The following is a 115,343-nucleotide window of genomic DNA, read 5'->3' as shown; positions in this document are numbered from 1 at the left end:
TTTTTCTAATTTGCCTCCTTTTTGTTTGAGACTTTCTTTATCTTTAAGACTATCAATTGAACCAGCAATTTTTGTACTGCCATCACTTTCAATTTTTGTGTTTTCTAAAGCTGTTTCGGCTTTATTCAGTTCCTGGGAAGTTTTTTTAGCAGCATCTGGGGTTTTAGTCCCTTCTATTTCTTCCATTGCTTTTTTGAGAGATTGCTGGGCTGCTTCTAGCTTTTGAGTTGCTGCTTTGAACTCTGGTGAATCTGGTACAGTCTCTTTTTGCGTAGTTTGAGCTTCTTCAAAAGCTACAATTGCTGCATCTAATTTATCAATCTTTCTTGTAGCATTCTCGTAAGCTAATGAACCAGCAGTTAATTCTTCTCGCTGTTTTTTGGCTTCCTCTAAAGCTATTTTAGCTTTATCTAATTCTTCTGTTTCTTTAGCCTTGTCTATGGCATCTTTTAAGTTATCATCCTTTTGAATATCCTGTTTAGCTTCCTTTGCTTGTTGAATAGATTCCTGTGCTTTTTTGAGGTCTTCTTTGGCTGCTTCTAATTTTTTGGTAGCCTCTTCATATTCTGGCGATCCAGGAGTTGCTGTTTTGAGTTGTTCCTCAGCTGCTTTCAAGGATTCCTGGGATTTTGTTAAGGAATCAGAGGCTTCCTGCTGTTTGTTGATACTTTGATTTTGCCTTTTGATGGCTATTTCTGCATCACTAATTTGCTGAACTTTATTTTTCAGTAAAACCAGCCAAGCTGCTGATTCATTTTCCAATTCTGCTAGAGTTAATGGTTTAAGTAATAATTGCAGTTCATCAACAGGAACGGTTGGATCTTGTGTCGTGACTGCAAATTCGGGATTTCCAGCAGGTGCAGATTGTACTTTTTCGGTGGTTGCTGATTCTGCTGCTTGTTCTTCCGTTCTAGCTGGTATACTCCATAATGTGAATACACAGACTACACTAGCGAGTAAAATAGCACGAACTCGATAACGCATGAATTTTTCCTGAGTTTTTACACAAATTTCATTTTGGTTTATTCTGGCAATAAATAATGTAAATTTATTGTCATTAACATAAATATTAATATTTAAAGAGATTTTTACGGAAGTTTTTGTTAGATAAGAAAAGATATCTTAACTTTTCTTTAGGAACATCGCCAAAATATTTAAATTTTGGTTAAGAATCAAAAAAGTGTACCAATATGGTTTAATTAAAAATGTATGTAGTGTAAAAAAAATCATTTTACCTGGGTGTTACATAGATATAAAACCATGCAGACAATCATCAAATCTAATCAATTGGCATCTACTCAAGTTCCTAAGCTTGATAATTTTAATTTTCAGAATTTACTTAGTTATTTTGAAAATTCCTGGGAAATGGAAGAAGAATTATTTAAAAGTTTAATTAGTGAAGATACATTCTACCTCAATTCTGATCCTTTAAGAAATAAATTAATATTTTATCTTGGTCACTCCGCAGTTTTTTACATTAACAAATTAATTCAAGTCGGTTTATTAGAAAGTCGTATTCATCCCCAATTTGAAGTTTTGTTTGAAGTAGGTGTTGATCCAGAAACACCAGCAGAGTTAGAAAGTGCTACAAAAGATATAGTTTGGCCAGATGTAGATCAAGTTTGGCAATATCGAGAAAAAGCCAAAGCTGCTATTACCAAAGTCATCGAAAATACACCTTTAAATCTGCCTATTTATCCCCAACATCCTTTCTGGGCTTTATTGATGGGAATTGAACATAGTCGCATCCATTTTGAAACTTCATCTATGCTATTGCGACAATTACCTGTGGATAAATTAAAGCGTCCGCAAGGTTGGAATTATGCCCCGACAAATCCTAAAACTCCTGAAAATAGAATGATAGAAATTCCCGGTGGTGTAGTTAAATTAGGTAAAAAGGCAGATGATTTAACTTTCGGTTGGGATAGCGAATATGGTAGTTTGGAAGTTGAAGTTAAACCATTTTTAGCCAATCAGAATTTAATCACCAATGGCGAATTTTTAGAGTTTGTCCAAGCTGGTGGTTATGAAAATCCACATTATTGGAATGTTGAATCTTGGAGTTGGAAAGAATTATATAATATTCAAAATCCGAAATTTTGGATATTAGAAAATAATGGTGAATATCGCTATCGTGCAGTGTTTGACGAGCTAGATTTACCTTTGGATTGGCCTGTGGAAGTCAATTATTATGAAGCAATAGCTTATTGTACTTGGAAAGGTAAACAGCAAGATAAAAACATTCGCTTAATGACAGAAGCAGAATGGAATCAAGCCTTAAAAATATCAGAAGATTCTAGTTTAGAAAATAACTATAATCTGAATGTAGAATTTGTTTCACCTTCTCCTGTGGGAATGTTTGCAAATAATCAAAAATCTGGACTTTACGATTTACGGGGTAATGTTTGGGAATGGTTATCTAGCACATTTTACCCCTTACCAGGATTTGCACCTCATTATCTCTATGAAGATAATGCTGCACCTTTTTTTGATCATAACCATCAGATGATGCTTGGTGGTTCTTGGGCAACAAATGGTACAATGGCTTTGCCTTGTTATCGCAACTGGTTTCGTCCTTATTTTTATCAGCACGTTGGTTTTAGAATTGCTGAAAGTTTGGATTAATTAAATACTTTTTATCACGCAGATTTGCATAGTTAACAACAGAGGATTTAAAAAATGATTGCTCAACCTTTAACAGTTTTAGATCATCATTATCAAGAGTTAAAAGATGATGGAAAAGATGTAATTAAGGGGTTAAGTCAAACTCCAAAAACTTTATCTCCTAAATACTTTTACGATGATCCTGGTTCTCTGTTATTTGAAAAGATTTGTGAGTTACCAGAGTATTATCCCACTCGTACAGAAGCATGGATTTTAAATCAATATGCTGATGAAATTGCAGCAATTACAAATTGTTGTGAGTTGATAGAGTTAGGTAGTGGTAGTTCTACGAAAACACAAGCTTTGTTAACTGCTTATCAAAAGATTGCTGATTCTTGTAGATATCTGCCGATTGATGTGAGTGGAGGTATTCTCAAAACCAGTGTTTTACAGTTACAGGAAAAATATCCTGATATTAATATTCATGGGTTATTAGGAACTTATGAACAAGCTTTAGTACATCTGGAATCAAATTATTTACAGTCACGGATGTTGTTTTTTCTGGGAAGTTCTTTAGGGAATTTTAACCCAGAAGAATGTGATAGTTTTTTAACTCAAGTTGCTCGCACTTTACAACCTGGAGATTTCTTTCTATTGGGGATAGATTTACAAAAACCCAAAGATATTTTAGAAGCTGCTTATAACGATAGTCAAGGTGTGACTGCGGCTTTTAATTTGAATATGCTTTCTCATTTAAATTGGCGTTTTCAAGGTGATTTTGATATCAGTTTGTTTAAACATCAAGCGATTTATAATGGGGTTGACAATCGAATCGAGATGCACTTACACTGCCAAAGAAGTCATTGGGTAAATTTAGCAGCATTAGATTTAAAGGTTTCCTTTGAAGCGGGAGAAAGTATCTTAACAGAAATTTCTCGGAAGTTTGATTTAGCAACTATGGAAAAACAATTGCAGAGTAAAGGATTGAATACTGTAAAAACCTGGACAGATGGAAAAGGTTGGTTTGGTTTAATTCTTTGCCAAGTTTAGATAAAAAACAGTGGATACAACAACTAGCGATGAGTAAAAAATGGCAAATGTAGTTGGAGATAAAAAGGTTGTTCATAAACTTGAACAAGATGCTAAAGCATTCTTCCTAGAACAACTGAATGGCAATTTATGGCCTTACTTGTATGGAACTCCTCAAGATGAGAACGACTTAGTTAGAGGTGGTATCTTATACAATGAGATGTTGGAAGGAGAAGAAGACTATTACCTTTACAAGTATGAAGCAGAACTATTCCAAAATAAAGGTGGTGTTCTCACAAATATGATTGGTGCTGATGCTACCTTTATTGAATTAGGCCCTGGTAGTGAACAAAGTATTCGCCTAAAAACTATTCCTTTACTTCGTTTTTGTAAGAACTTAAAGGGTTATTTGGGAATTGAAATTTCCCAATCTTTTTTGGACAAAGTGTTAGAAGTCATTAGTTCAGAACTGCCTAACATTTCTGTCTCTGGTATCCAGAATGATTTTACCCAGCTAGACAGTTTACCAGAATTTGAAAAACCTGTAATTTTGTTCAAGGGTAGTACAATTGCCAATTTAAGGAAAGATGAAGTTCCAGTTTTCATGTCTTATATCAAGGAATTGGTGGGTAAAACTCACTATGTACTCCTAGTACATGATGCGAACCAAGATGAAGTTTCCTTATTAAAAGCTTATGATACTCCCAAAATGGCAGTGTTTATGGAGAATATCATCTGTCGTCTTCATCGTGATATGAATTTAGTTGATCTTGATCCATTGGCATTTAAGTATAAACCAGAATGGCATCCAGAGTCTCATGATTTAAAGCACGTTCTGACTGCTACTAAATCACAAAAGTTTGCGCTAGGAAATGAAACTGTAGAAATTAAAGAAGGACAAAAGTTCCATACCTTGAGTTCTTTTAAATATCCTACTGATGTCTTCCAAAAATTGATTAGTTCTGCTGGATATAAGCCAGTAGATTTTGTCTTTGATAAATCTGGGCGGATGGCTGCTCACATTTTTGAAGGATAGATAGAATTTAAAGCGATCGCCTATCATCAATTAATATATTTTGATTGCAGGGCGATCGCACATTACAAAAATCTAAAAATATTCAAAAATATCCCGCCCCTGAGCAATATAAATGCAATAGTAAATATATAGTGCAACCCAGAAAGAAATTTTTAAACATTGTTACTGATGCATTCTTAATTAACTGGGATTAGTTTAGTTTTAGTCTTAAAATTAACATGAGTAAAAAATGAGCGAAAAAATGATTATGATGACACAAAATTGGAAAAAAGTATTGCTAATTACAGGAATAGCAGTTTTTACTACTTCAATATTTCCCAGTAATGTAAAAGCTCAATCTTTGAAAACACCAAGAAAAATATTAATAGCCCAAAATCTAGGTGGAATAGTTAGAAAAATACCCCTGACAGAAATACCAATGCCGGCGATGTCTGCTGCAAAAACAGCAACAAATGCTCAATTTAACGAAGCCAGAATTGAAATCAAATCAAAAGGTGATTTAATCTATATTCTCAGAGGTAAAAACCAACAGGGTTTTGAAGTAGAAGTACAAGTTACCCCCAATGGAACTATTGTGCAAGTGGATGAAGAAATTGATCCTAGTGCAGTACCAGAAATTGCGGTTAAAGCCTTTAAAAGATGGGCCCCAAATGATCAACTTCTCAGCATTTGGCGTAGTACCAGACTGGGAGAATTGTATTATCAATTTGTAATTAAGGATTTTTGGTTAGAAGTGGCTACAGATGGCAATAAAGTAGTTATTTACCGCAAAAAACTTAGTCTCTAGGAAGGTCAGTATTCATATCTCAGCGGTCAGTAGTCAGATTTTCAGGCTCATATCAATTTTCATTGACCTTGCAATTACAAATCTGAAAATTCAGATATATTAATAGTTTGGATTTTTTATATGATGTGCATCTTCAAAGTTAAACGATATTATGCCAAAATGCCTATTTAATAATTAAGCAATTTCTCAAGCATCCTGACTCCTGACTTTTCAACTAAGAATAGTCATTGTTTTTATGATTTTTGTGTTAGGTATATATTAATGAAACTTTTCAAATTCAGTAACTACCAGAAATTTTTAACTGCTACTTTAGTCAGTACCACAACAATTCTTTTCACCGCTAACACTGCTTTTGCTCAAGTATTAAGAGGTGCGGGTGATGGATTTGTTCAACCATTACTAGAACGTTATCGCCAAGAATATGAACAAGAAACAGGTGAAAAATTTAAATATACCGCCGTTGGTAGTGGTGGAGGGATTAGATTTTTTATTAATGACTCTGTAGACTTTGCTGCTACTACTTTAATTCCCACTCCTATTGAAATTAATCAAATGGAAGATGGTTTATTGATGTTACCAACAGGAGGTAGCAGTGTAGCTGTTGTTTATAATTTGCAAGAAGTTAGTAGCACTATTCAATTATCCCGTGATCAATTAGCAAAAATATTCACCGGTGAAATCACAAATTGGCAACAAGTAAATCCCCGATTTCCCAATCAAGAAATTGAAGTTGTAACTTGTGCTAAAAATTGCAGTACCAGTTTTATTCTCACTAAATATCTCAACAAAATTACTGGGGGAAAAATTCTCCCTAGTCAAAATCCAGAATGGAAATTTCCGGTATTTTCGGAGTTAACAGACGATAGTGCGATCGCTGGAGAAGTCCGCAGAACCGAGGGAGCAATTGGTTATGTACAAACAAGTATAGCTCTAAAAGAAAATCTATCCATTGCTAGTCTTGAAAACAAAAGTGGTAACTATGTAAAACCCAATATTGAAACCACGGAAAAAGCCTTAGCAAATGTCAAATTTAACAATGATTTTACCACCGAAGATATTCAAGATCCAGAAAATGGTTATCCTTTAGTGAGTTTAACTTGGCTATTACTCCCTAAAAATTATGATAATCAAAAAGTTCTGGAAAAAACCCAAAGCTTATTAACATGGATTTTCACCCAAGGACAAAAATTAAATCAAGAATTAGGATATACCAAAGTTCCTGATGATGTTAATAAAAAGGCAATTGTCGCTATTAATAATCAATTTAAAATCAACTCTGTGGCAGCAATTAGCGGAGATGATTTAAGATTATCTCCCATTGGCAATCTATATGATAATACTCCCAGTGATGTCCAACCCATTGTTAACGTCAATCAATTAATAGATGTTGATTCTCAACATTGGGCTTATTCAGCATTAAATAATTTAGTAGAAAAACATCAATGTCTGAGCGGTACTTCTCAAAATACCTTTGCTGGGAATAGATCACTAAAACGTCATGAATTTGCATTTATGTTAAATTCGTGTTTGCTGAAAATTAGGCGATCGCTTGATGGTTTACAAACCAATAAATTAGCTAACAAACAAGACTTAGCAGTTGTCCAAAGATTACAAACAGAATTTACTTCAGAATTACAGAATATAACTAATAGAATAGATAAATTAGCAGATAAAACCGCTTTAATTCAGGATCAGCAATTTAGCACAACTACAGTTTTAAGAGGTACAGTAGACTTTAACATCATTAGTGGTTTTGGTGATCGAAAAGCAGTTCTTCCTGGGACAAATTCCACCGAAAAATTAACCGCAAATCCCACCTTTGCCGGACGCGCATCACTCACTCTAGATACAAGTTTTACAGGTAAAGATAAACTAAGAACCCAACTGGTAGGAGGGAATATTAATAACCTCAGTAGTGCCATTACTGGTACAGATATGACTCTTTTATCAGGTGCTACAAATACCAGTAATGATGTCATATTAGGAACGCTAATATATCAATTTCCCATAGGAGATAAAGGACAAATTATCATTGCTCCCACCGCTGGTTTTCCTACTCGAATTTTTCCCGCACTTAACCCCGTCAGTTCAATTTCTAACTTTGGTGCAGAAAGTCCCATTTATTCCTTTGCATTTGGTAGCGGTGCAATAGGTTACTACCAATTTAATGATCAATTAGCAGCAGGTATTAGTTATTTAACTACATCTGGAAATAATCCCAATGAAGGCTTATTTGGCGGACAATATACCTTATTAAGTCAAATTACATATACCCCATCAGATCAACTTGGTATTGCCTTTACCTACGGTAATTATTATGCTTCTCGACCAGGATCAACTATTAATGTTACTGGTAGTAAAGGTAGTGAATTTGGTCAATTACCTTTTGGGGAAGATACACCAACTTCTTCCAATGCTTTTGGTTTACAATTAACTTATAAATTAAGTGATAAATTAGTTTTAGGCGGTTGGACTAGCTACTTTAAGACTGAAAATCAAGCTATAGCTAATTTAAATGGAGTCAATTTTGATCCCGGTGCTAATGCAGATATTTGGAGTTGGGCAATTACTGCATCTTTAACAGATTTGGGTAAATTAGGTAGTCAGTTAAGTTTTGTATTTGGAATGCCACCTAAAGTCACAAATAATGATATTCTGCAACGACAAGATCAGGATACTTCCTTACATTGGGAATTATCTTATCGTTACCCATTGACTGAAAGAATTGATATTACCCCTGGATTTTTAATGATTACTAATCCAGAACATAATGCAGCTAATGATACAATTTGGGTAGGATTATTCAGGACTTCCTTGAAGTTTTAATTATCACTAAATTATGGGTTAATAAAAGAATTTAAAAAAATAAGTAAGTGAGTAGTGAATTAATTTTTTAATCAGTTTTTAATCTCTGTCAAACTATTAGGAAAAGACTAACCATGAGACCAAATCCTATCCCCCCAGAACCCGGACAAGAATCAGTTTGGGATTATCCCCGTCCAGCAATTCTACAAGATACTGATAAACATATCAAAATAATATTTAACGGTATTATTTTAGCAGAAACAAATAAAGCTAAGAGAGTCTTAGAAACCAGTCATCCTCCTGGTTATTACATTCCTGCTGAAGATATTAAATTAGAATATTTAATAGCCACATCTAGAAAAACCATGTGTGAATGGAAAGGAGTCTGTCAATATTATGATATTTCTGTAGGAGATAAATATGTAAATAATGCTGCTTGGCAATATATTCAACCTACTCCCAACTTTACATCCATTCAAGAATACTATACTTTTTATCCTAGTTTAATGGATGCTTGTTATGTCAATGATGAATTAGTAAAACCTCAAGCTGGTGGGTTTTATGGAGGATGGATAACCTCTGATGTTGTTGGACCATTTAAAGGTGAACCGGGTACTTGGGGATGGTAAATCATGAAGATGGCATGATGCACCCCAAAAGTAGATAGTAAATTGATTTATTGACTAAAACTTAACAGTTACAGCAGTAATAGCTAAAGCAACCCAACCAGCCATTAATGCTATTCCCCCTAATGGTGCAATTGCTCCCAACGATTTTATCCCAGAGAAGGTGATCGCATACAAACTACCGGAAAAAATTACGACACCAATAATAAATAACCAACCACTAACTAAAAGTGTTATTGGTGGATTTTCTAAACGACTCATCAGGACACCCACTAATAACAATGCCAGAGCATGATACATTTGATAACGTGCGCCAGTATCAAAAATTTCTAGCATTCTTTCGCTGACTTTTTCCCGCAAAGCATGAGCGCCAAACGCACCACCAGCAACAGATAACCCACCAAAAATAGCGGCTATAGTTAAAAAAATCTGTGTCATGATTACCTAGCTATCAATTAGCAAAATTCAATCAAACATCAAAATGATATGATACGCTACCTTCTTCATTAACTTGAAAATTGGCATTAAATTCTTTAGCTTTTTGATCTAAAAATTGTTTCGCTTCCGTCGCTGGTAATTGTGACTGCATAGCAAAACTTAACAAAGTAATTCTACCGTTATTTTCTTGTAACATCTGATAAAACTGTGAGAGTTTTATTTGCTCTTGATAATGCAAGTTTTCTAATTCTTCCTGCATCAGTGCTTTCGCATTCCGTCGTTTTTGCTTATATGTTCCTAACACTAACCATCCCCCTAATAATGCGGTAGGAACACCATACATTAAACCTTGGGTTGCTGTATTATCCAATTGGTAAATTGCTTCTCTGTTAACAAAATCCTTGGCTAAGGCTTCATTTTCTATACCTGGTAAGATAGGCTTGAGGGTAGTGTGTTTTGTAATTACTGCTGATACTGATGTTGTTAAAAACATGAATCCGAGTGTAAGCAGCCAACCAGCAGCCAGTTTTTCCGCCGTCTTCATAGTTTTATTTTAGATTTAGACTTTGCTTGTAATTTTAACTTGATTTTTCTCAGATCCCCGACTTCTTTGAGAAGTAGGGGATATTGTAATTACCTTGTTGCTTCTAACAAACTAGAGAAGTAAAAGCGAGTACGAGTCATGGCTTTTCTTTGAATCTGAAAGCCATTTTTCTCCAGAATTTTCACCACATCAGCCTCACGGTGTAAGTAAGCACGAGTAGCTTTACTAGGTCCAGGAAAGAAACTACCGATTTTTTTGAGGATAGAGAGGAAAAAGGTTTTAGGTGCAAAACTCAAAATCATCCGTGTTTCCGCCAAAGAACACAGGTGAGAAATCATCTCATCTGCTTTATCCTGGGGATAGTGAATTAACACATCTAAACAAATAACTGTGTGATAATCACCACTTAAAGATTCTAAGTCCTTGACTGCAAAAGTCGGGTTAACAGAATTTTTGAAAGCTGCTACAGCGCGATCCTGAGCTTCTGAAACCATTTTCGCAGAAATATCACTGGCGTAAACCTTAGCACCTTCTTCTACTAAAGGAATACTGAGACTACCGACACCACACCCAGCATCACAGATAGATAACTGAGATAAATTGTTATCATCTTTTAGCCAGCCGATGACGGTATCCACGGTTTGTTGATGTCCAGTGCGGATGTCTAGCTGGACTTTGTTGACTTCCCCATCTCCGTAGATGCGTTTCCAACGGTCAAAACCTGTGGAATTAAAGTATTCACGTACTATTGTTTTATCGTCGGCTGCGTTCATAACCTTGACTTTTGAGGGTTCACATTTCTTAAAATTATTATCTCAGGGAAACAGGAAACAGGGAATAGGGTGAGGGGGTGAGGGGGTGAGGGGGAGAAAAATTAGTTCTCCTGACTCCCAAATACTCTACGCTGTTAATCTTTGCCAAGATAGTTGTTTTATATTTTCATCCCAATGCCAACGTAATAGACTAGCCGTTTGGCCTGGTGTGAGTTTGGATAAGTTGATGGCTTGTCTGGGTGCGTCTGTAGCTAAAAAGATGGCTGTTTCTACATCACAAATTCCCCACTGGGCTAGGTTTTGCACTCCTGTTAATAACGGTAAGGTTGTACCGGATAAAGTCCCATCCGCTAATTTTGCTGTGCCTTTTTTAACTGTGATTTTGCGATTATCCCAGGGATATACACCATCTGGTAATCCTAATGGTGCTAGGGCATCACTGACGAGAAATAATCCTTTACTAGCACGCAAAAGTATTTCTAACATAATGGGTGTCACGTGCTGTCCATCAGCAATGAAGCTGGACATGACATCAGGATTATTCATAGCAGCGCCTAATAATCCTGGTTCACGGTGGTGTAATGGTGGCATGGCATTGAAGGCATGAGTTACCATTGTTGCACCTGCGTCAAAGGCTTGTTGGGCTTGTGCTGCTGTGGCATGGGAATGTCCTAAACTGACGGTTATTCCCAAGGAACGCAAATATGGGATGACTTCACCAGTAATATCTAATTCTGGGGCTAAAGTCATAATTTTGACAAGGTGAGCATAATCACCTAAAACCCTTTTCACATCATTCATGGTTAAGGGTAGTAGATATTCCGCCGGGTGTGCGCCACGTTTACCGTAGTTTAAGAAGGGGCCTTCGAGGTGAACGCCGAGGATTTTTGCCCCTGATTTTTGCTGATAGTTAGCAATGAGGGATAGCGATCGCTGGATATTTTCAATAGAGGTTGTTACCAAGGTTGGTAAATAGCCATCAACCCCGGCATCCCATAAATATTGGGATATCTCTTCTAATTTGTGGACTTTTTTGGGTGTTAACTCCGGAAATGCTAAACCCAGTCCCCCGTTAATTTGCAGATCAACACCACCTAAAGAAATCCAATCACCTGCTACATCTAAAATCTGTAAATATGCTGGTGAGACTCGTTTGCAGACTATACCCATGGGCAAAATTTGCTCAATCATGCCTTCTTCATTTACCCAAATCATCTGTAAATCTTGATAACCAGGTACTCTTGCATTGATAATATCTACATTTGAGAGGATGGGAGTTGGTGTTGCTTTGCTCATTACCCTAGCCAGAAACAGCAGAATCTGAAACGATTGTAAGCTGTAGAGAACAAGTAAACATCAGCAGTTAATCAAAAATCCAAAAATCTAAAATCTCAAGTCTAAAATTTTATGAGTTTGCAAGTTGGTATTATCATGGGCAGTGATTCGGATCTGCCGACGATGAAAGATGCGATCGCAGTTTGTGAAGAATTTGGCATTGAATCAGAAGTAGCCATAGTTTCTGCCCATCGTACCCCAGAAAGGATGGTGGAATATGCTCAAACTGCACATGAACGCGGTATTAAAGTCATTATTGCCGGTGCTGGTGGTGCTGCCCATCTTCCCGGTATGGTTGCAGCTTTAACACCTCTGCCTGTGATTGGTGTTCCTGTTGCTACTCGCAATTTACAGGGATTAGATTCTTTGTATTCTATTGTGCAAATGCCTTCAGGAATTCCCGTTGCTACTGTGGCTATTGGTAATGCTAAAAATGCCGGACTCTTAGCAGTGCAGATTCTTGCTTCTCACCAACCAGAATTACTAGAAAAAGTCCAAGCATATCGGCAAAGTTTACGTGATCTGGTCATGGATAAACAAAGCAAGTTACAAGAATTAGGTTATCAGCAATATTTAAAACAAGAGTTTTAGAAGTAGGGGTTTAGCAGTGCTAAACCCTTACAGAGATTTAAATTGATTAATAGCATAATTCATGAAAATAATTTGCTCGGCATGAAATGATGGTGGCATTAAACTATGAATTCTATGATCCAAACCATCGTGCATCACATCTGTAGGTAAATTAGAATGATCTAATCCTAAAGTATGTCCAATTTCATGGGTGATAGTATTAGCAATTAAATTAGATAGTTGCTCTAAACTTAAATCAGCACAATAGGAAGCATGAAGTATTTGATCTAATCTCACAACAGCAATATTAGTTACTTTACCAGGATTAAAACTGGCAATTCCTAAATAATCAACTTGTTCATGATGAAATAATAAATGAACATGAGTAAAATGTTCACCCCATTCTCTAGGATCAGGTGGTTCTGATGTTAAAAAAACATTTACACTTCTAAAGGAACTAAATACTTTAGATAAAGCATCTTCTATCAGATTTATTAAAGTGCTTTTTTGTTCAACACCAATGAGAACTTGTGAAATATCTACCCAAATACAGTGACGTTTTTGTTCAGATTTGTTAATCAATACTCGACTACAAAATGGGCAAACTTGCCAATTAGTTTGAATTCGAGAACGGCAACTTAGACAGCGGAGTTTTTCCGGTCTTTGCAGGTTAATCCGTTCCCAAATAGGAACTTGTAACTTACGATTTGGTTTTTTCAGATTCAGGCGATCGTAAAGTGACATTGTTCCTCAAATTAACAGTAAGATTTAATTAATTCTCCCAAACCATTGACATTGACACCATTGCCAATAGCTGCCATTTTCCATTCATTATTATGGCGATAAACTTCAGATAAAATCATCCCTGTCATTCCTGTATACTCCTTACCAGAAAGATTATAGCGAGCTAGTTCTTTGTTATTGGCAACATTCACTAAACGCACAAAGGCATTTTCTATTTGGCTAAAATCTTGTTTACGATTAATACATTCGTAAATGTTGATCACAAATACTAACTTAGCAATTTCGGCTGGTATTCGCGGTAAATCAACAATAATTACTTCGTCATCGCCATCCCCAGCACCAGTTAAATTATCTCCTGTATGAGTTATTCCTCCTGAATAATGTTGCAGATTACCAAAGTAAATAATATTCTCTTGACTGGTTAATTGACCATTGTTATCCAGACAGATCACAGAAGCATCTAAATCATAATCTTGTCCACCACCTCCAAAGTTACTAAAAAATCCACCACCGGACTTTTTAGCCACATCCCAACCTAGTCCACACATCATTTTAGTTAAACCAGGTGCTTCTTTAGAAAGTGATATTCTCTGTCCTTTCTGTAAATTAATTGCCATGATTATTTTCTCCTCATTAATCCTAGCTAAAACGATCTAGTAATGCTTTCAAACCACCTTGATAACCAGAACCAACCGCATTTAAACGCCATTCTCCATCTTTGCGATAAAGTTCAGCCATAATTAATGCAGTTTCAATTGAATAATCTTCAACTAGGTCATAGCGAATGACTTCTTGTTCATTTTGGGCATTTACAACCCGGACAAAGGCATTTTGAACTTGACCAAAATTTTGGCTTCTTTCCGCTGCTTCATGAATAGTAACGGTAATAACTATTTTTTGAATGTCTGCTGGAACTTGTTGTAAATTAACTTTGATGACTTCATCATCACCCTCACCTACACCAGTTAAGTTGTCTCCTGTATGTTCTATTGATTTAGCTGGATCTGGACTGGTAAGGTTGTTATAAAAAATAAAGTGCTGATCAGAAATTAGTTTTTCGTTGCTTCCCAATAAAAAAACAGAAGCATCTAAATCAAAATCAAAGCCTGTATCTGTAACTTTGACATCCCAACCTAAACCAACAAATATTTCCTTGAGTCCTGGGGCAACTTTTTCTAGTGATACTCGTTGTCCTTTAGTAAGTGATATTGCCATTGTTTGCTAAACTCCGATATTTTTTATCTATTGATTTTTGCACCAATTGATTGAATATTGACAGCGTAAATCAATATAAATCTGCAATTCTCTAACCTCAAATTAGGCTACAAAAATTACAAACTAGGTTAAATGATTTGAAAAATGAAAAATACTTGAATTTTGTTTCCAAAAGTTCTCATTTGGTCTTACCTAATCATTATTGAATCTGTTATTCCTCCTCTTTAAATCCGTATTAATACTTGATTTATACTCAGATTATTTCCTATATTTTTAGTAAGAATGCCATTGAATTTCAGATAATATACTTAGGCTGTTTACAGTTGTTAAAATTACTGCACAATAATACATATTGGCTACATACCAACTTAATTTATAACTAATCACAAAGTGTCTAGTATTTAACTGTTTACCAATAATGCCTGTAAAGACCTTGTAAATAATTTCATAGCTTTATTTACAGTTGTAAATTTTTAACTTAGAGTATAGAAATACGTACAAACGCGGAATTTATAATTATTTCCTATCATATTAGCTTTAAGTATCATTGTTTTATATAGCTATATAGATCAAAGTTATAATTCATGGCTGTAAATAGTCATAAATGCTGATTTTTTAAGGAAGATCAAGTAAATTAATCTATGTAACTTTCCTACATTAACAGCATGGTGTATTTTAAAAAATAAAAACTGTATTTCATGATACAGAATATTTAACTTAGTTAAATGGAGAATCAGTCAAATTATTTACTGACAATTTCACAAATCCAAAACAGGAGTTAAGCTAACTAATTCCTGTATATTCTCGTTCTCACTCACTAATTATTAAATCAACTGGTTTATGCCAGATTACTAACCGCACATTGACTAATGATTATCTCTCATGAATGATAGGAAATTTCCTAGAAAAATAAACTCCTGTTACTCTGATCCATTGAAAAGTAAATATGTTTGAGGAGAGATACAAAACATCAAAGAAACAAAATATACAGACAAACAATCGAAATTTACGAGCAAAACCTTGTGTAATAACCCCAAGTAAATTAATTTATTTGGGTAAGCCAAAAAACAATTTTAGCTTTTTATTCAGCAGAACAAATGAATATATCTAATCGTTCTTTACACCGCCTACTAGCACTAGCTATAGGTTCAATGGTGTTTGCAGTTTTCGCTCCTACAGTTGTCCAAGCTGCTGATCCACCAACAATAGAATCTTTAGCAGCAACAACTGAAAAATTACAAATTTCTATTGATACCACCTGGGTACTACTGACAGGATTTTTAGTATTTTTCATGCAAACTGGCTTTGCAATGTTAGAAGCTGGTTTGCTCAGACAAAGAGGAGTAGTTAATGCCCTGGTAGAAAACTTCGTTGATCCCTGTATTACCATCTTGGTTTGGTGGGGTATTGGCTTTGGGGTGGCTTTCGGTACAAGTGCGGGGGGTTTTATCGGTACAGATACCTTTTTCCTGAGTCAGTTACCTGGTGTAGATGGTAGTTACCCGATGGGCGCTCCTGGTTTAGAAACTGGAATTAATACTTATACCTTATTCTTCTTCCAATTCGCTTTTGCTGCTACTGCTAGTACTATTACCACTGGTTCAATGGCGGGGAGAGCTAACTTCGTCGGTGATATTATCTACAGTGCCATTATGGGTGCGTTTAGCTATCCCATTATTGTTCACTGGGTATGGAACTCCGGCGGTTGGTTAGCGAAAATGGGTTTCCATGATTTTGCTGGTAGTGCGGTGGTTCACAGTGTGGGTGGTTGGACAGCCATAGTTGGTGCATATTTGATTGGTCCACGACCAGGACGTACACCCTGGGGAACACTGCCACCAGCACATAACTTAGGTTTGGCAACTCTGGGGGCGATGATTTTATGGGTAGGTTGGTTTGGGTTTAACCCTGGTTCAACCTTGGGGACTGGCAATACTGGTTTAATTGGTTTGGTAACCATTAATACTGCTATGGCTTCTGGTGCAGGTGCTTTAACTGCTCTGTTTTATCAGCATTTCCGTTCTCATAAATGGGATCTAACCTACGCTCTCAATGGTTCTTTAGCTGGTTTAGTAGGCGTGACTGCTGGCTGTGCTTTTGTCTTACCTTGGGCGGCAGTTTTAATCGGTATTACTGGTGGTATTTTGATTGTTGTGGGTATTGATTTAATTGAATCACTGCACATTGATGACCCAGTTAGTGCTTTTGCTGTTCATGGTATTAATGGCATGATGGGTACTATCGCTGTGGGCTTTTTAGCTCAAAAAGAATTGACCTTGAATGGTAAAGCGGGTCTACTTTTAGGCGGTGGTTTTGATCTACTGGGTGTGCAAATTTTGGGTGTAGTGGCGATCGCAATATTCACTGTTGCTTTTGCTTTTGCAATGTTCAGTGTGCTAAAAGCGATGGGTAAATTACGTGTTCATCCCGAAGCTGATAAAATCGGTATTGATACTTATGAACATGGGGCAACTGTATGGCCTGATGTCTATGCAGTTGGGGAGTTTGTGGAAGAACAAAAAAATGATCCTAGAAACCCAACAATTGGGGTTTTAGATGATGAATAGTTGATTAATTTTCTGGTTGTGATTATTCAGACTTCCTAACTTTGATACAAGTAGGAGGTCTGTTTAATTTTTAGTTTAATTTTTAATTGTTGCTTATTAATTGTTGCTTACTTTTTCATGGCTAAAGTTAAGCCGTCGGCAATGGGAACTAAACTCAGGTTAATTCGGGCATCTTGATGTAATAATTGGTTAAAGTCACGGATTTTTTGGGTTTTATTATCTTGAATTTCTGGATCTGCAACTTTACCAGACCACAGGACATTATCTATAGCAATTAGTCCACCTGGTCGAATTAATTTTAGCGATCGCTCATAATAGTTTTCATAGTTTCCTTTATCTGCATCTATAAAGGCAAAATCAAAACTTTCAGTTTCACCTGTTGCTATTAACTCATCTAATGTTTCCAAGGCTGGAGCAATACGTAAATCAATTTGGTCTTCGACTCCGGCTTTTTCCCAATAACGCCTAGCTATTGCTGTACTTTCTAGGTTAATGTCACAAGCGATAACTTTTCCGTCTGTTGGTAATGCTAAAGCTACTACCAAGGAACTGTAACCTGTAAAGACACCTATATCTAAAGTTTTCTTAGCTCCTAATAACTTAATTAACAATGCCATAAACTGCCCCTGTTCAGGGGAAATTTGCATGATAGCACCTGGTAGTTGGGCTGTTTCTTGACGCAGTTGGGTTAAAATTTCTGGTTCACGTAAAGAAATTGAGAGCAAGTAATCATAGACTTTTTGTTCTAAGCCTATAGTTTGTTTGATCATTGTATTAAAATAAAGAGAAGTTAGGAATTTGTCATCTAAGGATATGAGAAAATGGCAATGCTCGGATCTATTTTTCGGATCTAGTTTGTAGATTTGAACCAAGTTTCTAAATCAGCAACTGAGGTAAAATCTCACAAGGCTTCTCCTAATTCTTCAAGTTTGTCAACAGATAATTCTTGTACTTGTTGAATTAATGAGGAATCAATTTCACCAATGGGACGATTTAGTAGATGGATAATTAGCTGTCTTTCTCTTTGTCATCCTTCCTGTAATCCTTTGTGTAATCTTTCTTGTTTCGCCAGTTCTCGATCTTGCTGGTAAAGTGGTGCTAATCGCATAATCAACTCCCTATTTTCTGTTTCTGAACATAGTCTTTGGCAAACTGGTCATGTATAAAGCGAGTCATTTACATTAAATTAAACATATAAATGCTAATTTTACACTTTTCACATCAGGAGCTTGAAACAAGAATTATTCCCTCTTTCCTCCTCTATGTTGAGAGATGTTGCGACGATGGTTAAAGCTGGAATTTTTGAGTGAATTTCCCTCTAAAATTAATGAACTAATTAAAAAAAGTTCTCCAGAAACATTATCACGTAATTAACCTGTGTTAAAGGGGGTAAAATGAATCGTCCAATCATTCTTGGTATTGTCGGTGATAGCGCAGCGGGAAAAACTACTCTAACAAAAGGTATTGCTCAGGTACTCGGGCCAGAAAATGTTACCCTCATTTGTACAGATGATTACCACCGTTATGATCGTCAACAACGAGCAGAATTAGGAATTACAGCCCTACATCCTGATTGTAATTATTTAGATATTATGCAGCAACATTTATCGCTGCTACGCACAGGACAAGCAATTCTCAAGCCAGTTTATAGTCACAAAACAGGTACATTTGAAGCTCCCAAGTATATTAAACCGAGTAAATTTGTAATTATTGAAGGTTTACTGGGGTATTCTACCCGTGCTGCACGTGATGCTTATGATGTGAAAGTATATCTTGCTCCTCCTGAATCACTAAGAGCTACGTGGAAAGTAAAACGAGATACCCAAAAACGGGGTTATTCTGAGGAACAGGTGTTAGCGGAATTACAAAAACGCGAACCAGATTCGGAAAACTTTATTCGTCCTCAACGTCAATGGTCTGATATTGTGGTCAGTTTTTATCCTCCTACGGAAGATAAGGATGAAAGTAATGATCATTTAAATGTGCGTTTGGTATTAAGACCAACTATTCCTCACCCAGATTTTACGCAGATTATTCAACCTGATAGTAATCATGCTGAATCAGCGGTACGTTTAGGACTAGACCGAGATATGGGTAAACCTGTAGATGTGCTGGAAGTGGATGGCCACGCTACTTTGGAACAGGTGAATAATATTGAGCATATTATGTGTAATGATATGCCTTATTTAAAGAATGTTTGCGATCGCGAAATTAATCCAGAATTGGGTACAATAGCTGGTACAACTGGGGAAACTCTACAAAGTTATCCTCTGGCTTTGACACAGTTGATTATTACCTATCATATGCTCAAAGCTACGCAAATTTATCAATAGGTAAATTTTATCTGGTTGCAGATTCTGTGAAAATGCGCGGATGGGTAGGTGTTAAGTCGGAGTGAGTATGATTAAGCTGGAAAGTATTGCTCTGTCTGGATTCTATCAATCTGATGTTCCTGTACACCCGCGCACTTTACGCAGTAAGAGTTTCAGCGTTTTTTGCCCTTGACACGATTTCTGAAATGGACTATGATTATGACATCCGCGCAATTGAACCTTGAAAATCAAATATGCCAAGGGTTTCCCAGTGCCGCAGTTGAAATTCCACTTAATCCCTATGAGGGATTGAAACCGATTTTTTGATTGACGATAGTGCTGATTTGAGTAGTTGAAATTCCACTTAATCCCTATGAGGGATTGAAACTACAACGTGGTGTTTGATAATCAAACGGTGCTTATAGTTGAAATTCCACTTAATCCCTATGAGGGATTGAAACCTATCCATTGGCTTCAAGGCACGTTTCAATTCGATGAAGTTGAAATTCCACTTAATCCCTATGAGGGATTGAAACGTTGTATTTTCTCCTTCAGCGATCGCGTTCAAAGACATCTTGAGTTGAAATTCCACTTAATCCCTATGAGGGATTGAAACCTAGATTTAATAGCTTCTTCTATTGCTTCATTTTGTTGAAATTCCACTTAATCCCTATGAGGGATTGAAACACGTCGTCAGGAGTGCGAGAACCGCTTTCAATCCGAGTTGAAATTCCACTTAATCCCTATGAGGGATTGAAACACCATCATTCATGACAGTGCTTAACCCACTTTCGGTTGAAATTCCACTTAATCCCTATGAGGGATTGAAACACAATCAGATCATTTACAGAAATGCTTGAAAATAGTTGAAATTCCACTTAATCCCTATGAGGGATTGAAACTTACCTGGTGGGCGGCAAATGAGAAAGCCAAGATTTGTTGAAATTCCACTTAATCCCTATGAGGGATTGAAACAAATCTTGCTGCTGAATCAATACGTAGACTATCAGTTGAAATTCCACTTAATCCCTATGAGGGATTGAAACTTAAAATTATCACTACTAAATTGCCGAAATTCCCCCATGTTGAAATTCCACTTAATCCCTATGAGGGATTGAAACCTCGCACCCCAAACTTTGCTATACCTTGGGGGTCGTCTACAGTTGAAATTCCACTTAATCCCTATGAGGGATTGAAACCTATATATTTCCAACAACATCCTAAATTCAGGTTTTCTGTTGAAATTCCACTTAATCCCTATGAGGGATTGAAACTTATTGATTATCAGATAGAAATACTCCTATGTATTCTGGTTGAAATTCCACTTAATCCCTATGAGGGATTGAAACGATACATAATATTAGCAAATGAATCTTGAATCAGTGTTGAAATTCCACTTAATCCCTATGAGGGATTGAAACGACACTGCATAAAATACATCACATTAACACAGAAAGTTGAAATTCCACTTAATCCCTATGAGGGATTGAAACTTTCTATTACAACCATAGAAAAGTGTGGGTATTTTGAGGTTGAAATTCCACTTAATCCCTATGAGGGATTGAAACAGAAATTTTGTAATTTCCAAAAGGCACGTTACCAAGTTGAAATTCCACTTAATCCCTATGAGGGATTGAAACCTCCGCTCGAACGAACTGCCTTTAAGATGTAAAGTTGAAATTCCACTTAATCCCTATGAGGGATTGAAACCTATTTTTCCACTTTTAGCATTTATGTGGAGGTCGTTGAAATTCCACTTAATCCCTATGAGGGATTGAAACTACTTCATCATAAAAAGTATAAAGACTGTAATAACCGTTGAAATTCCACTTAATCCCTATGAGGGATTGAAACCATTACTCCTAAAAAATCAGATGATCATCAAGAGTACGGGTTGAAATTCCACTTAATCCCTATGAGGGATTGAAACCGATGCTCCCTAAAATGGAGCAGGTGATAAACCGTTGAAATTCCACTTAATCCCTATGAGGGATTGAAACTTATATCCCAATCGAATAAAGACAAACAAAAGAGTAGGTTGAAATTCCACTTAATCCCTATGAGGGATTGAAACAATCCTCACCGAAAGGGGACGTGGGCTGGGTATTTATGGAAGTTGAAATTCCACTTAATCCCTATGAGGGATTGAAACATACAACAATTTAACGTACTCCCTCCTCCACCTGGCAAGTTGAAATTCCACTTAATCCCTATGAGGGATTGAAACAAATACAACTTGCCAATCTGGCTTTTCCTTTAATCGTTGAAATTCCACTTAATCCCTATGAGGGATTGAAACGAAACAAAACAAAGCATCGCAGAGTTAAGAATAAAACTCCTACTCTCTGCGACTCTGCGACTCTGCGTGCAAAAAATCATACTCCGAATCAACAACACCCAAAACAACTAAACCACAGCAACCCGACGGGACAAAAACCCATACCACTCATCCAAACCCACACCAGTAGTAGCAGAAACCTGAAAAATTTGGATTTTTGGATTTACCTGTTTCGCATATTCAATACAACGTTGCACATCAAACTCTAAATAAGGCAACAAATCAACCTTCGTCAGCATCATAATATCACTAGCGCGGAAAATATGGGGATATTTAATAGGTTTATCTTCCCCTTCCGTCACCGACAAAATCACCACCTTAGACTGTTCACCTAAATCAAACAAAGCTGGACAAACCAGATTTCCCACATTTTCAATCATCACCACAGAATCTAAAGGTGGGTTTAATTCTTGTAAACCTTTTTCTATCATTCCTGCATCTAAATGACAACCAGTTCCCGTGTTAATTTGCACCACCTTACAGCCTGTAGATTTGATTTTTTCCGCATCATTAGTAGTTTCTTGGTCACCTTCAATCACGTTAATATTTAACTTATCTTTTAAATCATTAATAGTCCGAGTTAATAAAGTAGTTTTACCTGCACCAGGAGAACTCATTAAATTTAAAGCTAGGATATTTCTACCCTTAAACCAACCGCGATTTTGGGCAGCTAATAAATTATTTTTACCTAATATTTCCTGTTCTAAAGATATAGTTGTCTGATGAATTTTAGCGTGAACATTTGCTGCTGGTTCATGATGATTATGAGTATGAGTAATTACCGTCCCATCAGCTAAGGTGTGAGTATGATGATGTTGATTTTCCATATTTGTAATAGTTATATTGTTATCATCAGCACAGCCGCAAGTTACACACATAATTCTTCTACCTCAATTTCTTTAATATTTAATTCTTGACCAGTTATTAAATCCATTTCTATACTACCACATTCACAAATTCCAAAGGGTTTATCTACATCAAATGTATTACCACATTGGCGACATTTAGCTATTCCAGGTATTACCACAATTTCTAATTTTGCCCCTTCTACTATTGTATCTTTAGCACAAATATCAAAGCAGAATTGAATAGCATCAGGCATAATTGCGGAAAGTTGACCAATTTCTAATAATACTCTTTGGACTTTTTTATTTTGGGCATTTTCGCTAACGATGGCGATGATGTTTTGGGTTATTCCAAGTTCGTGCATATAATAGGTGACAGGTGACAGTTTGTAGGTTGGGTAAAGCGACAGCGCAACCCAACAAATTTATGATAACTATATTCTTGAAAATGTTGGGTTTCCTTGCGTCAACCCAACCTACTTTTAACATATTCTTGGTAATTGATCTCCTACTAACATATCAACTATTCTTTCTGTACCAAAGGCTGTTTTTAATAGTAATATTCCTGGGGGATTGGGGATAATTTCACCAATGATAGCTGCTTGTTTTCCTGCTGTGTGATTTTGCATAGTTGATAATATTAAATCCGCTTTTTCTGGCGGTGCAACAATAACTAATTTACCTTCATTGGCTAAATAAAGAGGATCTAAACCCAAAATTTCACACATTCCATTCACTTCGTCTCTGACAGGAATAGAGTTTTCATTAATTCTAATTCCTACATTTGCAGTTTGGGCAAATTCATTTAATACCGTAGCTAAACCTCCTCTAGTTGCGTCTCGCATAGCGCGAATTTCTGGACAAACTTTGATAATTTCTGCCACTAATTCATGTAATGGTTGACAATCACTTTCTATATCTGTTTCTAGTTCTAATTCTCCCCTGGCAATTAAAATAGCAGTACCATGATTTCCTATTTCCCCGTTAACAATTACCACATCACCCACTTGAATATTGCGAGGAGAAATATCAATTCCTTCAGGAATAATCCCAATACCAGCAGTATTAATAAACAGTTTATCAGCACAACCACGATGAACTACTTTAGTGTCTCCCGTGACAATTTGTACCCCTGCTTTTTGGGCAGCATTTTGCATACTAAAAACAACTTTTCTGAGAATTTCTAACTCTAAACCCTCCTCTAAAATCATACTACAAGTGAGATAGAGAGGTTTAGCACCACTCACAGCTAAATCATTAACGGTACCATTAACAGCCAATTCACCTATATCTGAACCAGGAAAAAATAAAGGATCAACCACATAAGAATCAGTAGTAAAAGCCAACCTATTTCCTAATTGAGAAAGTTGTGATAAATCAAAACTTGCCTGATCTTCTAACTGTGATAAAATCGGATTATCAAAACCTTTCACAAACACATCAGCGATTAAATCTCGCATCGCCTTACCACCGCTACCGTGAGATAAATTAATATAAGTATCTTTAACTTTATTGCTGCGACGACGCACCTTTTCAATCTGATCAAACAACGGATTTTTAACTTCTTGATTATTGTAAACTTCCATATTAAACATCTTCATTTTATAAACTTATTAACTTAAAAACCTTTCTGTTCTTACTTTGCTCCTTTGCGGCTTTATGTGAGAAAATAACACTTAGGCGGGCAAGATGCCCACCCCACAAACCAAATATTATTTAATTGTTTTATCTCCCAGTTTGATCATGTCTACCGCTGTGTTTATCAGAGTGTAAAACACCACCAACTGCCCAATTATCCCGTTCAAATTCATCAATATGAACAGTTACCCATTCAGGCTTTGTACCCAGTGCAGAAACTAAAGCATCGGTAACAGCTTGTGCTAATTTCCGCTTTTTTTCTAGAGAATGACCTTTACCGATTTGGACAGTAACAAATGGCATATAAATGACCTCAAATATTTCCTCAAATTAATAATTATTTATCACAGAGAAATAGGTTCTTTTGTTTGTTTTGTAGCTTTTTTTGCCATTGTAGAAAGTCTGCCATATTTATAATATGCTGCACAAGCACCTTCGGAAGAAACCATACAAGCACCAATGGGATTTTCTGGTGTGCAAGCTGTACCAAATACTTTACATTCCCAAGGTTTGACAACTCCTTTGAGAATTTCTCCGCATTGACAGGCTTTATGATCTGGAACTGTTAAATTAGGAAGATGAAATTTAGCTTCAGCATCAAATTGGGCGTATTCTTTACGTATTTGAAAACCAGAATTGGGGATTTCTCCTAAACCGCGCCATGCAAATTTTTCACGGGGTGTAAAAACTTGGTTCATGGCTTGGATGGCGTTTTGATTTCCTGATTTTTCAACTAAACGATTATATTGATTTTCGACTTCACAGCGATTTTCAACTATTTGTTTTAATAACATCCAAATTGATTGGAATATATCTAATGGTTCAAATCCAGAAACAACGATGGGTTTATGATATTTTTGAGCGATAAATTCGTAAGGTTCTGTTCCTATGACCATGCTGACATGACCGGGCCCAACAAAACCATCTAGTTGTAAATCGGGATTTTCTAATAATGCTTGTAAGGCGGGAATTACTAATACGTGATTGGCAAATAAACTGAAATTAGTAATGTTTTCTGCGGCTGCTTGGAGGATGGTAAAAGCGGTGCTGGGGGCGGTGGTTTCAAAGCCTAAACCGAAGAATACTATCTCTTTATTGGGGTTTTCTTTGGCAATTTTCAGGCTATCTAAGGGTGAGTAAACCATTCTAATATCTGCACCTTGGGCTTTTGCTTGTAATAAGCTGGTTTTTGAACCGGGTACGCGCATTGCGTCACCAAAGGTGGTGAAGATGACGTTGGGGTTTTGACAAAGGGCGATCGCATCGTCTATTCTACCTTTAGGCATGACGCATACTGGACAACCAGGCCCATGTATGAGTTCGATGTTTTTGGGTAATATTTCTTCGATGCCGTATTTAAAAATTGAATGGGTATGTCCTCCGCATACTTCCATTATTTTGAGATGTTTGTCTATTTGTTGGCTGAGTTTGGCGATTTCTTTTGTTAAGGCTTGGGCTTTTTCTGGGTTGCGAAATTCGTCTACATATTTCATATTTTTGTTTCGCGCAAAGGTACAAAGGAGCAAAGTCGCAAAGGAAGAAAGGGGTTTTTTAGGTGTATGTTTGGGCTATTTCTTGCAGGAGTTTTAAGGTTTCTGCTGCTTCTTGTTCGTTGATTCTGTTCATGGCAAAACCTACGTGAACGAGTACCCAGTCTCCGATACATTTTTCTGGTGGATGTTCTTCGTCTACGATGCACGCTATGTTTATTTGGCGTTTTACTCCTCCAACATTAACTATTGCTAGTTTATGTTCTGGGTTGGTTATTTCTATTATTTGTCCTGGTATTCCTAAACACATTTTTAGTTTCCTTTTTTTAAGATTAAGTATCACGCAGAGTTTTTATGTTATTTATTTAAGTATTTCGCAGCAGCTATAACAGTTTGTCCTAGTGATAAACCTCCGTCATTTGCTGGTACTATACTATGGGTAATAACTTTTATTCCTATGTTTTTTAATCGTTTACTTGTTTGTTCTAACAGTATGCGGTTTTGAAATACTCCCCCTGTTAATACTACTTGATTAAATTGATATTTTTGCTTTAAGTTTTTGACTATTTCCGTAATTAAAATAGCTAAACTAATGTGAAATTTAGCAGCTATTTCTGATGGTAGAATTTTCTGCTTGAGGTCTTTTAATATTCCTTCCCACATTGGGGCAGAATTTATATAATCAATTTTATCTGCTTTTTCAATTTTAAAGGGATAATCTATAGTTTCTTTATCATTGTTTAATATGTTAATATTAGCTATGGCTTCCATTTCTATCGCTGCTTGTCCTTCATAGCTACATTTTTCCGGACAAATTCCTATTGCGGCTGCTACTGCATCAAATAATCTTCCTACCGATGATGTTAGGGGTGAGTTAATACCTTTTTTAATAATTTGGTTAAGTAGTGTAGGGTTTTTAATTTCTAGAAATTTGATTATTTCTAAATCGCTGTATTTTTCTTTGATTTCTTCCCAAGCAAAAGCATTAATTAATTGAGAATATGTATTTCTCCAAGGTTGATAAATTGCCTGTTTTCCTCCTATCATGGCTACTGGTTTAAATGTTGCTAATCTTTGAAATTTACAATAATCAGCTAATAAAAATTCTCCCCCCCAAAATTTCCCATCTTCCCCATATCCTAAACCATCAAATGCTATTCCTAATACAGGTTTTGTATTTAATGGAATTTGATTTTCTGCCATACAAGCTGCTATATGGGCATGATGATGTTGAATTTCATTTATTTTAATATTGTTAGTTTCTGCTAGTTCTTTTCCGAGTTTAGATGATAAATATTCTGGATGTTTATCAATAGCAATTATTTCTGGTTGATGTTGAAATAAGTTCAGATATAAATTCAATGTTTCTTGATAAGCATTAAAAGCAGCAGCAGTTTCTAAATCTCCTAAATGTTGGGATAAAATCGCCTCACCTGCTCTTAATAAACAAAAGGTATTTTTTAACTCGCTACCCATTGCTAAAATTGGCGGTACTTTCTCAAAACCAGATGGTAAAATAATTGGTGCTGGTGCATATCCTCTCGCACGTCTGAGAGTTTGGATTTTATTATCAATAACTCTGACAATTGAATCATCAACCCGGTTAACAATATCGCGGTTGTGCAATAAAAAATAATCAGCTATTTTCGATAACTTATTTTTAGCATCTTCATTATCTATAGATTGTGGTTCATCGGAAATATTACCGCTAGTTAAAACTATCGGCCGATTCATTCTTCTGAGAATTAAATGATGCAAAGGAGTATAAGGTAACATAAACCCCAAAGTATTTTGACCTGGTGCAATTGAAGCAGCTACCTGTTTTTCAGGTTTAATATTTAATAAAATAATAGGTGCGGCAGGACTATTTAATAAAGTTTTTTCTAAATCATTAATATAGCAATATTCAGAAATAATATTGATATCCCTAGCCATCAAAGCCAAAGGTTTATGATCACGTTTTTTCCGTTCTCTTAATTTTTTAACTGCCATTTCTTGAGTAGCATCACAAGCTAAATGAAACCCACCTAAACCTTTAATAGCAACAATTTCACCCTTTTGTAATAAAGTACAAACTGCATCCACATCATCCAACATCGAAAACATATCAGCAATAACAGGTTTACCATCAGCACGTTCTAACCATGCACTTGGACCACACTTAAAACACGCCACAGGTTGGGCATGAAAACGCCTATTTTCCACATCTTGATATTCCTGTTCACAGTTTCCACACATCGGAAACTTAACCATACTCGTATTATTTCTATCGTAGGGAATAGCCCGAATAATCGTTAACCTTGGTCCACAATGAGTACAATTAGTAAAAGGATAACGAAAATAACGACTAAAAGGATCAAAAATCTCCCTTTGACACTGAGAACAAGTAGCTGCATCAGCAGCAATTTCCGTTTTTATCCTATTACTAACGCTGTGAGAAATCACAAAATCAGTAAAATCAAAATCACCCAAATATTCACTTCTAATTAACTCATTAATCTTCGCCAAAGGTGGACATTCCTGATACAATCTATCCACAAACTCCGTAATTTTTTCCTCACTCCCACAAACCCGAATTAAAACCCCATCCCCATCATTACAAACATCACCCTTCAACCCACAAACCTTCGCCAAACGATACACCATCGGACGAAAACCCACACCTTGAACAGTACCCCGAACCCTAATTTCCTCTCTTATCATCTTTGCGCCTTTGCGTCTTTGCGTGAGATAATTCTAATGCTTTGGGCAGGCAAGATGCCCACCCCACAATAATATTAAAATTGAAAAATCAAAACCCGATTATTCCCAGAATCAGAAACTACCACATTTCCCTCACAAATCTTAACCCCGTAACACCAGTTTAAACTTTCCCTAGTCGGTAAACCAAAATTTTTATTTTCACTCTTACTAATAAAACTATCCTGTCCAAAAACCATATCAGCATCCGCACCCTGCAACAAAAAAATATTATCTCGTTTTTTCCATCCTAACAAACGAGAATTAGCAGTATCAGCAACTATTAAATAATCACCCCAAATATCTACACCATAGGGCATACTTAAACTACTACGATTAGGAAAATAAACACCTTGATTTAATTCTACAAAATTAAAGTTTTTTTGCCCCAAAACCACAGCACAAGGACTATTATTTTCTGTAGGTATTCCTGACCAAATCATCACCCGATTATTACCCGCATCTGTCACCACCAAATTATCATCCCAAATCGTCATATCATGACACCAACGCATACTTGCAGCAGTGGGAGAACCACCACCATTTTCATTCCGAGATGTCATGTTTGGTTGTCCTAAAACGATATCCGCAGGTTGTCCATTTTCCGTAGGTAAACTCTGCCAAATTAATAATCTTCTATTTCCAGTATCAGCGACAAATAATTGATTTTCATAACATAAAATTCCATAAGGCCAATGTAGAGTATTAGCTGCTGGTGTTTGACTTCCCCGGTTAGGTTCGTTAGCGACAAAATTACTTTGTCCTAATACTAAATCTGCGGGTTGATTATTCTTTTCTGGGAGATTATACCATATTAAAATCCGATGATTCCAAGCATCAGCAACCGCTAAACCATCACCATATTTACAAATACCTGTAGGAACACTCAATGTATTTTTTCCTGGTGTACCTTTAGCATTTTGTCCTTCACTAAAAAAGTCCGGTTGTCCAATAATTAAATCTGCCGCTTGGTTATCTTCTGTAGGTAAATTTCGCCATCCTAATAAACGATGATGTCCCGTATCTGAAACCCATAATGGTCCGGTTGGTGAGATTAAACAAGCTGCACGGGGTCCGAACATTGTTGATGGATTTGGTTCGAGAGGGATGGTGATTTGTTCGGGTGTGGTGTTGTTTCCTAAGATGATTTTGGCAGCGTTGGAAGATAGGGGTAAAATATTTAGATGTTCAGTTTTATGATTTAACATTTAGTAATTTTAAAAGTAATTATACCAGGTTTTGTGTGATGATAAAATCCGGAATATTTATATCAATTTCCTTTATTTTCTGTGGATTTTCTGTTAAATAAATTACAATATCAATTAAATCATGTAGCGACTATATTCATTGTCAAATGAAGTACCCTCAATCAATCCAATTAAATAATAGATAATCGCTTAATAATTACACATTCAAAAAAGGTGCTAAGGCTAAAGTTTTTGTAATATCAACAACAAGGAAATGATCGCATAAATTAAATAATTCTACCTCAGTCTGCGTTCGTCGCATCAATCGCAGAAACTCACCCTCAGTATCAACACTTAAAGCAATGTAGTTAAGAAACATTTTCATATAGCCCACCCGCGCTCGTTCTGGCATATTTGGGACTGTGGGAGTTTGGTATAAACGATCAATATATTTGCGTACCTCTACTAAAGGAACAGGTGTAATCGCTTCTCCTCCCAAAGCCTGACGAATTTGATTAAACAACCAAGGATTCCCAATTGCCCAACGTCCCACCATCACACCCGCTGCACCCGTTTGGGAAAGCACATCCAGGGCAGTTTGCGCCGAGTTAATATTACCATTAGCCAACACTGGACAATCAACCCGTTGCACCGCTTCCGCAATCAAATCATATTTAACTTCTCCGTGGTACATATCTTTGACAGTGCGACCATGCAAACTCAGTAAATCAATATTATGGTCAGTAATTATATCTAGTATTTTGTAAAAGTTATCTGTATTTTCAAAACCTACCCGCATTTTCACAGTTAAAGGTTTATCATTCACAGTATCACGCAGTTCCCCCAAAATCCGGTCTACTTTTTCCGGTTCTCGCAGCAACCCACCCCCAACATTTTTCCGATAGATTCTCGGCGCTGGACAGCCCATATTTAAATCTACTCCCGCGATATTATATTTGCATAGTTCCTTGGCTGTTCTCACTAAATCGGGAATGCTTTCACCAATCATTTGTGCAAAAACAGGACGACCAGTATCATTTTCAGTGATTGCTGTCAGAATTTTACGATTCAGCCGTGAGCTATCATGCACGCGAAAATACTCAGTAAAGAAGTAGTCAGGACTACCATAATGGGCAATAACCCTCATAAACCAGAGATTTGTTACATCCTGCATAGGTGCAAGTGCAGTCAGGGGGAGAGATACCTGGGACATAGAAAATTTGAAAAAGTCAATCCTTAACTATACCAGAAATAATCTCTTCAAATTATCCATAAAAATCCGCGTTTATCTGCGTTTATCTGCGTTCAACAATAATTAAATCCCTCAGATAAATCTGTAGGGATTGAACACTTAAAATTGTATAGATTCAAAATTACTTCATCCGGAAATCTTGTAACACAAGAGGCATTATTAAACCTGTAGCTAAACTACCAACAGTAATAGGAATACAAATAGGCATTGGTGCAAGAGATAATAATACTATTAATAGTGTACCGATAGTACAAGCAATTAAAGTTTGACGCAGGAAATATCCAGTATCTCGAAATAATTTACCCTTGAGAAATAACTTTAACGAAAACCAACCTAATTCTAACATTGCTCCTCCTATTTATTTGTGAATAAAATTGACAATCAGCAAACTTAAAACAATGGCAGGAATCACACCAGCAGGGGCAAATAAACTACCAATAATTGCTGAAAATTTATAGCCTATCTCTTTACCGGCTAACATCATTCCCCCCATCGCACCACCAAGCATTGATAAAATAACAGCAATGACTAACCAAGCTAATACAGTTGCAAAATTGATGTCTGTATTTAAACTATGTAGGAAATTTCTGAATTCTGGATTATTGACAAAATCAAACATCTTGGTTGCTCCTAATTTGAGGTCAATTTAACTCAAAAGCTTGTATTTCTGCTTCTAATTCTTTGAGTGCTTGAGCTACTATTTCCACTTTCTCAATTTCTTGATAATCAGTAAATATCTGCAAGGCTTCTTGATAGTACAATTTAGCATTAATCAGATTTTCAGGATTACCTAATTCTGGTTTTTCTGGATCATCTGGAAGGTTAAAAAGTACATTAGCTTTGTTAGAAATGGTGTTAGCATATTCTAAGGGTGTATCCTGAGCATTACGCACTTTTAAAGCTTCCTCATAAGCAGAAATAGCCCGCAAATTATTATCAATGGGATGGGAACTCATTAAATATTGCAAAGCATTACCCAAATTGTTTTGCAACATGGCATATTCTCTGGGATGGTCAATTAGGTTAATATGTTCAAGTGCTGCTTCAAAAGACTGTACTGCTAAACCTTGACGCAAATATTCTCTTTCTGATGACATGGGCATAGAAAGATAGGCGATCGCAATGTTATTATGTAAAATCGCATATTCTTGGGGATACTCTTCCCAAGTAAATACCCGCAAAGCCTGATGATAAGCTTGGATACTATCAGTCATCCGCGCTAAACTATGGGGAACTAAAGACTGTAAAACTAACCCCAAATTCAACTGGGTTTCTGCTACTTCTACAGGTTCAGCAAATTCTTGTAAAATTGGTAAAGCTTCTTCGTAACTTTCCTTAGCTTGCACCAACAATTGAGGGTCAGAATCAGGAATTATTTGTAAAGTACCTGCTATTCCTACCTTCGCTCGTGCTTTCCATAAAAGATAGTCTTCACCACACATTTCATAAGCACGATAAAATAACCCTAAACTATTACGTAAATCTTGGGAACTTTTCGGTTTTTTCAAAAAACCCTGTGCCATTTCTATCAGCATTTGGATTTTTTCTTCCGCTGTCGCTGACTCATTAGAAATGGCCGCTATAGCAGCTTTCACGGCTGAATCTGTAACGCTAAAATTCATAAATTGGCCATAGTAATTGAGTCATCAACTAAGCCGATTTACGCAGTTATTCAGTTTTTACAGATTCCCCAATTTTGCAATAGCTAACAGCAGTCAGTTTTTAAAAAGTTATTCTGACTCCTGATTTCTTGACATAAAGTATTTTTACCTCATCTGTTTTTCAGGTTGCAGCAAAGGTAATTACATCAATACTTTCCACTATAAAATAGTATTTTCATAAAAATCTAGCGTAAATTTACTAATATTAATTTTAGTGTCAACTAATTTATCACTTTGGTAATGATTTGTGTATCATCAAGCAAACAAAAATCCTGTAAATCCTTAAATCCTGTAAATCCTGATTCAGACAATAACTGTATGTTAAAATAACAATATTGATCAAACAATGAAATTCTACAAATTAACTCATCAGTAGAAATTCCAATATTAATAAAGTTTTATTGTCCTGCGTATCTCCACATCAACAAAGGCGAAATCAACCCGCCCAAATCTCCACATCAACAATAGAAAAATCATAGCCAATGACAAATGTACTCTGGTTGCAAGGTGGTGCTTGTTCAGGTGACACCATGTCATTCCTTAACGCCGAAGAACCGACAGCTTGCGATTTAATTGCTGACTTTGGCATTAACATCCTCTGGCATCCTTCCCTGGGTTTAGAACTCGGTGACAACCTCCAAACCCTGCTGTGGGAATGTGTTTTAGGCACAACTCCCCTCGACATTTTAGTATTTGAAGGTAGCGTCGTGAACGCCCCCAACGGTACGGGAGAATGGAATCGCTTCGCAGACCGCCCCACCAAAGAATGGTTAAACGACCTAGCCAAAGCTGCTAGTTTCGTCGTCGCCATTGGTGACTGTGCTACCTGGGGTGGTATTCCCGCCATGTCACCCAACCCCAGCGAATCCAATGGTTTACAATTTCTCAAACGGGAAGAAGGGGGTTTTTTAGGTAAAGATTTTCTCAGCAAGGCTGGTTTACCTGTCATCAATATTCCCGGATGTCCCGCCCATCCTGATTGGATAACGCAGATATTAGTCGCCATAGCTACCGGACGTGTTGGTGATATTGCCTTAGACGACCTACATCGTCCCCAAACCTTCTTTAACACCTACGCCGAAACTGGTTGTACCCGCAACATCCATTTTGCCTACAAAGCCACAACCGCCGAATTTGGACAACGCAAAGGCTGTCTATTTTATGACTTGGGTTGTCGCGGCCCCATGACCCATGCTTCCTGTAACCGCATCCTTTGGAACAGGGTATCATCAAAAACCCGCGCCGGAATGCCCTGTATTGGTTGTACAGAACCAGAATTTCCTTTCCATGACCTGAAACCGGGAACAGTATTTAAAACCCAAACTGTTATGGGAGTTCCCAAAGAAATACCCCCCGGAATCAATCAACAAGATTACGCAGTCCTCACCGTTGTTGCTAAAGATGCAGCACCAAAATGGACAGATGAAGACTTTTTCTTAGTTTAATTGGGCATTAGATATTACCCATTACCTATTACCTATTACCTATTACCAATTACCCAAAATTATGCCAATTCAAACATTAGATATCGCCCCCGTCGGTAGAGTCGAGGGTGATTTAGATGTCCGTGTGGAAATCGAAGATGGTTATGTTACAAATGCTTGGACTCATGCAGAATTATTTCGCGGTTTTGAAGTAATTTTAAAGGGAAAAGACCCCCAAGCTGGGTTAATTGTTACTCCTAGAATTTGCGGAATTTGTGGTGGTTCACATTTAAGTTCTGCTTCTTGGGCTTTAGATACTGCTTGGGGAACAGAAGTTCCTCCTAATGCAATTTTAGCCAGAAATTTAGGTCAAATTGTCGAAACAATCCAAAGTATTCCTCGTTATTTTTACGGATTGTTTGCCATTGATTTAACTAATAAAAATTATCGCAGTAGTCGCTTTTATGATGAAGCTTGTCGCCGCTTTGCTGCTTTTACAGGTAAGTCCTATGAAATAGGTATTACCATCTCCGCTAAACCTGTAGAAATTTACGCTTTATTAGGGGGACAATGGCCGCACAGCAGTTATATGGAAATAAATTAATAAATTGCTTATATATCAAGGATTTTTCAGGATAGTTATAATTATTCCCTGGTTTTTCCTTAAATGAGGCCATAAACCCACCGCATATATATTATAAATCCATTTACTTTTATCTACTAACAGTTATTTGGTGTTTTCAGGCGTTACCTAATTTTTCCCTAATCCTAGATTAGCGATTGCGATTCCTACGGAGCGCTAGTTCCCTCCGGGACGCTCCGCGAACGCTATCGCATAACTATGGTAAATTTTTAGTAACCAAAGAAGAATCCAAACTACCCATATTATGAATTTCAAACGATGGCAGGAACTCAAGCAAATCCTCACTGAAGAAAAAGATTTGTCTAACATCTGGTCATATTACATGGATCATTTTGGGGATAATCCCAAATTCATCAACTTGGGTCAACCTGTGCAGAATCAATATATAGATGCAGTTGTCAAAAAAACCTGTCAACAACTATTTGGTCAAAACGTCAAAATTACCAATTCTCTCCTCATCCATATTCCCCGACATCAATTTTTCCATGGCCCATTCCAAGCCGACGGACGAATTGGTGGTGTGATTTTCTTTGAGGATATCAAAGTTGGTTTAATGGCTGTTTCCGCACAGTTTCCCCCAACTAATGAGGTGAAATATTCCCGGTTTACTGAAGTAATGGATCTATCCCCACCAACAGGTCATGATTTAAATTGAAGATATTTTGTAGTGCTATAATTTTCTGATTTTCCATATAATTTCAGTAACACGACATTTTATTTATATTGAAGTATAAGCCAGGATTTTATCAATATAAATACGCAAATGGTAGTATCTGCGTTTAAATAATTACATACTTGTTTGAGTATAGAAGTATTTATTTGTTTGGAAATTGAGCGATCGCTCCCAACTCAAAACTAAAATATCATATTTGTCCGCTCCAATGATTTTTTATATTGCGATTGCTTCCAGCGGGCGCTCTGCGCCATCACAATTCGTATAACGCGATGATCGTACTGTAAAAATTTTAGTTGTAGGTTATTGATCTAGATTGATCTAGTAATAATCATCCTTAAAGCCTGTATCAATAACTATTTCACCTAAAGTATTATTCGGATCTATAGTAATATCTTCTACATCGGCATCACACAAGGAATAGTCTTTATCTCTAGATAGAGTGAGCATAACTTCCACATTCAACTTAACCGACTGAGTAAAGACTGTATCTATTGTTTCTCCTCCATAGTACATACCATCTTCTCTGTCATAAATTGCATATTCTAAGCTCTCATAGCTTACATTTGCATCATAATTTACCTCTGCTTCTAACTCAAACACTACTGAAGGTTGATCTAAATCGGAATCGTCAATTTCAACCAATGAGGAATTAATGATATGTACTGAATTAACATTAACTTCAATTTCTTCACTGCCCCATTCAATCAAACTACTGCCAGACAAATCAATTGAAAAATCTAAATCTGAGAATTTATCCTCTATGTATCTTTCTATCTCATTTTCTTTGTCCCTATAAAGTTCATAACATACGTCAACCTCATCTGAATCAGTTTCTCGAATTATATTTTCTAATAATTCATCGAGATTTCCAATCCAACATAGGTCTTCACTTGATGAACAAAACTTCTCCCAATCGGAATCTCCACTAACGACATAGATTATTTTGTTTCTGTCTTTTGCCTCCTTTTTAAGAGCTAAGAGCGCAAAAGCATCTGGAAACTCAGATTTCTTTTTTCCTTCGCCAAATGGTGGATTACCAGAAAAATAATTTTCAAAAATATCAACCACTGAAACTTGATCAACTTCTATTTTTTGAAAATCAGTTTCCTGCAAAAAAATCTCAAGTTTGTCTAAAAGCTCATGTTTAATTTGCTCGAAATTTGGTACAAGTTCTTGTACTTTCTTCTTGAATTCATATAGTAAGTCAGAATTCTTAGAGATTTTTATTTTTTCCTTACCTTTTGGTGGTTTGGATCGTGTATGATCTAAATTGTTTATACCTGTCTTGACTGCTTCTGATGCTAATTTAGCACCTTCGATAATATGCGCTCTTAATTCATTAAGAGTAACAGAAGTTAAAAGAAGTCTTATTTTTTCTTCCTGAGAAAGTTTAACTAAGGTTTGAAAAGGCTTAGAATTATAGTGAAAATTATAGCTATTAAAAACCTGTGTATCAAGAGTAACTAGCCGAGGAGGGGGTTTTATTTCCATTTTGCGAATATCCTCAATATCCACGTATTATACAGAAAATTTCCAGATAACTACCCAAATCTGGCTGGATAGCAATAAATTTTCTGACTATTATCCTTTTCCAGGTAATAGACGGAGTGATTCAGTATATCTACCCGATATTTAAACACACAAAAATCCCCCATTAGCCCTTCCTGCCATCCCCAACCCGAAAATCGTCTAAACTCAAAGTGTCCGCTAACTGCCAAAATCCTATGACTCACTGGTTTAATATTGCAGGTCCTTGTGAAGATGATATCCACTATATGCTCTCTCCAACAATACGATTACCAGATTTGGAGGAGCTAATTCAACAGCGTAGTTATTTTGTCCTTCATGCACCACGACAAACAGGGAAAACAACAGCAATGTTATCCCTAGCAAATCAACTTACCGCCACAGGAAATTATGCAGCAGTAATGATATCAGTAGAAGTAGGAAGTGCATTTAATCATGACCCCGGTGCGGCAGAATTAGCGATTTTGGGAACTTGGTATGATAATATTTCTATCCGCTTACCCAAAGAATTACAACCACCTGTTAAACAATGGCAACAGGAAGAACCAGGAAACAGAATTAAGGCTTTTTTGCAAGGTTGGTCAAAAGCTTCACCCCGACCTTTGGTAATATTGATTGATGAAATTGATTCTTTACAAGACCAAACATTAATTTCAGTTTTAAGACAATTAAGAGATGGTTTTCCCAATCGTCCAGAAAATTTTCCCTCATCTGTAGGATTAATTGGTTTAAGAGATGTGCGAGATTATAAAGTTGCATCTGGTGGTAGTGATAGATTAAATACTTCTAGTCCATTTAATATTAAAGTCAGTTCTATTACTCTGCGAAATTTTAATGCTGAAGAAGTGGCAGAATTATATCAACAACATACAGAAGCAACAGGACAGATTTTCACACCAGAAGCCATAGAAACAGCATTCGATTTAACCCAAGGACAACCTTGGTTAGTGAATGCTTTGGCTAAAGAAATTGTAGAAAAAATGGTGAAAGATAGAAGTATTGCGATTACAAAAGAAGATATTTTAAAAGCAAAAGAAATATTAATTGCTCGTCAAGATACTCATTTAGATAGTTTAGCCGAACGCTTACGAGAACCAAGAATTAAAGCAATTATCGAACCGATGTTAGCAGGTTTAGAATTAGGAAATATACCCAATGATGATATTCAATTTGTGATTGATTTAGGATTGTGTAAAATGCACCCCTACGGAGGATTAACTATTGCTAATCCCATTTATCGGGAAGTGTTACCCAGGGTTTTAACAGTGACACCAATGGCTTCCTTACCAATGATTGCACCGACTTGGTTAACTGCGGCAGGGGAATTAAATATAGATGCTTTACTCACAGCATTTCTTAAATTTTGGCGACAGCACGGAGAACCGTTATTAGGTAGCACTGGCTACCATGAAATTGCCCCTCATATCGTATTAATGGCTTTTTTGCATCGTGTTATCAATGGTGGTGGAGTCTTGGAACGGGAATATGCAATTGGTAGCGACCGAATGGATTTATGTCTGCGTTACAAAGATGTAACTTTAGGTATTGAATTAAAGGTGTGGAGGGATAAAAAGAGAGATCCGCAAGCTGATGGTATTGAACAGTTAGAATCCTATTTAGGGCGTTTGGGGTTGGATTTTGGTTGGTTATTTGTGTTTGACAGGCGTAAAAATGCCCTACCAATGGAGGAAAGGTTATCAACAGAGGTTGTGGTGACGGAAAATCAACGTCGGATTACTGTGATTCGGGCGTGAGTATTTTTTCACACAGAGGCGCAGAGAAGAGAACGCAAAGAAGGAATTTTACTTATCGTCTTTCTCAAAGATGTTTAACAGTGAAATTATTGAGTTGTGAGCAGGAATACATGGTATGATTAGATAAGTTGGCAATAATGCAAAGCCACATAATGAATTACAGAAACTATATCACAATCGAACCCAATAAACGCGGTGGTAAGCCTTGTGTACGTGGCTTGCGAATTACAGTTTATGAGGTGCTTGAATACCTAGCTTCCGAGATGACAGAAGCAGAAATTCTTGATGATTTTCCCGACCTAACGAGAGAAGATTTAAAGGCTTGTATTGCTTATGCGATGGTGGCTCAGTTGCTCTCAAAATTATCGCCTCTAGTTCTAATAGTAGCTCAGGGTTTTTCGAGTAAGGTATTGTCTGCACGGCAATTCTTACATCTTCACTTTTATATTGATCGAGCCAAGCCCACAAAAAAGCTTTATGTCCACCTTTAAAACGACTTCGTAAACTTTTGGTTTTACCAATGTAAAGCAATCCCTGATATCTATGCCTAACTGCGTAAATGCCGGGACGATCTGGAATGTCGCTAAAATCTCGGCTCAAGGGTTGACATTGCTCAAAGGGAGTAAACGCAATTGCATCCAAGATGTTTCTTGCTTGATTCTGTATTTCAGAATTGTTCGTTGGCACGGAAGGTAGATTGTAGATTATCGAACTCATCATGCCACCGAAAAAGGTGCTTTACATTTCATTAACGCAACCTAGAGTATTGGCTAACTGCTTGCAGCAGCGCTTCGCTATCACTTACCCATGAGATCGCAATTAATAATAGTTCAGGAAGCACAATAAAATGACAATTGAGGGAGATAACTTTTCCCAAAGATATTTAACAGTAAGGTTAGATGGCTAATATTTATAATTTAATTCGAGTGAATTACAAAAGCTATTTAGTTGATTAAGCAAAGCATTATAATAAACGTAAGCATCGTCTCTTTGATCTTGGAGATTAGCATATAAAGTTAACTCTGGTTCTGGTGATAAGTGATCTTTGGGGATATCTAAACCGGCTTCTGTCAAGCGTGTTGAGGCGATCGCAATTAACAATGCTCCAATTGTATTAGATTCACCATTTTGAAGATCACTTAGTCCAGGTAATATTATTTCTGCACCTGGTAATTCATTAAGATTCATGATTGATTTTCCTCCAGGTTATTTTCACAATGTTCAATAAATTTCTCAATTCTACTTCTCAGGATATCCAGGTTAAGAGATGGTAATTTAAAACAGAACTCCTGTCATCTCCCCACAGATATCTTATAATCAATGTATTATTGTATATCTCAAAGTTTAAAATATGTCACTTGCTGAGTTAATTCCTCTAGTCAATAATCTGAGTCAATCAGACAAATTATCACTCTTTAAACTCCTAGCTACACAAATCCCCAACGCTGAATTACAAGTTATCTTTTCTGCTTCAGAGTATCCGATTTGGTCGCCCTACGACGCAACGGAAGCTGCAAACATTCTAATGCAGATGATTCAGGATAACAAAGAGACATCAACTCATGCCTAGTACAGTTGAGTTTCCCTTTTCTGACGATGAAGCATTACCCACAATTCCTGTCATTTTGAGTTATGCAGACTTTTCTGTTTCTGCGAATGCACTGCTGGATACTGGGTCTACGGTCAATGTCTTACCTTATGACACTGGGTTACAATTAGGTGCAATTTGGGATAATCAAACTGTCCGCTTACCATTGGCTGGAAATCTTGCAAAGGTTGAAGCACGGGGGTTATTTGTGAAAGTTCAAATTGGGAATCTTGAACCCGTTCGTCTAGCATTTGCTTGGGTAGAATCCTCTCATGTACCCTTAATTCTTGGGCAAACTAACTTTTTTCGAGAGTTTGATGTTTGTTTTGAAAGATCGCAATGCACAATCAAAATTATCCGACGTGATTAGCGATCGCACTAACCCAATATTAGTGATCGCATTTAATAAGAGTTAAGGAAACACAAGAAAATGGAAATTTAGCGAACTGCTTGCAGCAGCGCTGGCGCTATCGCTTTTTGCAAAGATATTTATTAGATTTATTGACCCCGCCCTGGCTTACAATCAGCAAAACTTAATGCCTCTGTGTCTAAAAAACTGGCGATTCTCTTTCAGAGACACTACGTGAACGCCATTTCAATAATTGCTTCAACGGGATAATCAATTTCAGTAGCACGAGCAATCAAGGCATCCTGAATCCATTCTGGTAAGTGTTTTAAAATAATTTCCGCATCATCGGAAGAAATTTGCTCAGAAAGTTTCACTTGCATGGTTTAGGACTCCGTATTTCACAGATAGCTTATGATCAATCTTTCCGCATTACAATAAATAATTAAACAGTGATTTATTTTTACCCCTACTAGCTCCATAATGCCTAATTATAGAAGACCTAATATTTCTGGAGGTACATATTTCATCACACAAGTCACTTATCAAAGAGAATCTTGGCTTTGTACTGACATAGGGAGAAAATCTCTCCGAGAAGCAATAGAAAAAGTCAGGGAAAAATATCCTTTTTGTATTGATGCTTTTGTTTTATTACCTGATCATTTTCATTGTTTGTGGACTTTACCCACCGATGATAAAGATTTGTCGGTTAGATTGCGCCTCATTAAAACTTATGTTACTAAACATTATGGACAGGAATTAGGGGTTAATAGGGAAGTTTCCCAATCACGACAAAAGCGACGAGAAAGTAATCTTTGGCAACGTCGGTTTTGGGAGCATTTAATTCGGGATGAACGGGATTTTGAGCTACATTGTGATTATATTCACGATAATCCGGTTAGACATGGATTGTGTGAAAATCCCCAAGATTGGCCGTATTCCAGTATTCATAGGTTTATCGCTCAGGGAATTTATCCAAGTGATTGGGGTACAGATGGCAGAAAGGAAAAACCTCAAGGGTTTTGGGACGATTAAACCAATTAAACCGTAGGGTGTGTTAGCGATAGCGTAACGCACCGAAAATCAGTAAATAATCATAAATATGGGGAGTTAAATTTGTGTATATTTGATGGTGCGTTACATTTCATTAACGCACCCTACAAGATCGGCGATCGCACTTAAGGATTTTGGGACGATCAAACTGATTAAATCGTAGGGTGTGTTAGCGACAGCATAACGCACCGAAAATCGGTAAATAATCATAAAATAAATATGGTGCTTTACATTTATGTATATATATTTAATGGTGCGTTACATTTCATTAACGCACCCTACAAGATATGCGATCGCACTGTTAGTAAGTGCTACAGTAATTCAGAGCTATACTTATTTTTTTTACTATCACTTAATTTCCTCAAATGGTTTGCCATACTCTTCGTTTAATGATGAGAATTTAAACTGAATTACATTAGGAACCCCCACACTCCATTTTACTTTTGTTGCTACACCTGCACCAATAGCCATGGTAATTACACCTCCGGCGAGAGCTGCAAGAGAAACGACATTACCAATTATTAATAAGCTCGATGCACCAATGACAAGAGTAGCCATTGCGCCAACCTTAGTAGTTCTGTTATTGAATTGTTCATTGTTTTCTCGTTCTAAACGTCTTTTCCTGACATCATCAAACATCTTGTTGATTTTATCATCAGTATATTCGATACCATTGCTAGTGGAGGCTTTTCCTTGGTTAGCGAATTCTTTCAGTTTTCCAGCGATGGCATCCACAGTTTTGTTATTTGAGTATTCTGCAACAATCAAAAACAGTTCGAGGCAATCAGAGTCTATTCTATAAGTATTTGCCATAATTTTACTTTCCTTTTTCTAGATTTTGGTCAAGCTGATATTCAAAAAAAGGTCGTTTGTCATACCTTTCGCCATAGTTTTGCCACGCATTTATTGCAAAAAGGCTACGATATCCGCACAGTTCGGGAATTACTCTGACACAAGATATATAAATCACCATGATTTATACCAAAATTTTTAACCGTGATGATTTTTACTTCCCAGAAACCTCAACTTTTCAACTTCCAACTTCAATCTTTCATTCTCCATCCGTAACGCCAATATGTCATTTTTCTGCAACTCAATTAACGACTTCTGACTCATCACCTCACCAAAAGCTTTCTTCCTATTTTCAATCCCAAACCATCTTTGATAAGTCTTTGTATGTTCATCAACAGTATGACCTAAATTATCTGCTGCTGCTTTAATCGGTATTCCCTGAAGATGCGCTCGAATTGCACAACCATGACGTAAATCATAAGGTTGAAATTCAATTCCCACTTTTCTAAACCATCTCGATATATCTCTTCTCATCCAATTAATATTTTGTACAGAAGCAATTTTTTCAACTTTTCTTTCTAAAATCTTTAATGGTTTGGGATTTTTTAAATCAAATAAATCTATCCATTCAGGAACAAAAGGAATAACTTCCCTATATCCAGTTTTTGTATTTTTATTCACCTTCCAAGTATGATCTATATTTTGGGGAGACATCCACCAATTAATATCAGGTTCTACAAATAATTCCCTTGGTCTTAAACCATAGGTTGCCAACATTCCATATACCCAACGCCACATTTCCCAAGTGTCTATTTCATCACTAATATTTGTATTTTTGCGATTGAGGGCGAATTTTTCAAACAGGTAAAAACCAGATATAATTTTTTTATCTTCAGGAATTTCTCGATAAGTAGGAGTGACATGATCTCGTTTGACATCGAGTTTAAATCCTAAATTAAAAGTTTTTATCAAAACAGAAGTTACCGCAATTAATTCATTTTTTTTATTCCCCTGAAATGAATTAATCACTTCCTCAAAATTTTCTTTAGTAGCTAAAGTTGTTAAATTAAAGTTTCTTTTAATTACAGATAGATAATTAGCAAAAGTATTTTCACTGGTAATAGTTTTCTGCCGAGTTTGATAATATTTTTCCTCAAATGTATCTAATAAATCTCCAATAGTTTTAATATCTTGTTTCTCTCTAGCTTTAATTCCTAAATACTTCTCATTCCACTCAAAAGTATGACGAGCAATTAATTTACCTAACTCGTAACTTTCCTCAATTGCTGTTTTTAAACCCTCTAAATTTGCAGGTATTCCTAAAGACAAATCATACTGTTTTTTCTGCTTCCCGACACTTTTATCACCTGGTTTTAAAGGTAAGGTAGCTCTTAATTGTAAAGAATTACCAGTTTGTTTAATACTAACTTTAACTCTCTCTCTTTTTAAATTAGTATTAGCTTCGATTAACTTCTGTTCAAAAACTGCTTGATATTGTAATTCTGTTGCTTTTATTTTCGCCATTGTTCCTCTATAACTACCGTCTGTGGTGTTCTCAAAATCTGCAAATATCACATCTGCAAACATATCTGCAAACCAGTTTCTTGAGTCTGCGTTGGTATCTTGATCTGTAGATGTGGGATCAGTACCCCGGTAATTTCCCTGATTTTTTCCGTTCATTCCCTAAATATTCCTTTATTTATCAAAGCTGAAATGGTGAAAATAAAATGTTATAACTGAGCAAAATTACCTGAAAATAAGTTATTCAGGAACATTTACAGCATATCACCTGTTGTCATAGCAGTTATATGGTGCCTGGTGGTGTGATGTGCGCTCCCACTTTGACTGACATTACCCGCGCTTGGGGTATTCTGGAATATTTCCGCACCAATTGGTTAGAACCGGTTTGGTTAGGATGTTCTTTAGAAAGATATGAGGAAATTCAATCTTATGAGGATTTCCAAAAGTGGTTAGATGAAGATGTTAAACACCGAGAATCTGACTTAGGCTTATATTGGCGCATGGGTTTGGATATCGGTTTAGACCGGTATGGTATTGGTGTGGGTAAGTTTGTCAGTTGGGGATATTTACCCCATGAGGACAGATATAATAAACCCACCATTGAAGGTCGTAACGCTGCGGTAATTATGAAAAGCGGTGTTTACGATGGTTGCAAAGATACTCATCGGTTGATGGAACCGGGTTTTGTGCGGGAAAATTTAACCCATTCCTGGTATGATGAAGGTACACAAGATTGGCATCCGAGCGATCGCAATACTTCCCCAACTATCAATAACCAAAAAGACTTTGAGGGTGCTTATTCTTGGTCTAGTGCAGTTTTACACCAAGACATCGGACGTTTAGAAGCTGGCCCCCTAGCACGTCAATTAGTTGCAGGTGGTACACATGGAGAATCTTGGCAGCATCATGACCCATTTATTTTAGACGTTTACAAAAAAATGGGTGGTGCAAATGTTCACCTCAGACAACTAGCAAGGGTGCATGAATTAGTCAAGTTATATCGTCAAGCTGAACGTTGTTTACGGGAGTTCAAATTAAACGATCCTTGGTATATTAAACCTAAAGAAAAAGACGGTAAGGGATGGGGTGCAACGGAAGCAGCAAGAGGCGCTTTGTGTCACTGGGTAGAAATTGAAGAAGGTAAGATTAAACAATACCAAGTTATCGCTCCTGGAACTTGGAATATTGGCCCCCGTGACGGTGCTGGTAAACGTGGACCGATTGAAGAAGCGTTAATAGGTACACCCATTGCTGATCCTACTGATCCTGTGGAGGTTGGTCATGTAGCGCGTTCCTTTGACTCCTGTTTGGTGTGTACTGTTCACGCTCATGATGCGAAGACTGGGGAAGAATTAGCAAGGTTTAGAACTGCTTAGAATTTATTGTTTTGTAGGGTGGGTATTTCCCACCTTATAACTAGGGGTTGCTGATAAAGTCTTGTCGTGGAGACAGGTGACAGGTGACAGGTGACAGGTGACAGTTTCAAGAGTTGGATGGGAACTATTTTTCCTTGAAGCAGGAATTAAATGCAAGGTTTTTCAGTTCTCACCTCATCAAAGCTTGCATTTTTTGAAAGTCAAAATCGCTAAAATCGTTTACCTGTAATGTTTTGAGATTTATTCAGCAAGCCCTAACTATCAGATAACTATCAGGGTTTTTGTGATCAAAACTTTTGTCTTCTTACCTGTCACCTGTCACCTGTCAACTGTCAACTGTCAACTGTCACCTATTAACTATCATCTGCTTCCCCATCTCTGCGTCCCAGTTCATAAATTCCTGCACCCATACAGGCCAGGATACCGGTACTAATTCCCCAACTAGCACCTAAACTAATTTCTAAACCCCAGTTAGACAATGCACCAAAGATGATAAAAGGGATAATGCTAAAAACTGAAGCGTAAAAGGCATTTTGTGATTCTCTGGCTTTGCGGGTTTTTTCAAATTCTGTTTCACTGGTGTAAAGTGATCTTTCAGCGAAGTTAAACCAGCGGTTGAGTTGTTCTGTCACCCATTCTCTCGTAGATGCCAACATCAGATATAATGCTAAGGCCCATAAACAAGCTCCGGCGATCGCAATTTTATCTATTTCAAATCGAAAGGGCAATATCTCAAACATGGCATCTGGTAATTTGGCGATAATCTCTAATCTTACCTTAAATTCGGTGCTAAATACTGCTATTGAGATACATTAGCTCATCCTCAGATGTGGAAGTTTTCAACAAGTGCTTAGAAGGTGTTTGAAATGTGGGAAAGGTAGTAATTGTGCAGAGTTTATACTCTCGATTTTCGCTATTTCTGGCAATGATTTTCTTTTTATCTGTGAAATTATTCCCAAGTGTAAATACTTGAAGTATTCATAATTTCTTACTTCTTTAAACAGGTCTTTATACTCTGCACAATATTCATCTATAACTGGGGTGAGCATCTCGCGCCAAATGCTTCAGGATTTGTAATTCTACATCCATTGCTCCACCTGCCTTGTAGAGTTTTATTTTCTGATTGTTTTATTCATTTCACTCGCAGAGTGACAGAAGAGGGATAAACTGTCATATCCCCTCTTTCTATCCTTACCTCTAATTAACTCCGCGCAATTTCCGCGTATTATCTACCAAACTTTGAGCAAACTGATCAAACCGTTGAGATAGTTTATCATCCAATAATTTACCTTCAGGACTAAAAGCACTGTAAGCTTGTCCAATCGCTATCTGTTCGGGAATTACCCAGCCATGTACCCATCTCATAATGATTCTTAGGTCATTGAGAGCATTACTATTAACCTGACCACCCAAAATGCTAATTACTCCTGTCACTTTCCCAGATAGTTGATCAAAACTCATTAAATCTAAAGCGTTTTTGATCACACCACTAACGCTACCATGATATTCTGGTGTCGCTAAAATTAAACCGTCAGCATTGCTAACAGTATCGCGCAACCGTTGTACATCTGGATATTCTGGATATTCTTTGCCACCATTACAAAAAGGTAGCTGCATTTCCCGTAAATCGAGAATTTCTACCTCTGCACCCAAGGCTTCAATTCTTTGCGCTGCTATTTTTAACCCTAGCTGAGTATAAGATCCGGGTCTTAAACTACCACCAATACCAACAATTTTTACCATAGTTCACTCAAAAACTAGAATTATTAAAAAGCGGAGTCGTTACGACTACGGTTATAATAGCGTTTAATGATATCATGTGTCAATTGCCAGGAGAAAGAGAAAGAAAGTTGAAGCAGTTAGAGGATGTTTGAAAAGTCCCTCATGGTGTATCAAAAGCTCTCAGATCCCCCTTATCAAGGGAGTTGGGGGGATCTAAAACAAAATTTAGATTGTCAGTTCTACTACAAAACTATCTAAAACAGTGGGTTAGGGTGAATTTGATGCAATTAAAAACCTCTATCCTCTATTTGGTGTAACCCTGTGTCTAATATAGAACTGTATCAATATCTCCCTAAACTTCCTGATGCTGCACTGCAAGAATTTACAGAATGGTGTGTTTTAGAACAGTCAAAAGCCGCAGGATTAGAATTTAAACCTGATGAAAATAAGTTGAAAAACTTAGAACCAGGAGATTATTTAAAACAACTAATTGATCAGTTTATGAAAGTAAAACCTGATCCAATTCGCGCGGGTTTAGTAGCGGTAATTGCTGGACAACAATCTGATCAACATAATTTGTCTGGTTCAGCAGCTATTGTTGATTTTGTTGCACTTTATGTTAAATTTTTAATTCCTAAAGATGGCACTGATCCAGCAGATGCAGAAACAATATTAACAAAAGCATCTCAACATCAGTATGATCAACTTATGGAAATCGCTAAAAAACATGGTGTAGCTTTATAGTAAGATTTGGTTAGGGTTTAGTTTTGCTAAACCCTAGATATAATATTTATTGGTATTTAATCTAATATTTTTATTTTTGCATCTTCTGTACTTAGATTCCCTTGTAAACCACCTGTATGTATTAATAGTATTTTACTCGGTTGAAAAAATCCCTTTTTCAATAATTCCATAACTCCATAAAACATTTTTCCTGTATAAACATAATCTAGGGGTATATTATGTTCTTGCTTGAATTTATGACAAAAGGTAATTAATTCCTGAGTGATTTTTGCATAACCCCCAAAGTGGTAATCAGATATTAATTGCCAAGGTGCTGGATTTTTAACAGGTGCTGGTAAACCGGATATGAGATAATTTTGTGTGAGATTTTTGATTTCCTCTACTAAGAATTCTCCACCTTTTAATACAGGAAAACCAACAACTCTCTGTTGAGAAGATAATGAAAGTGCTATACCAGCTAAGGTTGTACCCGTTCCACAGGCTAAACAAATAGTATCAAAATAATCTAAATCTTCCATTATTTCTGTACAACCTCGCACACCATTTAAGTTACAACCTCCTTCGGGAATAATGAATATTTCCCCAAAGCGTTGTTTTAACTCTGTTTGTAATTCCTTTGTGTGTTTTTTGCGGTAGGTGGTGCGATCGCAATATACTAACTTCATTCCTTTTTTTACAGCAAAACTCAATGTAGGATTTAGGGGTAAAGTCTCTTCTCCTCGAATTACTCCAATAGTATGGAAACCGAAAGCATTACCTGCTGCTGCGGTAGCAAAAATATGATTAGAATAAGCACCACCAAAGGTAAGTATGGTTGAGTAATTTTTCTCTTTAGCTGCCAAAAGATTGTATTTTAACTTGAACCACTTGTTACCATTAATCTCTGGGTGCATCAGATCAAGGCGTAATATATTTAACTCAACTCCAGCATTAGCAGCTATTTGATTATTAATTTTTTGTACAGGTGGAGATAAAAATATTGACGACATTTGAATCACAAGTTAAGCTTTGTGGGAATAGTAAAAAGTAATAAATCTGCAAAAATCCCCAAATTGGTTATGGCTAAAGTTTTTGAATCTATTACTGAAGAATTGCAAAAATTTATTGCAAATCAACAAATGTTTTTTGTGGGTACTGCTCCTTTAAGTCCTACTGGTCATGTTAACATTTCTCCCAAAGGTTTAGAAAGTTTTCAGATTATTTCACCTAATCGTGTTGCTTATTTGGATGTAACTGGTAGTGGTAATGAAACTTCTGCTCATCTGTTAGAAAATGGCAGAATTACATTTATGTTTTGTGCTTTTGAAGAACCACCTTCTATTTTGCGTCTTTATGGACAAGGAAAAACTATTTTACCTAACTCCCCAGAGTGGGATTATTACTATTCTTTGTTTTCCAATATTCCTGGTACTCGGCAAATAATTGTTGCTAATATTGACCGAATTCAAACCTCCTGTGGTTTTGGTGTACCTCTCTATGAATATCAAGCACAAAGAGAAACATTAGTTCATTGGGCTAATAAGAAAGGTGAACAGGGAATTAAAGAATACCATCAACAGAAAAATTTAGTTAGTATTGATGGTTTATTAACTCCACTATCCCAAGTTCATAATCACAAATAAATTAGTAAATGATTATGATCTAGCTTTAATTACTGCATTTACATACATTAAATTCAAATATCTAAATCTTGCAAAGCTAGACGAATTTGCTCCATACGTCTGCGGTTAACACCAAGATCAGATTCCCCTACACGAGATGCGGAACGAATATGAATGACTGATTCATCAGCAGGTAAATAAAACTCTACATCATCAATAAATTTGAAGATGCGACTTTTTGAAAGTGCATGAATGTAATTATCAGTTTTTTCTACTACTTCTGTGCGAGGAACAACTGTCAAAACTTTGAGTAATGTTTCTTTAGCTTGATCACGATCTACATGATAAACAATTGGTTCAATGCTATGTTTTGCATCTCCATTTTGACTGACAACACAGTTATTTGAAGCTGGACAAAGAGCAAGATGATCATTATCAATTCCTAGACTGGATGCCCAAGTTATGCTAGGAAATATGATAGTGATCATCAATGTCAAAAGTATTGTTAATGTAATCTTCTTGATTTGCTGAAAAATTTCTTTTAGATATTGCATGATTAATTGAATATTTTCGGGTAACTAACTAAGGTTGTTGGAGTGTTTTTGTTATTTATTGAATTAATTTATATTTTACAATAAAATGACGCTATCAAGAAATTTAGGACTACTTTTAATATCAACTCAAGATTAACTAAAGATTAAATATGAATTACAAGGTTGTTAATAAATTAACTGATCAGCAAGTCTATGAACTTGTGGAATTGTACAAAAATGAATTTTGGAGTAAAGCCCGTACATATCAACGTGTGGTCAAGATGCTAGAGGCATCAGACGTAATTATTGCTTTAGTAGGTGATGAGGAAGAATTAATTGGTTTTTGTCGTGTGCTGACGGATTTTGTTTATCGAGGAATACTGTATGATGTAATAATTAAACCTAATTATAGAAAAATAGGTTTTGGAACTAAATTATTAGATGAAGTTATCAATCACCCACAGTTGAAAGAAGTTGAAAGTCTTGTTCTTTATTGTTTGCCAGAAATGATTCCTTTTTATGAGCGTTGGGATTTTACAGATGGTTCAGATAGATTTAAATTAATGGGAAGATATCATCAATTATCTGAAGAATAGGATCATGATTATTAATCCAGAAAATGTACCTCGTCGAAATACTTCGGTAAGATGGTACTATTTACGATAGTTGAAATTGACAATTATTTATTTAAAATATTTAGGAAATTAAAATCTTGCTATCAGGTTTATTAAATTGGCAATCATTGATTTTATTGGGACTAACTACATATCATCTCATCGCTAGTAGCCAAGAAAAATCAAAAATACCCCCCATAGGAAAATTAATTGATGTTGATGGACATAAATTACATTTTTATTGTGCTGGAGAAGGTAAAATTACGATGATTTTAGATCATAGTTTAGGAGGGATAGATGGATATTTTTTAGTAGATGAATTGGCAAAAATATCAAGGGTCTTAATTTATGACAGAGCAGGGTATGGTTGGAGTCAATTTAGTCATAAACCTCGTCATAGTGAACAGATAGTCAAAGAATTACACACATTATTAGAAAAGACAGAAATTAAACCACCCTATATATTAGTTGGTGACTCTTTTGGTAGTTACAATATGCGTCTTTATACTCATTATTTTCCAGAAGAAGTTGTAGGGATGGTCTTGACTGATGGGTTACATGAAGAACAAATGTTATCTATGCCATTGAGTTTACAATTACTCAAGTTATTTTTTACATTTTCTTTTTTAATTGCTTCCTTGGGTGCAACATTAGGTATTGTCAGGTTTTTAGGCATAATAGGTATATTTGAAATTATCAAACCAGAATTACTTTTGTTTCCCAAAAATACATTAAAAATAGTCAAACGTTCTTTTTACTCTGGTAAACATTGGCTAACTATGTTTTTAGAAATGTGGAGTTTAAATAATAGTGGTCGGCAATTGCAAAAGATTGATAATTTTGGTAATATGCCAATCATTAATATTAAAGCTAGTACGTTTCTGAAAATTGGTTTCCAGAAGTTTTATTTTTCAATTACCCCGGCGGATAAACTACGGAATCAAATACAATCTAATTTATTAATGCTTTCTAATGATTGTGAACAAATCTTGGCAGAAAACAGTAGTCATTTTGTGTGGGTAGATGAACCAGAAATTATTATAAAAGCAGTCAGGAAAGTGTTAGAAAAAGTTGAACATCCAAAGGATGAATTAATGTAAATCAATCCAGCATTTTTCGTATATTTGCTACAATAAAAGCGAAAAGCGTTACCTATGAACGGCAGATGCTCAAAAAGATGTTTCGGCGAGAGGTTGTTAGCTTCATCAGTAAAGAATGAGGAGTTGGGAATACGTTTGGTGCAGTTACGAGATGTGGGTATGGGGGAATTGAGTGATGTTAGTTATAATACTGGGGTGCAGTTATTGGAGAGGGGAGAAATGAACCGCAGAGACGCAGAGGACACAGAGGGAAATGAACAGGGAGATAATATGGATGAGGCAGAGGTTTGGTTTAATCAAGGTATTGAGCAATTTGAAGCAGAAGATTTTGCTGGTGCAATTGCATCCTACGATAAAGCTTTGGAAATTAATCCTGACTACCACAAAGCTTGGGGAAACCGGGGTATTGCACTGAGTAACTTAGGGGAATATGAACAAGCAATTGCATCTTTTGACAAAGTTTTAGAATTTAAACCTGACGACCACGAAGGTTGGAGAACTCGAGGTGTAGCATTTTACGATTTAGAGCAATATGAACAAGCAATTGCATCTTACGACAAAGCTTTAGAATTCAAACCTGACGACCACCTAACTTGGAACAACCTGGGTAATGCGCTGTTTAAGGTAGGGGAAAATGAACAAGCAATTGCATCTTACAACAAAGCTTTAGAATTCAAACCTGACGACCACCTAACTTGGAAGAACCGGGGTTTTGTGCTATTTAATGTAGGGAGAAATGAACAAGCACTTGTATCTTTTGATAAAGTTTTAGAATTCAAACCTGACGACCACGAAGCTTGGAACGAGCGGGGTCTTACACTGCTTAATTTAGGTAAATATGAACAAGCAATTGCATCCTACGACAAAGCTTTAGAATTCAAACCTGACGACCACAAAGCTTGGAACAACAGGGGTGTTGCACTGGGTAATTTAGGTAAATATGAACAAGCAATTGCATCCTACGACAAAGCTTTAGAGTTCAAACCTGACTACCACAAAGCTTGGGGAAACCGGGGTCTTACACTGCTTAATTTAGGTAAATATGAACAAGCAATTGCATCCTACGACAAAGCTTTAGAATTCAAACCTGACGACCACAAAGTTTGGGGAAATCGGGGTTTTGCACTGGGTAATTTAGGGGAATATGAACAAGCAATTGCATCTTACGACAAAGCTTTAGAATTCAAACCTGACGACCACAAAGCTTGGAATGACCGGGGTGTAGCACTGGTTAATTTAGGGGAATATGAACAAGCAATTGCATCTTACGACAAAGCTTTAGAATTCAAACCTGACGACCACAAAGTTTGGGGAAATCGGGGTTTTGCACTGGGTAATTTAGGGGAATATGAACAAGCAATTGCATCTTACGACAAAGCTTTAGAATTCAAACCTGACGACCACAAAGCTTGGGGAAATCGGGGTATAGCACTGGATAATTTAGGGAAAAATGAACAAGCAATTGCATCTTTTGACAAAGCTTTAGAATTCAAACCTGACGACCACCAAGCTTGGTTTAACCGGGGTATTGTGCTGAGGAAGTTAGGGGAAAATAAACAAGCAATCGCATCCTACGACAAAGCCTTAGAAATTAAACCTGACGACCACCAAGCTTGGTTTAAGCGGGGTATTGCGCTGTGTTATTCAGGGAAAAATGAACAAGCACTTGCATCCCTCGACAAAGCCTTGTCAATTAATCCTAATCCTGAATACTTATCCGAAGCCTGGTATATAAGAGGTTTTGCGCTGGATGAATTAGGGGAATATGAACAGGCAATTGCATCCTATGACAAAGGCTTGGAAATTAATCCTGACGACCGCCTAGCTTGGTGCAACAGGGGTGTTGCGCTGGAGAAGTTAGGGAAATATGAACAAGCGATTGCATCCTACGACAAATCTTTGGAAATTAAACCTGACGACCACCTAGCTTGGTTAAACCGGGGTGTTGCGCTGCGTAATTTAGGGGAATATGAACAAGCAATTGCATCTTTCGACAAATCTTTGGAAATTAAACCTGACGACCACCAAGCTTGGTTTAACCGGGGTGTTGCGCTGCGTAATTTAGGGGAATATGAACAAGCAATTGCATCTTTCGACAAATCTTTGGAAATTAAACCTGACGACCACCTAGCTTGGTTAAACCGGGGTGTTGCGCTGCGTAATTTAGGGGAATATGAACAAGCAGTTGCATCCTACGACAAATCTTTGGAAATTAAACCTGACGACCACGAAGCTTGGCACAACCGAGGTGTTCCGTTGTTTTACTTAGGGGAATATGAACAAGCAATTGCATCCTGGGATAAAGTCTTAGATATTAATCCTGACTACTACCAAGTTTGGAAAAACCGGGGTGTTGCGCTGGAGAAGTTAGGGAAATATGAACAAGCGATTGCATCCTACGACAAATCTTTGGAAATTAAACCTGACGACCACGAAGCTTGGTTAAACCGAGGTATTGCGGCAGTAAATTTAGTGAGTTATGACCCTTTCCTCAGTTTATACAGCAATATTGCCAGAAATAATCCTCACCTGAACCAGCGTGGTTATGAAGGTCAATTAGCCAGCTATGAAGAAGGATTAAAATATTGCCACCAAGACACCCACCCAGAAGGTTGGGGTTTGTTAAATCAAGGAATTGGTAAAGCTCATTATTTCCAAGGACTTGCAAGTTTACGCTCTCGCACCTATTGGTTCAAAGCAGTTAAAAGTTACAATCAGGCTTTAAAAACTCTGACAGCAAGAGATTTTCCGGAATTGCATTTAGAGGTTTTACGTAACTTGATTAATGTCCAGTTGTATTTAGGTAAAACTGCCAAAGTTGAAGAATTGCAACGACAAGGAACTGATATTTTAAGAAGTTTACTGAATGAATGTCAAAGTCAAAATAAGAAACAACAACTGGCTTTAAAATTTGCAAGTTTTCAACAATTTACAGTGGATTTAGCTGTGCAGTCTGGTAATTGCAGTGCAGCGTTAGAGTTAGCAGAACAAGGGAAAAATGCTTGTTTAAGTTGGCTTTTAAATGGTTGGAGTGAAGAGTCACCCAAATTAACAGAAATTCAACAATTACTAAATCCTCACACAGCCATAGTTTACTGGCATCTTAGCCCCTACGCCCTCCACACTTTTATTGTTACCCATAACACCGAACCGATTATTCTTGCTGCTTCTATTCATGATAATTCCTATCTTCCAAGAAAACGATTACGGGATTTTGAAAAGTGGGCAGAAAACTGGGATGAAGAATATAGTAATTATCGCAAAAGTAAAAATAATCAAGATGAAAAAACTAAGACTTGGCAAGATAATTTACCTACCATATTGCAGGAATTAAGTGAAATTTTAGATATTGCTGCTATTGTCAATCTGATTAATAACCTCACTTCCCCAACCAACCTAATTTTAATTCCCCACCGCGACTTACACCGCTTTCCTCTCCATGCACTGTTTCCTGATAATTTCACCATCACCTATTTACCCAGTGCAAAAATTGGCATTTCTTTAAAAAGATTAAAATCAAAAAATACAGCCAAAATTAATGAATTACCTTTATTGAGTGTCGGATATCCTAATAGTCAAAATTTTCGTATTTTACGCCATGCAGAAATTGAATCTGCCACCATTGCTAAAATCTTCTCAGTACCTCCAGAACAGCAAATTATAGACTCAGCAGCAACCAAGGAAAATATTAAAACTGCCCTCACCAATAATTCTGGTATATTTCATTTTACAGGACATGGCTTTTATAACTTCCAGAATCCCAAACAATCAGCTTTAGCATTAAGCGGTAGAGATTTACTAACTTTAGGAGAAATTGGCTACCTAGAAAATTTTGGAAATTATCAATTAGTCACCCTTTCCGCTTGTGAAACTGCCATTACCAGCAACCAAACTATCACATCTGAATATATGGGATTAGTGAGCGGTTTTCTGTTCCAAAAAGTTGCGAATGTAGTTAGTACATTATGGACTGTTACTGATGATTCTAGTAGCTTTTTGATGATTTATTTCTACTGGCAATTGAAAAAAGGTAAACCTCCAATTATTGCCCTCAAAAAAGCTCAGAATTGGATGAGGAATTTAACGTTGCTCAAATTAGAAAAATTTTATCAAAAAATCCTAGCAAATTTACCCCCCGATGAACAACCTATCCGTCCATTTGTGAGAAACAAACCAAAAGAAATAAAGGAAAAGTCAATAGCTGAAAAACAACAAAAACTGTATGCAAATCCTTATTATTGGGCTGGTTTTATAATTACGGGGTTGTAATTGTAATATGTGAAATTTCCCTCGTTCACAGTCTCCGACTGGGAATGCTATTCAAGAGACTCAGTCTCTATTTTACAGCTATTTTCAGGTAAATAAACCGTCAGGCAGAGCCTAATATAATTCATTCCCACACAGAGTATGGGAACGAGAAATCCCCTCACGGAGTATGGAAACGAGAATATTCTCAAAGGTGTAAAATAGAGTTTATAATTGAGTAAACATTTCTACTAGCTAGACTACCTAAAACTACCATGAAACCTAACCAGATAATTCAGCTTACAGCTTTCTTAACTGCCCTGACAAAGCTAAATGAACCTTTACCAGAAAATATCCAAATTAAGCTTAATGATATTGGTAAAACTATGGCTACAGATGTCAATAATTTTAATGTAGATATCATCGCAGAAAGCTATCCAATTTTAGATAAAATTTATCAAGCGGAATTGACTGCAATTGATAGTATTATTAGTCAGCGAAATAAAGGTTTAGAACCCGAACCCTTACCCACTGACCCCACCCAGGAATTAACAAATGCGGCCATGAATAGTTTTAATGATTCTAATTCTGTAGACGCTGCTAAAAAAGTTGTTAATTCTTCTCTTCTGGAACGAGTAAGAAAATTTATTATTGGTAAGTAACTCAATGACTGAACAAATTATTTATCCCAGTATTGATTTATTTCTCTATGATTTAAAAGATGGTTTAGGGGAAACAGAAGCACAAATTAACGAAAATTGTGCAAACTTTTGTCGGAAAATTTATCATGATGTTGATGAAACCGAATTTAAACAAAGATTTGAACAACTTTTAAAATATAAAAACTTCGATGCTGAAGTTATTGAATTATTAGAAACTAGAACTAGAAAATTTAATTCTCCCTTAGATGGTTATTACTATCCTTTACAAATTAATGATACCTATGCTTTGCAAGTTGACTATTCTGGTAAATTAAATGCCAATAGTCAAGCTAATGATAATGCACAAAATCTTGATAATCAACCATTCGCTGAATTAAAACAGGAAATTACTCAACTTCTCGGACAACAAACAGGAACAATTGGACAAACTTGGTTAATGTGGGGAAAGTTAACCAGTTCCAAAACTGAGGCAGAAATTGAGGAAATTGCCCAGAAATGTTATACACAAGTTGTTACTGATTACAACTGGAATCGGGATTTTATTGGTAAGGGTAAATTAGGGACAGGAACAATTTTTGAATTATGGTATTGTCCGCAAAATTTAGGTGGGGAAGGTAAAGAGTTTTGGGATAAGTTCAGAGAATTGAGTCATCATGTTTTGATTTGGTTATTTCCTGAAAATACCACTGCTGATGAGATGAGGAAACAAGTCCAAAGTGTTTATCAAGACTTTTTACGATTATGGGAATACCGACATAAAATCGTTTGGTCATACTATCAAAGTCGTTATCAAAAACATAGTCTTAAAAAAGAATATATTGATGTTCAACCCTCGATTTACCAAGTACGTCAATTAACTGAATTACTGAAAAATAACAACTTAAAGTTAAATGATTTACAAAAAACGTTGGCTGATAATTTAATTAATTTATCTGATTATACTATTGCTTTAAATTATCTGGAAAATCATCATCGGACAATTATTTTAAACTTGGAAAATTATAAAACTCGGTTAGCTGATATTGAGCAAAAATATCCAGGAAGTGATTTAGAATTTCTGAAAAAATTTAGTGAAGGTGAAGTTTATGCCCAAAAATATCAACGTCAAGTAAAAGCAGATTTAGAAAATCTCAGTCCTGGATTAACTTTACTGCAAAATCTCAATAGCACTATCCAAGGAATTATTGACATTGAACAAACGAAAACTGATCGCACTTTAAACAATACCATAGCGATCGCCGGTTTAGGACTAGCAACTAGCCAAATAGCCTCCTCTGTGTTGGTTTCTCAATTCCCACCACCACCAAAAACCCCATTTATCATTACCCCACCATTTTATGTCAGCATTCTGACTGGAGTAATTGTCAGTATAATAGCCTGGATATTATTGACCAAAATTCGTCGTTAATAATTTCCTTTATCTTCTCTGCGATTCCATACTTTTATCATGCCTACCCAATCTATAATTCAAAGCATATATACTGATGGTGCTTGTACTGGCAACCCTGGCCCTGGTGGTTGGGGTTTGGTTGTTTATTTTAGTGATGGTTCTGTACATGAAATGGGTGACTCTTCACGATACACCACAAATAATAAAATGGAAATGCAAGCGGCGATCGCAGCATTAGAATTCTTTGCTAACTCTGGACAAACTCAACCTATCACCCTCTACACTGATAGCGAATATTTAATTAACTGTGTCACCAAATGGATACATGGTTGGAAAAAGAAAGGCTGGAAAAAATCAGATGGTAATCCGGTTCAAAACCAAGACCTGCTGGAAATTCTTGATCAACTAAACAACCAATTGATTAAATGGCAACACGTGCGCGGTCATTCTGGTAACATAGGTAACGAACGTTGTGATGTAATTGCTCGCTCTTTTGCTAATGGACAAATTCCATCTCTTCAGCAGCTAACATCCCCTGTGAATACTGACCGAACATCAACTAAAATCAATGAAGTAAATGTAACAAAAGTATCTGATTCTGCAATAAACTCTACAAAAGTTAATGAAAACAATGCCGAAAGTAGCACTTTTTCATCAGACATAACCACTATGGAATTATCTACAGTGTCAGAAACTACGACAAATGAAGAAAAACCTCACGAAACGAGGATTTTACAACTACGTAACTTAGTAGAAACCTTGCAAATTGCAGACGAAATTGCAGACAAGGGTTATTTGATCACCAGTTCCGAACTAGCAGACTTGATGGATATTCACGCCAGTGCTGTCACCAGTCGCGGTGATCAGTGGCGTTGGCGCAATTGGATAGTTTCACGGGTAAGACGTGAAGGAAATCAAATTCTCTGGGAATTAGAAAGAGGTGATCAAGTAGAAGCTGAAAATGAATAGGATGGGGCATTGGGCATTGGTAAAAATATTTACCCAATCACCAATCACCAATCACCAACTTAATACTTTCTTCCTCGCCATTCTTTGGGTGTGCGGAAAGCAGATAAAAAGATTCTTAAAACTGCCAAAGGATCGGCTAAGGGAGAAAGCCAGAATAACCAACCACCTTGAGCATTTTTACGGTCGTAAGAGGGGGCGATCGCTAACAACAAAGCAAAGCGAATTATTACTAAAAATACATTCACTGCCAATACCAAAGAGATGGGGAGATAGGGAGATGGGGAGATAGGGAGGTAAGCTAAAACAACTATCAGAGGTAAACCTTGTACTGCTGACAATAACCATAAATCACCCCAAATTTGGGCGCTTTCAGCAGCATCTTTTAAATCTAAACTGCGTCCCCACTCCTTCCAGGTTTCCATTGCACCCTCATACATCCGCACTTTGAAAACCTTAGCCCCATCAAAAAATCCCACTTTAAACCCAGCAGCGGCAATATTTCGCGCGAGGGTGACATCATCACAAAAAGAACTCTGAGCGCTGCTATAACCATCAACAGCAGCTAAAACCGAGCGCCGACATAAAAAACACTGTCCATTAGCCATTACCCTTTCTGGTTGTTCAGTGTAAACACCAGCAGGATCAAACCTATACAACAAAGTCATTAATAAAGCCGGTTGTAACCAACACTCACCTGGATACTGGAGAATAAACTGAGGAGAAAGGGAAACCAAATCATAACCCTCAGCTTGGGCAGTTTTTACCAAACTAGCTACCAAACCAGGATCAGGTTGAATATCTGCATCCATCCCCAAAAACCACTCACTATCTGGGGAACTAAATAAAAAGCCGTTGTGTAAAGCCCAGGGACGGCCTACCCAACCAGGAGGTAAAGGATCATCTGTCATCACCCGAAACCGGGGGTCTTTTTCCTGGACAGCTTTTACCAGTTCGGGTGTCCCATCTTGGGATCTGCTATCAACAACAATTACTTCTCTAACTTCGTAGCTTTGGCGACTTAACCCAGCTAACAGGGGACTAATACGTAAAGCTTCGTTTAAGGTGGGAACAACGACACTCACACTACCTAAAATATCTGGTGTAGGTTGTTGTGGTTTAAGAGGTGGATGTCGCCTTGGGCCTTTGAGTAGCCGTGATAGTAAAAGCGCAGTTGCTGGTACTTGGATTAGTAGTAATAATAGGGAAATAGTGCTTTCGATAATCAAAATATTTATACCAATTTCAAAATATAGGAGTCAGGGGGTAGGGAGATGGGGAGATCAATAATCCAATCACCAATCACCAACTTAGTGCTGAGTATAATACTAAATTAGGGTTTGCTGATAAAGTCTTGTCGTGGAGACAGGTGACAGGTGACAGGTGACAGTTTCAAGAGTTGGATGGGAACTATTTTTCCTTGAAGCAGGAATTAAATGCAAGGTTTTTCAGTTCTCACCTCATCAAAGCTTGCATTTTTTGAAAGTCAAAATCGCTAAAATCGTTTACCTGTAATGTTTTGAGATTTATTCAGCAAGCCCTAAATTACTTACTCAGCACTATGGAAATTACTTGAAAGCAACGTTAACGCTGGTAACAGGAACTTCTTTTGTTGTTGCTTCAACAGCTACAGCAGTAGAAAAACTAGGTGATCTCAGCCACAGCGCCACAGCAGGTGCAACACCCAGCAATACCCCTAAAACAATTGGGATAGAGAAACCAGCAGCTAAACTCATAACTGTCGCAAAACCAAAGTTAGCCAAATAGACTATCAAAGGAATGTTAAGTTGCGATCGCTCTAATTTGATGGGATTGTTTCTCCATAACAATGCTGCTGCTGTCATAAACACAGAACCAGTACCCATCCAACCAGCAAAGTTTTGATAAGGCATTCCAAAGAAAGCACCTGGTTGATGCCAATACCAGAAGGGGAGAGAAGTTTGACTCATTGCTGGATCAAGGACAAAATCCCAAGAAGTGAGTAGTAATGCACCCAAGGCGATCGCCCCTACATGACGTAATAAACTAGGCTTCTGATCAACTTCTAAACCTACACGTGCTAACAGGTAGGAAACAAATCCTACATAAAACCAGGACAAGGGAATTGTAAATGGTACTAAACCTGCAATTTTATAACCCAAACCACTTAAATAGCTGTAACCGCCAAAGGGAAAACCTGTGCTAGTCCCCAATAATTCGCTAGTCAAAGAAATTGATACAGCAGGAATGAAAAAGCACAAAGCCCTTCCTAAGCCCAAAGTCCGTTTAGCATAGAGGAAAACAGCCAATGCACCCAAAATCATATAGGCCACACCGCCACCTGCCATACTCCACTGCATAGCAGTCTGACCAACTTCGGATAAACTCAAAATTAACTCGGCATTAGGAATAATCAGTAATATCCCTACCAGTCCAAATACCATAGACACGATATGACCAATCAGGTATACACGCTCAAAAATTACCAGTTGTCTCATGATTAGTCCTTAACCTTCCTAAAATATGACATACGCCTACTCGACTGCTAATAGTTTACAAATGTTTAAGATCATAATTTAACTAATTTTTACAGAATCATCCAGGAAGATCAAATTTTGATCTATTTCCTCATTGAAAACTATGAATACTTAGGATCTGGGAGTTCTAGGAATTCTTCATTTTCTGTTACCTGTCACCTGTCACCTGTCACCTACGATTATGTCAATCCTTAAACAAACACCTTGGTTATCTTTAACACTCGTGTTCCTCAGTTATTGTGCTTTAGGCTGGGTGATATCAGAAACCAGAACTCCTGGGTTTGTCTGGTTAATACTTATCGCTGCTATCCTCTTACTACTAGCTAGTTTGACCACTCCTTGGTCAAAAATTGCCGAGTATTACAGCACATTACTTAAATCTAATCTTCGCAGTTTTTTAATTACGGTTTTATCTGCATTCCTGTTCTTTTTGATGCTTGCGTGGTTTCGGATATTTCTAGATACTTTACTGATTCTTTCCGCAACTATACTTGCCAAGATAGATTTTCAAACATCTGGCTATAAGGCAGGTTTAGGTTTTTGTTTTACTTCAATTTTTGCCCTATCAGGTTTAGCCATAGGAGCTTGGTTACACAGATTAATTTAAGTAAGTTTGTCAGTTGTCAGTTGTCAGTTGTTCTTAATGACCAATGACTAATGACCACTGACTAAGAACTAACCTGCTACAGCTTCTGTAACGGCTGGATAGACGCTAACTTTCTTGCGGGTTTTGCCCTTTCTTTCAAAAGTAACAATGCCATCAATTAAGGCAAATAAAGTATCATCACTGCCAATACCAACGTTGTTACCAGGGTGGAATTTAGTCCCACGCTGACGAACAAGAATATTACCAGAAATGACAGCTTGACCACCAAAACGCTTTACTCCTAGACGTTGAGCATTAGAGTCGCGTCCGTTACGTGTACTACCCGTTCCTTTCTTATGAGCCATGATTTCCTCTTTTATTTATCTACTTATTTGTATTATTGAGCAGTAGCTTCTGTTTCAACAGTGCTATCTACAAAATTAGGAGATTCTGGACTAATTGGCGCTTCTTGATATGCCAAAACTTCACCATTAAGATTAATTGAGTTAATCAAAAATCTGGTAATTTCCTGGCGATGTCCGCGTTTTTTGCGGGTTTTCTTCTTGGGTTTCATCTTGTAAACCAGGACTTTACGCGCTCTAAAGTGTCGCATGATAGTCCCTTCTACCGTCGCACCTGCTACCCGTGGCTGTCCAATGGAGACAGTACCTTCGTGTTGTACCAGTAATACTGAATCTATCGTTATTTTGTCATCTGGCTCGTTGTGCAGAAGTTCAATGTCGTAAAACCGACCGGCTTCTACCTTTATTTGTTTACCACCAGTTTCAATAATTGCGTAAGTCATGAAATTGTCCTTGAAGTTGCCGTACAGGTAGCTGACTCTCATCTCCTGTAGAGACTTAGTTTATGGATATTGCCAGCTTTTATATCGTGTCTACCTGATCCGAGCAGGAATAAGACAGACAATCTAAAATCTTATCTGATCTCCTGTCAGTAAGTCAACATTTTACCCGAATGAGGAATTTGTCTGGAAATTTTGACCTAAATCACCGGAATATTCATAGGTGAAAATGTAGTTAATTTCGACACAGACAGAACAAATATCCACTTATCTGGGTAGCGGCTAGAGTTACTCAGATTTTTTTTGATATCCAGAATATAATAATAGTCTAGTTTTCCAAAATTCAAAATTAATCCGAAATTATTGTCAAGATAGCTGAATAAAGGCTTGCTCAAATTCAATTGATACAAATAAAATAAATATACATATCCGTTTTTATGAGAAGAATCGAAGTTGAACAAAGAACTATTTTGATTGGTTTAGCAGGTAGCCACGGTTATGGTTTAAATCGTCCTGATTCTGATTATGATTACCGTGGTGTATTTATTGCCTCTAAACGTTATTATTTAGGATTTGATAGCATTGAACAAAAAGATACAGGTTGGGATGAACCAGGTATTTTCCCATTCATAGATGGGAATCAAGATACAGTTATTTATGAATTAAGGAAGATATTGCATTTATTAGCAGGTGCAAATCCTAATGTTTTAGAATTACTCTGGTTGCCCACATATCCTATTTTAACAAATGTAGGACAACATTTAATTAACCACAGAAATATATTTTTAAGTAAGAAAGTAAAACATACCTATTCTGGTTATGCTTTTGCTCAAATCAAAAAAATGGAAACCCATCGCAAATGGTTATTAAACCCACCTAATAAAAAACCCGTCCCTTCAGATTTTGGCATAGAAGAAGAACCAGCATTAAGTAAAGATGAACTGAATGCTTTTTTAGAATATCTTTATTTGTTAATTCGAGGAAAAATAGAGTTTTTAGAAGAATCAGAGGAATTATATAAATTACTGACAGCGGATATTGATTTTAAGGGTGTTTTAAAACAATATACATTAGATGATGAGACTTTAGACTATACCCAAAAATTAACTAATAGCCGGAAAGACTTTATCCGCTTATTGCAAAAAAGTCAAGGTTATCAAATTGCTGTAAGAGAATGGAAAGCTTATCAGTCTTGGTTAAAAAATAGAAACCCAGTCAGAGCGGAAATGGAAAGAAAATCAGGTTATGATTTGAAACACGGAATGCACTGTATTAGACTACTGCGTAGTGGTTTAGAAATACTACAAACAGGAGAAGTGATTGTAGATAGAAGAATTGCTGGTGATGTGGATGATTTAAAAGCTATTCTTAGGGGTGATTACACCTATGAACAGTTAATGAAAATGGCTGAAGACTTAGTTAAACAAATGGATGATTTTTATGAAAAATCTACATTAAACTCTCAGCCTGATTTGGAACGAATTAATAATCTCTGTATAGAATTGGTAGAAATGCAAGGTTGGGAATAATATCATAATTATCTATACTTTGCTGGTAATTAAGGTAGCTTAAATGAAAGGATCATTTTTAAACCGCAGTACAAAATTAATTAGTCAAAAACTAACCCAAAACTGGCACTCATTTAATAACTGGTTTGTAAATACTCCAGAACGAGCGATTTTAGAAGCATACCAAGCTGCTAAAGCTATTCAACATATTGAAAATGAGCAGTTTAATGGTCAAAAAATTTCTCCTGAATTTGCGAGTTACAGTGAAAATGTCATGGCGTTTTGGCAAGGAAATCTTAACAGAAATATAGCTATTATTAAAGTGAGATTAGCAGAATTTCAGTTAGGAATTAAATTTGTGAATACATCAGATTCTAATGTTATAGAGAAGCTCAATTTTATTGATGAAATCATAGCTAAATATAACACAGAATATGAGGTATTTTCAGAAACAGAATCTAATTATGAACAACAATTTAATAATAATTCAGAATTAGATGACAAAGAACCACCAATGACTCAAAAAACTGGTGTGTTTCCGCGTTCAATTGGGAGAACATTTAATAGAATTGCTCAGGACTTTGCACCAAAAGCAGAAGAAGACTTTGTGAAAAAGTATAGAACTTCTAGAAATAGGACAAGACGAGCAATTAAATTTTTATTGTTGTTAATAATTTTACCATTATTAACCCAACATTTTTCTAAAGAATTATTAATTAAGCCTGTTTTTAAAAACTTTATTTATGATGATACACGAATTTTTGTTAATTCGGAAATGGAGGAAAAAGCCCTCAATGAATTACATGATTTTGAGAAAAAGCTGCAATTTAAAAGTTTATTAAAGAAAGCGCCAGAACTTTCCCCAGAAAATATTGAAGTTCAGGTAAAAAACAAAGCAATTGAGATTGCAGAAGAATTTCGGTACAAAAGCAGTAGTGTAATTAGTAATTTATTTGCTGATATTATTTCCTTAGTTGCTTTTGCGATGGTGATTGTTTTTAGTAAAAAAGATATTGTATTTCTCCAGTCTTTGTTAGATAAAGTAGTTTATGGTTTAAGTGATAGTGCTAAAGCTTTTATAATTATTTTGGTGACAGATGTATTTGTTGGTTTTCACTCTCCCCATGGTTGGGAAATTCTCTTAGAAGGGTTAGCGAACCATTTAGGTTTACCAGCAAGCAGAAACGCTATATTTCTATTCATTGCTACATTTCCAGTGATTTTAAACACTATTTTTAAATATTGGATTTTCCGTTATTTGAGTCGTTTGTCTCCTTCTGCGTTAGCGACGCTCAAGGAAATGGATGAGTAATTTTCAACTCAGGAATGAAGAAATTCGAGTTCTCATGGATACAGAAAAATATTTAGTGCATAATTTCAAATTTTCTGCTATTAATTGGGATTATCCTTTACTTTTATGACCAAAAATAAAAGTAAATCATGATACAAATGCCAGAGGTTATATCAAGTATTACCTGAAGCATAAAAACAAGTTTATAAATTTAGTTACCAACAGAGACTTATGACTATCTTATTCAATCGCAAGATTCAAATTTTAGCAGGTATTGTTGCTTTTTCTTTAGTAATTTTAGGTCATAAAAATATCTATGCACAACCAGAAATAAGTCAACCAAATACCCAACAGGAAATTACACAATCTCAATCAAAAGCTAAAGATAAATCTGTATTTTATTCAGTTGTTGATGAATGGCAAAAATACAAATATAGTGTTAATGGTAAACGGGTTTTACAACCAGTAAAATTACCAACTGCTAAAATCAACTTTAACCAAAAAGATTTATTAACAGTCCTCAATAATACAAGACAATACTTTCAAAAGTATCAACAAAAAGATCCAGATATTTCTAGGAATGGACTTTTATTAAGTCAAGGTGTAACAGTAGAAGAAGTCATCAAAACATTGGATTTTATGATTACTGTGTTAGAGGAAGATATTAGTAATAATCGTCCTACTCGTTTACAAAATCCTGATTTTATTAATGCTAATTTCCGAGTTATCAAATGGTCTGCTTATAATCCTGAAAAACCCCAACAAAAACAACTGAGAATTACAAAATATGCTGTGTTTAGCCACACTGGTTCTCATACCAAAACTGCTAAATATAACATTCCTCTTTATAGTTTAAAGGATGATCTTCTTCAAGAAGATAAATTCTACACCAAATATACAAAACAGGATGTTTTATCAGGTATTTATGAACCTGGTGGTAAAGAATTTGGCAAGGTAGAACCGATAGCATATTTAACACGTGCAGGTTTAGAATCAGCATTAATGCAAGGGACAATTTTAGTTAACTTTACTGATGGGACAAAGGACTTTTTTAATGTAGATAGAAATAATGGTATTTCTTATGTGAAAGGATTAAATCCCAAATCACAAAAACGCTATTGGTATTTTAGAAAAGTTGATGGAATTAAAGGTTATGGACATAAAATAGAGAGTAAAATTTCTATTGAACCAGGGGTTACTTTTGCGGGAGATGTACTAAATATTGGTTTGGGTAGAGTGATTGTGATGGAATATAATCAAGGTGGTAAAAAACAGCTAAGAATGGGAGTAATTGCAGATACAGGTGGGGCTTTTTTACCTAATTTACATCAACTAGATTACTTGGCTGGTATTTTTAAAGATTACAAAGAATTTCAACAATATATCCGCCAATTACCTGAATATGCTACACCATATATTTTGGTGAAGAAGTAAAAATACCCTCACTGAAAATCTAGACACGGGTTAATAATTCCAAATTATGACCATCAATGTCATAAAAATAAAAGCCACGACCTCCATTGCTATGGTTAATTTGACCTTTATTTTGGTGCATAGGGTCGCTACTGTATTCTAAACCCGCTTGTTTAACCCGTGCAAAGATTTGATCAAATTCCTCATCATTAACATGAAAAGCATAATGATGGGATTCAAAGTTTTCTCTATCAGCAAAATCTAAAGTTAGCTGATGATTAAGATGAACAGCAGCAAAATGACTAATTGGTTCATCAACTTTTAGTCCAAAAATTTCAGCAAAGAAACGTGCTGCTGCTTCTTTATTTTTTGCAGGTACTATAGTGTGATTAAGGGTAATTGTCATTTTCAATTTAACTCAGGAATGTCTTTGATCTTATTTTTGATTTTAACACTGGTTATATATTCAAGCCTGTTCCCAATGCCAGAAAAATTAATATAGAATTAATATAGAAACTCCTGCATTCTATCTAGAAATATATCCAAAGTAGTAGTTATTGACCTAACTAAAAAAAGCCATTACCGCAGCAGGAGAACCAGAACCACCACGGAGTCTGAGAATACCAATTACTAGGGTAGTACCTTGGGGTGGAAGTTGATTTAAGTTGGTGAGGTTTTCTAGGACAATCCGTGGTTTTGCTAATACTAAACTATTGGTAGTAAAATTTGTTTCCTGTCCTGAATCTACACCGTGAGTATCAATTCCTACTCCTGAAATTTGCCGTTCTGTAATTAAAAACTGGGTTGCGTCTTTGCTAAACCCTGGAAAGTGCATATTTCCCTTTTCATCCTGGTTTAAAAATGCGTTTTTATCTAGCCATTTATGTTGCCAGCCTGTATAAAGTAAAACTGTAGAATCTGGAGCAATTTCTCCAATTTCTGCTTCCCAAATTAGAATATCAGCGATAGTTAACAGATAATCTGGGTTCTCTGTAGCTTGTTTGCAGATATCTATAACTACCGCAGGTACTACGAGAGATGGTGCAGAATATTCGTCAATACTAATTCCGTTACCGTGAAAACTACTAGGGGCGTTGATATGAGTAGCACTATGTTCACCGATGGAAAACCCCCGTAAGTAATAACCATGATCTGGGATTTGGGCAACGGTAGTAAATTTAACTGTTGGATCACCAGGCCATTGGGGTATATTTGTGTCAATTATATGACTCAGGTGAATAATGTGGGAGTAGGGGATGTTGTTGGGGGGTGGAGTGTTGATAGTGTTTTTCCTTTATTAAAGATAGAAAATGGACTATTTGTGATCGCTCTTTTTATTTCCTTTGTGGTATTTATCTAATACGCTACCAAAGGTTAAAAAACATTTAACTATATTGTCAAGATACAATAAAATAATGTTTATTATTCCTTCTCAACCTTTAGAATTACAATTCTATAATTAGCGATTGTAGCAACTGATAAACTCTCTAAATACCCAACCCCAAACCCTGTATTTACCATTGTGATAACCAGAAATTTTCGCCCAACTTATTCCTTTATTATCATGGGCAATTTCCAGAATGTAAACTTCTTTGCCATTTTTTAATTGATTTATAATTTTACCATTGGGGGTTTCTCTTACATTCAAAGGAGTATCTGTAGGATCAGTAACTTTACAAACTTCCTCAGCTTTTGCAGATAAAATTACAGCATTAACACCACCAAACAAAAGAAACAAGCAAATAAGACCACACTTTCATAGCTTTTATAAATCTTATTGCTTACTTATATATAATACATCAATAAATTGCAAACTCCCATACAATTGCTATCATTTATCCCCATTCATATCTCCATAAAAATCATCATCTAATAATTGTTCTAAACTAAAAGGTAAATCCAGAGGATATTCAGATTCATCTGGTTTTCTCACACCTAACTTAGCATTTTTACCTTCTTTAATTGCCAGTTTTCTAGCATCAGCATAAGCAACATCAATCACTTCCTTTAAATAGTTTTTGAATGAAGGATTTTCTTGTAAATCTTTTTTAATTCTAAACCGATGTTCAGTAATAGAACTGTACCAACTACCTTTCATCATTTCGGGTGCATCAGATTGAACAATTAACTTGAGTAAATGAGCAATTAAAATTGTTAAATTACTCAAGAAAGACCGTTTTTCCGATTTACCCATATCATCGAGTTCTAATAGTAAATGTTCCCAATCAATATCATGAAAATGTTTTTCTTTGATTTGTGTAATGACGGTTTCTCGCCATAGGTTAAAATCTTGTTCATATAGTTGATCATTCATATAGCTATATCCACTAAATTAAAACCATAACTTACCAATTATAACACTTCTTTTCCTCTGCGTCCTCTGCGCCTCTGGGTGAGAAAAATCATATCTTTTATATTTATTGATTTATGTAATACCAATTCTGTGTAAAGTTGCGCCAAATAAATACCGTAGAGAGGTTCCATGGAACGTCTCTACATCCGCGAATAAAGCGCATCCTCATAAAGAAATGGTATAATAATATATTGACTAAAAAAAGTTTTATTTAAATATGATCAGTGTAAATACCTTTTCACAAAATAATTTATTCCGCTCGCGAAGCAGCTAAAAAATTCCCAGTTTCTCAGTTAGCGATCGCAATTTTACCTCAAAATCTACGTTTGTTTAGAAGACATGGTTTCCAGCAGTATGGAGAACCTTTATCTGATTCCTCTGTGAAATCTGCTGATAATCAAGAGTCAATTAAGTACCCATGATTATGGAAGTTTAAGTGTTAAGAATGGGTGTAGGGTTTTTTGGTGATGAGGTTTCCCAATCACCTGTCACCTACCCCCTATCACCTGTCACCTTGTTGCATCAGTAGTGGAGGTTTTCATTTTTTGTGCTATAACCCACAGATAAAATGATTAGACAGAAACAACTATATGGAACTAGACAAACTAACCAGGTTTAAAGAGTACGGTGAGTTTATCCTCCGCAAAATTGACTCTGTACCCCAACGTCCCTCCCAACAAGAAGATTGGGTTCCAACTAGCCTGGATGACTGTCTCATGGGCTTGCGAGAGGCTGCACAAAAGACAATGGAACTGGCCGCTTCACCTGTGAAAATTGGTGTGATGGGTGAATTTAGTAGCGGTAAAAGTTTACTTTTAGGTAGTTTAATTGGCTATGCAGATGCTTTACCGGTGAGTGAAAATCCCACAACCGGAAATGTCACCGCTATTCATATTAAACCACAAGATGGTTTTGTTACAACTCAAATAGATAATTACACTGTTGAATATTTATCCCATGAAGGGGTAAATGAGTGTTTACATTTCATGTTAGCAGAGGCAAACCGTCGCGCTGTGTCCGCAGGTTTACCATCTTTGCAAGTTGCTAAAATCAAAACTGGTAAGGATATTTCTAACTGGTGTGAGGAAGCTTGGAACAGTTCAAATAATCTAGAATTACGCTATCTTTTACGGGAGTTAGTCTTATTTTTACGGGCTTATCAAGCCTATGGTGAGGCTTTATGTGGTAAGCATTATCACATTGATGCAGCTACCGCTAAGGAAGGTTTACAACTGATTGAATTACCAATGGCGATTCAATCTTTGAAATTTGAAGATTTACCACCTGCACATATTCGTTTACCTAGTGCGCCGCAAATTCTCCAAACTCAATTATTACAAAACAGTTTTCATCTAATTCGTCGTGTTGATATTCAGGTAAAAATATCCAGGGAAATTTGGGATTTAGCTGGTGCTGATGAATTTGTATTATTAGATTTTCCTGGTTTGGGTGCGGCTAATTCTGGTGCAAGGGATACGTTTTTATCATTGCGAGAATTGGCACAGGTACAGACAATTTTAGTTTTATTAAATGGTAAATCACCGGGGAGCGATCGCGCTAACAGAATATTTACCATGATGCAGCAACAACGTCCAGGACAGGATTTAAAAGATTTAATTCTGGTCGGTGTGGGAAGATTTGATCAATTACCTTTAGATAGTGAAGGTGGGGAAAGAGTTCTAGATTTTTTAATTGAAGATCATCCTAATTCTCAACCTTTACAAACTGAGGCAATTTTTCAGAAGTTAAAAGTTCTGCAAACTATTATTGATGGTGCAGATGCTTTTACAAATCAAAAAGACAGAATTGTTTTATTATCACCCTTGTTAGGTTTAGCGGAATTATCTAAACGTTCCACAACTGTGAAAGCTGGTTCAGAACAATTTTTAGCTAATTTAGATTATCCTGATTATCTGGAACGTTCCAAAAAATTACAAGAAAAATGGGGTAAATTAAGCGAGAAATTATTAACACATGAACCGAAAAATCCTTTAGGTAGACAGTTAGGTTATTTTGCCCAAGATGGGGGAGTTAGTAAACTCAGAGAATTGATTCAAAATCATGTTTCTACCCATGGTTTAAAACAATTATATGAAGATACCCGTAGGGCGGCTGATGTCATTCATCAACAGCAGGAACTGTTAAAAGATATCATCGCTGAAATCCATGAACAAGGCATACCCGCAGCCGATAGTCCAGCATTTATTGAGTTACGTTTGGCAATTGAAAGTTTAGATAAAACCTACAGAAACTTTCAGAAAGAATTAGGTAAAGAACCTCTGAAAGATAGACGAGGAGTGGTAGTTAGTGATGTTATCAAAGATGAATTAACGTATAGAATTCTCAATTGGCATCAATGGACTTTATTATTTAATAAGGCTCAAAATGGGACAATTACCTTAGCTGAATCTAAAGGTGCGGCTGGTAAATTATTTGATCGAGGAAATAGGATCAATAATTCAATTCCGACCAAGAGTGATGATTTTTATCCAGAGTTTGAAAAAACAGTTCAAGAATTAGAAGATTTTGCCCGCGATCGCATTCGTCAAGCTGTGGTAGATTTATTGAATAAATTGGCCCATCAATTAGTTTTAGAACGGGAAAAACTCCAGGAAATTCTCAATTCTAAAACAGAAGAATTAATTGAAGATAAATTTGGAGTTGAAGCCGCCGATTTATTTTATAAACTCCTCTTAGGATGTGACCCAAATCAATGGAAAGAAGCGATTATTGTGGAAATTAATCATCAAGATAAATCCATCTCTCCAGACATCATGTTTCCCCTAGCCAGAAGGGATGAAAAACACAATATTGGGCAAATATTTGATTGGTCTCCTGAGAGAAATCAAAACCCATCTCGTGCTGCAAATCATCAACTTTTTGTATTACGACTACGTGATGAAATTATGGCTAGTGCTAGTTTACATCTCGTTCAATATGTCAGTGAAGTTAATCAACAAGTAAACGCAGAATTAGAAGGAATTTTAGATCAAATAATTCCTAGTTTGCAAAACCTATCTAAACAAGAAGAACTTCTCAGATATATTGCTGCTGGAGATTCCACCCCAGAATTAGCAATTCCTACTTGGTTAGAAATTCTTGCTGATATTGCTTCAATTAAGGAAAGCGATATTTATGAGTATTTTTAATTAGTTATTAGTTATTAGTTATTAGTTATTAGTCATTAGTAACTGGTTGCTTTATTTACTGTCACCTGTCACCTGTTCCCTCTCACCTGTTCACATTATGCCTGTGGAAATTCGGCTTCCACCTAAATATCAACTCAGAGTTAAAGAAAATCAAAGTTTGGATTTACCTGCTATCCAAATTATCGCTACTAATAGTAATATTCCTCATATTTCTAGTATTACTTGTAGCGTTAAAGGAACACCGACAGAATTAGCAGCAGAAATTCAAAAAAGATATAAATACTTTAACTCTACAACACCTCAGAAAATCTCTAATTTATGTCAACTAGGTCAAAGTTCTTATCAGTTAGAAAAACCTTTAACCGAAAAAGTTAATTGTGACCTACAAGTGATTGTCGAGTATTTTGATTCTGATGTAACAGGAAAACCAATATTGTCTATTCGTAAGAATTTAGGCGTTTCCTGTAATCTTTGGTTTACACCTGATTTTGAAACAACAACAACCATAAATAAAACTATGAATCCTTTTGAATTAGATACCTATCTAAATAAATTAAGTCAACAACTGAGTGAAAAACTCAATGAAAAACCCCAAAAAAGATTTCCTGGTTGGTTTGCGGTAGATTTTGGAACTTCTAATTCCACAGTTACACTTTTTGATCCTATAGAAGTACCAATTGCCGAAATTTTACCCAGAGAACAGGAATTAAGATTGCGTCAGCGGTTAGCAGAATGGTTAAATTCTCCTGGGGATTCAGCTTTACCAGATATAGGAGTGAATGAGTGGGAAAAGTTTATTGCTAATATTAGTAAAAACTTAGAAATTGAACCAGAAGAATTAAGCGAAGTTTTTGAAAGTGATAACAAAGAAATATTTTTAGAAGCTATTCGCCAAATTGAATTATGTTTAGGAAATAGTGACAGATTTCGTCGCGCTGTTAGCAAAAAACTTTATCAAATCTATCATGAAGTTTTTCGAGTTCCCACTTTAGAATCACAAAATTTAATTCCTGTGGTTTTAGATATTAACAGAAGGGAAACAGAAATTCCCAGTGAAATGGAAGTTTCAGAAATTGCACCTTTAAAATTACAAATGGGAAGGGAAGCAAGGGATAATAGAAAAAAAGCGATCGCTCAAGGTACAATTACCTCAGTTAAAGATATTATCAGCAGATTTCATCACTCCCCCAAACGTTATTTTGGTCAAAATCGCACTTTCCCAATTATCCTAAATGAAGAAGAAAATAATATAGAAGTTAATCAATTAATTCAAGCAGCATGGGCGCATTTAATAGAATTAACAGAAGATTATCGTCAACGTGCTAGAAGAAGATTTTCCGAAGGTGATTTATTAACAGGAGTTTTCACCTATCCAACCGTTGCACCTCCAGTAGTGCGGAAAGAAATTAAAGCCTTAGTGGAAGAATTAGGAATTGATGATGTACAAACTGCCTATGATGAAGCAGTTTCTGTAGCTATCTTTTTCCTCTGGCGAGAATTTGGTGGCAACTTAAATATTGGCATTGAATCTTTTAAAACTCGTTGTCGCCAAGAAAAAAATAAATGGTCACAAAATGTTCTAGTTTTAGATATCGGTGGGGGAACTACAGACCTAGCATTAATCGAATTAACATTAGAAGATAAAACCCCTTATTTTGCTGATAATGAAGACAGGGGTTTAGGAGGAAGATACTATAAACTCACCCCAAAATTGTTAGGTTCTTCGGGACATTTACAACTAGGTGGTGAATTAATTACCTTACGAATATTCCGACTTTTAAAAATTGCCATCGCTGATTCTCTCTTAACAGCAATAACCAACGGTGATATCGAAAGCGATAAACTCGAAGACTTAATTAGTTCAGAATTAAATGAACGCTTTTTAGAAGATGGTAAATTCAAAAGTGGTAGTTTATTAAAATGTGTAGATAAAGAAAATCCTGAAGGTGACGTAGCTTTTAAAGATGCCTTAGACACAGCCGAAAAAGTCTTACCAACCCGTTGGCAACAAGCACCCCAAAGACTACAAACATTTTACACATTGTGGGATTATGCCGAAACTGCCAAACTTAAATTAGGACAAAAATTACCAGGAGATGGTTCTTTATTAACCTTCACCCTGGAAGAACAACAAATTAATGAACTCCTCACCCAAAGTGCCATTAAATGTCAAATTATTATCCCTGATGCCATTTCTATTACATTAGATAGTCAGCAATTTGAACGGTCTGCAATTTCCGCCATTAAAGAAGCAATTGGTATTGCTAAAGGTTTAATGGAAAGCCGTTTAAATACAGACAATAAACAAAAAGTAGATTGGTTAATTCTCTCTGGTAAAACTTGCAATTTAGACTTAGTGCAAAAATATATTTACCAAGAATTTAGCAAATCGCCTTACTTTGTTTGGAACCCAGAACGCATTACCTTTGTGTTAGAATTCACCAAATTAGCAACTTCTGCTGGTGCTTGTTACGCTGAAAAATTAAGAAGATTAAGATTTGATCCCGAAGAATCAAAAAGTCTTTTACGTAAGGGTGCAAACCAACTAGAAATAGATGTCAAAAACCTATTTTATTACTTACCTTGCAACTTTAAACGTAAAACCCAAAGTAACGAACTCCTAGCCATATTTAACGCTGGACAAGAACTTTATCAACTTGCATCATGGGAAAGTGTCGCCAAAGTGCGAACAAATTGGCAAGGTATCCAATTAACAAATATTATCTATCGTCAAGACTACGAAGATGGAGAATTAAGACTTTGGGGTAGCTTTGATGGTAAAAATTTAATGGAGAAATTAGGAATGGAAGAACCAGAATTTCTCAAAAAAATTAAAGTTCAATTTGAAATAGATCAAACCTTGCAATTTAGTGTTTTACTTTCTCAAGGTAGTCCCCATTATTTAATAGATGTACCAGGAATTAACATCAATTCAGTTATATCTGAAAATTCAGAATCAGTAGATTTATTTACCGACGGACAATTAACATGGAATATCGCTGTTGAACAACCACATCAAGATTTAAAAGATGGTGATATAGCCATCAATGTATTAGAATCAGCTACAGTTGATCAACCAAATGCCTATCATTTAGTATTTGCAGTTGATAACAATAAAGATCAATCTCTACAAACGTTTCACTATTTACAAGATGGAGTAAACGAACCAGGAAAAGGCTTAATTAGTAACCCATTACCTCCCTTTCCCCAAAATGATCAACACACCTTTTATATTTATCAAACTGATAGCGAAACCAACACCAAAAAATGGATCAGAATAGGTGCATTAACTAAACCAGAAATTAGCACAGATTATCCCTGCCAATATCATGTCACACTTGATCACAAAGGTATATTAAGAATGCACGCCGGTGAAGTACCCTATTGGACATCGCATAATCAAGAATGTTTACAAGAAGCAGGATGTGTTTATCGCGCAGAATTAGAACTACAACCCAACGAAATTGATAAAGAACGCGATCCTTTCTGCGGAATACATTAATTAGTTATCAATTGTAGGGGTTTAGCACTGCTAAACCCTGATTTTTCAATTTATTATTGTCATAAAAATGCAGTATTTACAACAATTATTAGCAACAGAAAACTCCCAAATTTCTCAAGTATTAAAATTGAGTTTGCACGGACTAAAAGCCACTCTAAATCAAGCTAAAAAAGAATATCCAAATGATCCAGGAAATCAATTATGTGAACAGGTAATATCAGAAATAAACGAACTTTTAAAACCTGTAACACTTCCAGAAAAAACAGTTATTGATGAATCTAAACCAAGTCATGTATTAAGTGAATTAAAAACTATATTTGAAACTGACTTAGAACTAAAATTTTACTTGGGATATGCACCCTTGGAAAGTCAAAATGATGCTGAATTGTGGTCAGAAATTCATCGTAAATTATTAAGACTTCCTGAAGATTTAGGCACAATTTGGAAAAACCGTGCTTTAGAAATTGCCCAAAAAGTTGGTGCAACACAGGATTATGTAAATCTTGAACATTTACCTTTTATTAAAGATGAAATTATTTATCCTGGTTTAAATGGAACTGTTGCAGCTAGGGGTTTATGTTTATCTAAAAAAGCTTTTTTGAAATCAGAAATAGCTGAAAATTATCAATCAGAAGAATTAAAATTATTAGCAGGATTTTCCATTTTATATCATAAATTTATCGAAATAGAACCAGATTTACATCATGCTTTAAAAAGTGTCTTTAGCTTTGATATTGTGTCTTTAAAATTTCAACCAGAACAACATCAATTGTATCTGCAAACATTGAAAGATCGCTTACAACGTACCCAAAAAACTGAGGAAAATACTGACCTAATATTAAACCTACGTGCTTGGATTGACATAGATGAAGCCATACATTCCCTAGTATTTCTTCCCCCCGCAGAACGTTATTCTTGGTGGGGAAAACTGCAACAGGAATCGCGACGAATACTGAAAAAAGTAGCCAATAAAGCTATCAAAGCCGGTCATGATGTCAAAATTAAACAATTATCCGGTCTTTATGCTGATATCTGCGCGTATTCCAAAGATGACTTACAACTAGATTATGGTGGAACACCAGGAGAGGTGTTAGCTTGTTTACGGTTGTATGTGAAAATTAACCAAGAAGAAAATCCTGGAAGGGTAATATTTCGTTCTTTAAGGTAAACACAGCTTGCTTTTAGCGAGGAGGGGTAGGACTAGGAGGTTCTGTTGGTGTAGTAGTTGGTTTAGGTGTAGAATCGGGATTTTGTTGAGCAAATAGAGTTGCTTCTGTATTTGTAGCTTGAAAATCTTTGGGTATATTTGCGATAGCAAAAGTAGCTAAAAATGCCAGAAAAGTAGCGGGTGAAAAAACTTTCATTTTGTGATTCCTATCAAAAGTTATATCACCCTATTCTGAAGAATATTTATTGTTTATGTATCTTGCTAAAGGTAGTGCAGTGGATGTTACTAAAGATAGATAAAAATATGGGTAAACATTTATAAATGTGTGGTTTTAAGAAGATGTAAAGAGAGGATTTTGAGTTTATTACAAATCTTTATATCAACTTCACTACTCACCACCAGCAAAAAATAAAGGTAATAAGAAAGCTGCAACAATTCCCACCAATACAAACACCTCAACAATTCCCAAAACTAAATTATTTGCTATTACCTGACCAACTTCCCCTTTCACATTACTAGGAAAATTTACCCACCAACTACGTAGAGAACTAAACCAATTTTTAGGACTATCTTCTGGTCGAAATTTCCAGGAAATAATTGATAATAATAATGGTACACCACCTACCTTAGCAGACATTAATAGATGAATCGCTAAACAAAAAACCATTAACAACCAAGCTATTAAATGAAAAGAATACCAAATATGATTTAGTTCTCCTAATGGTAGCCATTCTTCTTTCATCATTCTGCCAGATACTACCGCCAAAACTGAAGCAATTAACATCAAAGTGTTAGCCAAACGTTGTAGACTTACCCACCAAATAGGACGGTTAAATTGTGAAAGTTGTTGAAGGGAATCAGCTTGTAATAAACGTCTTTGTCCAATATGAAAACTATAAATTACCAAAGCTGGTAATAATAACAAGAAAAATAAACCAGCAGTTCCATGAATATCTTGAATGGGATTAATTTTCGGAATGGGAATCTTACCAAATCTTTTATCAAAGGTGTTGTAAACTAAAAATCCGGTGATAATCGCTGTAATTGCTAAAATACCACTGCAACTGTGCAGAATTCTCAGTAGTAAAGGTTGGTAGGGTGCAGAACGAGTCATGGTAAGTTGATTTATTATGATAATGTTATGATGTTTTTGGTTAATTTTATCACTTTATTCCTAGTAAATTGATTCGTCAAGATAATTATCTCATGATTAAAAGCCCTCTCCGTTATCCCGGTGGAAAAAACAGAGCGATCAAAAAAATATCCCAACGGTTACCAACAAACTTTCAGGAATTTCGAGAACCCTTTGTTGGTGGTGGTTCTGTCTTTATTTACCTGAAACAAACAATCCCCAAATTAAACATTTGGATTAACGACTTAAACAGAGAACTCTATTTATTTTGGTATTTAGCTCAAACCGAATTATCAAAATTATTGGCAGAAATTCGACATATCAAAGAAACACATAAAGATGGTAAATTACTATTTACAGAATTAGCTCATGTAGATGTCAACACTTTATCAGATTTAGAAAGAGCAGTCCGGTTTTTTATCCTTAATAGAATTACCTTTTCCGGAACAATAGAATCAGGTGGATTTTCCCTAGAAGCTTTTCATAAACGCTTTACAGATTCATCAATAGAAAGACTAGAAAAATTAGAGCATATCTTAACAACAGATGTAAAAATCACCAACTTAGATTACAGCCAACTATTAACAGCGGAAGGTAAAGACGTATTTATATTTTTAGATCCCCCATATTTAAAAGCTGAAAAATCGAAATTATATGGAAATAGAGGAAACCTACACATTGGATTTAATCATCAAAAATTTGCAGAAGAAGTCAAACAATGTCCACATCAATATCTAATTACCTATGATGATTCACCACAAATTAGAGATAATTTTCAATGGGCTAATATTTCTGAATGGGAATTACAATATGGCATGAATAACTATAAACAAAAAACAGCCGAAAAAGGACAGGAACTATTTATCAGTAACTACCCCACACAACCGACATAAACAACTCTTTTATCCTGCTTCCTCTTCCTCTTCGCTAACGTGCTTCATTCAATCTTTCTATAGTTATAGAATGTTTTCTCTCCGTGTCCTCTGTGCCTCTGTGGTTCGTCATCAAAAAACCAAAAAACCCCATTTTTAGGTAGGATTACTTCCAACATCTAAAAAACCTCAACCATGACAAACACAGCAGATCCTACTATTTGGTCAAACCTATTAAAACAATTATTAGAGCGTCAATCTTTATCCCGTAGCCAAGCCTCGGAATTGATGCAAGGATGGATCAACGAAGCCATCCCCCTAGAACTATCAGGAGCGATTTTAACAGCATTAAACTTCAAAGGAGTTTCAGCCGAAGAATTAACGGGAATGGCTGAAGTATTAAAGTCTCTATCCGTTAGTACAGAGACCAATATCCAACTACCCACACCCCTAGTTGATACCTGTGGAACTGGTGGAGATGGAGCATCAACCTTTAATATTTCCACAGCCGTGGCTTTTGTTACCGCTGCTGCTGGTGTACCCGTGGCTAAACATGGTAATCGTTCCGCCTCCAGTTTAACGGGTAGTGCCGACGTTTTAGAAGCTTTGGGTGTGAACTTAAAAGCGCCTAGTGAAAAAGTTCAGGCCGCAGTAAAAGAGGTGGGAATTACCTTTTTATTTGCCCCTGGTTGGCATCCAGCCTTAAAAGCTGTGGCTGCATTACGGAAAAATTTAAAGGTGCGGACAGTATTTAATTTACTCGGACCATTAGTAAATCCTCTGCGTCCGACCGGGCAGGTAATTGGCGTATTTGCTCCGGAATTAATTGAAACTATGGCTCAAGCTTTAAACCTGTTGGGAACACAAAAAGCCATAGTTTTACATGGTCGGGAAAAATTGGATGAGGTCGGGTTAGGAGATATCACTGACTTGGCGGTTTTATCTGATGGCCAAGTACAGTTAACCACCATCAACCCGGTAGAAGTTGGTGCGACACCAGCACCGATTACAGCCTTAAAAGGTGGAAATGTAGCGGAAAATGCGGAAATTCTGACCAATGTCCTGCAAGGGAAAGGAACTCCAGCCCAACAGGATGCTGTGGTGCTGAATGCTTCCTTGGCCTTGCAAGTAGCTGGTGTAGTTCCCTGGTTGAATCACGCTCAAGGTGTGACTATGGCGAAGGAGATTCTACAAAGCGGAAGCCCCTGGCAGAAGTTGGTTCAGTTGGTGGCATTTCTGAAGGATTAGCTTCTGAGTGAGTTTGGGGACGAAATTCTATGACATTGCGCTTGATGGTAACGTCATAGTCACCAAAAAAGTCATGTCCTAATAATCCCGTTTCCAACTCTTTGCCAGCGATCGCCACAGGAATTTTATTTACCTTGACTCCCCCAACTTCCATGGAATCCAAGTAGCCGACTGGAAACTCTACCCCCTTAGAACTAACAGTGTTAGCTTTAGCAGTACCCACTGGTACTATACCTAAAGCATCAGCTACTTCTTGGGTAATAACACTGCCACTTGCACCTGTATCCACAATCATCTCAAATCGTTGCTTACCATTCAAAGTAACTTCCACAATGGGAGTACCACCAATTCGGCGTTTAATTGGGGCGATAAATACCTGATGGTTATAGGCGTAAATTTCCGAAGCAGGAAAAATGGGCTGTGGTGGTGGTAGTGTTTGCCCTGACTGCATGGGAACAGGATTTGAATAACGTTGCGGCTTGGGTGTTACCTGGGGAGGTGCAACAGCTACTTCTGGCTCTGATTCTAAAATTTCGCCTTGACTGGGATTAGCTCTTTGTATGGCTAATTGAATTTCCCGCTCATATTCAGCAATTTTGTTTTGAGCAAAGGGAAAATTGGGACTATCCCTTTTTACGTCTTGCAGTAGAGCGATCGCATTCTCAAGCTTACTCGCTACCAATTCCCAATCCTCTGGAGATTGAGCAGACTGACTAATCTTCTCTGCACCATTAGCTTTTTCCAGTGCCAATTGTAAAGGACTAGGTTTTGCTGGTGGTGCTTCTACCTCTACCTCTATCTCTGGTAATGGCTTTGGTGGCACTTTCAAGGGTGGTCGAATTGCAGCCAAATTACCAGACGGAACAGACGACTGAGGAACAGACGACTGAGAAATAGAAGGCTGAGGACTTTTCACAGATTTTGTCATTGGTTGGCTGTTACTACAAGCAACGCCGAAAACCGCTAGACTACCGGAAATAAAAATTAGGGCTGTACGGGATAAAAAGGACTCAAGCATAGTTACTTTCAGTTTAACCGCCCTGGGTCTTTCCAAGTTTACCGCTCCCAATCAAAAGATGCTCCAAGTTTAGCTACTGAATTTATGATCTAATTATTGATTGCTGACAAATTACATTGAATCCAAGTAACGGCGTAATTTACTACTGATCACATCAATTACTGTCACTACTACCAACAGCACTAACATCATGGTTGTAGCTTTTGTATATTCAAAGCCGTCTATATAACTTTTTAATTTAAATCCAATCCCACCAGCACCTACTGCACCCAAAACAGAAGCAGCACGAATATTATACTCAAACATCCACAATGTATAACCTAACCCCAAGGGTATGACTTGGGGTAAAATCCCGTATTGAGCTATTTGTATTCTCGATGCACCAATCACTTGTAAAGATTCTACAGAACGAGAATCTACTGCTTCGATCGCTTGTTGATAAAATTTAGCAAGATAACCAATGGTATAAATACATAGGGCTAAAGTCCCTGCGGGCGCGCCTAAACCTGTGGCAGCTACAAATATTAAACCCAGAATAATGGAAGGAACGGAACGAACCACATTTTGGAGTAAATTAGCTAACCAGCGTAACCACAAAGGTGCGACATTATTAGCACTGGCGATCGCAATTGGTAAGGAAAGAATCGCACCAACGGTAGTTCCCCAGATGGACATTTGCACAGTTTCAATTAATGCGTCAATAGCGACTCTCACCACTCTCCAGTCAGGGGGAAATAACCTAGAAATAAAATCAATAATAAAAGGGAAGCTTTCTTGTAGCAGGGCTAAATCTATTTTTAATCCTTGCAACGCCCAAACATAAATTACCACCATCACTAGCACAATTACAAGGTTGATCAACCAGGAGTAACGGTGTAAGAATTGAGATATTAATGGAGAATTAAAATATTTTTTCATCTAAATTTAAACTTGAGTAAATTGAGCTTGCAAGTTATCACAATTGCCATCATAAACCACCTGTCCGGCTTCTAAAACTATGGCTCTTTGGGCATATTCTGCGGCTATCCCTAAATCATGCAAAACTGTGATAATAGTTAAACCTTGCTCTTGGTTAAGTGCCGCTAAAATTTGCATTACTTGTTGGGATGCAACTACGTCTAAACCTGTGATTGGTTCATCAGCTAATAATATTTGTGGTGATTGAATTAATGCGCGGGCGATCGCTACTCTTTGTTGTTGTCCACCGCTCAGTTGACTGGTTTTTTGATAAATTTGCTCTTTTAAACCCAACTGTTCTAATAACTCTTGGGCTAGGATGCGATCGCGTTTCGGAAACCCAAATAAAGTTTGTTTAGTTGTTCTCAAACCTAAACGACCACACAGCACATTATCAATAGCTGATAACTGACGAATTAATCCCCCACCTTGAAACAACATCCCCACATCACGGCGAATTTTCGGTAATGTTTGGGCAGTCATTTCTAAACCATTGATATATATTTCTCCCTTTGCTACTGGAACTAAACCTACCAGCGATCGCAACAATGTAGACTTACCCGCACCATTCAAACCCAACAAAACTACAAACTCACCTTGTTCAATCTCTAGATTAATATTGTTAAGAATAGGACGGTTTAAAGATGCAGCATAAGCTGTCTCAAGGTTATGACATTCAATCAGTTTCACGCTGGTAATTAGTATTTAATAAATAATTGGTAACTTGTGAAATTTTCAGGTAGGGGTAAATTGTAATCCTCAACCCCTACTGATTTCAACTAATCCATCCCTAAATTTTTCACAGCTTCACGGACAAGTTGTAAATGTCTGTTGTGATCAATTCTCACTAATTCCGTGGAATTATACAAGCCTTTCAACAAATCGTTATTTTCCGGTTTATTTAACTTGAGTAAAGCTTTAATAATTTTTTCCCGCAAAACTACTGGAATTTCATCATTAAATACAACTCCGTGGGCAGGAACACCACAGATTTTATACAATACCCGTAACTTATTCCGGTCTGCATCAGTAATGTATGGAGGATACTGAGCATATTCGGAAACAGCCGCTACATCCGCTCTACCACGTACTACTTCCATGATAGCTTTAGTATAATCACCACCGTAAGCCACCTGTCCAAAGAAACGATCCAGCCCCTCGCGGTTAGGTACTAACTTATACTTAATTAACTCACTGGTAGGATATAAGAACCCAGAACTAGAAGTAGGGGAAGTAAAGGCCATTTTTTTACCCCGCAACTGAGCTAAGGTCGCTTTCCGATCTCCCATAGTCCGCAAGGAGCTATTTTTGGGAACCAGGAACACTGAGCAATAAGTATATCTTCCAGAATACTTTGCTCTAATTTCACCTAAATGTAAGCGCGCATTTGCCAACTCTTCAGCTTTTAAAGCGGGGCGACTGCTCAAAAAAGCAATATCAACACTATTTCTTCTTAAAGCTTCCACCGCAGCGGTTTCATCACTAATCTGCGCTTTGACAGTTATTCCTAAATCTTTTGATAAAAAGTTAGCCACCTTATTTGCCTGAATTTGTAAATTAGGCGCGTCCTTACGAGTAGGAAAAACTATAGTTATACCGTCTTGTTTTTTCGCCAGTAACTGAGGTGCTGACTGTTTAGGAGCAAGGTTAGCCGTAGTTGGTGCTATTTCCCCAAATGTACCCAAAAATATACTAGCAGCAGCCGCTAACGCCCCACCAGCAGCAAATAGACCTTTCTTGTTGACCTTAGTTTTATGACTATTCATTAGGAAGAATTCTCAGTATTTTTGCAAATAAGTTTCAATTAGTTCGAGAAAACAATGTAGAACTTTTAGGAATAAAAGTCAATAAGCAATGGTAAAAAATCATTGATAAAATCTGGTAAATCAAGTCACAGCCTGATATAACGGTTGATAAATAGATGAATATTAGCGATTTTAAATACAACAGGGCTTTACTCCTGACTCTTGCTATAACTGCCGAATTCTTCCAAAAATACCTATATAATTTCTTTTATAATTTCTTTTATAATTTATTTACTAAAAGTGCAAAGGTTAAAGATAATGAAAGTTTTTAAAAGAGCAATTAGACCAGAAACCTGTATATCATTCCTCTACATCTACCAAACTACTTGGGGAACAGCTGGGGATATTTGTTTAATTCGTGAATCTGTAGCCGATACCAGTATGTCGAAGTTTGTAGGACATAAACTAGAACTAGCACTTCCCAAAGGAATGGAGCGAGATAATTTAGCAGGTTTACCAATTATCAAAGTTGCAGGTCATGTTGGTGACGGACATCCTAAAGATCCCCATTCTGAATGGGAAGCTTATGAAGGTGTAGATAAAGAAATAGTGCTTGCTGCTCTGCATCCTTGGGGTTTTAAGTTAATTGAATTTACTTAACAATATTTGAGCTAATTAAGGAGGGTTAATAAAAGTTCAGTAATTTCTGACCATCACCAGATCAATCTGAGGAAATGTCCATATAATGACAACAACAGTTGCCAAAATCATTACCATAGAAGAATTTTTAAAGCTGGGTTTTATTGATGAGTCACCAGCTTGGGAATATATTAACTCAGCAGCAATTCAAAAACCGATGGGTGGTGGTAAACACAGTTTATTACAAAAACGTTTAGTTGGAGTAATTGACACAGCAACAAGTAATTATGAAGCATTTCCAGAACTGCGTTGTAGCTTTGGAAACCGTTCTGTAGTTCCTGATGTAGCAGTGATTAATACTGATCAAATACCATTAGATGAAAGTGGTGATATTGTTAGTAGTGGGATTAATTTTGCCCCAGATTGGGTAATTGAAATACTGTCACCTGCACAAAGTCAAACTAAGGTAACTGGCAATATTTTACATTGTATTAAACATGGTACAAAACTGGGATGGTTGCTTGATCCAAGTGAACGTTCAATTTTAGTTTATCAACCTCATAATTTACCAGATTTGTTAACAGGAACAGATAAATTACCAGTTTTAGAAGGAGTGAATTTAATAATCACAGTTGAGGAAGTATTTCATTGGTTACAAAGGAAAAAGTGATAGATTTAACCATCTGAACTCGCTTGATTATTCAACCAAATAACCAAATCATTCATACTGGTAAAATCTAACAATGCTAAACCTAAATTCTCCAAATTTTCCACAGATAACTGATTAATTTTTACTTGTAAATCCTGACTAACTCCACCTATACGCCGTTCAATTATACGCATAGTGTAATTTAAAGCCTCCTCATAGCGCACTTCTTGATAATATCTGGTATTTATTAAATCACTAATACTAAATATTCTTGCTAACTCCTGGGGACTGAGACGGGGTAATTTATAGGAAACAATAGTCTGAATTAAATCTAGCAAATTTTTTTGCAATCTTTCATCCGGTAAATCTGACCTAGCTTTTGATAATAAAGTTATCGCTAAAGCAGTAACTTCTTTTTCCTTATCTTTTTGAAATTGTACCTCTACAAAATAAATAGGTTGTTCTTTTTGATTATTTGTAGGTAGAAATACACCATCAATTCTAAATGCTGTTTGTTTGAGTTCAACAGACCCAAAATTATAAATATCTGCTTCACTAGCTGGTAAATTTATCAGTTCAAAAAAAATTGAGGTCAAGTTTGAAAAATGCGATAAAAAATAGAATCAGTTTTCATGAATATTTCTATTAAATATTTTGTAAATATTGATTGGGGAAGAACTATGAAATATACTACAATAGTAGTAATGCAAAATATCATATTAATTTCAAGACACTAAAATTTAAACTATGAATCCGCGATTGGTTGATTCCCTTGTACAAGTAATTGAGGCACTTTCCCCAGAAGAAAGAAAACTTTTAGAAAGTCGTCTTAAACTAAACGCAGTGCAGAAAACGCCTGGAGTTTGTGGTGGTCATGCTTGTATTCGTAATACCCGCATTCCTGTATGGGTATTGGTTTCGTTGCGTCAGCAGGGAGCAAATGAGGCAGAATTGTTGCAAAATTATCCCAGTCTGACATCTGAAGATTTAACAGCAGCTTGGAATTATTATGAACAACATCGCTCAGAAATTGATCTCACCATAACTGCTCAAAACGAGGATGATTGATGGTGAGATTGTATGCTGATGAAAACTTTCCTCTAGAAATTGTTCGACAATTGCGGCAGATGAAATATGATGTGCTTACTTCCTATGAAGCAAGACAAGCAAATCAAGGTATTCCAGATGATGAAGTTTTGGTGTTTGCAACTCAGGAAAAAAGAGTTTTACTGACATTAAATCGAGATGATTTTATTGTACTTCATCAAACAGGAATTTATCATAGTGGTATTATCATTTGTAAAGATGACCGGGATTATTTAGGACAATCTCAAATACTGCACAATTGCCTGAGTGAAAATCCAGATTTTACTAATCGGCTAATTCGGGTCAAAAAAAATAATCAACCTAAATCTGGGATTCAAGTTTTTGTTTTTCAAGAATATAATATATAGCCAATTAGTTATAATAAAATCACCCGCTACATTCAAAAATCATGAAGCAATTATCACTTTTTCCTGATCATCAAAACAACGAAATATTCTCTGAGATAAATCAAAAAAATGAAACATCCTATCTGGAAATTAAATATAATATTCCTGATAATTTACCCAATGGTTCTTATATTTCTCTAGAGAGAAATTCACCAATAAAAGTTTATTCATTAGGATTTCAACCTGCAAAAACAATTCCTGAAATTCCTGCTTGGTTTTTACAGAAATACACTACAAAAAATGCAGTAGTTCTTGAACCATTTGCAGGTTCAGGAACAAGTATAATTGAAGTATTGAAATTAGGCAGAAAAATTATTTGGTCAGATAATAATCCTTTAAGTCAGTTAATTTGTAGAGTTAAAACTTCTCGCTTACCACTAATTGATATTTTGGCAAAGTCGCAAACAATAGTCACAGAATCATATCATCAAGAAACTGTACAACATAGTGTTGATTTTAGTAATAAAGATTTATGGTTTCAAAAGGATGTACAAGTAGGATTGGAAATTATTAAAAGTCAAATATTATTATCTAACCCAGTTTATCAACCCGTTTTATTACTAGCTTTAGCATCCACAGTGAGAAAATGTTCTGATATGAATGAAGGAATGATATTAGCTGCAAGACGTTCTCATGTCAAAGAAATTCCCCAAAGAAATCGTCAGGATGTATTTAAGTATTTTCAGTTTTATGTTGATAAAATTATAGAAGCACTTTCAGAATGGTATCAGTTTGATTGGGATGATAGTGATATTCAAGAAGTACCATCACAAGATGCGAGAAATTTAGATAGAAATTGTTTATGTGATGCTGTAGTTACTTCTCCACCGTATATTAATGCAATTGATTATATTTGGGCGAGTAAATTTGAGTTACATTGGTTAAATTTAGTCAAAAATAATCAAGACAGATTAAATTTAAGTTCTCAAGAAATTGGTACAGAAAGAATTTCCAGTGTTGAATATAAACAACTGGGGAAAACAGGAAATAATCAGCTTGATAATTTGATTATAGAAATATTTAATGGAGATAAGTATAAAGCGAGTAAAGGACAAAATCAATTAAGAGCGAGAGTAGTTTATAAATATTTTATGGATATGCAGCAACATTTTCATAGTGCATATCATCAATTAAAATCAGGAGGTTATTATTGTTTTGCAGTGGGAGATGTGAGTAAGATTTGTGGAGTTGATATTCCTGTAGCTGATTCATTAACTGATTTTGCCACAAATTTGGGATTTAAAGAGGTTTTTAGATTTCATTTATTATTGAAAAATAGAAAGTTGAATATTCCTAGAAATGTGGATTGGGCAGGAACAATTAAACATGATACAATAGTAGTAATGCAAAAATCTTGATTAAAATTACCTAGTAGGTTATATAAATATCAAGCAAGACAATGTTAAATTACTTTATATTGTCCTGCGTTATTTTCTAGAAAAGTTTTGACATCAATACCAGAAATCTGATGAATAAAATCCATACTTTCTTGTCCTGTTAAAACTTGCCAATTAGCTGATTTACAAGCAGTAATGGCAGCAGGTAAGTTATCATTTCTCAATATTAAAAGTATGGGAACATATCCCTGTTTAGAAAGATATTTACTATATCTAATAAGTTTCTTATGCGTTGCATCTTCACCTGAACCTATTCGATATTTAGTGTCAATTGCATACTTTCCAACAATTAAATCACATGGTTCACTATGTTTACCACCTTCTTCTATTTCGATTTTGAAAGGTTGTTTAAAGTCTGGACAGTGATACTTACAAATTGCTGTTACAATTTTCTGCCAACACCTTCCCAATTGTGTTCCCCAATACTGACCATTTTTCGCTTAGTTTCTGCTGTCAGAGAAAAAACATTCATTAATATATCAGATTCATTATTTTCATCTGCATAAACTTTATTGATAAAAGAATTTTGATACTGGGATAATATCGTAGAAAGTTCAGTTTGTAAATTAGAATCCATTTGACAATCATCTCGATAATCCGAACATATAACTTACCACATTCTTAACTTTCTCTTTCTTCCTTTGCGCCTTTGCGTCTTTGCGTGAGAATAAAAAATATAAACTCCCCCTCCATCAAACAACGAAGGGGGATAAAAACCTAAGCAGTAAAATACTTCGCTACAGGGTGATAAGCAATAATTGCCGTCGTAGACTGTTCAGGATAAAGTTGTTCACTTTCATCCATATACATCTTCATCCTGTCAACATTTAACAACTGCAACTGTGTATGTTGGTCTTGAATATTCGGACAAGCAGGATAACCAAAACTGTATCTAGAACCTTGATAACGCTGCGCCAAAATATCCCGAATATTATCAGGTTCAGAATCACCAAAACCTAACTCCCGGCGGATTCTAGCGTGAGTCCATTCTGCCACAGCTTCCGCAACCTGTACCGCCATACCGTGGAAATACAGATAATCAGTGTATTCATTAGCAGCAAATAGCTTTTGTGCAAACTCCGTCGCAATTTCTCCCACAGTCACCGCTTGCATGGGGAAAACATCCATAATTCCCGAATCCTTTGGTGCAAAGAAATCAGCAATACAATATCTTCTCCCAGAACGCTGACGGGGAAACTCAAAACTAGCAACTCTTTCTGAATGATTTTCCACATCATAAATATGCAAAGTATTACCCTCAGACTGACAAGGGAAATAACCATAAATCACCTGGGGATGTAACAAGTTTTCCGCAATAACTCGTTGTTTCCAATCTTCTAAAACTGGATAAACCTTTTCAGCTAAAAACGCCTGATATTCCTCTTTAGATTGTTCCTTGGGTTTGCGGAATTGCCACTGTCCAGCAATTAAAGCTTGCAAATCTAAATACCAGAATAACTCCTCTAAAGAAATATCACCAGGTTGTAAAAACTTAGTTCCCCAGAAAGGAGGTGTGGGACGTTCAATATCTACTGCAACTGCTTCTGAACGACGGGTATCTATTTCTTTGGGTTCAGCAGGGACTTTCTCTTTAACAGTTTTTTCTGTGGTTGCTTTATGTCCATTACCGTTACCATTGGTGGATTCTTCAGTTTCCAATTCATCTAAGAAACCTTTCAAATCATCCCAATTACCACCTGATTTTGCTGGCATTAATTTATCCATAAAATGCAAATCAGCAAAAGCATCTTTACCATAAACTACCTTACCGTTATAAGCATTTTGGCAATCTTGATGTACAAACTTAGGAGTTAAAGCCGCACCACCTAAAATCACAGGAACAGTAATTCCCTTTTCATTGAAAGCTTGTAAATTGTCTTTCATGAAAGCAGTGGATTTTACTAATAATCCACTCATAGCAATACAATCAGGTTGATGTTCTTCGTAGGCTTTAATGATGTTTTCTACTGATTGCTTGATACCCAGATTAATCACCTTGTAACCATTATTAGAAAGGATGATATCTACTAGGTTTTTACCAATATCATGGACATCACCTTTCACCGTAGCAATCACAAAAGTTCCCTTGGAATTATTACCAGATTCGGATTTTTCCATGAAGGGTTCTAAATAAGCTACCGCCGCTTTCATGGTTTCCGCTGACTGTAATACAAAAGGTAGCTGCATTTGTCCAGAACCGAACAATTCACCTACAACTTTCATCCCATCTAAGAGAAAAGTATTGATGATTTGTAAAGGTGGATATTGTTCTAAAGCTGCTGCTAATTGTTTTTCTAAACCAATTCTTTCCCCATCAATAATATGACGTTTTAACCGTTCTTCAATTGGTAAATTTTCATCAATTCCTTGGTGACGTTTAGCTTTTACCCCTTCAAATAATCTTGTCAATTCACCCAGGGGATCATAAACGCAAATATCACCATCAAATTTACGTTTGTCATAAATCAAATCACGACAAACTTCTTGATGTTTAGGATCAATTTTGGCGAGGGGTAAAATCTTATTAGCACTGACTATCGCCCCATCCATACCAGCTTGCATAGCTTCATGCAAGAACATGGAATTTAACACCATCCGCGATGCGGGAGTTAAACCAAAGGATATATTAGATACACCCAACATGATATGACATCCTGGCAAGTTTTCCCGAATCCGGCGAATTGCTTCTATGGTTGCTTTACCGTTTTCTCTGTCTTCTTCAATCCCTGTAGAAATAGGCAAAGCCAAGGTATCAAAAAATATTTCTGTACCAGGTATTCCATACTCTACAGCTTGACGGTAAGCACGTTGGGCAATTTCAAACTTTTTATCCGCTGTCCGCGCCATGCCATCTTCATCAATTGTGCCAATGACGACACCAGCACCGTATTTTTTGGCTAATTCTAATACCTTTAAAAATCTAGGTTCGCCATCTTCGTAGTTGGTGGAGTTGAGTAAACACTTACCACCAGCAACTTTTAACCCTGCTTCCATTTTTTCCCACTCAGTGGAATCGAGCATTAAAGGTAAGGTGACATTATTAACAATACGAGAGACTAACTCGTGCATATCACGCACACCATCCCGTCCCACATAGTCAACGTTAATATCTAGGATGTGTGCGCCTTCTTTTACCTGACTTCTGGCCATGGAAACCAAACCATCCCAGTCTTCAGCGTTGAGTAAGTCACGGCATTTTTTAGAACCACTGGCGTTGAGACGTTCACCAACTATCAAGAAAGAATTATCTTGTTCGTAAGGTTGAGTTAAGTAAATTGAAGCGGCAGATGGTTCTAAACTTGGTTGTCTAACTTTTGGTTTTAACTCTTTAGCAATTTCTGCCAATTGTTTAATATGTCCTGGTCGTGTCCCACAGCAACCCCCAATCACTTGGACACCCAAATCTTCAACAAAGTGGTTTAACGCCATACGTAGTTCTACAGGCGTAAGTTTGTAATGTGCTTGACCACCAACGTTTTCTGGTAAACCGGCATTGGGAATACAGGAAACGATAAAAGGCGAATGTTCTGATAAATACTTGATGTGTGGTTTCATCAAGTCTGGCCCAGTGGCACAATTTAAACCGAGAATATCAATGGGATAAGGTTCTAAAATTGTGAGTACAGCAGCAATTTCTGTCCCTACTAACATTGTCCCCATACTTTCCATAGTTACGGAAACCATGAGAGGTTTTCTTTCCCCTTTTTTGGCAAAAACTTCCTCAATTGCATTTAATGCTGCTTTAATTTGCAGAACATCTTGACAAGTTTCCACCAGAAATAAATCTACACCACCATCAAATAAAGCTTCTGCTTGTTCAGCAAAAGAAGCTTTCATGGTGTCAAAATCAATATGTCCTAAAGTGGGAAGTTTGGTTGTTGGTCCCATTGAACCAGCTACAAAGCGAGGTTTTTCCGGTGTAGAAAATTCTGCGGCCACACTTTTAGCTAATTCTGCGGCAGCTTTGGTGAGATAGTAAGCCTGGTGTTGTAAATCATACTCTGCTAAGACAATGGAAGCAGAACCAAAGGTATCAGTTTCGATGACATCTGCACCCGCAGCGAGGAAGTCACGGTGAACTTTCGCTACTGCTTCGGGTTTTGTGTGGACTAAATATTCATTGCAACCTTCGTATTCTGCCCCTCCGAAGTCCTCGGCTGTCAGGTTTTGGGTTTGCAGGTTAGTTCCCATTGCACCGTCAAAGACGATTACAGGACGTTCTGGACTGTGTATGTGTTTAAGAAAGGAATGTGTCATATTTTTCCAGTAATTTACGTCTATTCTGATAATACAGCAGCTATCAGCTAATAGCGGTCAGCGGTCAGTAGTAAAACTCTTTCGGTGCAAAGCATTTGTGATTGAGATTTGTACCTCATTTGCCGACAATATGCTGTATGTAACTTAATTTATTATTTTCCAGGATTTTGATCAGTTATGCAGATTTTCCAGAAAAAATATAAACAATATGTGAAAAAATCAACTAGAAGGTGTTGTCTGCTGACAAACTGATGTATTTAGGGATAAATTTTTGGTGTAATCCAATATTATAATATATGAGTGTCTTCCTGGCTAAATTTTTAGCTAGATAAAATAGAATCATAAATAATAATTAACCGCAGATAAACACAGATAGCAAATAGATAATTGAATTAATTTTATGATTATGTACAGCTTGATATAAAATTAGCATTAAACATTTTTTATTAATGATTTATGTTATCAATAGAATTAATTATAGGAATGCTATTTTAGCTTTTAACAGATAACCTATACATATAACATCTTTATTCCCTATTTATTATGATGAGATTTAGAGACTGGGCTACTCGAGTAATGCTAATTTTTTTATTGTTTGCATCTCTGATATTAGCTCTGATTGTCGGTGGTTCTAGAAAAGTTGAAAATAATGCTATGACATCACCTCCTGATACTATCGTTGGGAATCAATATCCACAAGCTTTATTTCGCGTAGAAACAAAAACAGATACACAAACAAAAAATTCACCTAATTCGGCCAATTTGTATCAACAACCTTTACAAAAATCTCCAGCACCCAGAAATCAAACAAATCAAGTTGTTAGTCAATATGTTACTACTGCTACTTTTACTGACTATAAACCTAATTTAGCTGCGGCGACTATAGATCCTAGTAATTATGGTGAAAGATACACTCGTGATGTCAATGGTGTACTTTTACAAAATCAACCAATAGTTGTTCTTCATGAAACTACTAATTCTGCTGCTAGTGCAATTAATTTTTTTAGAAATAATCATGTTGATGAAAATGTCCAAGCTAGTTATCATACTTTAATTGCTCTTGATGGTACGGTGATTTATTTAGTACCTCCAGATAAACGGGCTTTTGGTGCGGGAAATTCGGTTTTTCAGGGTGTTAATGGTATAGAAACTGTAAAAACAAATCCTGATTTACCACCTTCTGTCAATAATTTTGCTTATCATGTTTCTCTAGAAACTCCTCCTGATGCTTGGGGAAAAAGTAATATTAAGGAACATAGCGGTTATACGGAAGAACAATATAATTCTTTGGCTTGGTTAATAGCTCAAAGTCAAGTTCCTGATGATAGAATTACTACCCATCAGGCTGTGGATGTGGCTAATGGTAAGGTTGATCCTTTGAGTTTTGATTTTGAGAGGTTTTTTAATAAGTTACATAGTTTTAGGGAGGTGAAAAGTTTTAGTAATTCATAGTTGGTAATTGGTAATTGGTCTTTTAAAAATAAGGTAGTCTGATGGCGCATCTTTTGAGATTATCTGGTTTTGTACGGAATAGTGCAAAATTTGAGTAGACTTGATATCTGGATAATTATTTTGAATAATTGCTTAATATATGTTTCATATCGGGATTTTTGCTAGTAAATTTTTATAGGTTAAGATATTTTTTGTTAATTATCTTAAATATCTAAACTGTTCTTGTGTTTTTGCTTTAGTAATGATATTATTCCATCGTGTTGCAACCCGGGAATCAACAAACAAAAGTTAGTAAATAGAAGGAAAATTCATGTCAGACATCAAAAAACTTGGTCAATCTTGGATATTTAATTGGTTTTTTGGATTTAGCGAGATCCCTACAGATGAGGATTGTTGCATTTATATGAAATCAGTTTTATGTTGCGCTAAAGGAGATGGAGTTCTCTCAAGCAAAGAAAAAGATTGGGCTATTGGATTCTGTGCATCCTGGGGAGTAGCAGACTGGGTAATTGAAGAGCTAAAAGCATACGAAGCAGATGAAGATATAAAAGAGGTAATTGCTCGCTCTCCTCAAGTATCTATCGCACAAAGAGATTTACTTCTCACAGCAATTAGAGCTTCTGCTGCTGATGGAGAACTTCATGAACAGGAAAAGAAAAAAATTCGACAACTGGCTTCTATTATAGGGGTAAAAGAAGAGATAGTAGAGCAGTTAGAGCAACTACACGAAGAAGAATTAGTATTACAGCAAAAGCGTGTTAGGCTCCTATATCCGGAGAAAAGCCCTTATTAATAATCTACAGATAAGTAACTATATTCAACTCCAACGCTAAACAATTCAAATTTTGCTGATCTGCTTCTTAAAATTTAAGAAAATTTAGAAGTAATAACTTTGAATTAAGGCAAAGTATATGGGTTGGAAATTTTGGGCGTTACATAAATATGGCATTGTTTGGTAATCGAACTCTTTGAAAAGTTGTTCAAATGGAACTAAATTATTCCATGATTTTGCAACGCCTCATTTTTAAAAGGATAAGCATTATATATGACATGATATTATTTGTAGTTTGACTTCAGCATACAGAAAAAATAAATAAAATAAAATAAAATAAAAATAAATAGCTCTAGGAATGAAACCAGAGCTATTTTGAGAATACAACAAATTTTACTTATTAAAACTATAAATCTGCTGTGTCTGCAAGCGATCGCCTAATGATGAAGGTAACACATCAGCAGTAAATGATTGGCGATCTAATTGTACTTGTAAATTACTCAGAGGATCATTACCCGACGAAACTAGAAATTCCAATTTATGCACATAAGGTAAATCTAGTAAATTATCCAAAATTTGCCCAATAGCTTGCAGGTAAGGATGACCTTTTTGTTGATACCAATTAGCATCAGCAACATTAGCTTGATCAAAACCTAAATGTACGGTTAAAGATGGTTTGTCAAATAAAGCAGTTCCTAATGGTCTAGCTTCTTCCTGTAATAGTAAATGATTAGTTTTTGCTAAGTATCTTATTTTCTCTAAACGTTCATAACGTTTTGTCACTGACTCTGGTTCATCTTCCCAGTCTAATGCTACTGTCACCAGATAAGTTTGTAACAACATATGCCCTAACTTCTTGGCTTTAGTAGCTAGGTAATAAGAGTTGAAATCATTAGCTTCTATCAACAAAGGAACACGATCTACAACTTCTAAACCATAGCCCTTTACCCCAGCAATTTTACGAGGATTATTGGTAATCAGACGTATTTTTTTAACACCCAAATCCATGAGAATTTGCGCCCCCATGCCATAATCACGCAAATCAGCCGGAAAACCTAAACGTTCATTTGCTTCTACTGTATCCAATCCCATATCTTGCAGAGAATAGGCTTTGAGCTTGTTAATCAAACCGATTCCTCTTCCTTCTTGACGCAGGTAAACAACGACACCTTGACCAGCATTTTCAATCATTTTTAATGCTGCTTTTAATTGCATTCGACAATCACAACGCAAAGATCCCAAAGCATCGCCAGTTAAACATTCTGAGTGCATCCGCACCATCACAGGTTCATCACCGAATTTAGCTGGATCACCCTTGACAATGGCAACATGATCTGAGTTGTCTAAGGTGTGACGGTAGCCATAAATATCAAATTGACCAAATTCACTCGGTAGTTTAGTCACAATTTCTCGATAGACCAGGCGATCATTTTGCAGACGATAACTAATTAAATCTGCAATGCTGATAATTTTCAGGTTATGGACTTTGGCATATTCAACTAACTGCTGTAATCTGGCCATTGAACCATCGGGATTTTGAATTTCACAAATCACACCAGCAGGGTATAGTCCGGCTAATCTGGCTAAATCTACCGCAGCTTCTGTATGTCCGGCTCGTTTTAAAACACCACCAGCTTTAGCCCGAATGGGGAAAATATGTCCAGGACGACGCAAATCTTCTGGTTTTGTGACTTGATTAAGAGCTACCTGAATAGTACGAGAGCGATCTTCTGCTGAGATACCTGTGGTTACTCCTAGATTAGGCCCAGCATCAATGCTGACAGTAAAAGCGGTTTGGTTGGTATCTGTAATATTACTCACCATTAATGGTAAGTCTAATTCATCTAGGCGATCGCCAGTCATGGCTAAACAAATCAACCCCCTAGCTTCCACCGCCATAAAATTAATCATGTCCGGGGTGGCAAATTGGGCGGCACAAATTAAATCCCCTTCATTTTCGCGGTTTTCGTCATCTACTACCACGATGGAACGACCCGCTTTCAGGTCAGCTAAAGCGGCATCAATCGAATCAAATTTAAAGGTTTGGTTATTATTAGGCTGTGACACAGAGAATTTCCAGCTACAAACGTAAATTTTTTTAACAATTTCTTATTTTAAATTGTAGCCTGTTTATCGGAACTAAAGATTCTGCTACTCTCAAATCAATAAACTGATCGTTGCCTATCCAGTAAGTGAGTAACCTTAACAGGAGTTAATCTTGAACATCAGGCATTCTACAGAATCTGACCGACCTAAAATTACTAATGTTTATATAGATGCCTTTGGCAAAGATAAAGGTGATGAAATAGCGGAACTTGTCAACCAGTTACTTGATGACGAAACAGCAAAGCCTGTTCTATCTTTAGTAGCTGAAATAGATGGACAGGTGATTGGTCACATTCTATTTACAAAAGCTTACCTTGAGCCTGAAAATGATCAGGTAACAATTCAAATACTTGCGCCATTGGCAATTTGCACCGCTCTTCAAAGTCAAAGTATCGGTAGCCGAATGATTCAAGAGGGGTTAAAACAGTTAAAAAAATCTGGGGTAGATTTAGTTTTCGTGTTAGGTCATCCCAGTTACTACCCAAAGCATGGGTTTAAAACCGCAGGTATTCTTGGCTTTGAAGCTCTTTATCCCATCCCTGAAGAACACGCAGATGCTTGGATGGTTTGTGAATTAACACCAGGAGTTATTGGCACTGTTAAAGGTATAGTCCATGTTTCCAAGTCATTAGGCCAGCCAAAGCATTGGCAAGAATAAATTATTTGTAATTCGTAATAATTGAACTAGATAGGATCTGGTATAAGTAGTCGTGCAAAATAAATTTCATATTTAGGGAAGGTGACAGGTGACAGGTGACAGGTGACAGACAAGAGATACAGAGATTTCTATTGTTTTCCTAAATGTGCAATTAATTTTGCCCAGGTACTTATAAACTAAATCTTTTTCTTTGGCGTTCTCTTCACGTCGCCATAGTTGAGGATATCTACTAGATAACTCTAAGGGAATTAATTCATGTAGTAAATAACCAATAATTTGTGGACTTGGAAATATATCTTTTCCTATTTTATATCCGCGACTGGTAATACTAGATGCAAATATTTCCTCCCATACGCTAATGACAATTTCATATATTTCATTAACATCTAACGGATGTTGTTCTATAAGTTCTTTGGTTTTATCTGCCCACTTTTCAACAGGAATACCAAAATAAGGAGATACCATTTTTTAATCTAAACCTTTTAATAACTCACTGGGTGACATTCCCAAGGCGTGAGCAATACGAATAATGTTTAATAAAGCTAAGTTTCTTTCACCACGTTCCACACCACCGATGTAGTTGCGATGTAGTCCAGATAGTTCTGCTAACTGTTCTTGTGAAAGACCTTGAGCTTTTCTGATGGTGCGAATGTGTTCACCAAATTTTCGCAGTTGATTATTTTCTGTCACATAGAAAACATAATCTTTACAGGAGTTGATTTTCTACACACTATAAGTGTGATTTTTGGTAAATATATTTCCCCAATGCCCAATGACAATTGAGGATATTTAAGTTAAAAGACCATCTTTGCTATACAATGCAGCGAAAGTTCAATAATAATATGTTGTCACCGATGAGCTAAAAGCTTGATTGTTGATAGCTGAAAGTAAATTAACAAAAGCGGATAAGGATTTGAGAACATGGGTAATTTAAGACGCGTACCAGTCGGAATAGTTGGCGCGTCAGGTTATGGCGGAGTGCAACTAGTCAGACTCCTGATGGATCATCCAGAAATTGAAGTAGTATATTTAGGTGGTGAAAGCAGCGCTGGTAAAACATTCGCTGATCTCTATCCCCATTTGGGGAATATAGTTAACTTAAAAATTGAAGCGGTAGATTCAGAACTCATCGCTAGTAGATGTGAAATAGTATTTCTATCTTTACCCAACGGTTTAGCCTGTGATATTGCTCCTAAACTTATAGAAAAAGGCTGTAAAGTATTAGATTTGAGTGCTGATTATCGTTTCAGTGACTTAAAAACTTACACAACTTGGTATGGTACAGAAAGGAAGGATCAAAGCGTTGCCGAAACAGCAGTTTATGGTTTACCAGAACTATACCGCGATCGCATTGCCGAATCAAATTTGATCGGTTGTCCTGGTTGTTATCCCACAGCCAGCTTACTAGCACTATCTCCCCTTTTAAAACAAGGATTAATTATCCCAGAAACAGCCATCATTGATGCTAAATCTGGTACATCTGGTGGTGGTAGACAAGGAAAAATTAACCTGTTGTTAGCAGAAGCAGATAACTCTCTGGGTGCTTATAACGTCGCCCGTCACCGCCACACCCCAGAAATCGAGCAAATTTGCAGTGATTTAGCCGGACATGAGGTGAAAGTCCAATTTACACCCCATTTGATCCCAATGGTAAGGGGAATATTAGCCACCGTTTACGCTACCCTCAGAGATCCCGGTTTAGTGCGTGATGACTTGATTACAATTTATACAGCATTTTACCGTAATTCCCCTTGGGTAAAAATCTGTAATAGTGGCACATATCCCCAAACAAAATGGGCTTGTGGAAGCAACTCCTGCTATATAGGTATAGAAGTTGATCCCAGAACAGGAAGAGTTATTGTCATGTCAGCCATTGATAACCTGATTAAAGGTCAAGCGGGACAAGCCATACAATGTATGAACATCATGATGGGTTGGGATGAAAGTTTAGGTTTACCCAAAGTTGGGTTTTATCCATAAATTGGGCATGGGGCATGGGGCATTGGGCATGGGTAATAGAAAAAATGTGTTTCAATCACCAATCCCCAGTCACCTGTCACCTGTCACCTGTTTCTACTTAGGACCTAAACCAACAGTACCGGCATAAACGGCGCGATCGCCTAATTCATCTTCAATTCTCAATAAGCGATTGTATTTAGCAACCCGTTCACTACGACACAGAGAACCGGTTTTGATTTGTCCAGCGCGAGTTGCTACAGCTAAATCAGCAATTGTTGTATCTTCAGTTTCACCGGAACGATGGCTAATAACTGAACGGAAACCATTACGAGTCGCTAAATCAATGGTTTCCAAAGTTTCAGTTAAAGAACCAATTTGATTTAACTTAATCAAAATCGAATTGCCAGCTTTTTGTTCGATCCCTTTTTGTAAGCGGGTGGCATTAGTTACAAATAAATCATCACCTACTAACTGCACCTTAGAACCAATTTTCTCAGTCAGTAATTGCCAACTTTGCCAGTCTTCTTCATGTAAACCATCTTCAATGGAAACAATAGGATATTGATCCACCAACTGACCTAAATAATCAATAAACTCAACAGGGCTATGGGGTTGACCATCATAGACATATTGCCCGTTTTTGTAAAATTCACTGGCTGCTACATCTAAAGCTAAAGCTACCTGTTCACCGGGTTTGTAACCTGCTTGTTTAATAGCAGCTACCAGCAATTCTAAAGCCACTTGGTTAGATTCTAGGTTAGGTGCAAAACCACCTTCATCACCCACACCAGTTAGCAAACCTTTATCATCTAGAACCTTGCTGAGAGTTGCAAATACTTCCGCACCCCAACGCAAAGCTTCTTTAAAAGAAGGCGCACCGACGGGGACAATCATAAATTCTTGGAAGTCAACGTTATTAGCAGCGTGCGCTCCACCGTTAATGACATTCATCAACGGTACAGGCAGCAGATTTGCTAAAGGATCACCTAAATAGCGATACAGAGGAATATCTAAAACTGCTGCACCTGCTTTAGCTGCTGCGAGGGAGATTCCCAAGATGGCGTTTGCACCTAAATTAGCTTTGTTCGGTGAACCATCTGTAGCAATCATTGTCCGGTCTAATAATTCTTGGTTGAGGGCATCTAACCCAATTAATTTTGGTGCTAATATTTCATTGGCATTTTTTACCGCTGTGAGAACTCCTTTACCACCGTAACGGCTTTTATCGCCATCTCGCAGTTCATGAGCTTCAAATGTACCTGTGGAAGCACCGCTGGGAACTTGCGCTAATCCCATTGCACCCCCAGCTAGATGCACTTCTGCTTCTAGGGTGGGTCTACCCCTTGAGTCGAGGATTTCGCGGGCTACAATAGCTTCAATAGCTGTATCTAGGTATTTCGTCATTCTGGCTTACTCCTTCTATCTCTATCGTGTTTCAGGGAGGTTGAAGACTTTTCAAGTCCTGAACCAACCGCTAGTTTATGTGTTTCTGGGGCAAAATAGATGGATATTAAAGAAGATTTCCAGTATCAGGAGATCGAGGAGTTGAGGGAGTCAGAAGAATTCAGAAGAATAAAGAACTAATTTTTCTCCCCCTCACCCCCTCTCCCTATTCCCTAACTCCTAAAATATGCGGGTTTTTGTTGTTTTTGTGGTGCGGCTAGTTGTAAGATAATTTCTAGTAACCAAGGGGCAAGGTTTTGACACCAGACGGCTAGATGAGATTGCCAACCCACTAGGATTTCTGATTTGTCTTTTTCCAGTCCTGTGATTAGTGCTTTAGCTACTTGTTCGGGTGTCATGGGGGTGACTCCACGAAATAGTTTAATGTCTCGCACCATGTCTGTGTCTGTCAGGGTAGGAAGTAGGGCAACAACGCGGATGTTGTGTTCTGCTAGTTCCCTGCGTAAAGCTTGGGTAAATCCTAAAATTGCAAATTTGGTAGCTGAGTAGGTGGACATTGTTGGCGCTGCGACTTTTCCCATCAGGCTGGAAACGTTGACGATAGTTCCCTGTTTTTGGCTGGCCATGCGTCGCGCGATCAGGTTGGTGAGGGTGTACATCCCCAATAAATTGACGGAAAGTTCTTCTTGGACTTGGGGTAGTTTGGTTTGCAGAAATGAGTTTTGGTGTGCAACTCCGGCACAGTTGATGAGTAAATGAATCGGTCCATAGTTGCGCCACAGTTGGGCGATCGCAATATTGACGCTGACTGGTTGGGTGAGGTCTAGGGTGATGATGGTGGTTTCTGTTCCCAGTTGTTCTATTTCTTGGGCTACTTGGGCTAATTTTTGGCGATCGCGTGCTACTAATATTAATCTCTTCATTCCTTGCTGGGCTAATTCTAGTGCGATCGCTCTCCCAATTCCACGGGAAGCACCTGTGATCAGAGCAACTTTACCTTGAATCTTCATCGGTTTTCACCTCCAAATTTTCCGCCTTTCCTGTCTTTTTTTGACTATCTCCAGGTCAGACGATGAATGGTAATTCTATTTACACGAGATTTTTCTATGACTTATTTGCAATACCCCTCCATTGCTGATCAAGTAGAAATTTCTCGTTACTACAAAAGGTTTGTCATCACTATTGACTGGCAAGGCATATATAGTGCATCGGTTTTTCCTCTCTTTGATCCGAGCTTTTACCAGTACGTTGACAATACACACGTTAGCAATGAAATCAAGGGATTGCAATATTTTTTAATAAGAATTTCTTAACACTTGTTTACAAGGTTATATTATATATGCGGTGCTGTAGTGAGATAAGGTTTAATTAATACTTAGCGATCCCCGTAGAGATTCCCTGACAATTGGTTGCATAAAATAAAAATTTAATCGCGATCAAATGTAAATAAGCGCAAAATTTATAAAAACATATTATATAATTGATAATTTTATTTGATAGTAAATTAGATTAATAGATTGTGATTTAGTAAGCCTCAAATCTTCGACTATCGTAGTGAAAGGTTAGGAATGTATTGTCATCGGCCAAAATTCCTAAAATGATATCGAGGTTTTCTCGAAAATAGGGACTACCAGATTCATCATCACTGATAATAGGTTGATCGAGTATTTCGACAACAATAGCTGGTTGATGTTGATATGGAAATTTGCGATTTTTCAGGTTTGCTTTCCATTTAACTAATTGTCCAACTTGAAAAGTCTCTTTTTTGAGGAAACTTTGACAAGCTGTTTGTAGTTGGGTTATATATTCTGCTCCATAAATTTCCTTTTCTGTAGCAATTTCTTCTTCGTCTTCTTCAAAATTGTCATTTTGGAGAGATTTCACCAATGCACTAATTAAGTCTTGGCTTTGATTTTGGTTTTCGCTCATAAAATCTATTTTTCACTCCTTATCAAGAATAGGCTAATTTAGGAATTTTTGATTGATATTCTATTTTACTACTCTTTTTAAATAATCTACTACTTATTTTACTAGGAGTGGAAAAAATGTAATTATTGTGTTTCTTTGATGCTAACTCTTGTAGAGCAAACCTGATTTCTTTACTGATTTTTTCTAACAACTGAGTTTGACGGAATCTGATTTCTTCTTTATTTTTTACTCCTTCAACTACATAAAATATTTTAGGAGGTAATAAATTATAACTAGCGGGGACAACATCGAATAACCACCAGTCAAACAACTCCCGTCTACCATAAGAACCGGGGAAAATGGCATAACCTTCTAAGCAATCATCTAAAATATTTAAAATAGATTGTAAAGACTGATCATAATTAATAACTTTAATTGCATTATAAAAAACATCTAATGCTTCATCAAGTATTTGAAAGTTTGCTATTTCTTTCTCAATAGAAGAACTCTGATTTCTTGAGATAGCTTTTAAGAATTCTTCGGTACTAAATTCACCAACATATTGTTTTGTATTATTAATTGAACTATTAATTATAGTAATAAATCTATTCGCTATCAAATTAATAATATGTTTTGGCAGCAAATTTTTGGGCTGATAGTATTTTAAAGTAGGCTCTACAACTAGAGTTAAGATCAGTGTCATCCAGAGGTAGCGAAGATGAGTTAAGCTTTCATTATTATCTGACAGTGATATTAAGACTTCCTGTAATGTATCTTCCAATGAAACTGTACCATCAGAGTCTTCTTCATATAGTTCTTCATAATGTTCTAACTTAATTTTATTAAACAAAATTTGAATTTTTTCCGGTATATTCAGTTGTGATAAATCTGTTTTTAGATTCCTAACTTCTTTTACTATTAATACCATAAGTCTCACATCCTTGTAATTGTTTCAATATGATGATTATTGATATAATGTTTCGAGTCTATGATTGAACAGGTGGATATGGATAATTCCAAAAGACTTCTAAATTTAGATTTGCAAACTTATCCTGGAATTGTTTAATCACGCCTTCACAACTTTGGCATGGTTGTCGTTCAGTGTAAAGATAAATGTTTCCTTGTACATGAATATTATATGACTTTTCTAGAGTCTCTGCTATTTCAGATAATACCTTATATTCTGAATCTGTATCCATTAAGTGTCCACTATAAGGATCAATTGTTGGCTCAAATTGTCCTCCTTTTGACTTTAGCTGAGGTTTTTGAGGAATTGGACTTTTTTTGCCCCCTTTAGCAGTTGCACCTACACAAAAAATTATATTACTCTGAATATTTATTTCAGCAATTGCAACATTACTGTGAGGATATTCTCTTTTTAAGTATTTTGCTCTAATTTGAGCAGCAGATTCTTGCAGCCTCTCCTTGATCAGATTTTCATCTTTATAGTTGAAATTATCTTCCGTATTTGTCATGTGATGATACTAACACCACTATGGGGCGTTATTTCCCTGGTAACATAAATAATAAATCATTAATCTAACATCCACAACAAAAACAGGTATCAAAAAATGGTACGTTTAAAACCCTGGCAATTGATCATCCTCATCTCACCCGTAGCAGTAATTATTACCTTCCTCCTCATATCAGCAGGAATACAAATTCACACTTGGGGATTAAGTTGGATTTGGGCTATTTTTACGATTATATTTGTCGGTTGGCGGTGGTTATTAGTAAAATGGACAAAACCCCCAGTTAATCAAATGGAAAATGTCTTTGCACAAGTACAAAAAGAATTAGAATCTAGCAACGAAAATAATATAGAATCTATAGAAAAAGACAAAACCCAAAAAATAGAAACAGCATTAAAACAAGTTATTAATGATGCTGAAAATGACCCACCAATTTGGGAAGACTTACAAACATTTTGGCAAAGATGTCAAGAATTAGTAATTGCAATTTCTCAAATTTATAACCCAGAAGTTAAATATCCACTTTTAAACATTTATATCCCCGAAGTTTATGGATTAATTCGCGGGACAGTAGATGATATGGATAAATGGATGGGTAAGTTATCCCCTGTTCTCAATCAAGTTACTGTTGGACAAGCTTATCAAGCATATCAAACATATCAGAAACTAGAACCATCAGCGCGGAAATTTATCAAAGTTTGGAATTTTGCTAAATGGTTTCTAAACCCTGTATCTGCGGTCGCCAAAAAATTAAGTGCAGGTACAAGTAACCGTGCTTCCCAAGAACTATTAATCAACCTCAATCAAGTATTAAGAGAAGCTGCTTTTAGGAATTTATGCCAACAAGCGATCTCTCTTTATGCAGGTACGAAAATTGAACTATCTACTCCCGAATTACCCCAACCAAAAACCCAAACTTTACGGGAACTTCTCACCCAAGCAGAAACACCAGAACAGGTAGAAAAAAAACCTGTGAATATTTTAATTGTTGGTCGTACAAGTGCCGGAAAAAGTAGTTTAATTAATACACTTTTCCAAACAGAACTAGCAGCAGTTGACGTTTTACCTAGCACAGATAAAATTAAAACCTACAATTGGGAAACCGAAACTGGAGAAACTTTAAATCTTTGTGATACTCCTGGTTATGAACAAGTAAACCGGGAAGATTTGCGAGATCTAGTTATTGATTATGCCAGAAAAGCGGATTTATTATTATTAGTAACTCCAGCTTTAGATCCCGCTTTACAAATGGATGTAGATTTTTTAGAAGACATTGAAAAAGAAGTTGAGGATTTACCCATTATTACCATTGTTAACCAAGTAGATAAACTGCGTCCGATTCGAGAATGGCAACCTCCTTATAATTGGGAAACAGGAAATAAACCCAAAGAAATTTCAATTCGGGAAGCGACAGGATATAGAAGTCAACAGTTAGGAACTTTCTCTAATTTAGTTTTACCAATTGTTACCAACGATGTAAAAATAGGTCGTAATAGTTGGAATATAGAATCATTATCTACAGGATTATTAGCAGCAATAGATCCGGCTAAACAATTACGACTCACTCGCTTTTTACGGAATCTAGAAACTCGGATTAATGAATCTGCAAAAATCATTGATCGTTACACATTTCAAATGACAACCACCCAAGGAATTACCGCTTTTTTAAAAAGTCCGGTTTTGCAGTTTATTTCTACCTTATCCACAGGTTCACCTAGTCTTGCTTATTTATTAGCGGAACAAATTCCAGTGGAACAATTGCCGATAGTAATTGGTAAATTGCAGATGGCTTATGATTTGTTTCCCATTTTAAATACAGATGTTGATAAAACTCGCAAATTTGATTTGTTATCTCTTTGGCCTTTGTTGTTAGAAAATGAAGGAAATCCTGATAGTAATGCTTGGGCTTTTGGTCATGCGTTGATAGAATATTGGACAAAGGATTTAACCATTGAAAAAACACGGGAAAGATTTAATTATTATCTTCAGCAGGTTTAATGACATCCCCGATTTCTCCCAGAAGTCGGGTACTCATCTATTTCCTATCTGCGTTTATCTGCGTTACATTTTAATGTCCTAACCGCCTTGTCCATTGCTATAGCTCCTTTAAACACAAAAACCTATCCATTAATTCAAGTATTATCTGTGAAAAAAATTCTGATAGCAGAAGATAACCGCGTAAATCAAAAAATTTCTATGCGGATTTTAGAAAAATTAGGCTACTCCCCCGATGTAGTCAGTAATGGTAAAGAGGCAATATTAGCATTGCAAAAACAATTCTATGATGTAGTATTCATGGATATACAAATGCCAGAAATGGATGGTTTAGAAGCAACCAGAAAAATTTGTGAATATTGGCAATCGCATGAGCGTCCTGTTATCATTGCTATGACAGCTAGTGAGGAAGAAAGAGACAAAGAATCTTGTTTACAAGCGGGTATGAATGACTACATTTCTAAACCTATTCGGATAGAAACAGTACAAATAATGTTAGATAAATATTTACACAATTTTGGTAATACTTAATTAATAAGATAAATTAATTTGGAAAGAAAGTTGTGTACTTGGTTTGATGATTTGTTTTTGGTTTTATTTAAAAAGTCATCATAGTCAAAGCCTGAAAAACTTATAATTTACTTAGCAATGAATAATTATCGCTTAGTTAAAATCAGTAAATATCTGAGTAAACATCTACGTCACACACCAGAAAAAATTGGTTTAAAATTAGCTGATGGTGGTTGGGTTGCTGTAGATGAATTATTAGCAGCTTGTGCCAAAAATAAGTTTATGATTACTCTGGAAGAATTAAAAGAAGTAGTGATTAACAATGATAAAAAACGCTTTAGTTTTGATGATACATTGACTTTAATTCGTGCTAATCAAGGACATAGTACAGAAGTTGATTTGCAATTAAAACGCCTAACACCTCCAGATGTACTTTATCACGGTACTGGAGAAAATTCTGTAGAATCAATTTTGCGAACAGGACTTGCTAAAATGTCTCGTCATCATGTACATCTATCATCTGATATTGGTACAGCTAAAATAGTAGGTGCAAGACATGGAAAACCTGTAATCTTTATAGTCAATGCTGCAAAAATGTCGCAAGCTGGTCATATTTTCTACTGTTCTGATAATGATGTTTGGTTAGTAGATCATGTACCAGTTAAATATTTGAAATTACTGTAAATGAAATCACTATAAAAGTAATATGAAATTAATAATAATTTGATTATGAGCATCTATTGACTTTTAATAAAATGAATTAAGATGGGATCTCCCCACCCTAATATTATTGATACCAGATTTAATTCTGGTAATTTAGTCAGGATTGAATCTTAAATATTCCTAACCCCAATCAACTTGCTATTAAACGCCAACTTTCTGTTTTGAAAATACACCATTTTCATCTTCATCAAACTGTTGATGAATTACATCCCAAGCAGACTGTTCTGCTGTAAACTCATCACTGGTTTTATCCAGGACAGAATTATATTTCTGAATAAATACCTGCTGTGCTGCTGGTGATAAGTGTGTGCGAACTTCTGGGGATAAATCTTCTGGACTGTTACAGCGGCCAGTACAAGGACGAGATAATGGTTTATCAATGGTGTGAATTTCTTCTCCACCTGCACTTTCAAACATTAATTGAAATTCACCGCTGCGATTGCTAGGAATTTCTGCCATTAATAAAAACTCACCAGCTTGTAAACGGGTTTGATAAACCGCAGCTTTTTCCTTTGGCATTCCCAAAGCAGTTAACACAGAAACCAAACCAGCACCTGCACTACCGGCAATCGCACCACTAGCAGCACCTAATAAAACTGCACCGATAGGACCTGCTGCGACAATTGGGCCAACAAAGGGAATAAATAAGACTCCCACACCAGTTAATAAGCTGAGGAAAGAACCAAACAGAGAACCAAAAACAGCGCCAGTTCTCAAACCACCCAAAATCACATCCTTTTTGGTGATAAAACCAGAAATTCGGGTTTCTGACTCAAAATTCCTACCCATGACCGAAATATGATCTTTCGGTACACCTTTATCTAGTAAACGGCGAATGATATTATCAACTTGTTTTTGTTCTTTAAATATGCTGGAAATAGTACGTTCGGCTTTATATTCGGCTGTCATGTATACAGACTCCTTATCTATTTTTTGGCGGTTTAATTAGTCCCTGAATTTAAAATTCAGGAGGTTTCTAATTTTTACTAATCATGATTACAGCAGGATAGCTGCTATTAAAAAATAGCCGGCTGCCTCAAGATTAGCTAATGCTAAATTTTAATTACACAGCAACAGGAATTTTAATTTCTGCTGTATTTGGTTCTAATCCTTGTCCTTCAATGAATGACCGTAACATCCAAGCCATTTCTTCATGTTCTTGCATTAAATCAGTCAAAAAGTCAGCAGATACTTGATCATGAAACTCATCACCACATCTATCTATATGATTCCGTAAATTGCGGATAATTTGCTCATGATCCTCTATTAATTGAGTTACCATTCCTGTTGATGTGGGAATTTCTCCAGTATGTTCTTTCAAGGTTGTAATTTGTAAAAATCCCGCCATTGTACTGGTTGGATAACCACCCAAAGTCCTAACTCTTTCTGCTAAATTATCAATATTTTCACTCAATTCTTGGTACTGTTCTTCCCATAGCTCATGCAATGTGCGGAATTGTGGCCCAACAACATCCCAATGATATTTTTTAGTTTTCACTAATAGTACATAAGAATCGGCCAGGTCTTGGTTTAACAAATTGATCACGCCGTAACGTTGTTCATCTGTTAAGCCAATATTGATTCTGTTGATATTCATAAATATTACCTGTGTGTCTTTCGTTGCATCTGCATACAATGTCTCAAAATATTGCCATGATCTGCATCAATCACAGGTAATATAAATTTACAATTCAATTTCTACCCTACGATAGAGAACAAGATTGACTTGTAAAATCTAAAAGTAGTCATACCAATTCTTTATAAAGCTAGAGAGGATAAAATATCCAGAATAATTAATGGGTTTTTATGTATAGCCTCACATTAAATTGGTATCTAGGGAAATATTAAAGAATAATATTGAAGCGTAAACGAAAACCAAAAATACAAATCTGAATGCTGATAGCAATCTCCTGTATCGCAAATTGAAGAAACTGCATTTGATATTTTCCTAACTATTTTCTGGCTTAATATTACTAGAAATAAAAAAAAAATTATCTATCTTGGGAGATAATTATCAAATTTGTATTTGAATTCATATCTACTAGGGTATTAATTAGTCACATATAATTGTCAGGGTTTAGTTGACTAATTAGGATAATTCCTATAGTTGATTACGAGCTTTTAGTTGCAAATATCGCTCAACTAATTGATCAGAAATTTGATTTGCTGGTGCGTCCAAAACCAGAACACCTCGTTGTTTTAACTGAGCAAAAGCAACTTGTCTTTGTGCTAATAAATCTAAAGACACTGCACGGGTATAGGCAGTTGTAATATTTCCAGTAGATGTGTGTGCAATTGTATCAATTTGCGGATCACGCAGAGTGACAGAAAAGGGTAAATAACGAGGTGCTAATTTAGATAAAGCTGCCAGTAATTCCGAAGAAGCAGTCATATCCACTAAATCAGTAATTATCACTACTAAAGCTCTGCGGGTTTGCTGTTGAACCACATGAGTAACAGCACCTAAATAATCAGATTCTAATAATACAGGTTCAATCGGTGTGAGTCTATCTATTAAGCGGTTGAGATGATTTTGTCCCCGTTCTGGGGGTATCCAGGAATGTATTTGCCGATCAAAAACAGCTACACCGACGCGATCGCCACGATGTAAACCTGCTAATGCTAGGGATAATGTAGTATTTAAACCCCAGTCAAATCGTTGTAAACCCTGAACTCTGGCAGTCATCAAACGACCACGATCTAATAATATCAATAGGGTTTGTTCCTGTTCTGGTTCTAAAACCCTCACCAGGGGACCCATGTTAGCGTAACTACGTCTAGCGGTGGCTTTCCAATCCACAAACCTTAAATCATCACCATTGCGATAATTCCGCAGTTCTGCAAATTCTGTACCTATTCCCATTTGGCGAACTTTGCGAATAGAACCAGAAGATTGTAAGGTCAGACGAATTGAGAGCGATCGCAAACCCATTAAATCAGGATATACTTTTACTTTTGTATCTTGGGGTATTTGCCAATCATGCCATCCTAAACCCCAATTTCCTAGCTGTCTAATTTGCATATTTCCCCAAGGAAATTCTCCTCGTTGTTTTGGGTTGACAGTGTAAGTTAATTCTTGAGTTTCATGTGCAGAAAGATTAGCATTAAGAGTAGGTGTAGAAACAGTAAAATCCGTTGGATAATAATCTCGAATTTGTACAACCGAGTTTGTATTTCCTGATTCTATCTTGAACAATACCGGATTATCACGACCAATAGATAAACGTAAAGGCAATTCCCGACTAATTTTTACCCGATTTTTTCTTACTTGCAAACTATCAATAACCATCAATCCTAAAACCACAACATCACATAATAAAGTTAGGATCAAGGTTTGGTAAACACCCAAAATCATAGATAAAATTGGGGAGATTAACATTCCAGCAATTAACAACAGGTAAGTCTTTTGAGATGGAATCATAATAGTAAGGAGATCGAGGATTCAGAAGTCAGAATTTCTAGTTTTTGACTATTGTCTTTTATCTATCTCGGCACAGGAACTTGGCCAATTACCGCAGATATTACCGCATCTATTTGTAAACCATCTAGCATTGCTTCTGGTTTTAAAAGTAAACGATGACGTAACAGAGGAGAAGCTACAGCTTTGACATCATCAGGAGTCACAAAATCTCTCCCAGATAACCAAGCAGATGCTTGTGCAGTCTGCAACCAAGCACCAGCAGATCGGGGAGATGCACCCAAAGCCAAATCGGGATATTGACGAGTTTTTCTCACTAATTCCAATAAATAATCAACGATAGCTTCAGATACTTGAACGTTTTTTACTGCTTGTCTAGCTTGTAAAATTTCATCTACTGTCGTTATTGGTTGTAATTTAGCAATATCCAATCTTCTGGCCGCAAAACCCGCTTGACGATTCAGTAACATTTGCTTTTCTGCGGCTTGATCTGGATAGTCTACAACTAACTTAAATAAAAACCGATCCAACTGTGCTTCTGGTAACGGATAAGTACCTTCAAATTCTAAGGGATTTTGAGTAGCAATTACCCAGAATAAATCCGGTAATGGTAAACTTTCACCATCTAAAGTTACCTGCATTTCTTCCATTGCTTCTAGCAGTGCTGCTTGGGTTTTTGGAGGAGTGCGGTTGATTTCATCTGCTAGTAGAACTTCTGTAAAAACAGGGCCTTGTTTAAGTAAGAAGTTCCGAGTATTTAAGTCAAATATATTTGTACCTGTAATATCTGATGGGAGGACATCCGGTGTGAGTTGAATTCGCCGGAAATCAGCTTTAATTAACTGTGCTAAAACTTTCACTAAAAGAGTTTTCCCAGTTCCGGGAACTCCCTCTAAAATGACGTGTCCACCAGATAATAATGCAATTAATAATTGTTTGATTAAGTGAGATTGACCAACAACTATTTGATTGATTTCTTTTCCTAGTTTAATTAATACAGGATGTGTTGCACTCATGTTTTTAAGATTTTTTTGCTAGATTTTGTGAGATGGGTTTAAAAATTAATTGGGAATGTTAATTGTCTTGGTGTTAAGTTTATGTATATTTTGCCATTTAATCAACCAGTCTAACAGTTCTTTTTCACTGATACGATGTTGTTTAAGTTGTGTTTTTAAGACTGATTCCAGTTCTGCTAAATTACTTTCTGTTTTTTCTGACCAAACTGTGAGTAAAATCTCATTTTCTAGGGGTGTTGTACCTAGTCCTAATTTTGCTTGTAGATTTCTTTTTTCTTCTTTACCAATCATTTCCACCACAAAGTCGCTAGATTGTGCTTTTTGTAATACTCCTGCTAATGCTTGAATATAAGCTTGACTATTATCTATTTCTGGTGTTTTTAAGGGTACGGCTTTACCAAAGCGACGATTTTTAGCCCAAATTAGCAATAATAATAATACACCTATCTGTATCAATAAAATTAATAGGGGAGTTTGTGCTAAATAACTGAATAAATCACCTTGTCCTTCTTTTTGTCTGGTATCAGGATCTTTGTAACCGTGGATATATTCATCTATGAGTATTTTCTGGTTATTTTTGTTAATTAAATCAGCTAAATAAATAAAGTTGGCTTCTCCTTGATAAGCGTTGGCAGCTAAATAGGGTGTGGAGGCTAAGATCACGTTTCCTGCACCATATTTCCTTTCCCAGACTACAGCACCAAAGCGATCGCCTAATTTCTCTTGTTCTGACTTGGAGTTTTTATGTCTTCGAGTTGTATCAATTTTAATATCACCAAAAGATGATTTTTGATTCGTGCTAAATGTTGCTGCTGTGGTTGGTTGTTTAACACCTAAAACTACTAATGTATTACCTTTTTCTACCCATTCAATTTCTTCTGAATATAAGTTTGCTGTTACTAGATCACCATAAACTTGTAATAAAGTTACTGGTTTTGTTTCTATCTCAATTTCACCAAAAGGTTTTTGCCACCGTTGGATATTTGCACCTTGAGCTTGCATAAAAGCATACCAAGCACCATAACCATCAGGTGCGCGATTATAACTAGAACCAGCATTGATTTTAGTGCTGGGGGCAACTATTGTACTGAGGATAATAATTACTGCTAGGGCGATCGCACTTAACCAAATTATACGTTGACGACGTTTCATATTTTTAGAGAATGGGTGACAGGTTGCATAATATTTTTACCAATGACCAATAACTAAATTAAGAATTAAATAATTCTTGATAAGCTTGCTGACATTGCTGATAATTTTCTGCTCGTATTTGCTGTTCACTAAAACACAATTGCTCATGGGTAGTAATTAAGGTTTCATAGGGTTGGACAGCAGTTATATTAGATGTTAATAATGTTAGATATTCTCCATCTGTGCGGCTTGGTTGTTGAAGTGCGATCGCTTTTTCATGCATTTGCTGTAACGTGGCTAAATATAGATAACGGCAGGCCTCACGGTAATTTTTCTGTTGATAAAATTCCTCAGATTTACTGATTAAAAAACTAATAGATAACTCACGGTAATTTACTTTGTCCGCAGACTCTTGAGAATTATTAAATCTTGCTAACCAAGCATAAATATAAGAATTAAATTCTTGCCATAAATGCCAAATTACCCAAATTACAAATAAACTTAATATCACCCAAAATAAAATTTTGAGTAACTCCCACATCCAAGGACTTATTGACCATCCAGGAGGTAATTCTGGTAAATTTTGCTGAAACTTGGAAAACTGGTAATCTAGCCATTCCCCAACTTGCCGCTGAAATAAATAAAACTGCCAACTCCAATTAGTTTTTTCAAAAGCTTCTGTATTCATAAGAATTATTAATTTATAATTACTTTATGTGCATAAATAACCAATCATCTGGTATTAGGTTACAGGCTTCTAACCGCTAATCAACAGCGGCTTTTTCATGATTATGTAGCCATTGACATTATGCCTACAAGTCACTCAAAAATCAAACCCGGTGACTATAGCTGTTGTATAAAAGATATATAGAAGAGCAATTTTCAAATGACTATTTACTTTTACAAAGCTGGGCAGCCCTATGGCTGTTTTTCTAACTTTTCTCCCCATCCTATAGAAATGGAGGGTGTTTGCTGGCCAACTGTTGAACATTATTATCAAGCTCAAAAATTTGTTGGTAGCAAGGATGAAGAAATTATACCTTTAATCCATGCTGCTAGTACCCCTGAAAAGGCAGCAGCCTTGGGGCGCTCTACCGCGAGGGCGTTGCGGACAGATTGGGAAATAGTGAAAACTGACATCATGCGAGTTGCTGTACTCAAAAAGTTCCTGACCCATGCTCAAATTCGAGAAGTATTATTAGTCACCGCTGATGAGATTTTAATAGAAAACTCACCTACTGACTATTTTTGGGGTTGTGGTGCTGATCATACTGGTGAAAATCATCTCGGTAAAATCCTCATGAGTGTGCGTGAGGAAATTCGTCAGTCTCTTTATATTTCAGTAAAAAGTAATACATAGCTCACAGTATATACAACTTTTAGAATGTCATAGTTTTAGCCTGCACGGCAGGCTTTGTTTGTATAAAAACAGACTTTGCTTATGTAAAAATCCTAAAAACAAGACCAAAAATATATGAAAATATATTTCCTATAATTACAAATGTTAACAGCAATTAATAAAAATTATTTAAAATAATAAACTTAAAAAACAGGAATCAAGTTTGAATTTAATTTTTGTTGATGGAGATAGTAATAGTTACTGACTTACTAAAAATAGGCGGTGTAAGTATAAGTCCACAAAGGTTTTTATAGCTTTAGCTAAATAATTTTTGGCTCAAAAATTGACTGAGATTTATTAATAACAGGCTAACACCAATCTAATACCAATAAGTATTATTACTGGAAAATATTTCAAAAAACTACATATAAAATTTATGTTATTATCTAAAGAAGATGAAGTTTAGTAAACAAAAGATCATAAATCTATAAAGGATTAAGTTATAACTCTACATAATACGAAGAGTTTAAATAATTAATTTTTTTTTGACAAGGTGAAGATTAATAATGACTTTTACCGATAAAGCAGAAAATTGGCAGCAAAGTATAGATCAGGAAAACTTACTACATCGAATGATCAAGCAGATCAGGCGATCGCTGGATCTGCAAGAAATATTAACAAGCACTGTTACAGAAGTTCGTTCCTTTTTAAGAACAGATAGAGTAAAGATATATAGATTTGCCGCTGATGGTAGTGGTGAAGTCATAGCAGAATCAATTCATCAACAGCAACTACCCTCATTATTAGGGTTACACTTCCCAGCTGCGGACATTCCCGAGTCTGCCAGAGAAATGTTTTTATTGACACGTCAACGTTCCATCGTGGATGTATCCGCAGGTATTATTGGCTTATCCCCACTAAAGTCAGCCAGGAATGGTAAATCCTTACGCACACAAAACATTCACTACCGACA

Annotated in this window: 108 protein-coding genes, 8 pseudogenes and 1 CRISPR repeat array (2 of these 117 only partly in view); of the genes and pseudogenes, 51 read left to right on the top strand and 65 right to left on the bottom strand. The window is 36.3% G+C overall.

What is annotated here, in order from left to right; translation table 11 throughout:
- A protein-coding gene (locus tag WJM97_RS20535; protein ID WP_353930608.1) for a mechanosensitive ion channel domain-containing protein crosses the window boundary here: on the bottom strand, positions 1 to 984 show its 5' portion. Its footprint begins 1,125 nt before the window's first position; 984 of the gene's 2,109 nt are visible here — the first part of the coding sequence; its start codon is at positions 982 to 984; the stop codon falls past the left edge of the window.
- Between the two features lie 276 nt (positions 985 to 1,260).
- Between WJM97_RS20535 and ovoA the strand changes: the two genes are divergently transcribed.
- The 6 genes from ovoA (at position 1,261) to WJM97_RS20505 (ending at position 8,890) form a co-directional block, all read left to right on the top strand.
- Positions 1,261 to 2,625, top strand: a complete 1,365-nt coding sequence (ovoA, locus tag WJM97_RS20530; protein WP_353930607.1) for a 5-histidylcysteine sulfoxide synthase — start codon at positions 1,261 to 1,263, stop codon at positions 2,623 to 2,625.
- A 54-nt stretch (positions 2,626 to 2,679) separates the two neighbouring features.
- Entirely contained in the window at positions 2,680 to 3,654 is a 975-nt protein-coding gene (gene egtD / locus WJM97_RS20525; RefSeq protein ID WP_353930606.1) for an L-histidine N(alpha)-methyltransferase, read from the top strand.
- A 40-nt stretch (positions 3,655 to 3,694) separates the two neighbouring features.
- Positions 3,695 to 4,669 carry an L-histidine N(alpha)-methyltransferase gene (locus tag WJM97_RS20520; protein WP_353930605.1) on the top strand — a complete coding sequence of 325 codons (975 nt, stop codon included), beginning with the start codon at positions 3,695 to 3,697 and terminating at the stop codon, positions 4,667 to 4,669.
- Positions 4,670 to 4,898: 229 nt separating this feature from the next.
- The gene (locus tag WJM97_RS20515; protein WP_353930604.1) at positions 4,899 to 5,456 is read left to right on the top strand and encodes a hypothetical protein; all 558 of its coding nucleotides are present in this window, start codon (positions 4,899 to 4,901) and stop codon (positions 5,454 to 5,456) included.
- 261 nt (positions 5,457 to 5,717) lie between these two features.
- Positions 5,718 to 8,282: an iron uptake porin gene (locus tag WJM97_RS20510; RefSeq protein ID WP_353930603.1), complete on the top strand. Its 2,565-nt coding sequence runs from the start codon at positions 5,718 to 5,720 to the stop codon at positions 8,280 to 8,282.
- Between the two features lie 113 nt (positions 8,283 to 8,395).
- Positions 8,396 to 8,890: a DUF427 domain-containing protein gene (locus WJM97_RS20505; protein ID WP_353930602.1), complete on the top strand. Its 495-nt coding sequence runs from the start codon at positions 8,396 to 8,398 to the stop codon at positions 8,888 to 8,890.
- Between the two features lie 54 nt (positions 8,891 to 8,944).
- Here WJM97_RS20505 and WJM97_RS20500 read toward each other — a convergent pair whose 3' ends face one another.
- The 4 genes from WJM97_RS20500 to nagA all read right to left on the bottom strand — a co-directional run bounded on the left by WJM97_RS20500 (position 8,945) and on the right by nagA (position 11,938).
- The gene (locus WJM97_RS20500) at positions 8,945 to 9,325 is read right to left on the bottom strand and encodes a DUF423 domain-containing protein (RefSeq protein ID WP_353930601.1); all 381 of its coding nucleotides are present in this window, start codon (positions 9,323 to 9,325) and stop codon (positions 8,945 to 8,947) included.
- Between the two features lie 31 nt (positions 9,326 to 9,356).
- Positions 9,357 to 9,869 carry a hypothetical protein gene (locus WJM97_RS20495; RefSeq protein WP_353930600.1) on the bottom strand — a complete coding sequence of 171 codons (513 nt, stop codon included), beginning with the start codon at positions 9,867 to 9,869 and terminating at the stop codon, positions 9,357 to 9,359.
- An 89-nt stretch (positions 9,870 to 9,958) separates the two neighbouring features.
- On the bottom strand, positions 9,959 to 10,642 hold the full coding sequence (gene bchM, locus WJM97_RS20490) for a magnesium protoporphyrin IX methyltransferase (RefSeq protein WP_353930599.1): 684 nt from the start codon (positions 10,640 to 10,642) through the stop codon (positions 9,959 to 9,961).
- A gap of 126 nt (positions 10,643 to 10,768) precedes the next feature.
- Complete coding sequence (nagA, locus tag WJM97_RS20485) at positions 10,769 to 11,938, bottom strand: N-acetylglucosamine-6-phosphate deacetylase (protein ID WP_353930598.1); 1,170 nt, start codon at positions 11,936 to 11,938, stop codon at positions 10,769 to 10,771.
- 111 nt (positions 11,939 to 12,049) lie between these two features.
- On the opposite strand from nagA, the gene purE reads away from it, so the two are divergent.
- Positions 12,050 to 12,568, top strand: coding sequence for a 5-(carboxyamino)imidazole ribonucleotide mutase (purE, locus tag WJM97_RS20480; RefSeq protein WP_353930597.1), 519 nt, complete (start codon positions 12,050 to 12,052; stop codon positions 12,566 to 12,568).
- Between the two features lie 27 nt (positions 12,569 to 12,595).
- Here purE and WJM97_RS20475 read toward each other — a convergent pair whose 3' ends face one another.
- Genes WJM97_RS20475 through WJM97_RS20465 form a run of 3 tightly spaced genes read right to left on the bottom strand, consistent with a single transcriptional unit; the run spans position 12,596 to position 14,506 of the window.
- Entirely contained in the window at positions 12,596 to 13,291 is a 696-nt protein-coding gene (locus tag WJM97_RS20475) for a zinc-dependent metalloprotease family protein (protein ID WP_353930596.1), read from the bottom strand.
- Positions 13,292 to 13,302: 11 nt separating this feature from the next.
- Positions 13,303 to 13,908 carry a TerD family protein gene (locus WJM97_RS20470; protein ID WP_353930595.1) on the bottom strand — a complete coding sequence of 202 codons (606 nt, stop codon included), beginning with the start codon at positions 13,906 to 13,908 and terminating at the stop codon, positions 13,303 to 13,305.
- A 22-nt stretch (positions 13,909 to 13,930) separates the two neighbouring features.
- On the bottom strand, positions 13,931 to 14,506 hold the full coding sequence (locus WJM97_RS20465; RefSeq protein WP_353930594.1) for a TerD family protein: 576 nt from the start codon (positions 14,504 to 14,506) through the stop codon (positions 13,931 to 13,933).
- Between the two features lie 1,097 nt (positions 14,507 to 15,603).
- On the opposite strand from WJM97_RS20465, the gene WJM97_RS20460 reads away from it, so the two are divergent.
- A complete protein-coding gene (locus WJM97_RS20460; protein WP_353930593.1) occupies positions 15,604 to 17,073 on the top strand; it encodes an ammonium transporter in 1,470 nt (489 codons plus the stop codon).
- Positions 17,074 to 17,180: 107 nt separating this feature from the next.
- Here the strand turns inward: WJM97_RS20460 and WJM97_RS20455 are convergent, their stop codons facing one another.
- Positions 17,181 to 17,843 carry a class I SAM-dependent methyltransferase gene (locus WJM97_RS20455; RefSeq protein WP_353930592.1) on the bottom strand — a complete coding sequence of 221 codons (663 nt, stop codon included), beginning with the start codon at positions 17,841 to 17,843 and terminating at the stop codon, positions 17,181 to 17,183.
- A 131-nt stretch (positions 17,844 to 17,974) separates the two neighbouring features.
- A pseudogene (locus WJM97_RS20450) lies at positions 17,975 to 18,208 on the bottom strand (DUF4351 domain-containing protein); the annotation flags it as partial.
- 259 nt (positions 18,209 to 18,467) lie between these two features.
- Here WJM97_RS20450 and WJM97_RS20445 point away from each other — a divergent pair.
- On the top strand, positions 18,468 to 19,406 hold the full coding sequence (locus tag WJM97_RS20445) for a phosphoribulokinase (protein ID WP_353930591.1): 939 nt from the start codon (positions 18,468 to 18,470) through the stop codon (positions 19,404 to 19,406).
- A gap of 258 nt (positions 19,407 to 19,664) precedes the next feature.
- Positions 19,665 to 21,684: a CRISPR direct-repeat array (repeat unit 37 nt; unit sequence GTTGAAATTCCACTTAATCCCTATGAGGGATTGAAAC).
- A gap of 107 nt (positions 21,685 to 21,791) precedes the next feature.
- Here the strand turns inward: WJM97_RS20445 and hypB are convergent.
- The 12 genes from hypB to WJM97_RS20385 form a co-directional block, all read right to left on the bottom strand.
- Entirely contained in the window at positions 21,792 to 22,601 is an 810-nt protein-coding gene (gene hypB, locus WJM97_RS20440) for a hydrogenase nickel incorporation protein HypB (RefSeq protein WP_353930590.1), read from the bottom strand.
- Positions 22,592 to 22,933, bottom strand: coding sequence for a hydrogenase maturation nickel metallochaperone HypA (gene hypA, locus WJM97_RS20435; protein ID WP_353930589.1), 342 nt, complete (start codon positions 22,931 to 22,933; stop codon positions 22,592 to 22,594). The genes hypB and hypA overlap by 10 nt, the downstream gene beginning before the upstream one ends.
- Positions 22,934 to 23,050: 117 nt before the next feature.
- On the bottom strand, positions 23,051 to 24,154 hold the full coding sequence (gene hypE / locus WJM97_RS20430; protein ID WP_353930588.1) for a hydrogenase expression/formation protein HypE: 1,104 nt from the start codon (positions 24,152 to 24,154) through the stop codon (positions 23,051 to 23,053).
- A gap of 139 nt (positions 24,155 to 24,293) precedes the next feature.
- Positions 24,294 to 24,509 carry a 4-oxalocrotonate tautomerase family protein gene (locus WJM97_RS20425; protein ID WP_353930587.1) on the bottom strand — a complete coding sequence of 72 codons (216 nt, stop codon included), beginning with the start codon at positions 24,507 to 24,509 and terminating at the stop codon, positions 24,294 to 24,296.
- Between the two features lie 41 nt (positions 24,510 to 24,550).
- Complete coding sequence (hypD, locus tag WJM97_RS20420) at positions 24,551 to 25,699, bottom strand: hydrogenase formation protein HypD (RefSeq protein WP_353930586.1); 1,149 nt, start codon at positions 25,697 to 25,699, stop codon at positions 24,551 to 24,553.
- 58 nt (positions 25,700 to 25,757) lie between these two features.
- Positions 25,758 to 26,006 carry a HypC/HybG/HupF family hydrogenase formation chaperone gene (locus WJM97_RS20415; protein ID WP_353930585.1) on the bottom strand — a complete coding sequence of 83 codons (249 nt, stop codon included), beginning with the start codon at positions 26,004 to 26,006 and terminating at the stop codon, positions 25,758 to 25,760.
- 47 nt (positions 26,007 to 26,053) lie between these two features.
- Positions 26,054 to 28,399: a carbamoyltransferase HypF gene (gene hypF, locus WJM97_RS20410; protein ID WP_353930584.1), complete on the bottom strand. Its 2,346-nt coding sequence runs from the start codon at positions 28,397 to 28,399 to the stop codon at positions 26,054 to 26,056.
- A 74-nt stretch (positions 28,400 to 28,473) separates the two neighbouring features.
- Positions 28,474 to 29,643: a hypothetical protein gene (locus tag WJM97_RS20405; protein ID WP_353930583.1), complete on the bottom strand. Its 1,170-nt coding sequence runs from the start codon at positions 29,641 to 29,643 to the stop codon at positions 28,474 to 28,476.
- A gap of 196 nt (positions 29,644 to 29,839) precedes the next feature.
- Positions 29,840 to 30,835, bottom strand: a complete 996-nt coding sequence (locus WJM97_RS20400) for a tRNA-dihydrouridine synthase family protein (RefSeq protein ID WP_353930582.1) — start codon at positions 30,833 to 30,835, stop codon at positions 29,840 to 29,842.
- Between the two features lie 160 nt (positions 30,836 to 30,995).
- Positions 30,996 to 31,220 carry a hypothetical protein gene (locus WJM97_RS20395; protein ID WP_353930581.1) on the bottom strand — a complete coding sequence of 75 codons (225 nt, stop codon included), beginning with the start codon at positions 31,218 to 31,220 and terminating at the stop codon, positions 30,996 to 30,998.
- 12 nt (positions 31,221 to 31,232) lie between these two features.
- Positions 31,233 to 31,493 carry a hypothetical protein gene (locus tag WJM97_RS20390; RefSeq protein WP_353930580.1) on the bottom strand — a complete coding sequence of 87 codons (261 nt, stop codon included), beginning with the start codon at positions 31,491 to 31,493 and terminating at the stop codon, positions 31,233 to 31,235.
- 22 nt (positions 31,494 to 31,515) lie between these two features.
- Positions 31,516 to 32,496 (bottom strand): hypothetical protein, encoded by a 981-nt coding sequence (locus WJM97_RS20385; RefSeq protein WP_353930579.1) that lies wholly within the window; start codon positions 32,494 to 32,496, stop codon positions 31,516 to 31,518.
- Positions 32,497 to 33,017: 521 nt separating this feature from the next.
- On the opposite strand from WJM97_RS20385, the gene WJM97_RS20380 reads away from it, so the two are divergent.
- The 3 genes and pseudogenes from WJM97_RS20380 to WJM97_RS20370 all read left to right on the top strand — a co-directional run bounded on the left by WJM97_RS20380 (position 33,018) and on the right by WJM97_RS20370 (position 35,257).
- Entirely contained in the window at positions 33,018 to 33,980 is a 963-nt protein-coding gene (locus WJM97_RS20380; protein ID WP_353930578.1) for a hydrogenase small subunit, read from the top strand.
- Between the two features lie 61 nt (positions 33,981 to 34,041).
- Positions 34,042 to 34,551: pseudogene (locus WJM97_RS20375) on the top strand (nickel-dependent hydrogenase large subunit); the annotation flags it as partial.
- A gap of 295 nt (positions 34,552 to 34,846) precedes the next feature.
- On the top strand, positions 34,847 to 35,257 hold the full coding sequence (locus tag WJM97_RS20370) for a hypothetical protein (protein ID WP_353930577.1): 411 nt from the start codon (positions 34,847 to 34,849) through the stop codon (positions 35,255 to 35,257).
- A gap of 339 nt (positions 35,258 to 35,596) precedes the next feature.
- Here the strand turns inward: WJM97_RS20370 and WJM97_RS20365 are convergent, their stop codons facing one another.
- Entirely contained in the window at positions 35,597 to 36,769 is a 1,173-nt protein-coding gene (locus tag WJM97_RS20365) for a PIN domain-containing protein (RefSeq protein WP_353930576.1), read from the bottom strand.
- 233 nt (positions 36,770 to 37,002) lie between these two features.
- On the opposite strand from WJM97_RS20365, the gene WJM97_RS20360 reads away from it, so the two are divergent.
- Together WJM97_RS20360 and WJM97_RS20355 are read left to right on the top strand one after the other, a co-directional pair.
- Positions 37,003 to 38,559: an AAA-like domain-containing protein gene (locus tag WJM97_RS20360; RefSeq protein WP_353930575.1), complete on the top strand. Its 1,557-nt coding sequence runs from the start codon at positions 37,003 to 37,005 to the stop codon at positions 38,557 to 38,559.
- Positions 38,560 to 38,711: 152 nt separating this feature from the next.
- Positions 38,712 to 38,897, top strand: a pseudogene (locus WJM97_RS20355) (DUF433 domain-containing protein); the annotation flags it as partial.
- Positions 38,898 to 38,961: 64 nt separating this feature from the next.
- Here the strand turns inward: WJM97_RS20355 and WJM97_RS20350 are convergent.
- Both WJM97_RS20350 and WJM97_RS20345 read right to left on the bottom strand, forming a co-directional pair.
- Positions 38,962 to 39,276 (bottom strand): annotated as a pseudogene (locus WJM97_RS20350) (GIY-YIG nuclease family protein); the annotation flags it as partial.
- 186 nt (positions 39,277 to 39,462) lie between these two features.
- The gene (locus WJM97_RS20345) at positions 39,463 to 39,747 is read right to left on the bottom strand and encodes a hypothetical protein (RefSeq protein ID WP_353930574.1); all 285 of its coding nucleotides are present in this window, start codon (positions 39,745 to 39,747) and stop codon (positions 39,463 to 39,465) included.
- Between the two features lie 163 nt (positions 39,748 to 39,910).
- Here WJM97_RS20345 and WJM97_RS20340 point away from each other — a divergent pair, with 163 nt between their 5' ends.
- The gene (locus WJM97_RS20340) at positions 39,911 to 40,129 is read left to right on the top strand and encodes a hypothetical protein (RefSeq protein ID WP_353930573.1); all 219 of its coding nucleotides are present in this window, start codon (positions 39,911 to 39,913) and stop codon (positions 40,127 to 40,129) included.
- The gene (locus WJM97_RS20335) at positions 40,122 to 40,517 is read left to right on the top strand and encodes an aspartyl protease family protein (protein ID WP_353930572.1); all 396 of its coding nucleotides are present in this window, start codon (positions 40,122 to 40,124) and stop codon (positions 40,515 to 40,517) included. Before WJM97_RS20340 ends, WJM97_RS20335 begins: the two co-directional genes overlap by 8 nt.
- Positions 40,518 to 40,645: 128 nt before the next feature.
- Here WJM97_RS20335 and WJM97_RS20330 read toward each other — a convergent pair.
- Positions 40,646 to 40,876: pseudogene (locus WJM97_RS20330) on the bottom strand (hypothetical protein).
- Between the two features lie 100 nt (positions 40,877 to 40,976).
- On the opposite strand from WJM97_RS20330, the gene WJM97_RS20325 reads away from it, so the two are divergent.
- Positions 40,977 to 41,528 carry a transposase gene (locus WJM97_RS20325; RefSeq protein ID WP_353930571.1) on the top strand — a complete coding sequence of 184 codons (552 nt, stop codon included), beginning with the start codon at positions 40,977 to 40,979 and terminating at the stop codon, positions 41,526 to 41,528.
- A gap of 366 nt (positions 41,529 to 41,894) precedes the next feature.
- Here the strand turns inward: WJM97_RS20325 and WJM97_RS20320 are convergent, their stop codons facing one another.
- Positions 41,895 to 42,359 (bottom strand): hypothetical protein, encoded by a 465-nt coding sequence (locus WJM97_RS20320; protein WP_353930570.1) that lies wholly within the window; start codon positions 42,357 to 42,359, stop codon positions 41,895 to 41,897.
- 60 nt (positions 42,360 to 42,419) lie between these two features.
- Between WJM97_RS20320 and WJM97_RS20315 the strand changes: the two are divergent.
- Positions 42,420 to 42,494, top strand: a pseudogene (locus WJM97_RS20315) (tyrosine-type recombinase/integrase); the annotation flags it as partial.
- Positions 42,495 to 42,536: 42 nt separating this feature from the next.
- On the opposite strand, the gene WJM97_RS20310 reads toward WJM97_RS20315, so the two are convergent.
- Entirely contained in the window at positions 42,537 to 44,018 is a 1,482-nt protein-coding gene (locus tag WJM97_RS20310; protein ID WP_353930569.1) for a site-specific integrase, read from the bottom strand.
- Positions 44,019 to 44,134: 116 nt separating this feature from the next.
- Between WJM97_RS20310 and WJM97_RS20305 the strand changes: the two are divergent.
- Positions 44,135 to 45,235 (top strand): annotated as a pseudogene (locus WJM97_RS20305) (nickel-dependent hydrogenase large subunit); the annotation flags it as partial.
- A gap of 353 nt (positions 45,236 to 45,588) precedes the next feature.
- On the opposite strand, the gene WJM97_RS20300 reads toward WJM97_RS20305, so the two are convergent.
- From WJM97_RS20300 to WJM97_RS20290, 3 genes and pseudogenes are all read right to left on the bottom strand, one after another.
- Positions 45,589 to 45,975, bottom strand: a complete 387-nt coding sequence (locus tag WJM97_RS20300; RefSeq protein WP_353930568.1) for a hypothetical protein — start codon at positions 45,973 to 45,975, stop codon at positions 45,589 to 45,591.
- Between the two features lie 144 nt (positions 45,976 to 46,119).
- Positions 46,120 to 46,324: pseudogene (locus tag WJM97_RS20295) on the bottom strand (IS701 family transposase); the annotation flags it as partial.
- Between the two features lie 108 nt (positions 46,325 to 46,432).
- Positions 46,433 to 46,978: an NADPH-dependent FMN reductase gene (locus tag WJM97_RS20290; RefSeq protein WP_353930567.1), complete on the bottom strand. Its 546-nt coding sequence runs from the start codon at positions 46,976 to 46,978 to the stop codon at positions 46,433 to 46,435.
- Between the two features lie 300 nt (positions 46,979 to 47,278).
- On the opposite strand from WJM97_RS20290, the gene WJM97_RS20285 reads away from it, so the two are divergent.
- A complete protein-coding gene (locus WJM97_RS20285; RefSeq protein ID WP_353930566.1) occupies positions 47,279 to 47,701 on the top strand; it encodes a hypothetical protein in 423 nt (140 codons plus the stop codon).
- Positions 47,702 to 47,757: 56 nt separating this feature from the next.
- Here the strand turns inward: WJM97_RS20285 and WJM97_RS20280 are convergent, their stop codons facing one another.
- Positions 47,758 to 48,690 carry a pyridoxal-phosphate dependent enzyme gene (locus WJM97_RS20280; protein ID WP_353930565.1) on the bottom strand — a complete coding sequence of 311 codons (933 nt, stop codon included), beginning with the start codon at positions 48,688 to 48,690 and terminating at the stop codon, positions 47,758 to 47,760.
- A 69-nt stretch (positions 48,691 to 48,759) separates the two neighbouring features.
- Here WJM97_RS20280 and WJM97_RS20275 point away from each other — a divergent pair, with 69 nt between their 5' ends.
- Positions 48,760 to 49,323 carry a pyridoxamine 5'-phosphate oxidase family protein gene (locus tag WJM97_RS20275; protein WP_353930564.1) on the top strand — a complete coding sequence of 188 codons (564 nt, stop codon included), beginning with the start codon at positions 48,760 to 48,762 and terminating at the stop codon, positions 49,321 to 49,323.
- Positions 49,324 to 49,376: 53 nt separating this feature from the next.
- On the opposite strand, the gene WJM97_RS20270 is transcribed toward WJM97_RS20275, so the two are convergent.
- Positions 49,377 to 49,856, bottom strand: coding sequence for a DUF1499 domain-containing protein (locus WJM97_RS20270; protein ID WP_353930563.1), 480 nt, complete (start codon positions 49,854 to 49,856; stop codon positions 49,377 to 49,379).
- A gap of 149 nt (positions 49,857 to 50,005) precedes the next feature.
- On the opposite strand from WJM97_RS20270, the gene WJM97_RS20265 reads away from it, so the two are divergent.
- From WJM97_RS20265 to rnhA, 6 genes are all read left to right on the top strand, one after another.
- Positions 50,006 to 50,431: a GNAT family N-acetyltransferase gene (locus WJM97_RS20265; RefSeq protein ID WP_353930562.1), complete on the top strand. Its 426-nt coding sequence runs from the start codon at positions 50,006 to 50,008 to the stop codon at positions 50,429 to 50,431.
- A gap of 116 nt (positions 50,432 to 50,547) precedes the next feature.
- A complete protein-coding gene (locus tag WJM97_RS20260) occupies positions 50,548 to 51,549 on the top strand; it encodes an alpha/beta hydrolase (RefSeq protein WP_353930561.1) in 1,002 nt (333 codons plus the stop codon).
- A gap of 93 nt (positions 51,550 to 51,642) precedes the next feature.
- Positions 51,643 to 55,818, top strand: coding sequence for a tetratricopeptide repeat protein (locus WJM97_RS20255; RefSeq protein WP_353930560.1), 4,176 nt, complete (start codon positions 51,643 to 51,645; stop codon positions 55,816 to 55,818).
- Between the two features lie 251 nt (positions 55,819 to 56,069).
- Entirely contained in the window at positions 56,070 to 56,456 is a 387-nt protein-coding gene (locus WJM97_RS20250) for a hypothetical protein (protein ID WP_353930559.1), read from the top strand.
- Between the two features lie 4 nt (positions 56,457 to 56,460).
- Positions 56,461 to 57,864 carry a hypothetical protein gene (locus WJM97_RS20245; protein WP_353930558.1) on the top strand — a complete coding sequence of 468 codons (1,404 nt, stop codon included), beginning with the start codon at positions 56,461 to 56,463 and terminating at the stop codon, positions 57,862 to 57,864.
- A gap of 39 nt (positions 57,865 to 57,903) precedes the next feature.
- Entirely contained in the window at positions 57,904 to 58,815 is a 912-nt protein-coding gene (rnhA, locus tag WJM97_RS20240; RefSeq protein ID WP_353930557.1) for a ribonuclease HI, read from the top strand.
- Between the two features lie 59 nt (positions 58,816 to 58,874).
- On the opposite strand, the gene cruG is transcribed toward rnhA, so the two are convergent.
- Both cruG and cruF read right to left on the bottom strand, forming a co-directional pair.
- The gene (cruG, locus tag WJM97_RS20235; RefSeq protein ID WP_353930556.1) at positions 58,875 to 60,041 is read right to left on the bottom strand and encodes a 2'-O-glycosyltransferase CruG; all 1,167 of its coding nucleotides are present in this window, start codon (positions 60,039 to 60,041) and stop codon (positions 58,875 to 58,877) included.
- A gap of 339 nt (positions 60,042 to 60,380) precedes the next feature.
- Positions 60,381 to 61,289, bottom strand: coding sequence for a gamma-carotene 1'-hydroxylase CruF (cruF, locus tag WJM97_RS20230; RefSeq protein ID WP_353930555.1), 909 nt, complete (start codon positions 61,287 to 61,289; stop codon positions 60,381 to 60,383).
- 220 nt (positions 61,290 to 61,509) lie between these two features.
- On the opposite strand from cruF, the gene WJM97_RS20225 reads away from it, so the two are divergent.
- Positions 61,510 to 61,935, top strand: a complete 426-nt coding sequence (locus WJM97_RS20225) for a hypothetical protein (protein ID WP_353930554.1) — start codon at positions 61,510 to 61,512, stop codon at positions 61,933 to 61,935.
- A gap of 68 nt (positions 61,936 to 62,003) precedes the next feature.
- Here WJM97_RS20225 and rpmA read toward each other — a convergent pair whose 3' ends face one another.
- Positions 62,004 to 62,279: a 50S ribosomal protein L27 gene (rpmA, locus tag WJM97_RS20220; protein ID WP_353930553.1), complete on the bottom strand. Its 276-nt coding sequence runs from the start codon at positions 62,277 to 62,279 to the stop codon at positions 62,004 to 62,006.
- A 32-nt stretch (positions 62,280 to 62,311) separates the two neighbouring features.
- Positions 62,312 to 62,719: a 50S ribosomal protein L21 gene (rplU, locus tag WJM97_RS20215; RefSeq protein WP_353930552.1), complete on the bottom strand. Its 408-nt coding sequence runs from the start codon at positions 62,717 to 62,719 to the stop codon at positions 62,312 to 62,314.
- Positions 62,720 to 63,153: 434 nt separating this feature from the next.
- Between rplU and WJM97_RS20210 the strand changes: the two genes are divergently transcribed.
- The 3 genes from WJM97_RS20210 (at position 63,154) to WJM97_RS20200 (ending at position 66,949) form a co-directional block, all read left to right on the top strand.
- The gene (locus WJM97_RS20210; RefSeq protein WP_353930551.1) at positions 63,154 to 64,245 is read left to right on the top strand and encodes a nucleotidyltransferase domain-containing protein; all 1,092 of its coding nucleotides are present in this window, start codon (positions 63,154 to 63,156) and stop codon (positions 64,243 to 64,245) included.
- A gap of 43 nt (positions 64,246 to 64,288) precedes the next feature.
- Entirely contained in the window at positions 64,289 to 65,536 is a 1,248-nt protein-coding gene (locus WJM97_RS20205) for a proton extrusion protein PcxA (RefSeq protein WP_353930550.1), read from the top strand.
- Between the two features lie 210 nt (positions 65,537 to 65,746).
- Entirely contained in the window at positions 65,747 to 66,949 is a 1,203-nt protein-coding gene (locus tag WJM97_RS20200) for a hypothetical protein (RefSeq protein WP_353930549.1), read from the top strand.
- A gap of 19 nt (positions 66,950 to 66,968) precedes the next feature.
- On the opposite strand, the gene WJM97_RS20195 is transcribed toward WJM97_RS20200, so the two are convergent.
- On the bottom strand, positions 66,969 to 67,334 hold the full coding sequence (locus WJM97_RS20195) for a VOC family protein (RefSeq protein WP_353930548.1): 366 nt from the start codon (positions 67,332 to 67,334) through the stop codon (positions 66,969 to 66,971).
- Positions 67,335 to 67,490: 156 nt separating this feature from the next.
- Entirely contained in the window at positions 67,491 to 68,138 is a 648-nt protein-coding gene (locus WJM97_RS20190) for a cyclase family protein (protein WP_353933233.1), read from the bottom strand.
- Between the two features lie 15 nt (positions 68,139 to 68,153).
- Here WJM97_RS20190 and WJM97_RS20185 point away from each other — a divergent pair, with 15 nt between their 5' ends.
- Entirely contained in the window at positions 68,154 to 68,288 is a 135-nt protein-coding gene (locus WJM97_RS20185) for a hypothetical protein (RefSeq protein WP_353930547.1), read from the top strand.
- Positions 68,289 to 68,387: 99 nt separating this feature from the next.
- Here the strand turns inward: WJM97_RS20185 and WJM97_RS20180 are convergent, their stop codons facing one another.
- Both WJM97_RS20180 and WJM97_RS20175 read right to left on the bottom strand, forming a co-directional pair.
- The gene (locus WJM97_RS20180) at positions 68,388 to 68,666 is read right to left on the bottom strand and encodes an SH3 domain-containing protein (protein ID WP_353930546.1); all 279 of its coding nucleotides are present in this window, start codon (positions 68,664 to 68,666) and stop codon (positions 68,388 to 68,390) included.
- 93 nt (positions 68,667 to 68,759) lie between these two features.
- Positions 68,760 to 69,242 (bottom strand): DUF29 domain-containing protein, encoded by a 483-nt coding sequence (locus WJM97_RS20175; RefSeq protein WP_353930545.1) that lies wholly within the window; start codon positions 69,240 to 69,242, stop codon positions 68,760 to 68,762.
- A gap of 629 nt (positions 69,243 to 69,871) precedes the next feature.
- Here WJM97_RS20175 and WJM97_RS20170 point away from each other — a divergent pair.
- The 3 genes from WJM97_RS20170 to WJM97_RS20160 all read left to right on the top strand — a co-directional run bounded on the left by WJM97_RS20170 (position 69,872) and on the right by WJM97_RS20160 (position 77,100).
- Positions 69,872 to 72,430: a dynamin family protein gene (locus tag WJM97_RS20170; RefSeq protein ID WP_353930544.1), complete on the top strand. Its 2,559-nt coding sequence runs from the start codon at positions 69,872 to 69,874 to the stop codon at positions 72,428 to 72,430.
- 97 nt (positions 72,431 to 72,527) lie between these two features.
- The gene (locus WJM97_RS20165; RefSeq protein ID WP_353930543.1) at positions 72,528 to 75,932 is read left to right on the top strand and encodes a molecular chaperone; all 3,405 of its coding nucleotides are present in this window, start codon (positions 72,528 to 72,530) and stop codon (positions 75,930 to 75,932) included.
- Between the two features lie 67 nt (positions 75,933 to 75,999).
- Positions 76,000 to 77,100, top strand: coding sequence for a hypothetical protein (locus WJM97_RS20160; RefSeq protein WP_353930542.1), 1,101 nt, complete (start codon positions 76,000 to 76,002; stop codon positions 77,098 to 77,100).
- A gap of 13 nt (positions 77,101 to 77,113) precedes the next feature.
- On the opposite strand, the gene WJM97_RS20155 is transcribed toward WJM97_RS20160, so the two are convergent.
- Complete coding sequence (locus WJM97_RS20155; RefSeq protein ID WP_353930541.1) at positions 77,114 to 77,296, bottom strand: hypothetical protein; 183 nt, start codon at positions 77,294 to 77,296, stop codon at positions 77,114 to 77,116.
- Between the two features lie 192 nt (positions 77,297 to 77,488).
- A complete protein-coding gene (locus WJM97_RS20150; protein WP_353930540.1) occupies positions 77,489 to 78,214 on the bottom strand; it encodes a cytochrome b/b6 domain-containing protein in 726 nt (241 codons plus the stop codon).
- A gap of 92 nt (positions 78,215 to 78,306) precedes the next feature.
- On the opposite strand from WJM97_RS20150, the gene WJM97_RS20145 reads away from it, so the two are divergent.
- Positions 78,307 to 79,125, top strand: a complete 819-nt coding sequence (locus WJM97_RS20145; protein WP_353930539.1) for a DNA adenine methylase — start codon at positions 78,307 to 78,309, stop codon at positions 79,123 to 79,125.
- Between the two features lie 174 nt (positions 79,126 to 79,299).
- Positions 79,300 to 80,352 carry an anthranilate phosphoribosyltransferase gene (gene trpD, locus WJM97_RS20140; protein WP_353930538.1) on the top strand — a complete coding sequence of 351 codons (1,053 nt, stop codon included), beginning with the start codon at positions 79,300 to 79,302 and terminating at the stop codon, positions 80,350 to 80,352.
- Here the strand turns inward: trpD and WJM97_RS20135 are convergent.
- From WJM97_RS20135 to WJM97_RS20120, 4 genes are all read right to left on the bottom strand, one after another.
- On the bottom strand, positions 80,276 to 81,370 hold the full coding sequence (locus tag WJM97_RS20135) for a retropepsin-like aspartic protease (protein ID WP_353930537.1): 1,095 nt from the start codon (positions 81,368 to 81,370) through the stop codon (positions 80,276 to 80,278). The genes trpD and WJM97_RS20135 overlap by 77 nt on opposite strands.
- 111 nt (positions 81,371 to 81,481) lie before the next feature.
- The gene (gene phnE / locus WJM97_RS20130; protein WP_353930536.1) at positions 81,482 to 82,288 is read right to left on the bottom strand and encodes a phosphonate ABC transporter, permease protein PhnE; all 807 of its coding nucleotides are present in this window, start codon (positions 82,286 to 82,288) and stop codon (positions 81,482 to 81,484) included.
- Between the two features lie 6 nt (positions 82,289 to 82,294).
- Positions 82,295 to 83,017 (bottom strand): phosphonate ABC transporter ATP-binding protein, encoded by a 723-nt coding sequence (locus WJM97_RS20125; RefSeq protein ID WP_353930535.1) that lies wholly within the window; start codon positions 83,015 to 83,017, stop codon positions 82,295 to 82,297.
- 89 nt (positions 83,018 to 83,106) lie between these two features.
- On the bottom strand, positions 83,107 to 84,093 hold the full coding sequence (locus WJM97_RS20120; RefSeq protein ID WP_353930534.1) for a PhnD/SsuA/transferrin family substrate-binding protein: 987 nt from the start codon (positions 84,091 to 84,093) through the stop codon (positions 83,107 to 83,109).
- A gap of 297 nt (positions 84,094 to 84,390) precedes the next feature.
- Here WJM97_RS20120 and WJM97_RS20115 point away from each other — a divergent pair, with 297 nt between their 5' ends.
- Complete coding sequence (locus WJM97_RS20115; RefSeq protein ID WP_353930533.1) at positions 84,391 to 84,732, top strand: hypothetical protein; 342 nt, start codon at positions 84,391 to 84,393, stop codon at positions 84,730 to 84,732.
- A gap of 85 nt (positions 84,733 to 84,817) precedes the next feature.
- A complete protein-coding gene (locus WJM97_RS20110) occupies positions 84,818 to 85,381 on the top strand; it encodes a Uma2 family endonuclease (RefSeq protein ID WP_353930532.1) in 564 nt (187 codons plus the stop codon).
- Between the two features lie 5 nt (positions 85,382 to 85,386).
- On the opposite strand, the gene WJM97_RS20105 is transcribed toward WJM97_RS20110, so the two are convergent.
- Positions 85,387 to 85,956 carry a DUF2887 domain-containing protein gene (locus WJM97_RS20105; protein ID WP_353930531.1) on the bottom strand — a complete coding sequence of 190 codons (570 nt, stop codon included), beginning with the start codon at positions 85,954 to 85,956 and terminating at the stop codon, positions 85,387 to 85,389.
- Positions 85,957 to 86,107: 151 nt separating this feature from the next.
- Between WJM97_RS20105 and WJM97_RS20100 the strand changes: the two genes are divergently transcribed.
- From WJM97_RS20100 to WJM97_RS20090, 3 genes are read left to right on the top strand one after another with little or no spacing between them, the layout of a single operon-like run.
- The gene (locus WJM97_RS20100; RefSeq protein ID WP_353930530.1) at positions 86,108 to 86,428 is read left to right on the top strand and encodes a DUF433 domain-containing protein; all 321 of its coding nucleotides are present in this window, start codon (positions 86,108 to 86,110) and stop codon (positions 86,426 to 86,428) included.
- Positions 86,428 to 86,814 carry a DUF5615 family PIN-like protein gene (locus WJM97_RS20095; RefSeq protein WP_353930529.1) on the top strand — a complete coding sequence of 129 codons (387 nt, stop codon included), beginning with the start codon at positions 86,428 to 86,430 and terminating at the stop codon, positions 86,812 to 86,814. Before WJM97_RS20100 ends, WJM97_RS20095 begins: the two co-directional genes overlap by 1 nt.
- Positions 86,815 to 86,855: 41 nt before the next feature.
- A complete protein-coding gene (locus tag WJM97_RS20090; protein ID WP_353930528.1) occupies positions 86,856 to 88,211 on the top strand; it encodes a DNA methylase in 1,356 nt (451 codons plus the stop codon).
- A gap of 44 nt (positions 88,212 to 88,255) precedes the next feature.
- Here WJM97_RS20090 and WJM97_RS20085 read toward each other — a convergent pair whose 3' ends face one another.
- The 3 genes from WJM97_RS20085 to metH form a co-directional block, all read right to left on the bottom strand.
- Positions 88,256 to 88,660: a hypothetical protein gene (locus tag WJM97_RS20085; protein ID WP_353930527.1), complete on the bottom strand. Its 405-nt coding sequence runs from the start codon at positions 88,658 to 88,660 to the stop codon at positions 88,256 to 88,258.
- The gene (locus WJM97_RS20080; protein WP_353930526.1) at positions 88,633 to 88,827 is read right to left on the bottom strand and encodes a hypothetical protein; all 195 of its coding nucleotides are present in this window, start codon (positions 88,825 to 88,827) and stop codon (positions 88,633 to 88,635) included. Before WJM97_RS20080 ends, WJM97_RS20085 begins: the two co-directional genes overlap by 28 nt.
- Positions 88,828 to 88,967: 140 nt before the next feature.
- Entirely contained in the window at positions 88,968 to 92,507 is a 3,540-nt protein-coding gene (gene metH, locus WJM97_RS20075; protein ID WP_353930525.1) for a methionine synthase, read from the bottom strand.
- A gap of 546 nt (positions 92,508 to 93,053) precedes the next feature.
- Here metH and WJM97_RS20070 point away from each other — a divergent pair.
- Together WJM97_RS20070 and WJM97_RS20065 are read left to right on the top strand one after the other, a co-directional pair.
- A complete protein-coding gene (locus WJM97_RS20070; RefSeq protein ID WP_353933232.1) occupies positions 93,054 to 93,959 on the top strand; it encodes a peptidoglycan recognition family protein in 906 nt (301 codons plus the stop codon).
- A 310-nt stretch (positions 93,960 to 94,269) separates the two neighbouring features.
- Positions 94,270 to 94,752, top strand: coding sequence for a TerB family tellurite resistance protein (locus WJM97_RS20065; protein WP_353930524.1), 483 nt, complete (start codon positions 94,270 to 94,272; stop codon positions 94,750 to 94,752).
- A 372-nt stretch (positions 94,753 to 95,124) separates the two neighbouring features.
- Here WJM97_RS20065 and ribBA read toward each other — a convergent pair whose 3' ends face one another.
- Positions 95,125 to 96,798: a bifunctional 3,4-dihydroxy-2-butanone-4-phosphate synthase/GTP cyclohydrolase II gene (gene ribBA / locus WJM97_RS20060; RefSeq protein ID WP_353930523.1), complete on the bottom strand. Its 1,674-nt coding sequence runs from the start codon at positions 96,796 to 96,798 to the stop codon at positions 95,125 to 95,127.
- A 151-nt stretch (positions 96,799 to 96,949) separates the two neighbouring features.
- Between ribBA and WJM97_RS20055 the strand changes: the two genes are divergently transcribed.
- Positions 96,950 to 97,495: an N-acetyltransferase gene (locus WJM97_RS20055; protein WP_353930522.1), complete on the top strand. Its 546-nt coding sequence runs from the start codon at positions 96,950 to 96,952 to the stop codon at positions 97,493 to 97,495.
- Between the two features lie 72 nt (positions 97,496 to 97,567).
- On the opposite strand, the gene WJM97_RS20050 is transcribed toward WJM97_RS20055, so the two are convergent.
- Together WJM97_RS20050 and WJM97_RS20045 are read right to left on the bottom strand one after the other, a co-directional pair.
- Positions 97,568 to 97,960 (bottom strand): ScaI family restriction endonuclease, encoded by a 393-nt coding sequence (locus tag WJM97_RS20050; protein WP_353930521.1) that lies wholly within the window; start codon positions 97,958 to 97,960, stop codon positions 97,568 to 97,570.
- Between the two features lie 3 nt (positions 97,961 to 97,963).
- Positions 97,964 to 98,185 carry a helix-turn-helix transcriptional regulator gene (locus WJM97_RS20045; protein ID WP_353930520.1) on the bottom strand — a complete coding sequence of 74 codons (222 nt, stop codon included), beginning with the start codon at positions 98,183 to 98,185 and terminating at the stop codon, positions 97,964 to 97,966.
- A gap of 231 nt (positions 98,186 to 98,416) precedes the next feature.
- On the opposite strand from WJM97_RS20045, the gene argC reads away from it, so the two are divergent.
- Complete coding sequence (argC, locus tag WJM97_RS20040) at positions 98,417 to 99,475, top strand: N-acetyl-gamma-glutamyl-phosphate reductase (protein WP_353930519.1); 1,059 nt, start codon at positions 98,417 to 98,419, stop codon at positions 99,473 to 99,475.
- Between the two features lie 93 nt (positions 99,476 to 99,568).
- Here argC and eno read toward each other — a convergent pair whose 3' ends face one another.
- From eno to WJM97_RS20015, 5 genes are all read right to left on the bottom strand, one after another.
- Entirely contained in the window at positions 99,569 to 100,858 is a 1,290-nt protein-coding gene (gene eno / locus WJM97_RS20035) for a phosphopyruvate hydratase (RefSeq protein WP_353930518.1), read from the bottom strand.
- Positions 100,859 to 101,070: 212 nt separating this feature from the next.
- Positions 101,071 to 101,868 carry an SDR family oxidoreductase gene (locus WJM97_RS20030; protein WP_353930517.1) on the bottom strand — a complete coding sequence of 266 codons (798 nt, stop codon included), beginning with the start codon at positions 101,866 to 101,868 and terminating at the stop codon, positions 101,071 to 101,073.
- A gap of 514 nt (positions 101,869 to 102,382) precedes the next feature.
- Positions 102,383 to 102,787: a hypothetical protein gene (locus tag WJM97_RS20025; protein ID WP_353930516.1), complete on the bottom strand. Its 405-nt coding sequence runs from the start codon at positions 102,785 to 102,787 to the stop codon at positions 102,383 to 102,385.
- A gap of 22 nt (positions 102,788 to 102,809) precedes the next feature.
- Positions 102,810 to 103,694: a hypothetical protein gene (locus WJM97_RS20020; RefSeq protein ID WP_353930515.1), complete on the bottom strand. Its 885-nt coding sequence runs from the start codon at positions 103,692 to 103,694 to the stop codon at positions 102,810 to 102,812.
- 58 nt (positions 103,695 to 103,752) lie between these two features.
- Positions 103,753 to 104,241 (bottom strand): deaminase domain-containing protein, encoded by a 489-nt coding sequence (locus tag WJM97_RS20015; RefSeq protein WP_353930514.1) that lies wholly within the window; start codon positions 104,239 to 104,241, stop codon positions 103,753 to 103,755.
- 96 nt (positions 104,242 to 104,337) lie between these two features.
- Here WJM97_RS20015 and WJM97_RS20010 point away from each other — a divergent pair, with 96 nt between their 5' ends.
- The 3 genes from WJM97_RS20010 to WJM97_RS20000 all read left to right on the top strand — a co-directional run bounded on the left by WJM97_RS20010 (position 104,338) and on the right by WJM97_RS20000 (position 107,427).
- Entirely contained in the window at positions 104,338 to 106,236 is a 1,899-nt protein-coding gene (locus WJM97_RS20010; RefSeq protein WP_353930513.1) for a GTPase family protein, read from the top strand.
- 147 nt (positions 106,237 to 106,383) lie between these two features.
- Complete coding sequence (locus WJM97_RS20005; RefSeq protein ID WP_353930512.1) at positions 106,384 to 106,764, top strand: response regulator; 381 nt, start codon at positions 106,384 to 106,386, stop codon at positions 106,762 to 106,764.
- 117 nt (positions 106,765 to 106,881) lie between these two features.
- Positions 106,882 to 107,427, top strand: a complete 546-nt coding sequence (locus WJM97_RS20000) for an RNA 2'-phosphotransferase (protein ID WP_353930511.1) — start codon at positions 106,882 to 106,884, stop codon at positions 107,425 to 107,427.
- Positions 107,428 to 107,607: 180 nt separating this feature from the next.
- Here the strand turns inward: WJM97_RS20000 and WJM97_RS19995 are convergent, their stop codons facing one another.
- The 6 genes from WJM97_RS19995 to WJM97_RS19970 form a co-directional block, all read right to left on the bottom strand.
- Positions 107,608 to 108,375, bottom strand: coding sequence for a ChaB family protein (locus tag WJM97_RS19995; protein WP_353930510.1), 768 nt, complete (start codon positions 108,373 to 108,375; stop codon positions 107,608 to 107,610).
- 154 nt (positions 108,376 to 108,529) lie between these two features.
- Positions 108,530 to 109,057, bottom strand: coding sequence for a Dps family protein (locus tag WJM97_RS19990; protein WP_353933231.1), 528 nt, complete (start codon positions 109,055 to 109,057; stop codon positions 108,530 to 108,532).
- A 510-nt stretch (positions 109,058 to 109,567) separates the two neighbouring features.
- The gene (locus tag WJM97_RS19985) at positions 109,568 to 110,887 is read right to left on the bottom strand and encodes a DUF58 domain-containing protein (protein WP_353930509.1); all 1,320 of its coding nucleotides are present in this window, start codon (positions 110,885 to 110,887) and stop codon (positions 109,568 to 109,570) included.
- Between the two features lie 62 nt (positions 110,888 to 110,949).
- Positions 110,950 to 111,900, bottom strand: a complete 951-nt coding sequence (locus WJM97_RS19980; RefSeq protein WP_353930508.1) for a MoxR family ATPase — start codon at positions 111,898 to 111,900, stop codon at positions 110,950 to 110,952.
- Between the two features lie 45 nt (positions 111,901 to 111,945).
- Positions 111,946 to 113,052: a DUF4350 domain-containing protein gene (locus WJM97_RS19975; RefSeq protein ID WP_353930507.1), complete on the bottom strand. Its 1,107-nt coding sequence runs from the start codon at positions 113,050 to 113,052 to the stop codon at positions 111,946 to 111,948.
- Between the two features lie 58 nt (positions 113,053 to 113,110).
- The gene (locus WJM97_RS19970) at positions 113,111 to 113,719 is read right to left on the bottom strand and encodes a DUF4129 domain-containing protein (protein WP_353930506.1); all 609 of its coding nucleotides are present in this window, start codon (positions 113,717 to 113,719) and stop codon (positions 113,111 to 113,113) included.
- Between the two features lie 198 nt (positions 113,720 to 113,917).
- Between WJM97_RS19970 and WJM97_RS19965 the strand changes: the two genes are divergently transcribed.
- Together WJM97_RS19965 and WJM97_RS19960 are read left to right on the top strand one after the other, a co-directional pair.
- Positions 113,918 to 114,391, top strand: coding sequence for an NADAR domain-containing protein (locus WJM97_RS19965; protein WP_353930505.1), 474 nt, complete (start codon positions 113,918 to 113,920; stop codon positions 114,389 to 114,391).
- A gap of 545 nt (positions 114,392 to 114,936) precedes the next feature.
- Positions 114,937 to 115,343: the 5' end (the start) of a GAF domain-containing protein gene (locus tag WJM97_RS19960; protein ID WP_353930504.1), read on the top strand. Its footprint extends 2,335 nt past the window's final position; only the first 407 of its 2,742 coding nucleotides appear in the window; it begins with the start codon at positions 114,937 to 114,939; its stop codon lies beyond the right edge, outside the window.

It is taken from the genome of Okeanomitos corallinicola TIOX110 (genome assembly GCF_038050375.1).
GTDB lineage: Bacteria > Cyanobacteriota > Cyanobacteriia > Cyanobacteriales > Nostocaceae > Okeanomitos > Okeanomitos corallinicola.
The sequence above is the reverse complement of the archived record's forward strand: the minus strand, read 5'-3'. Positions and strand labels throughout refer to the sequence as shown.

What these genes read in the sequence shown, in the direction of transcription:
- ovoA (WP_353930607.1), top strand. Translation starts at nt 1,261, where the DNA reads ATGCAGACAATCATCAAATCTAATCAATTGGCATCTACTCAAGTTCCT.
- egtD (WP_353930606.1), top strand. Translation starts at nt 2,680, where the DNA reads ATGATTGCTCAACCTTTAACAGTTTTAGATCATCATTATCAAGAGTTA.
- WJM97_RS20520 (WP_353930605.1), top strand. Translation starts at nt 3,695, where the DNA reads ATGGCAAATGTAGTTGGAGATAAAAAGGTTGTTCATAAACTTGAACAA.
- WJM97_RS20515 (WP_353930604.1), top strand. Translation starts at nt 4,899, where the DNA reads ATGAGCGAAAAAATGATTATGATGACACAAAATTGGAAAAAAGTATTG.
- WJM97_RS20510 (WP_353930603.1), top strand. Translation starts at nt 5,718, where the DNA reads ATGAAACTTTTCAAATTCAGTAACTACCAGAAATTTTTAACTGCTACT.
- WJM97_RS20505 (WP_353930602.1), top strand. Translation starts at nt 8,396, where the DNA reads ATGAGACCAAATCCTATCCCCCCAGAACCCGGACAAGAATCAGTTTGG.
- WJM97_RS20500 (WP_353930601.1), bottom strand. Translation starts at nt 9,325, where the DNA reads ATGACACAGATTTTTTTAACTATAGCCGCTATTTTTGGTGGGTTATCT.
- WJM97_RS20495 (WP_353930600.1), bottom strand. Translation starts at nt 9,869, where the DNA reads ATGAAGACGGCGGAAAAACTGGCTGCTGGTTGGCTGCTTACACTCGGA.
- bchM (WP_353930599.1), bottom strand. Translation starts at nt 10,642, where the DNA reads ATGAACGCAGCCGACGATAAAACAATAGTACGTGAATACTTTAATTCC.
- nagA (WP_353930598.1), bottom strand. Translation starts at nt 11,938, where the DNA reads ATGAGCAAAGCAACACCAACTCCCATCCTCTCAAATGTAGATATTATC.
- purE (WP_353930597.1), top strand. Translation starts at nt 12,050, where the DNA reads ATGAGTTTGCAAGTTGGTATTATCATGGGCAGTGATTCGGATCTGCCG.
- WJM97_RS20475 (WP_353930596.1), bottom strand. Translation starts at nt 13,291, where the DNA reads ATGTCACTTTACGATCGCCTGAATCTGAAAAAACCAAATCGTAAGTTA.
- WJM97_RS20470 (WP_353930595.1), bottom strand. Translation starts at nt 13,908, where the DNA reads ATGGCAATTAATTTACAGAAAGGACAGAGAATATCACTTTCTAAAGAA.
- WJM97_RS20465 (WP_353930594.1), bottom strand. Translation starts at nt 14,506, where the DNA reads ATGGCAATATCACTTACTAAAGGACAACGAGTATCACTAGAAAAAGTT.
- WJM97_RS20460 (WP_353930593.1), top strand. Translation starts at nt 15,604, where the DNA reads ATGAATATATCTAATCGTTCTTTACACCGCCTACTAGCACTAGCTATA.
- WJM97_RS20455 (WP_353930592.1), bottom strand. Translation starts at nt 17,843, where the DNA reads ATGATCAAACAAACTATAGGCTTAGAACAAAAAGTCTATGATTACTTG.
- WJM97_RS20445 (WP_353930591.1), top strand. Translation starts at nt 18,468, where the DNA reads ATGAATCGTCCAATCATTCTTGGTATTGTCGGTGATAGCGCAGCGGGA.
- hypB (WP_353930590.1), bottom strand. Translation starts at nt 22,601, where the DNA reads ATGTGTGTAACTTGCGGCTGTGCTGATGATAACAATATAACTATTACA.
- hypA (WP_353930589.1), bottom strand. Translation starts at nt 22,933, where the DNA reads ATGCACGAACTTGGAATAACCCAAAACATCATCGCCATCGTTAGCGAA.
- hypE (WP_353930588.1), bottom strand. Translation starts at nt 24,154, where the DNA reads ATGGAAGTTTACAATAATCAAGAAGTTAAAAATCCGTTGTTTGATCAG.
- WJM97_RS20425 (WP_353930587.1), bottom strand. Translation starts at nt 24,509, where the DNA reads ATGCCATTTGTTACTGTCCAAATCGGTAAAGGTCATTCTCTAGAAAAA.
- hypD (WP_353930586.1), bottom strand. Translation starts at nt 25,699, where the DNA reads ATGAAATATGTAGACGAATTTCGCAACCCAGAAAAAGCCCAAGCCTTA.
- WJM97_RS20415 (WP_353930585.1), bottom strand. Translation starts at nt 26,006, where the DNA reads ATGTGTTTAGGAATACCAGGACAAATAATAGAAATAACCAACCCAGAA.
- hypF (WP_353930584.1), bottom strand. Translation starts at nt 28,399, where the DNA reads ATGATAAGAGAGGAAATTAGGGTTCGGGGTACTGTTCAAGGTGTGGGT.
- WJM97_RS20405 (WP_353930583.1), bottom strand. Translation starts at nt 29,643, where the DNA reads ATGTTAAATCATAAAACTGAACATCTAAATATTTTACCCCTATCTTCC.
- WJM97_RS20400 (WP_353930582.1), bottom strand. Translation starts at nt 30,835, where the DNA reads ATGTCCCAGGTATCTCTCCCCCTGACTGCACTTGCACCTATGCAGGAT.
- WJM97_RS20395 (WP_353930581.1), bottom strand. Translation starts at nt 31,220, where the DNA reads ATGTTAGAATTAGGTTGGTTTTCGTTAAAGTTATTTCTCAAGGGTAAA.
- WJM97_RS20390 (WP_353930580.1), bottom strand. Translation starts at nt 31,493, where the DNA reads ATGTTTGATTTTGTCAATAATCCAGAATTCAGAAATTTCCTACATAGT.
- WJM97_RS20385 (WP_353930579.1), bottom strand. Translation starts at nt 32,496, where the DNA reads ATGAATTTTAGCGTTACAGATTCAGCCGTGAAAGCTGCTATAGCGGCC.
- WJM97_RS20380 (WP_353930578.1), top strand. Translation starts at nt 33,018, where the DNA reads ATGACAAATGTACTCTGGTTGCAAGGTGGTGCTTGTTCAGGTGACACC.
- WJM97_RS20370 (WP_353930577.1), top strand. Translation starts at nt 34,847, where the DNA reads ATGAATTTCAAACGATGGCAGGAACTCAAGCAAATCCTCACTGAAGAA.
- WJM97_RS20365 (WP_353930576.1), bottom strand. Translation starts at nt 36,769, where the DNA reads ATGGAAATAAAACCCCCTCCTCGGCTAGTTACTCTTGATACACAGGTT.
- WJM97_RS20360 (WP_353930575.1), top strand. Translation starts at nt 37,003, where the DNA reads ATGACTCACTGGTTTAATATTGCAGGTCCTTGTGAAGATGATATCCAC.
- WJM97_RS20345 (WP_353930574.1), bottom strand. Translation starts at nt 39,747, where the DNA reads ATGAATCTTAATGAATTACCAGGTGCAGAAATAATATTACCTGGACTA.
- WJM97_RS20340 (WP_353930573.1), top strand. Translation starts at nt 39,911, where the DNA reads ATGTCACTTGCTGAGTTAATTCCTCTAGTCAATAATCTGAGTCAATCA.
- WJM97_RS20335 (WP_353930572.1), top strand. Translation starts at nt 40,122, where the DNA reads ATGCCTAGTACAGTTGAGTTTCCCTTTTCTGACGATGAAGCATTACCC.
- WJM97_RS20325 (WP_353930571.1), top strand. Translation starts at nt 40,977, where the DNA reads ATGCCTAATTATAGAAGACCTAATATTTCTGGAGGTACATATTTCATC.
- WJM97_RS20320 (WP_353930570.1), bottom strand. Translation starts at nt 42,359, where the DNA reads ATGGCAAATACTTATAGAATAGACTCTGATTGCCTCGAACTGTTTTTG.
- WJM97_RS20310 (WP_353930569.1), bottom strand. Translation starts at nt 44,018, where the DNA reads ATGAACGGAAAAAATCAGGGAAATTACCGGGGTACTGATCCCACATCT.
- WJM97_RS20300 (WP_353930568.1), bottom strand. Translation starts at nt 45,975, where the DNA reads ATGTTTGAGATATTGCCCTTTCGATTTGAAATAGATAAAATTGCGATC.
- WJM97_RS20290 (WP_353930567.1), bottom strand. Translation starts at nt 46,978, where the DNA reads ATGGTAAAAATTGTTGGTATTGGTGGTAGTTTAAGACCCGGATCTTAT.
- WJM97_RS20280 (WP_353930565.1), bottom strand. Translation starts at nt 48,690, where the DNA reads ATGTCGTCAATATTTTTATCTCCACCTGTACAAAAAATTAATAATCAA.
- WJM97_RS20275 (WP_353930564.1), top strand. Translation starts at nt 48,760, where the DNA reads ATGGCTAAAGTTTTTGAATCTATTACTGAAGAATTGCAAAAATTTATT.
- WJM97_RS20270 (WP_353930563.1), bottom strand. Translation starts at nt 49,856, where the DNA reads ATGCAATATCTAAAAGAAATTTTTCAGCAAATCAAGAAGATTACATTA.
- WJM97_RS20265 (WP_353930562.1), top strand. Translation starts at nt 50,006, where the DNA reads ATGAATTACAAGGTTGTTAATAAATTAACTGATCAGCAAGTCTATGAA.
- WJM97_RS20250 (WP_353930559.1), top strand. Translation starts at nt 56,070, where the DNA reads ATGAAACCTAACCAGATAATTCAGCTTACAGCTTTCTTAACTGCCCTG.
- WJM97_RS20245 (WP_353930558.1), top strand. Translation starts at nt 56,461, where the DNA reads ATGACTGAACAAATTATTTATCCCAGTATTGATTTATTTCTCTATGAT.
- rnhA (WP_353930557.1), top strand. Translation starts at nt 57,904, where the DNA reads ATGCCTACCCAATCTATAATTCAAAGCATATATACTGATGGTGCTTGT.
- cruF (WP_353930555.1), bottom strand. Translation starts at nt 61,289, where the DNA reads ATGAGACAACTGGTAATTTTTGAGCGTGTATACCTGATTGGTCATATC.
- WJM97_RS20225 (WP_353930554.1), top strand. Translation starts at nt 61,510, where the DNA reads ATGTCAATCCTTAAACAAACACCTTGGTTATCTTTAACACTCGTGTTC.
- rpmA (WP_353930553.1), bottom strand. Translation starts at nt 62,279, where the DNA reads ATGGCTCATAAGAAAGGAACGGGTAGTACACGTAACGGACGCGACTCT.
- rplU (WP_353930552.1), bottom strand. Translation starts at nt 62,719, where the DNA reads ATGACTTACGCAATTATTGAAACTGGTGGTAAACAAATAAAGGTAGAA.
- WJM97_RS20210 (WP_353930551.1), top strand. Translation starts at nt 63,154, where the DNA reads ATGAGAAGAATCGAAGTTGAACAAAGAACTATTTTGATTGGTTTAGCA.
- WJM97_RS20205 (WP_353930550.1), top strand. Translation starts at nt 64,289, where the DNA reads ATGAAAGGATCATTTTTAAACCGCAGTACAAAATTAATTAGTCAAAAA.
- WJM97_RS20200 (WP_353930549.1), top strand. Translation starts at nt 65,747, where the DNA reads ATGACTATCTTATTCAATCGCAAGATTCAAATTTTAGCAGGTATTGTT.
- WJM97_RS20195 (WP_353930548.1), bottom strand. Translation starts at nt 67,334, where the DNA reads ATGACAATTACCCTTAATCACACTATAGTACCTGCAAAAAATAAAGAA.
- WJM97_RS20185 (WP_353930547.1), top strand. Translation starts at nt 68,154, where the DNA reads ATGACTCAGGTGAATAATGTGGGAGTAGGGGATGTTGTTGGGGGGTGG.
- WJM97_RS20175 (WP_353930545.1), bottom strand. Translation starts at nt 69,242, where the DNA reads ATGAATGATCAACTATATGAACAAGATTTTAACCTATGGCGAGAAACC.
- WJM97_RS20170 (WP_353930544.1), top strand. Translation starts at nt 69,872, where the DNA reads ATGGAACTAGACAAACTAACCAGGTTTAAAGAGTACGGTGAGTTTATC.
- WJM97_RS20165 (WP_353930543.1), top strand. Translation starts at nt 72,528, where the DNA reads ATGCCTGTGGAAATTCGGCTTCCACCTAAATATCAACTCAGAGTTAAA.
- WJM97_RS20160 (WP_353930542.1), top strand. Translation starts at nt 76,000, where the DNA reads ATGCAGTATTTACAACAATTATTAGCAACAGAAAACTCCCAAATTTCT.
- WJM97_RS20155 (WP_353930541.1), bottom strand. Translation starts at nt 77,296, where the DNA reads ATGAAAGTTTTTTCACCCGCTACTTTTCTGGCATTTTTAGCTACTTTT.
- WJM97_RS20150 (WP_353930540.1), bottom strand. Translation starts at nt 78,214, where the DNA reads ATGACTCGTTCTGCACCCTACCAACCTTTACTACTGAGAATTCTGCAC.
- WJM97_RS20145 (WP_353930539.1), top strand. Translation starts at nt 78,307, where the DNA reads ATGATTAAAAGCCCTCTCCGTTATCCCGGTGGAAAAAACAGAGCGATC.
- trpD (WP_353930538.1), top strand. Translation starts at nt 79,300, where the DNA reads ATGACAAACACAGCAGATCCTACTATTTGGTCAAACCTATTAAAACAA.
- WJM97_RS20135 (WP_353930537.1), bottom strand. Translation starts at nt 81,370, where the DNA reads ATGCTTGAGTCCTTTTTATCCCGTACAGCCCTAATTTTTATTTCCGGT.
- phnE (WP_353930536.1), bottom strand. Translation starts at nt 82,288, where the DNA reads ATGAAAAAATATTTTAATTCTCCATTAATATCTCAATTCTTACACCGT.
- WJM97_RS20120 (WP_353930534.1), bottom strand. Translation starts at nt 84,093, where the DNA reads ATGAATAGTCATAAAACTAAGGTCAACAAGAAAGGTCTATTTGCTGCT.
- WJM97_RS20115 (WP_353930533.1), top strand. Translation starts at nt 84,391, where the DNA reads ATGAAAGTTTTTAAAAGAGCAATTAGACCAGAAACCTGTATATCATTC.
- WJM97_RS20110 (WP_353930532.1), top strand. Translation starts at nt 84,818, where the DNA reads ATGACAACAACAGTTGCCAAAATCATTACCATAGAAGAATTTTTAAAG.
- WJM97_RS20100 (WP_353930530.1), top strand. Translation starts at nt 86,108, where the DNA reads ATGAATCCGCGATTGGTTGATTCCCTTGTACAAGTAATTGAGGCACTT.
- WJM97_RS20095 (WP_353930529.1), top strand. Translation starts at nt 86,428, where the DNA reads ATGGTGAGATTGTATGCTGATGAAAACTTTCCTCTAGAAATTGTTCGA.
- WJM97_RS20090 (WP_353930528.1), top strand. Translation starts at nt 86,856, where the DNA reads ATGAAGCAATTATCACTTTTTCCTGATCATCAAAACAACGAAATATTC.
- WJM97_RS20080 (WP_353930526.1), bottom strand. Translation starts at nt 88,827, where the DNA reads ATGGATTCTAATTTACAAACTGAACTTTCTACGATATTATCCCAGTAT.
- metH (WP_353930525.1), bottom strand. Translation starts at nt 92,507, where the DNA reads ATGACACATTCCTTTCTTAAACACATACACAGTCCAGAACGTCCTGTA.
- WJM97_RS20070 (WP_353933232.1), top strand. Translation starts at nt 93,054, where the DNA reads ATGAGATTTAGAGACTGGGCTACTCGAGTAATGCTAATTTTTTTATTG.
- WJM97_RS20065 (WP_353930524.1), top strand. Translation starts at nt 94,270, where the DNA reads ATGTCAGACATCAAAAAACTTGGTCAATCTTGGATATTTAATTGGTTT.
- WJM97_RS20050 (WP_353930521.1), bottom strand. Translation starts at nt 97,960, where the DNA reads ATGGTATCTCCTTATTTTGGTATTCCTGTTGAAAAGTGGGCAGATAAA.
- argC (WP_353930519.1), top strand. Translation starts at nt 98,417, where the DNA reads ATGGGTAATTTAAGACGCGTACCAGTCGGAATAGTTGGCGCGTCAGGT.
- eno (WP_353930518.1), bottom strand. Translation starts at nt 100,858, where the DNA reads ATGACGAAATACCTAGATACAGCTATTGAAGCTATTGTAGCCCGCGAA.
- WJM97_RS20030 (WP_353930517.1), bottom strand. Translation starts at nt 101,868, where the DNA reads ATGAAGATTCAAGGTAAAGTTGCTCTGATCACAGGTGCTTCCCGTGGA.
- WJM97_RS20025 (WP_353930516.1), bottom strand. Translation starts at nt 102,787, where the DNA reads ATGAGCGAAAACCAAAATCAAAGCCAAGACTTAATTAGTGCATTGGTG.
- WJM97_RS20020 (WP_353930515.1), bottom strand. Translation starts at nt 103,694, where the DNA reads ATGGTATTAATAGTAAAAGAAGTTAGGAATCTAAAAACAGATTTATCA.
- WJM97_RS20015 (WP_353930514.1), bottom strand. Translation starts at nt 104,241, where the DNA reads ATGACAAATACGGAAGATAATTTCAACTATAAAGATGAAAATCTGATC.
- WJM97_RS20010 (WP_353930513.1), top strand. Translation starts at nt 104,338, where the DNA reads ATGGTACGTTTAAAACCCTGGCAATTGATCATCCTCATCTCACCCGTA.
- WJM97_RS20000 (WP_353930511.1), top strand. Translation starts at nt 106,882, where the DNA reads ATGAATAATTATCGCTTAGTTAAAATCAGTAAATATCTGAGTAAACAT.
- WJM97_RS19995 (WP_353930510.1), bottom strand. Translation starts at nt 108,375, where the DNA reads ATGACAGCCGAATATAAAGCCGAACGTACTATTTCCAGCATATTTAAA.
- WJM97_RS19985 (WP_353930509.1), bottom strand. Translation starts at nt 110,887, where the DNA reads ATGATTCCATCTCAAAAGACTTACCTGTTGTTAATTGCTGGAATGTTA.
- WJM97_RS19980 (WP_353930508.1), bottom strand. Translation starts at nt 111,900, where the DNA reads ATGAGTGCAACACATCCTGTATTAATTAAACTAGGAAAAGAAATCAAT.
- WJM97_RS19975 (WP_353930507.1), bottom strand. Translation starts at nt 113,052, where the DNA reads ATGAAACGTCGTCAACGTATAATTTGGTTAAGTGCGATCGCCCTAGCA.
- WJM97_RS19970 (WP_353930506.1), bottom strand. Translation starts at nt 113,719, where the DNA reads ATGAATACAGAAGCTTTTGAAAAAACTAATTGGAGTTGGCAGTTTTAT.
- WJM97_RS19965 (WP_353930505.1), top strand. Translation starts at nt 113,918, where the DNA reads ATGACTATTTACTTTTACAAAGCTGGGCAGCCCTATGGCTGTTTTTCT.